The following is a 115343-nucleotide window of genomic DNA, read 5'->3' on the forward strand; positions in this document are numbered from 1 at the left end:
TCCTGATCCGCGTTTACGCGTGGATGGGGATCCTGAAAAACAACGGCGTGCTGAACAACTTCCTGATGTGGCTCGGGGTGATCGATCAGCCGCTGACGATCCTGCACACCAATCTCGCGGTCTATATCGGCATTGTGTACGCCTATCTGCCATTTATGGTGCTGCCGATCTACACGGCGCTGACCCGTATCGACTACTCGCTGGTAGAAGCGTCGCTCGATCTCGGTGCCCGTCCGTTAAAAACCTTCTTCAGCGTCATTGTCCCGCTGACCAAGGGCGGCATTATCGCCGGGTCGATGCTGGTCTTTATCCCGGCGGTGGGGGAGTTTGTGATCCCGGAACTGCTCGGCGGGCCTGACAGCATCATGATTGGCCGCGTGCTGTGGCAGGAGTTCTTCAATAACCGCGACTGGCCGGTGGCCTCGGCGGTGGCGATCGTGATGCTACTGCTGCTGATCGTGCCGATCATGTGGTTCCACAAGCATCAGCAGAAACAGATGGGAGATCACGGATGAACAACTTACCGGTAGTGCGCTCCCCGTGGCGAATTGCGATCCTGGTCATCGGCTTTACCTTCCTGTATGCGCCGATGCTGATGCTGGTGATCTACTCGTTTAACAGTTCCAAACTGGTGACGGTCTGGGCGGGCTGGTCGACGCGCTGGTACAGCGAGCTGTTCCACGATGATGCGATGATGAGCGCGGTGGGGCTGAGCCTGACCATTGCGGCGCTGGCGGCGACCATGGCGTCCGTGCTGGGCACGATCGCCGCGCTGGTGATGGTGCGCTTCGGGCGTTTTCGCGGTTCAAACGGCTTCGCCTTTATGATCACCGCTCCGCTGGTGATGCCGGACGTGATCACCGGTCTCGCGCTGTTGCTGCTGTTCGTGGCCCTGGCGCACGCCATCGGCTGGCCGGCGGACCGCGGGATGCTCACCATCTGGCTGGCGCACGTCACCTTCTGTACCGCCTATGTCGCGGTGGTGATCGCCTCACGCCTGCGCGAGCTGGATCGCTCCATTGAAGAGGCGGCGATGGATCTCGGCGCGACGCCGCTGAAGGTCTTTTTCATCATCACGCTGCCGATGATTATGCCGGCGGTGATCTCCGGCTGGCTGCTGGCGTTTACCCTGTCGCTCGACGATCTGGTTATCGCCAGCTTTGTCTCCGGCCCGGGGGCGACGACGCTGCCGATGCTGGTTTTCTCCAGCGTGCGCATGGGGGTCAACCCGGAGATCAACGCCCTGGCCTCTATCATCCTCGGCGTGGTCGGAATTGTCGGATTTATCGCCTGGTATCTGATGGCGCGCGCGGAAAAACAGCGCGTGCGCGATATCCAACGTGCAAGACGCGGCTGAAGGATTTAAAATTTCCAGTGATGTGCCGCGCATGACGCGGCACTGTTTTTCAGGGAAGTAAAACATTGGGATTATTAAAAAAATCACGTATTACGCACGCACGTCCTAACGTACCTGCACTGGTTCAGGTGGCGGCGCTCGCCATTATTATGATCCGCTGCCTGGACGTGCTGATGATTCTGAATACCCTGGGCGTGCGCGGCATCGGTGAATTCATTCACCGCAGCGTGCAGACGTGGAATCTGACGCTGGTCTTTTTGAGCAGTCTGGTGCTGGTGTTTATCGAGATCTACTGCGCGTTTTCGCTGGTTAAAGGGCGCAACTGGGCGCGCTGGGTCTATATGCTGACGCAGATTACCGCGGCGAGCTATCTGTGGGCCGCTTCGCTGGGGTATGGCTACCCGGAGCTGTTCAGTATTGCCGGTGAGTCCAAACGCGAGATCCTGCGCGCGCTGTTTATGCAAAAACTGCCGGACATGCTGGTGCTCTTTCTTCTCTTCGTTCCGGCCTCCAGTCGGCGGTTCTTCCGCCTGCAATAATGTGTATAATCGCAGCCCTCGTGATTTTTAAGGTTTTCATATGCAGTGCGCACTCTATGACGCCGGACGCTGCCGCTCCTGTCAGTGGATAGAACAACCGGTCTCTCAACAACTCACCGCCAAAATGGCCGACCTGCAACAGCTGCTGGCAGAACACGCGGTGGGCGAGTGGTGCGCACCCGTCAGCGGCCCTGAGCAGGGTTTTCGCAATAAAGCCAAAATGGTGGTCAGCGGCAGCGTGGAAAAACCGCTGCTGGGGATGCTGCACCGCGACGGCACGCCGGAAGACTTAACCGACTGCCCGTTGTATCCCGCTTCCTTTGCGCCGGTCTTTGCCGCACTCAAGCCGTTTATTGCCCGGGCGGGGTTAACGCCCTATAACGTGGCCCGTAAGCGTGGCGAGCTGAAATACCTTCTGCTGACCGAAAGCCAGAAAGACGGCGGCATGATGCTGCGCTTCGTGCTGCGCTCTGAAACTAAGCTTGAGCAGCTGCGCGCGGCGCTGCCGTGGCTGCAGGAACAGCTTCCGCAGCTTAAGGTCATTACGGCGAACATTCAGCCGGTACATATGGCGATCATGGAAGGGGAGAAAGAGATTTTCTTCACCGACCAGCACGCGCTGGCGGAGAGCTTCAACGGCGTGCCGCTGTGGATCCGCCCGCAAAGCTTCTTCCAGACCAACCCGACCGTGGCAAGCAGCCTGTACGCCACCGCCCGCGACTGGGTGCGTGCGTTGAACGTTCACCACATGTGGGATTTGTTCTGCGGCGTGGGCGGGTTTGGCCTGCACTGCGCCACGCCGGAGATGCAGCTCACCGGCATTGAGATCTCTGCCGAAGCGATTGCCTGCGCGAAGCAGTCCGCTGCCGAACTGGGGTTAACGAATCTGCACTTCCAGGCGCTCGACTCCACGCAGTTCGCGACCGGCCAGGGCAACGTGCCGGAGCTGGTGCTGGTCAACCCGCCGCGCCGCGGCATCGGCAATGCGCTGTGCGACTACCTGAGCCAGATGGCGCCGGAATACATCATCTATTCCAGCTGCAATGCGCAGACCATGGCGAAAGACATTGCGCAACTACCGGGCTATCGCGTTGAACGCGTTCAGCTTTTTGATATGTTCCCGCATACCGCGCATTATGAAGTGTTGACGTTGCTGGTGAAAACGCACTAATCCTCAACATCGCCCGGTGGCGCTGCGCTTACCGGGCCTACGGGTTCGGGTAGGCCGGGTAAGGCGTAGCCGCCACCCGGCATGACCTCCGCACAATGTTCAACAAAATGTGAACTCTTCCCCCGCTCGAAATCAGGTAAGCTTACGTCATAAGAAATGATTGAAGGCTTACCCATGAAGCAGATCCTGCTGGTGGAAGACGACCACGATATCGCGGCGCTTCTGCGACTCAATTTAGAAGACGAAGGCTACGCCATCACCCACGAGCCCGACGGGGGCAATGCCCTGCAGCGTCTTGAAGCCCAGACCTGGGATGCGGTGATCCTCGACCTGATGCTGCCCAACGTGGACGGTCTGGAGATTTGCCGCCGCATCCGTCAGATGACGCGCTACCTGCCGGTGATCATCATCAGCGCCCGCAGCAGCGAAACCGACCGCATCACCGGGCTGGAAACCGGCGCCGACGACTATCTGGCAAAACCGTTCTCCGTGCAGGAATTGATTGCGCGTATCAAAGCACTGTTTCGTCGCCAGCAGGCGATGGGGCAGGCGCAAACCGACGGACACATTCAGGCGCACGGACTGACCATCGATCCGCTGGCGCGCAGCGTGCTGCTACACGGCCAGGTGGTGGACCTCACCCCGCGCGAGTTCGAGCTGCTCTACTTCTTTGCCCGTCATCCCGGCGAGGTGTTCTCCCGTCTGGCGCTGCTGGAGCAGGTCTGGGGCTACCAGCACGAAGGCTACGAGCACACCGTCAACACCCATATCAACCGCCTGCGCATCAAGATAGAGAAGGACGCCGCCGAGCCGGAGATCATTCGCACCGTCTGGGGCAAGGGCTACAAATTTGCGGAGCCGCAGCATGATGCGTCGCTTTAGCCTGAGCCAGCGCCTGACGCTGCTCTTCATCCTGCTGATGATGCTCTGCGCCGCCGTCGCCTGCGCGGTACAGCTCTACAGCAGCATGCAGTACGGTAACGCAATGGTGCAGCGTTTGTCGGGTGGGCTGGCGCAGCAGATCGTCCAGCGCGAACCGATTCTGGACGCGCAGGGCCGGGTCGACCGCAGCGCGCTGAAACCGCTGTTTGGCCGGCTGATGACCTTTAATCCGAGCGTTGAGCTGTACGTTATCTCTCCTGACGGCGATATCCTCGCCGATGCCGCACCGCCGGGCCATATTCAGCGGCAAAAAATCGACCTGGCGCCGGTGCAGAGCTTCCTGAGCGGCACCGCCATGCCGGTACTGGGCGACGATCCGCGCAGTCAAAATCAAAAAGTCTTCAGCGCCATGCCGCTGCGGCAGGACGGCGAGCTAAAAGGCTATCTGTACATTATCTTGCAGGGCGAGGAGTCAAACGCTCTGGCGGAAATGGCCTGGCACAAGGCGCTGTGGAGTACCGTCCTGTGGTCACTGCTGTGGGTCGCGCTGTTTGGGCTGCTGGCAGGGCTGCTGGTCTGGTACTGGGTCACGCGTCCGGTCAAACAGCTGACGGTGGAGGTCGCCGGGCTGGAGCAAGACAGCATGAGCGCAATCAGGCTGCTGGCGGCACAGACGCCGGACACGGCGGCAAAAGATGAAGTGGCGATCCTGCGCAACAGCTTTATTGAGCTGGCGCGCAAAATCACCCAACAGTGGGATCGGCTGGCCGACAGCGATCGCCAGCGCCGGGAGTTTATCGCCAATATTTCGCACGATCTCCGCACGCCGCTGACCTCACTGCTGGGGTATCTCGAAACCCTGTCGCTCAAATCCGCCACCCTGACGCCGCAGGAGCACCAGCAGTATCTCGCCACCGCGCTGCGTCAGGGGCAAAAAGTCCGGCATCTTTCGCAGCAGCTGTTTGAGCTGGCACGCCTTGAGCACGGCGGTATTAAACCCCAGCGCGAGCGGTTCGCAATGGCGGAGCTGATTTCCGACGTGGCGCAGAAGTTTGAGCTCACGGCCCGCACGCGAGAGGTCAATCTGCATATTGACGTGCCGGGGCCGCTGCCGATGGTCAACGCCGATGTGTCGATGATTGAACGCGTGGTGACCAACCTGCTGGATAACGCGATGCGCCATACGCCGGGCGGCGGAGAAATTCGCCTGGCGGTGTGGCAGGAAAATGAACAGCTGCAGGTCGAAGTGTCCGACAGCGGAACGGGCGTGGATGCCTCGCTGCGCGACGATCTGTTCCAGCGGCCGTCGGCGCTCAATACCCAGGCCTCGCGGGAGAATCGCGGCGGGTTGGGGCTATTAATCGTGAAACGGATGCTGGAGCTGCACGGGGGCGGGATCAGGCTAATGGAGTCGGTGAGCGGGGCGCGGTTCAGGTTCTTTGTGCCGTTATGAGAGAGTGCCGGGCGGCGCTGCGCTTGCCCGGCCTACAAATCCCCCCGTAGGCCGGGTAAGGCGAAGCCGCCACCCGGCAAAAGACATTACTGCGGGAACCACTGATCGCTGATTTTCTGGTACGTACCGTCCGCTTTAATCGCTTTCAGCGCGCCGTTCAGTTTTTCCAGCAGGGCTTTGTTATCCGGACGTACCGCAATGCCGAGGCCCGTGCCGAAGTACTGTGGATCGGTCACTTTCTCGGTAGCCGTGCCCAGCTGCGGGTTGGTTTTGAGCCACTCGTTCACCACGGCGGTATCGCCGAAGACGCCGTCGATACGGCCATTTTTCAGGTCGATAATCGCGTTCTGGTAGCTGTCATAGGCCACGGTCTTCACTTCAGGATGTTTGTCCTGCAGGTATTTCTGGTGCGTGGTGCCGTTTTCCATCCCGATGCGTTTGCCTTTCAGCTGATCGAAAGAGGTATACGCGCCTTTCTTCGCAATCACCACCGCCGAGTTGGCGTAGTACGGGTCGGTGAACGCCACCTGCTTGCTGCGCTCAGGCGTGATGTCCATCCCGGAGATCACCGCGTCGTATTTTTTGAACTTCAGCGACGGGATCAGGCTGTCAAAAGCATGGTTAGTAAAGGTGCAGTCGGCCTGCATCTGTTTGCACAGCGCTTTCGCCAGATCGATATCGAAACCGACGATCTGGTTGCTGGCATCCAGCGACTCAAACGGCGGATAGGTGGCGGACACGCCGAAATTGATTTTATCCGCAGCGGATGCGCCAGCGGCGAAGGTGGCGAGTAATGCGGCCAGAACTAACTTTTTCATTGTAATGCTCCCGTCTGTCTTATTGATGCGCCGTGTCTGCGGCCTGGATGTACAATGCCAGTTAATGAATTTATATGCAATAAAAATGATTAAATATTATTTTTATCGCAAAAAAAAGCGGATAACCCATCAGGTTACCCGCTTCATGAATACCGTTTTATGCATTCGCGTGGTTAATTTCTGCGCTCAAACGCCAGCGCCTTACGCTCGATCAGGCGCATCATCAGCGTCAGCAGACCGTTCACCACCAGATACACCACGCCCGCCGCGCCGAACACCATCACGTCATAGGTGCGTCCATACAGCAGTTGTCCGTGGCCCATCACTTCCATCAGGGTGATGGTGTAGGCCAGCGAGGTACTTTTGAATACCAGCACCACTTCGTTGGAATAGGAGGAGAGCGCGCGCTTAAAGGCGTACGGCAGCAGGATTGCCAGCGTGTCTTTCTTGCTCATGCCCAGCGCCCCGCAGGACTGCCACTGGCCTTCCGGGATGGCGCGGATCGCCCCGTAGAACAACTGGGTGGTATAGGCCGCGCTGTTCAGCGAAAGGGCAATCAGGGCACACAGCCACGGCTCAGAAAGCAGATGCCAGATAACCGGATACTCCTGCAGCGACGGGAACTGGCCCGGGCCGTAGTAAATCAGGAATATCTGCACCAGCAGCGGGGTACCGGTAAACAGGGTGATGTACCCGCGCACAATCCACACCAGCACCGGCGTTTTCAGCGTCAGGATGATGGTGAAGATAAGGGCCAGGATCAGCGCCACGATAATGGACGCCACGGTCAGCGTCAGGCTGGTGTGCAGCCCTTTCATCAACTCGGGAAAGTATTCAAGCATCAGCCTGGTCTCCGTTCAAAGCGCGTCGCACGCAGGTCAATACGCTTGAGGATGTACTGACTGAGCAACGTGATCACCAGGTAGATCGCCGCCGCCACAATGTACCAGGTAAACGGCTCCTGGGTACGGGTGGCGATGCTTTTGGTTTGCAGCATTAAATCGTTAACGCTTATCAGGCTCACCAGCGCGGTATCTTTCAGCAGCACCAGCCACTGGTTGCCGAGCCCCGGCAGGGCATGGCGCCACATCTGCGGCATGACCAGACGGAAAAAGATGGCGGATTTCGATAACCCTAACGCCTGACCCGACTCCCATTGTCCCTGCGGCACGGCTTTCAGCGCACCGCGCAGGGTTTGCGACGCGTACGCGGAGTAGAGCAGGGAGAGGGCAATCACGCCGCACAGGAACGGGCTGACGTCGAAGTTGTCGATCTGCATCTGCACCGGGATCTGCGCAAAGCCAAGATTGATCGTGAAGCCGTCAGACAGCGTCAGCAGCAGCTGTGAGGAGCCGAAATAGATAAACAGGACCACCAGAATTTCCGGTAGCCCACGCAGCACGGTGACCAGCGCGGAGCCTGTCCAGGCGACGGGGAACCATTTCGCGGATTCCCACACCGCAAAGAACATCGCCAGCACGAGGCCGATAATCAGTGCGCAAACGGCAAGGCCGACGGTCATCCCGGCGGCGCTTGCTAAAGGAAAAATTTCATTCATCAGGAATTACTTCTGGAACCATTTTTTGTAGATGGTTTCGTAGGTGCCGTCTTTCTTCACTTTTTCCAGCGCAGCGTTGAATTTCTGCTGCAGCTCAGTGTTGCCCTGACGAACGGCAATCCCCAGACCGGTACCGAAGTAATCCTTATCGGTCACTTTGTCGCCCACTGGCGCCAGCTTGTCGTTGGCTTTCAGCCACTCGGTCACCACCGCGGTATCACCAAATACGCCGTCGATACGGCCATTTTGCAGATCCAGCTTCGCGTTCTGGTAGCTGTCATACGGAACGGTGGTGATTTCCGGATGCTTATCCATGATGAATTTCTGGTGCGTGGTACCGTTCTGCACGCCCACTTTTTTGCCTTTCAGCTGATCGACAGAGGTGAATTTACCTTTCTGACCAATGAACAGGGCGGAGTTGTCGTAGTAAGGGGTAGTGAACAGCACCTGCTTTTCACGCTCGGGGGTGATGTCCATACCGGCCATCACGGCGTCGATACGGCGGAACTTCAGGCTTGGAATCAGGCTGTCGAACGCCTGGTTGCTGAAGGTACAGGTTGCATCGATCTCTTTACACAGGGCGTTAGCCAGGTCCACGTCGAAGCCCACAATTTTGTTATTCGCATCAATGGACTCAAACGGAGGGTAAGAGGCTTCCGTTGCGAAACGAATGGTCTGGGCTGCGGTAGCAGAAAGGGTAACGCCAGCAAGCAGCACGGCAAGTAATACTTTTTTCATTATATTTCCCCTGACACAATCAATGAGATAAATAGTTTTTGAAGGCATCGGTTTGCGGGTTAGCGAAGCAGCTCGCATCACCTTGCTCAACGATATACCCATTTTCCATGTAGACCACACGGCTGGCGGTTTTGCGCGCCACTTCCACTTCGTGGGTGACGATAACCTGCGTAATGTTGGTTTCCGCCAGCTCGCGAATGATGCTCACGATCTGGGCGGTGATTTCCGGATCCAGCGCCGCCGTCGGTTCATCAAACAGCAGCACCGCGGGTTCCATCATCAGCGCACGGGCAATGGCCACGCGCTGTTGCTGACCACCGGACAGGTGCAGCGGGTAGCGGTCGCTGTAGGGCTTAAGGCGCAGACGCTCCAGCAGCTTTTCGGCACGCGCAATCGCCTGATCCTTGCTTAACCCCAGCACGCGGCACGGGGCTTCAATCAGGTTCTGCAGCACGGTCAGGTGCGGCCAGAGATTGTATTGCTGGAAGACCATGCCGACGTTTTGACGCAGTTCGCGAATCGCCTTATCAGACGGCGTCTTCGCGAAATCAAAATGGTTACCGGCAATCGCCAGCGTACCTGAACGGGGCATCTCAAGCAGATTAAGAACACGCAGAAGGGAGCTTTTACCTGCACCGCTTGGGCCAAGCAAAACCAGCGTTTCGCCTTCCGGGCAGTTTAGCGTGATGTCAAACAGCGCCTGGTGTGCGCCGTAGAAGCAGTTAATGCCGTTTAGTTTAATACTCATCGGGGCAGTCTTTACTCATCCAGGCAATCTATAGCAATTGAGGCCGCAGATAGTACCGTTGACAGAATAGTTATGCAATATTTCTGCGTTAAAAGTTAAATATAACCCGTGTTTCCTCTTAAACATAGCACAAAATAGCGAACGGCAAGGTCGGCGAGTATAAATGTCGGCATTCCGCAAGAAATGCCGGACATTTTACGGGGGTAACATTTTTATCATTGATGAATCAGCGGTTCTCAATCGACTGGCGAAGCGTGCCCGCCGGGGCATGAACGCTGCCGCCCACGTAGCGTACGTCGTCCACCGCCCAGCACTGTCCTTCACGGATCATCAGCACTTCGTCCTGCCAGGTTTGGGTACCCTGCGTCAGCTTCACGCGCAGTGGAATATTACGGGCATCCGTGTTCGGGATGGTTGACGCGCTGGCCACTTCGGCGCTGTCCGGTAGCGTGGTGCGACTGGAGAACGGATCGGATTTCAGCAGCGCGTTGTGCTGCGGATCGCGGGTGGCATCATTAAGCAGTTTTGCCAGGCCATCGCTCAGATACGGGCGCAGGCCGGTGAGATCGTTGCTGCGGTGCTGGATGCGATAATCATAGAACTGCTGCGCCACGGTGTCCGGGCCGCCCTCAATGCAGGGGCCGCTGCGGGTACCGATATCCTTAAAGGCAGGCGTGACCGTGGTGGTACAGGCGCTGAGCACCAGCGCGCAGGGCACGAAAAGTGTTAAAGCTGAATAGCGCATGTTGATTTCCTTATTTATTAACTATCCTTTCAATCATAGCGTAACGAACCGATAATGCTGTGCCTAAGGCATTGAACGCTAAAGAAGGAGAGAAACCATGCAGTTTTCAACAACGCCAACCCTGGAAGGGCAGACAATTACCGAGTACTGCGGCGTGGTCACCGGCGAAGCGATTCTCGGCGCCAATATCTTCCGTGACTTTTTTGCCGGTATCCGCGATATCGTGGGTGGCCGCTCGGGTGCATACGAAAAAGAGCTGCGCAAAGCCCGCGAAATCGCCTTCAAAGAGCTCGGCGAGCAGGCGGAAGCCCTCGGCGCGGATGCGGTCGTGGGGATTGATATCGACTACGAAACGGTCGGTAAAGATGCCAGCATGCTGATGGTGAGCGTAAGCGGTACGGCGGTGAAAACCCTGCGATGACGCGTTTGTTTGCCACCCTCCTGCTGGCGCTGCTGCTGGCAGGATGCGTCACGGAAAAGGGGATCGTTGATAAAGGCGCCTACGAGCTGGATACGCGTCATCAGGCGCAGGCGGCTTACCCGCGCATCAAGGTGCTGGTGATCCACTACACCGCGGATGATTTTGACAGCTCGCTGGCCACGCTGACGGATAAAAACGTCAGCTCTCACTATTTGATCCCAGCCAGCCCCCCGGCGCCGGACGGCAAGCCGCGCATCTGGCAGCTGGTTCCCGAGAGCGAGCTGGCCTGGCATGCGGGCATCAGCTTCTGGCGCGGCACGAATCGCATCAACGATACCTCTGTCGGCATTGAGCTCGAGAACCGCGGCTGGCAAATGCGCGACGGCGTGAAAACGTTTACTCCGTTTGCGCCTGCGCAGATTGCAGCGCTGGTGCCGCTCGCCAAAGACATTATTACCCGCTACAACATCAGACCTGAAAATGTGGTGGCCCATTCGGACATCGCCCCGCAGCGTAAAGACGATCCCGGTCCGCTGTTTCCGTGGCAGCAGCTGGCTCAGCAGGGGATAGGTGCCTGGCCCGATCCTGCCCGCGTGGCGTTCTATATCAATGGACGGCCGCGCTATCAGGAGGTCGAACGAGAGGCGCTGCTCGATGTGCTGACGCGCTATGGCTATGAGGTGCCGGACAACGCCACGGAACAGCAGCAGAAGAGGGTGATCTGCGCGTTTCAGATGCACTTCCGCCCCGCGCTGTGGAACGGCGTGGCTGACGTAGAAACCCTGGCCATCGCCGAGGCGCTTTTAGAGAAATACGGGCAGGGGTAGTCCTTCAGGACTGCCCCCTGACCAGGTCATATTACCTTATTTTCTTTGAGATTAATCTTAAGTACATTCTCAATTCATTTTTAGTTAATTGACTTAAAAATACCCTCATTTAAGATAGACGTATAGCTTGCTAAGTAATAACAAAAAATAACACCTGCTTATTGCTCTTACTTCACTTCTTCCAGAAGTTTTTATCAGGATTATACAAATAGTTCGGTGGTTCCACCGTGGCCCCTTTTTATCTAAAATTAACATCTTAATTCGGGTATAACAATGTTAAGCATATATGGCAGAAAATTACGTCCGCATCATGAAATGGAAAACATTATTTCCGCAACAGAAGGATATGAAGAAAAAACGTTAAAGAAATGGCAAAAAATTACCACCGTCGACAATGAATTTATTCATGTTATCGTCAGCGGTGAGGTGGAATTTCGCCGCGAATCCGACGAGCTCTGTATGTTCACCCTGCAGGGGCAGTGCGTGTATGGACTCTCTTCCATTTTTTATCATTCATCCCATATGTATGGCCTGGTCCGCTCGAACACCGTGGTGCGTTCGATTCCTAAAGACGCCTTTTCTCAGCTTATGACGGAGAAAGGCTTATGGCCTGAGCTTACCAAAGTGCTGGCCTGGTATATCTGCATGCTGAGCAAGCGTGATGACGTGCTGGTCGCCCGCAGCGCCTATTCTGTTGTGCGCGAGTTTTTGCTGGAGATTAATGAACTGATTGTTCATCATCAACGCGATATCAACGTTTATGATTATATTCAGGAATACACCAACCTGGCACGCAGCACCATTATCAAAATTCTTTCCGACCTGAAAAAAGGTCAATATATTGTGGTGGAAAAGGGTCGACTCCTTAACATCACCAACCTGCCTGAAAAATATTAACTATTCCAGCCGGTCTCCTTTTTCACTTAACGGAGACCGGGAATTTTCTTTATGTAATGTGCTGGCCTGAGCATTATCCTGCGTTTCGTCAACCGGCGGCGCGGGTATTTTGCCTTGCGAATAATCCTGCTCCTGTTCTTTTAACGCCTGCTTAAACAGCTCGGTTAATGAACCGTCGTCACCGTCCGTGCGGGCGGGGGCTGCATCGTCGTGCGCTTGCGTGCCGGGGAGGGTATCCCGCGAGGTATCGTGCGGCACCGTGCCGTCCGGCGCCTGTTGCCAGTCGGCGTCGTCGCTGTTAATCGGCAGATCCTGCATGGCAGGGACGTCGGCCTGCACCGGCGCGGGTTTCGGGTGCGGATGCGGGAACGGCTTACTCACATACACGTAGTGCATGTCGGAAAGCTGCGTTTCAGGCTTCGCCACGTGCACTTTTTTTACCGGCTCCGGCGCAGGGTGGCGCAGTTGCCAGTAAACGTGGGCGTACAGCCCCGCCATCAGCATGACGCAGAGGCTTACTATTCCTAACAAGGTGTTAGAAACGATCTTTCTCAGGCTGGGCATGCGGTACGAAAACCAGACCGCTTCCCCGGAAACGTAGCTGCGCTGAGCCGCAAGACAGATGGTAGACATCAGGAATGCTTCTCCTGCTTTTTCGCGTCCGGCGTGGAACGCGAGGCCTGTATTAGTACGCTCGGCGTGGTGTTGGTGTCACGCATTAACTGCATCAGCGTATCTTCCCCGGGAATGCCGTCGACGCGCAGATGCATTTTTTGCTGGAACTCGCGGGTGCGTTTCATTAGTTCCGCCGTCCAGGTTTGTGAATGCGTTTCAGGCTGAGCCAGTGCCTGGCTTAACTGCTGATCGAGCCAGCTCAGGTCTTTCGCATCGCTGGCGGCGCTGATGGCGTCTTTGCCTTCCGGCGTCAGGCGGTGGAGCTGAGTATAGTTGCCGGTGGCATGCTGGTTAAACCAGTGACGGCTTACCTGCCAGGTGCGGTTGTTCATCAGCAGGTCGAGTGAGTTATCCCCGACGCGGGCGACCACGGCATAGTTAAGGTGGTTGCCGGTTTTCAGTTCACTCACCCACGGATACCCTTCCTGTGCCAGCGCATCCGGGGAAGCATTCCCCTGCTTACACATCAGGTTCACCTTCGCGGCGTTCTGGCACAGGGCATCCTCCGCCGAGGCGTCATACCCCCACATCAGATAGAGCTGATGCATCGCATCCGGCTGATTAACCACCTCGTTGTCGATAACCGGCACCACCGGCGCCTGGACTTTTGGCGTCTGCTGTTTCCAGCTTGCAGGCACCGGCAGTTGAATCGGAAGTCTTGCACCGATCGAAGAGGTCAAATACCAGCCGCAGGCGGCGAACAGCACGGAGGCGAATAAGCCCACGGTAGCCAGGCGCTTAACGTGTTTTTTCGCAGGCAGGATCTCACCTGCCGCCAGGCGCAAATGACGCGGGCTGACCTGGGCTGCACGTTCGGTCCAGGCGGCAAGCATCGACAGGTGCGCCAGCTCGTTCAGCTTGCTGATATTCCCTTTAGTCAGGGCATGCATTTTACGCACCCGCGCCGGGGTTAACGGCGCGTGCTCACACCCGTGCGCTTCACACTGCGCCTGAACGTAGCTGAGAAACTCCCGGCAGGTAAGGGGACGCAGGGTGTGACAGGTATGCGCATATTCACGCAGTTCAGGCTGCTGCATCAGCGCGGCATCCCGATCCGCTGGCCCCATCAGCACGACGGACAGGCGAAACTCCAGCTCCTGCGCACGCGTCAGCAGCAGAGCCAGCACCTCCCGACAGGTCTCTTTCATGGCATCGGTATGGCTAATCACCAGCACTTTCGTCCTGCTTTTTCCTCCCTGCCACTGGTGCAGGATGGTATCCACCGCCTGAAGCCGGTTTTTGCTCTCTTTCGTTCCCGGGTTGAGTTTATACAGCAGGCTACTGGCACTCAGTTTTGGAAACGCATTGATAGCAATAACGCCAGGGGAAGTGGATTTCAGGACGTCGCTGAACTGGCCCAGCAGCGGGGCATCGTCAGCAAAGAGCCCAATAATCCCCGCCTGTTGGGTTTTCTCTTTCAGCAGGTTGAAAATATCCTGATGATACGGCACGAAGAAATCGCCCGAGGCGCGGGTGATTTTTCGAAAAGGCGGGTGATTAAATTTAAAATGACTCTGATACATAGCGACTTACCGTCTCTGGACATGAATAGCAATGGTCCGGAAAAGTACGGCAAGGCTGCATCATGGTCAATTTACGGACAGGGTAAAAATAACCTGTTGGCTACCTCTAACACCGGTCTTTTTGACGGTCAATCTTTTTCTTTATCAAAGTTAACGGCGAAGCAGGTGGTCGATTATCTGGCCGCTAATTACTATTTATGCCACATATTGGCGCAGCATGATGCTGCTTATTTTCGCTTTGCTAAAGGCCAGATGAATAATGAGGTTCTCACTTCTTTCACGGTGGATAACGCCCTGTATTATGTTTGTATTGCTGATTTTTTGCGGTCAGCAAGGCTACGTCATTTTTAAAGATTATAAAAAAGTGACGAATAAGCTGGCGAACGCAGCGGCGAAACCGCAAAAAAGACGTCAGGAAGAAAAGGCTTTTTCACTTTTCACCGCCGCCGTGCGTCAGGATAGCCTGCCTGCGGCCGCGAAAGCCCCGCTCGCCGCCGAAATTGAGGGGATCGTCCGCAGCGACGATGCCTGGCTCTCCTTCGCCGTGATCAAAACGCCGGGGGGACAGAAGAGCTATCGCGAAGGCGAGGCGCTGACCGGTTTTAACGATGCCTTTATTCAGGAAATTAACAAAGACAATGTGGTGGTTAATTACGAAGGTGCTACGCAGGTACTGGCGTTAAATAAACCTGATTATTTTAAGGGCGGCGTTGACAGCGGTCCGGTAACCAAATCGACGAAAGATGCAGGTGCGGAAAGCGTGCATCTGGATGATTATCTGGTGTTAAAACCACTTATCGAAAAGGGCCAACTGGAAGGCTACAACATTAATCCAAGGAATGCCTCTGCCTTCTACAGCCATTCCGGGCTGGAAAAAGGCGATGTGGCGGTAAAAGTCAATTCTGTCGATATGACCGATGCAGCAAAGGCAAAAAATATTATTGCCAACTGGTCGAAAATGAAAGAAGCGGAGGTCGTCGTCAGACGTCACGCTCACCTTGAAAATATTCGGGTCAATGTTCTAAACAATTAACAAGTGTACAGACATGAAGAAATTTCCTTGGGCGTGCGTGGCGCTGACCGCATTGTCGTTATATTCCAGTTCGCTGCTTGCAGCTAACTTTAGCGCCAGCTTTAAAAATACCGATATCCGCGAGTTTATTGATACGGTAGGCCGCAATCTGAACAAAACCATTCTGGTCGATCCGTCCGTTCAGGGCACGGTGTCGGTCAGAACCTATAACGTGCTGACGGAAGATGAGTATTACCAGTTCTTCCTGAGCGTGCTGGACCTGTACGGCCTGTCGGTGATCCCGATGGATAACGGCATGGTCAAGGTGGTGCGCTCAAGCATTGCCCGCACCGCCGGTGCGCCGCTGGCCGACGGTAAAAATCCGGGCAAAGGCGACGAAATCATCACCCGCGTCGTGCGCATGGAAAACGTGCCGGTGCGCGAGCTGGCCCCGCTGCTGCGCCAGCTCAACGATGCCACCGGCATCGGGAACGTGGTGCACTTCGAGCCGTCCAACGTGCTGCTGTTGACCGGTAAAGCCTCGGTGGTCAATCGCCTGGTGGATCTGGTTCAGCGCGTGGACAAAGACGGTATTCAGCGCCGCGAGATTGTGCCGCTGCGCTTTGCGTCCGCTAAAGAGCTCTCCGACATGTTGAACAACCTCAACAATGAAGAGCAGAAAGGGCAGAACGCGCCGCAGCTGGCCACCAAAGTGGTGGCAGATGACGAAACCAACAGCCTGGTGATCAGCGGCTCGGAAGACGCGCGCATGCGTACCCGCTCCCTGATCCATCAGCTGGATCGCGAGCAAAATAACGAGGGGAATACCCGCGTCTTCTATCTCAAGTATGCCAGCGCCACCAAGGTGGTTCCGGTCCTGACCGGCATTGGCGAGCAGCTGAAGGATAAGGCGGGCGCGCCGAAGTCGAAAGCCGCGCCTGCGTCCAGCGATCTGAACATTACCGCCGACGAGGCAACCAACTCGCTGGTGATCACCGCCCAGCCTAACGTGATGAACTCTCTGGAGAAGGTGATCGACAAGCTCGACATCCGTCGTCCACAGGTGCTGGTGGAAGCCATCATCGCGGAAGTGCAGGACGGTAACGGCCTGGATCTCGGCGTGCAGTGGACCAGCAAGCACGGCGGCGTACAGTTCGGCTCAACCGGTCTGCCTATCAGCCAGATTAAAAACGGCACCATGAAGGGGGCGAGCTTCACTGGCCTTGCGACCGGCTTCTTTAACGGCGATTTCGGTGCCCTGATGACCGCGCTCTCCACCGACGGCAAGAACGACATTCTCTCCACCCCAAGCGTGGTCACGCTGGATAACAAAGAAGCGTCATTCAACGTCGGGCAGGATGTGCCGGTGCTCTCCGGCTCGCAGACCACCAGCGGCGACAACGTCTTTAACTCCGTTGAGCGTAAGACGGTCGGTACCAAGCTGAAAATTGTGCCGCAGATCAACGATGGCGACATGATCCACCTGAAGATTGAGCAGGAAGTCTCCAGCGTCGACAACAGCGCGACGGAGGACGCCAGCCTCGGCCCAACCTTCAACACCCGCACCATCAACAACGAAGTGATGGTACACAGCGGCCAGACGGTGGTGCTTGGCGGCCTGATGGAAAACGTCACCAAGCAGTCGGTTTCCAAAGTGCCGCTGCTCGGCGATATCCCGCTGGTCGGCCAGCTGTTCCGCTACACCTCGCAGGATACCTCGAAGCGCAATCTGATGGTGTTTATCCATACCACCGTCCTGCGCGACGACGATAACTTCAGCGCGGCGTCGAAAGAGAAATATGACCAGATCCGCGCCCGTCAGCAGCAGCGCGTGGAGGAGAAGAAGCTCGGTATTATTGAACCGTCCGACAGCGCGGTGCTGCCAGCCTTCCCGTCGGCCAGCGCCGCGCCGGTCACAACCCGCGCCAGCACGTCGCGCAATCCGTTTAAAAACTAAGGCGGAGGGCGCAACGTGGATGAACTGAGTAAAACGCTCTGCAGCAGCAGTTACGCAAAGGATAACGGCGTCCTGTTTTACAACAACGACGTCTACATTCGCGAGGATGCTCCCGCATTTGCCCTGCTGGAGATGCGCCGGGTACTGGGACGCCCCTTCGAGCCGACGATCCTCGCCCCTGAGGCCTTTGAGGAGATGCTGGCCAAAATCTGGCAGCAGAGCAGCGGCGTCTCCCAGCAGCTGGTGGACGATATGGACGCGGATATCGACCTGATGGCGTTAACCGAGGAGATCCCGGATAACGAAGATCTGCTCGATAACGACGAAAACTCGCCGGTGATCCGCCTGATCAACGCCATTCTCGGCGAGGCGGTGAAGGACGGCGCGTCGGATATTCACATTGAAACGTTCGAACGGACGCTGAGCATTCGCTTCCGCGTTGACGGCGTGCTGCGCCCGGTGCTCCAGCCCGCGCGCAAGCTCGCGCCGCTACTGGTGTCGCGCATCAAGGTCATGTCAAAACTCGACATCGCCGAAAAACGTCTGCCGCAGGATGGTCGTATCTCCCTGCGCATTGGCCGCAAGGCCATCGACGTGCGCGTCTCGACCATTCCGTCCCAGTACGGCGAGCGCGTGGTGATGCGCCTGCTCGATAAAAGCAATCTGAAGCCCGACATCAACAAGCTGGGTCTGATTGATGAAGAGCTGGAGAAGTTAAAAGGGCTGATTGACCGCCCGCACGGCATCATCCTGGTCACCGGGCCCACGGGCTCCGGGAAAAGTACCACTCTGTACGCCATTCTCTCGGCGCTGAACGGTCATGAGCGCAATATCCTGACCGTCGAAGATCCGATTGAATACGAGCTGGAAGGGGTGGGGCAGACCCAGGTGAACCCGCGCGTGGACATGACCTTTGCCCGCGGGCTGCGCGCTATTTTGCGTCAGGACCCGGACGTGGTGATGATCGGGGAGATTCGCGACGGCGAAACCGCGCAAATTGCGGTGCAGGCCTCGCTCACCGGTCACCTGGTCATGTCTACGCTGCACACCAACAGCGCCGCCGGGGCCATCACCCGTCTGCGGGATATGGGGCTGGAGTCGTTTTTAATCGGTTCATCGTTGCTCGGTGTCATTGCCCAGCGTCTGGTGCGTCGGCTGTGTACGCACTGCCGCACCACCAGTCCGCTGGACGCCAATGAAAAAGCGCTGTTCAGCTTCATGGCGACGCCGCCGAAAGCGATCTATCGCGCGGTGGGCTGCGAGCATTGCCGCCAGAGCGGCTATCAGGGACGTGCGGGTATCCATGAATTCCTGGTGGTGGACACCGCCATGCGCCGCGCTATCCATGAAGATAAAGATGAGATGTCCATCGAAACGCAGCTCTTTAAGCAGGCCTACAGCCTGCGCGAAAACGGGCTGCTGAAGGTGATCAGCGGCGTCACCTCTCTGGAAGAGGTGATGCGCGTCACCGCCGAGCGTGGAGGGGATGAGTAATGGCCCTCTACGCATGGACGGCAACGGATGCGGCGGGCAAAACCCGGCGCGGCACGCTGCAGGCCGAAGGGCAAAAGCAGGTTCGCCAGACGTTACGTGAGCAAAAGCTGATGCCCGTCAGCATCTCCGAAACGCGCGAGGCGGCGTCCGGGAAAGCGAAAACCGGGGCGAAGCTCTCCACGCCGGTGCTGTCGATGTTTACCCGTCAGCTCTCCACGTTGGTCAACGCCGCACTGCCGCTGGAGAGCGCGCTGAAGGCGATCTCGAAGCAGACGGAGGACAAAAAGCTGGCGGCGATGGTGGTGGAGATCCGCGAGAAGGTGGTGGAAGGGCATACGCTGTTCGACGCCTTCAGCCAGTTCCCGCGCACTTTCGACAAGCTCTACTGCACGCTGGTGATGGCCGGTGAAAAAACCGGCCACCTCGGCGACGTGCTGGAGAAGCTGGCGGAGTACAACGAGCAGCGCCAGAAGATGAAGAGCAAGCTGACGCAGGCGATGGTCTACCCGATCACCCTGACGGTGGTGGCCATCGCGGTCATTAGCATTCTACTGGTGGCGGTGGTGCCGCAGGTGATCGAGCAGTTCACCCACATGAAGCAGCAGCTGCCGATCACCACCCGCACGCTGATTGCGGTGAGCGATTTCCTGCAGGCGTACGGCATCTATATTGTCGGGATCCTGGCCGGTGGGATTATCGGCTTTAAGACCTGGCTCAGAAACGCTAAAAACCGCTTTCGCTGGCACAGCTGGCTGGTGAACGGCTCGCCGATTAAAAAGCTGGTGTGCGCCATCAACAGCGCCCGCTATATCCGCACGCTCAGCATCCTGCAGGCGAGCAGCGTGCCGCTGCTTGAAGGGATGTATATCGCGATGGACGGTATCGAAAATCTCTACGCCCGGCAGGTGCTGGAGCAGGCGGCGGATACCGTGCGCCAGGGGGCATCGCTCTATGCCGCGCTGGAGCAGGCGAAATTATTCCCGCCCACCATGCTGTACATGATTGCCTCCGGTGAAGAGAGCGGCGAATTAGGCAACTTAATGGACCGCGCGGCGGAAAACCAGGAGTCGGCGCTACAGCATCGTATTACGTTAACGCTGTCGGTATTTGAACCGGCGCTGGTGGTCTCCATGGCGACGATTGTTTTATTCATCGTGCTGTCAATATTACAGCCGCTTCTGCAACTTAATAATATGGTAGGTTAAATCATGGCTATAAAAACAAAACGTCTGGCTCGCCAGGCGGGGTTCACCTTGCTCGAATTAATGGTGGTGATCGTTATTCTCGGCGTTTTAGCGAGTATGGTGGTGCCAAATTTAATGGGTAATAAAGAAAAAGCGGACGCGCAAAAGGCGACCAGCGATATTGTTGCGCTCGAAGGCTCGCTGGATATGTATAAGCTCGATAACCACCGCTACCCGACCACCGAGCAGGGCCTGCAGGCGCTGGTGACCAAACCTGAGATCGCGCCCATTCCCAACGGCTACCGCGCAGACGGCTATATTCGCCGCCTGCCGCAGGACCCGTGGGGTAACGATTATCTGCTCGTCAGCCCGGGTGAACACGGCGCCGTAGACGTCTTCTCTGCCGGTCCCGATGGCGAAGCCAATACCGCAGACGATATTACGAACTGGTCTCTGGATAAGAAAGAGAAATAATGAAGAATCAACGCGGCTTTACGTTGCTGGAAATTATTCTGGCGCTGGTGATATTTGCCAGCTGCGCCATGATGGTTGTATCAACAATACCCTCACGCAGCGGTGCGGATATATTTGGTCAGCAATTAAAAGCCCTCGTTGATTATGGTTCAGACCGCGCGGTAATGGACGGAAATATTGTCGGGCTGGTCATCACTACCGATAACTATCAGCTGGTCACGCTCGACGACAAAAACGGCGAACGTCGCTGGGTGCCATTATCCGCAGGCCGTATTACCACGAAGGGCGATTTCCCGGAAGAGATGCACGTATCGCTTTCGCCTCAGCGTCTGGCGGCGACCGTCGAGGCCGACCCCCAGATCCTCTTTCTGCCGGACGGGGAGATTGGCCGTTTTACGCTGACGCTGCAAAGTTACGACAAACAGCATCACTTCCGCGTGGTGTCGCAGGGCGCTGCCCCGGTATCGGTAGAAAACGATGACTAAAGGCAAGGTTAAGCAAAACGGGATGACGCTCCTGGAGGTGATGGTGGCGCTGGTCATTTTCTCCACCGCCGCGCTGGCGCTGATGAATTCCGTCTCCCTGAACGTACGCTTCACCCACGGGCTGGCCGAAACGCTGCAGGCCAGCTGGGTTGCGGAAAATCAGCTGGCAGAAGCCCAGCTTGCTAAAGCCGATTTTCCCGATGCCGAGGAGCAGGGGACGGAAATTATGGGGGGACGCAGCTGGTACTGGCACAAGCAGCGGGTGAAAACCGCCAATAGCGGCTGGGCCAATGCCATCCGCGTTTACGCCGAAGGTGATGAAAGCCAGCCGGTCATTTCGCTTCAGATTATCGGGCCGGGAGAAGAGAGCAAGTGAAGACGATCCGACGCCAGCGCGGTTTTACCCTGCTGGAGATCATGATTGCGCTGACCATCTTCGCGGTCATCAGCACCCTGGCCTGGCAAATTCTGGACGGCGCGATGCGCACCAGTTCAGCCACGGATGCCAGTGCGGCAAAGCTCAACCAGCTTCAGCGTGCCTGGAGCCTGATGGAGCGCGATTTTTTCCAGCTGCAGGCGCGGGCGCCGCGCAACGAGCCGGATCTGTTTTTGCAGGATGGCGATGCGGTTGAATTCACCACGCTGAACGGCGTGAGCGGCACGGTCCAGCTGGAGCGCGTGCGCTGGCGGCTGGAAGAGGGGCGCCTGTATCGCGACGTCTGGCCGGTGATTGACAGCCCGGCAGAGGTCAAACCCGATGAAGTACCGATTGTCAGCGAGGTGAAATCGATGCAGTGGCGGTTTTATCGCAAGGGCTGGCAAAAAAGCTGGGGTGAGTCCGCCCATCTGCCAGACGGCGTGGAGCTCACGCTGACCATGGAAAATGGCGAGACCTGGCGCTGGGTGTTTACCACGCCGGGAGACATGCCGGAAGCGGCGGCACCGCAGCCGGGCACCGAAACGGCGGCACCGGCGGCGGAAAATGCACCCGCCCCGCAACGTGCGCCTGCGCCGGACGTGAAGCCATGAGCCGGATACATCAACAACGCGGCGTTGCCCTGCTGGTTGTGTTGATCCTGTTGGTCATGATGTCGGCCCTGGCGGCCAAAATCAGCCAGCAGTTCTGCCGTAATTTGCAGAAAACCCACTATCAGGTGAGCCAGCAGCAGCTGCGCTGGGCAATGCAGGCGCAGGAAAAGGTGGTGAAAGACCGCCTGCAGAGCGACGCCAGCGGCGAGAGCAAACCGCTCGACCCGGAGGGCGACTGGCACCAGCCGCTGGAGACGCAGGGTGAAGACTATACGGTGGTCAGTCAGGTCGAGGACGCGCAGGACTGCTTCAACGTCAATAACCTGCTGGCCGCAGACAAAGTGGCTCAGGATCAAACTGCGTCAGCCGTGCCGGAAAAGCCGCGAAAAGAGAAGGTTGTCGAGCAGATCCTGACGGACGGCGGCGTCAGCCAGACGACGGCGGAAGAGGTCTATCAGCAACTGATGGATTATCTCGACGGCGACACCACAACGGTGAAAGAGGGCGCGGAGACGGACGCCTGGGCTGGCGTGGTGCCGGCGCGTCAGCCAGCGAATCAGATGATGCGCACCCTTGCCGAGATAAAGCTGCTGCCGGCGTTTCCTGCTGCGGCGTACCCGAAGGTGAGCAAGCTGTTATGCGCGCTGCCGGACTCCGCCAGCAAGGTGGATGTCAATACCCTGACGCCGGAGCAGGCTCCCTTACTGGCAGCCCTGTTCCCGGGAAAACTGACCGCGGACGATGCCGTTCGCCTGATTGCGTCGCGGCCGGAGAGCGGCTGGGAAAGTATGGAAGTCTTCAGCAAAGCGCTGGAACAGGCTTTCCCGCAGTTGAAGGACGATCTCCCGCAGGTGGCTGAGTTTCTCTCCATCAACAGCCGGTATTTCCGCGTCAACTATACCGGCAATACCGATGAGTTAACGCTTCGCGTGGTGAGCCAGCTTCAGGTGAATAACGAAGCCGGTGAAATTGTGACGTGGCAACGTCGTTACCGAATGATTGAATAAGAAAAGTAGAACGCTATGAAACAGGTCCTTTTTGTTCGTCCCGACAGCCGTGAGGACGGGAAAATCATGTGGTGTGAGTCGGGAAGCGAACAGGTTACAACCCTGGACACCCCGCAGGCGCTGCATACCCTTGCCGATCATCCTCTGGCCGCACGCGTCTGTCTGCTGCTGCCCGCCAGCGAGATGATCTTCCGCCACTTTACGCTGCCGAAGAAAGTCGCGTCGCAGGCGACCGCCTTCTCGTGGATGGCGGAGGAGACCCTGATCGGCGAGGTGGACGATCTCCACTGGACGGTGCTGAACAAAAAAGGCGCCGAGGTGGACGCCGTGGCGATAGATACCGCCCGCCTGCAGCAGTGGCTGATCCGCTTTCACGAGGCGGGTCTGAAGGTGATTCAGGCCCTGCCGGACGCCTGGCTGCTGCCGGTGACGGCGGGCGGAAGCACGCTGGTCGCGCAGGAGGAGAACTACTGGCTGCGCTTATCCCCGCATACCGCCTGTAACGTTGAGGCGGGCCTCTTGCCGCTGCTGATGCAAAAAGCCGGAGACGGCGAGGTGCATTGCTACGGGGAGATCCCGCCGGGCGTTGACGTTGACGAACAGCTGGCGGGCGAACATCCGCTGGTGCTGATCCAGCCCCAGTGGCAGGCGTGCCGCGTCAACGTGCTGCACGGTGCGTTCAGCGCGAAGGCGACCAGCGCGAGGGCGGCGAAAGGGATGAAGGCCGCCCTCGCGGCGATGGGACTTCTCTCTCTGGGTCTGCTGCTCGGCCCCCGCATCGCCCTGGCGTGGATGCTGGTCGATCAGGAAAATCAGGTCCAGCAGGAGATGGTCCAGCTCTATCAGCACCATTTTCCCAGCATGCGCCAGCAGACCAACATCAAGTACCACTTCGGGCAGAACATCAAGAAGCAGCCTAAGGGCATTTTTTTGCAGATGGACGAGCTGGAAACGATCCGTCAGTCCGTTCCGTCAATGGAAATTACGCTGCTTGAATATGACGACACGCAGGGGACCCTGACGTTAAGCGTGAGTGCGCAAAACGAGCAGGCGTTACAGGAATTCATTCATCAGGCCAGTACAAACTTTGATTTTACGTTACAGCCGATTTCAAAGGACGCGCCGTATACGGCCATGATTACAGGGAAATATAAATGAAAGCGCGAATTGCACAGCTTAAATCTCGTTATCAACAATACAGCGTCAGAGAAAAATGCATTTTAAAAATAGCGGCGGGAGCCTTATGCGGTGCCGTTATCTATTACGCGGGGGTAATACCCCTGGATAGCATGATAAAAAATAGTCAGGCGACGCTGGCGCGACAAACTGAAACGGTAAACTGGATGAAAACAGAAATTGATAAAAACCATCTGCCGGTACTACAGGTGAAAACCGATAATCCACGCAGCGTGGTGGAGAATAGCGCGCATGAAATTAACCTGACCTTGACCGATATTCGCCAGGACGGTCAGACCCTGGCCTTTGTGGTAAACCGGGCCAACGTCTATGAATTAAAAAACTGGCTGCGTGAGATGAACCTCGCCTCCGGCGTCAGGCTGGAGAAAATGAACCTCACGCCGGTGGATCACCTGAGCGACGTGAAGGCCGAAATCCAGCTGACCTGGAAAAAAGCGGCATGAACGGGCTGATGCTCGTCCGGGAAAGTTATCCCGTCGGGTTTGCCGCGATGAGCGGCGTGCTTGGCGCGATCCTGGGGAGCTTCCTCGGCGTCGTGGTGGATCGCGTGCCGGGGATGGTGATGGAAGAGGCGTGCCGCAGCAACCTGCTTTTCCCTGCATCGCACTGTCCCGTCTGCCAGCATGCGCTGCGCGCCTGGGAGAATATCCCGCTGCTGAGCTGGCTGGCGCTGCGGGGACGCTGCCGCTGCTGTAAGTCGGCGATTCCGCTGCGGTTATTTTTACTCGAACTGGTGATGGCGCTGTTCTTTGGCGTCACCGCCTGGTGGATACCGGGCTTAGCATCCCTTTTCTCGCTGTGGGTGCTGGCGGCCTTTCTGCTGCCTTTGGCGATGATTGACGGACAGCACCAGCTGCTGCCCGACTGCCTGACGCAGCCGCTGCTGTGGGCCGGGCTGCTGTTCCACGCCTTCAGCCACGGACTGCCCCTGCGCGATGCGCTGCTGGGCGCGGTGGCGGGCTATCTTTCGCTCTGGCTGGTGTACTGGGCGTTTCGTCTGCTCACCCGCCGGGAAGGGCTGGGCTACGGCGATTTTAAGCTGCTGGCGGCGCTGGGCGCCTGGTGCGGCTGGCAGGCGCTGCCTGAAATTGAATTAATTGCCGCATTAAGCGGCATCGTGGGTTATTTGCTTTTAAATAAATTAAATAAAAATAACCTCACCATCGCTTTCGGACCTTATCTGGCTTTTGCTGGAATAGTACTCTATACCAGCCAGTTATTTGCGCCCACATATTAAATAACCGGGTCAAGTTTTTTTATCAATTTTTTCGACGAGGAAAGAGAAGGACGATCTTTTATCCTCAGTGTATCGTAAAAGGCATAAGCTACACGGAGTTTTAGCTTGTATCTTTTAATGGAGGAATACAACGCGTCTTTAAGGTTTGGGTAACGGCTGTCTGCGTATTTAAAAACGCACTATGTGAATAATATTCCATGTTTTAAAGGAAGACATGGGCCAATTACGTTTACGAATAAATTTATCAGGAAATAAAAATGAAATTTATTAAGCCTAAATATCTGGCGCTCTTTATTGCAGCGGCAACCGGTTCTGCATTCGCAGCTGCGCCAGGTGCACCGACCATCGGCTACGGCAATGACAAATTTGCGCTGGTGGAAGTGGATCAGGCCGCGCAGGATTACAACAGCCTCGTCAAGGTGCATAACGACGGCGTGGATGTGAAAGTTGAGTGGAACGTGTGGAGCGGCGACGCGCCAACCTCTGCAAAAGTGCTGCTCGATGGGCAAACCGTGTGGACCGGTGCAGCCGGTGCAAGCGGCTCAGCCACCTTTAAGGTGAAAAAAGGCGGACGTTATCAGGAACAGGTGGAAGCCTGTAACGCCAGCGGCTGTACCAAAAGCGCCAGCAAGCTGATCATCGTGGCGGACACCGACGGCAGCCATCTGCTGCCGCTGAACGCACCGCTGCAGGAGAACAACAAAACGTTCGCGAAGCATACTGATAAAGTGGTCGCGGCGTACTTCCCTGAGTGGGGCGTTTACGATCGTAACTTCCCGGTTGATAAAATCCCGGCTGCAAACCTTAACCACATCCTCTATGGCTTCATTCCAATCTGTGGCGGCGACGGCATTAACGACGGTCTGAAAACCGTTGAGGGCGGCAACAGCTTCTCCGTGCTGCAGCGCGACTGCGCCGGACGTCCGGACTTCACCGTGGCCATCCATGACCCGTGGGCTGCTCTGCAAAAACCGCAGGCGGGCGTCGCCGACTGGGACGACCCGTACAAAGGGAACTTTGGCCAGCTGATGGCGCTGAAAAAAGCGCATCCTGACCTGAAAGTGCTGCCATCCATCGGCGGCTGGACCCTGTCCGATCCGTTCTACCACATGGGCGACCCGGCAATCCGCTCTCGCTTCGTGGCCTCCGTGAAGGAGTTCCTGCAGACCTGGAAATTCTTTGACGGCGTGGATATCGACTGGGAATTCCCGGGCGGCGGCGGCGTGAATGAAACCAAAGGCAACCCGCAGCAGGATAAAGCCACCTACACGGCGCTGATTCACGATCTGCGTACCATGCTCAACGAGCTCTCCGCGCAGACGGGTCGTACCTATGAGCTGACCAGTGCCATTGGCGCAGGTCGCGATAAGATCGAAGACGTGGATTACACCACCGCTCAGCGCGATCTCGACCATATCTTCCTGATGAGCTACGACTTCTACGGCGGCTGGAGCAACACCGAGCTGGGCCACCAGGCCGCGCTGCGCGCGCCGTCATGGCGTCCGGACACGAACTACACCACCGAGAACGGCGTAGACGCGCTGCTTGCTCAGGGCGTACAGCCAGGCAAGATCGTGGTGGGTGCGGGCATGTATGGCCGCGGCTGGACGGGCGTGCATGGCTACACCGGTGACAATCCGTTCACCGGTACCGCAACCGGCATGGTGAAAGGCACCTGGGAACCGGGCGTGGTGGACTATCGTCAGATCGTGAACGAGTACAAAGGCAAGCCAGGCTGGGAATCCGGCTACGATGCGACCGCCGAAGCGCCGTACGTCTTCAACAAGTCAACGGGTGACCTGATCTCCTATGAAGACGCGCGCTCTACCACGGCAAAAGGGAAGTACGTGCTGTCGAAAAACCTGGGCGGCCTCTTCGCCTGGTCTATCGACTCCGATACCGGCGACATTCTGAACGCGATGAACGAAAGCCTGATGGGCGGCTCTGCGCCGGTTGATCCGGTCGTGACCAACCATGCGCCGGTTGCCACCGCGGCTGACCAGGCGGTAACCGGTCCGGCTACCGTGACCCTGGACGGTTCGGCTTCAACCGATCCAGACGGTGATGCCATCACCTACAAATGGACCCAGATCTCTGGTCCATCGGTGACCCTCACCAACAGCACCAAAGCGAAGGCTTCCTTCAACGTGGCGGCCGTCACCAGCAACCAGACGCTGGCGTTCCGACTGACCGTGACCGACGCGAAAGGGCTGAGCAGCTCCGCTGATGTTCAGGTCGTTAACAAAGCGCCAAAAGCGAACCAGGCGCCGGTGATTAACCCAATGCAGAACGTCACCCTGCAGGCAGGCGAAACCTATGCCCTGCACGCGCAGGCGGCGGATCCAGACGGTGATGCGCTGACCTACGCCTGGAGCGTACCGGCTGATATGCACGCGACCGGTACCGATAGCGCGAACGTGAACATCACCGCGCCTGAGGTGAGCTCTGAGTCGTCCTATACCCTGAGCGTGGTGGTGAGCGATGGCAAGACCAGCGTTCAGTCCAACGTCCAGGTCGTGGTCACACCAAAACCGGCTGACGAAGTAACGCCTCCGGCAGAAGACGTCACCCCGCCTGCGGATGAAGTGACGCCACCGTCAGACGAGGTGACCCCGCCATCTGATGAAGGTACGGCGACCGGCAGCTGCGATAAGCCTGTTGACGCCAACGCCAGCAAATATCCGGCGTGGGAATCCAGCAAAATCTACAACACGGGCGATACCGTCAGCTTCGACCATCTGGTGTGGAAAGCGAAATACTGGACGCAGGGCAACCAGCCTGACTTCGGTGTGGACGCATGGGAAATGGTAAGCAACGTGAAGATGAACTGGCGCTCTGACCTGGTTTACAACGGCGGCGAAACCACGACCTACCAGGGTAACGTTTACCGTGCGAAATGGTGGACGCAGGGTGATAACCCGGCCAACAGCGACGTATGGGTGAAAGAAGGCGCATCAACCGATTGCAAATAACCTTCTGAACCGTGAATGGCGGGAATGATATCAACCCGCAATGGTTGGTCACACCCCACTTCGGGTGTGACCAACACTTCAGAATGATCGCTAATTATGAGCAGGAAGAGGTTCAGTATTTAAGAGCAGGTGCTCATGAAACGCGTGATTTTATTTTTACTGCTGTTTAGTCAAAGCGTATTTGCGAACTGTTGGGATAACGCCGGACATTATTATCACGTCGATCCGTGGCTGTTATATGCGATTGCCAAAGTGGAATCCGGAATGAATCCTTACGCGGTAGGCTGGAACCACGACGGCACGCGTGACGTCGGGTTGATGCAGATTAACAGCTCGCACTTCAGCGAGTTAGAGCGTCAGGGGATTGATGAGAACCAGCTTGTGACGGAGCCCTGTACCTCCATTATGGTCGGCGCTTCCATTCTGTCCGGGATGATAAAAGTGTATGGCTATAACTGGGAAGCGGTAGGCGCCTATAACGCCGGGTTGAAAAAAGAAAATTATCCGCAGCGCATGCGTTATGCCCATAAAGTGTGGGCGAAGTATCAGCAAATAAAGTCGGGTAAATAACGATAATGTCATTTTTGTTTTTTGAAGAATTCCTTTTGGTGTTCTTCAGAAAATGAAAAAGAACCACACTCTCAGGCTTATTTATTAAGGGAGTAATACATAAGCCGGGAATGTACTCACCCTAGTTGCTTAAATACAGGATTATTTGAAATGACGAAAAGGACATTACTGAGCGTTCTCGTGGCGGGAGCATGCATTGCACCCTTTATGGCGCAGGCTGCATCACTGCAGGCGGCCAGTAGCGAGCCGTACACCATGAAAGCCAGCGATCTGGCGAAAAAGGAAAAAGAGCTGACCAATTTCCCGCTGATGGTTTCGGTGAAAGACACCATTGCGACTCTGGACAACAGCCTCGTTGAGCAGATTGAGCCAGGTCGTGCGTCGAACCCTGACAACGTCAAGCGCGTTGAAGGGATCGTGAAGGCCAGCGACTGGGAATATCTCTTCCCGCTGCGCGCTCAGTCTTACACCTACAGTAACTTCCTGAAGGCTGTTGGTAAATTCCCGGCACTGTGTAAGACCTATAACGATGGTCGCGACAGCGACGCCATCTGCCGCAAAGAGCTGGCGACCATGTTTGCCCACTTTGCGCAGGAAACCGGCGGTCATGAAAGCTGGCGTCCGGAAGCCGAATGGCGTCAGGCCCTGGTTCACGTTCGTGAAATGGGCTGGACTGAAGGCCAGAAAGGCGGCTATAACGGCGAATGTAACCCTGACATCTGGCAGGGACAGACCTGGCCATGCGGTAAGGACAAAGACGGCGACTTCGTAAGCTACTTTGGCCGCGGCGCGAAGCAGCTGTCTTACAACTACAACTACGGTCCGTTCTCGGAAGCGATGTTTGGCACCGTCCGCACCCTGCTCGACAAACCTGAGCTGGTGGCGGATACCTGGCTGAACCTGGCGAGTGCGATCTTCTTCTTCGCCTATCCGCAGCCGCCAAAACCAAGCATGCTGCAGGTTATCGACGGCACCTGGCAGCCAAACGATCACGATAAAGCCAACGGCCTGGTTCCGGGCTTCGGCGTGACCACCCAGATCATCAACGGTGGCGTAGAGTGCGGCGGCCCGACTGAGATTGCCCAGTCTGAAAACCGCATCAAGTACTACAAAGAGTTCGCGAACTACCTGAAAGTGCCAGTTCCGGCGAATGAAGTGCTGGGCTGCGCCAACATGAAGCAGTTCGATGAAGGCGGCTCCGGCGCGCTGAAGATCTACTGGGAGCAGGACTGGGGATGGAGTCCGGATACGCCGGACGGTAAGACCTACTCCTGCCAGCTGGTGGGTTACCAGACGCCGTTCAGCGCGTTCAAAGAGGGTGACTACACCAACTGCGTTAAGAAGTTCTATAACGTGAACATCATTAACGATGACGGCTCGGCAGTGACCCCAGGCGAAGACAAAACTCCGGCAGACACCACACCGCCAGCGGATACCACGCCAGCGGAAGATACCACCCCTGTTGAACCGGCAACCGTGAATCACGCCCCTGTGGCGCAGATTGCGGGCCCAATCGGGGCAGTTGAAGCGGGTGCGCAGGTTTCCCTGAGCGCGGAAGGCTCCACAGACGCCGACGGTAACAAGCTGACCTACACCTGGCGTTCCCAGGATGGCCAGACCGTGACCGGTCAGGACAAAGCGGTGGTGACCTTCAAGGCACCAGAGTCTGCAACGGCTCAGCAGTACGAAATCGGCCTGACCGTCAGCGATGGCGAACTGACCAGCACCACGTCTTACCTGCTGAACGTGAAAGCGAAAGCCACGTCTAAGGACGAAGGCACTTCCGGCTCTTACGCCGCGTGGAGCGCGAACAGCAAGTACAACGCAGGTGATATCGTGAACAACCACGGTAAACTGTTCCAGTGCAAACCGTTCCCGTACAGCGGCTGGTGTAACAACGCTCCGGCATACTACGAACCAGGCGCTGGCCTGGCGTGGGCAGATGCCTGGACAGCTCTGTAAAAGCAAACGGCAACCCTCGGGTTGCCGTTTTCGTACATGAGGCTAAAGGGGCGAGGGGACAGTAATGAGCAGTTGTAGGCCCGGTCAGGCGAAGCCGCCACCGGGCAAAAAGGCTAGCGATGAAGCTTCCCGTGATCCCGTAACCACGCCGCCGTGCGCATAATCCCTTCATCCAGCGACACAACCGGTTTATACCCCAGCTCATTCTCCGCCCGCGAAATATCCAGCGTGAAGTCAAAGTTGAGTTTAGAGACACCGTAATGCGTCAGCGCAGGCTCTTTGGCTGTTTTACTGCCAAAGCGCTCCATGCTGCGGGCAATCATATCCAGCATGGGATAGGGAACAGAACGGATACGGCAGTCGATCTGCAGCTCGTCGATCAGCCGCTGCACAATGCTGCGCAGCGTGCACGGTTCGCCATTAGTGATGTTATAGGCGCGACCGGAAATCAGCTTATCGCAGTCCGGCTGGCTGGCCAGCCACATGGCGTGAACGGCATTTTCGTAATAGGTCATATCCACCAGCGCATCGCCGCCGCGCGGCAGCAGCACGCTGCCGTAGTGGTGCATCATCTGCGCCAGACGCGGAATAAACACCTTGTCGTGCGGCCCGAACAGGCTCTGCGGACGCAGGACCGTAAAGCGGGTATGCGGGTTTGACTGCGCCAGCAGGTCAATGACCTCTTCGCTGGCCGCCTTGCTGCGGGCAAATTCACAGGCAAAGCGGGCAGGGCGGAAATCTTCCTGCACGTCGCGATGGTGGTGATAGTCGAAATAGAGTGACGGTGACGAGATATGAATAAAGTTACGCACGCCCCAGGCAACGGCCCATTCACCCAGACGGCGGGTGGCCCGCACGTTGGCGAGATCGAAGGCTTCCTGGGTGCCCCACGGGGAGGTAAAACTGGAACAGTGCCATAGCGTGTCGATACCGGCGAGCATCACTTTCGCCTGCGAGGAGACGAGCTCCGTCAGGTCGGCATGGACGAACTCTGCGCCCATTTTTTGCAGCAGTTTACCCATCGCTTCGTTGCGACCGGTAGCCCTGACGCTGATGCCTTTATTGCGCAGAAATTCGACCGCATTTCGGCCTAAGCCGCTGGTCGCCCCGGTAACCAGTACCTTCATAGCTATCCACTGTGTTGAAAAGAATTTCGTGCGCATTCTTTCGTGAATTACGGCGCTATGCAATGGGAAAGGTGAAAGAAAGAGAGTTTTATTTAGATCTTTTCCGTCTTTTGTTCTGCCCGTTGCGCAATGCGTTTCGCCATGCCCCGGAAGATAAACAGGTGGGCAGGGATCATCAACAGCCAGTAGAACAGACCCGGCATTCCGTGCGGATGCCACCATGCGCGGACGTCCAGTTCACGATGATCGCCTTTGTCTTTCAGGGTAAAGCAGAGTCGGCCCAGCCCCGGGGCTTTCATGCCGAACAGCAGTGCCAGCTGTTTTTCCGGCTCGACAATAATCACCTTCCAGCTGTCAACCGCGTCACCCACCTCAAGATACGGGCGTGCCGGGCGGCCTTTTGCCAGTCGGTGGCCCACCAGCAGGTCCATTGCCCCGCGCGTTTGCCAGAGGAGATTACCGAAGAAATACCGTTCTTTGCCGCCAATCTGGTTCACCACCTCCCACAACGCGGCCAGGCTGGCGCCGGTTTTCACCGTACAGCCCGCCTGTTTCGGGTAATAACCATACTCCGGCCGCCAGCGGGCAAAGGCCTGGGCGTCGTAACCCCAGTCGCTGGAGTTCACCAGCTTTTCTTCTTCCTTGAGCGTGTTGCGCACGGCATCGTCAAAGCGGATCAGGTCCTGAGGAATTAAGGCGCGCAGCGCGCGATCGTCGGCCAGTAAATCATGCTTCAGCCCCTGAATAAGCGCTTTGGCGGTCGTCGGCGGCACCGAGGTGATGACATTCAAAAACCACACCGAAATCCAGCGGGTCGGGAAGGGAATGGGGATCAGCCAGCGGCGGCGTCCGCTGACGCGCATGAAATGTTCGAACTGCTCCTGATAGCTCAGCACGTCCGGGCCTGCCGCCTCAAGCACGCGGTGTTGCTCCGCCGGGTGATCCAGCAGGGCTACCAGATAATGCAGCAGGTTCTCCAGCGCAATCGGCGTGGTGCGCGAACGGACCCAGCGCGGTGGCGTGAGCACCGGCAGGTTGTAGACCATATCGCGCATCACTTCGAAGGCGGCAGAGCCTGCGCCGACGATGATCCCGGCGCGCAGTTCGGTGACGGGGATATCGGCCCCCCGCAGGATGTCCGCCGTCAGCTGGCGGGCGCGCAGGTGATCGGACTGCTCGTGTTCAGGTGCCTGGAGTGAACTGAGAAAAATCACCTGCTTCACCGGGGTTTGCAGCAGGGCATCGCGGACATTCATCGCCACCTGACGCTCGTGGGCGATAAAATCCCCGCCTTCGCCCATGCTGTGCACCAGGTAGTAAAGGGTGTCGACCCCGTCCAGTAGCGTGGGAAGTGACTTCGGCCAGTTGAGGTCAACGTTGTGACAGGTAACGCCCGCTAAACTGAGTTTTTGCAGGCGTTCGGTGTTGCGTGCCGCAGCCAGCACCTGGTGCCCCTGCTGGCTTAACGCCGCGGTGAGATGCTGACCGATATACCCGCTGGCGCCGAGCACCAGAATGCGTTGCGGCACGTGATGCTCCTTATCGCTGTAAAAACGCCTGCCAGTGTTTCACCACGTCGGTCAGCTGCTCGCGGCTGACGTCGAGATGCGTGACCAGACGCACGACAGGCGAGGCGTTGATCAGCACGCCACGTGCTTTCATGAACTCGCCAAGCGCAGCGGCGTGGTCATTGCCCACGCGAACGAACAGCATGTTAGTGTCGTGGCGCATCACGTCGGCGCCAATTTCACGCAGCTGCGCCGCCATCCACGCGGCGTTGTCGTGATCGTCCTTCAGACGCGCCACGTTGTTTTTCAGGGCATACAGCCCCGCAGCTGCCAGAATACCCGCCTGACGCATGCCGCCGCCGGTCATTTTGCGCCAGCGGTTGGCACGCTTGATGTAGTCCGCATTGCCGACGAGCAGGGAACCCACTGGGGTACCTAGCCCTTTAGAGAGGCAGATGGTGAATGAGTCGCAGTATTGCGTAATCTCTTTCAGCTCGCAGCCGTACGCCACCACGGCGTTGAAGATGCGCGCGCCGTCCACGTGCAGGCCCAGCCTGCGTTCGCGGGTAAACTCCCATGCGGCTTTCAGGTATTCGCGCGGCAGCACTTTGCCGTTGTGGGTGTTTTCAAGGCTGAGCAGCCTGGTGCGGGCGAAGTGAATATCATCGGCTTTGATTTTCGCCGCGACCTTGTCGAGCGGCAGAGTGCCGTCCGGCGCGGCGTCAATCGGTTGCGGCTGAATGCTGCCGAGCACCGCGGCACCGCCGGCTTCGTAAAGGTAGTTATGCGCGCCCTGGCCGACAATGTACTCTTCACCGCGCTCGCAGTGGCTCAGCAGCGCCACCAGGTTGGCCTGCGTGCCGGTGGGCAGGAACAGGGCGGCCTCTTTTCCGCTCAGCTCTGCGGCATAGCGCTGCAGTTCGTTTACCGTCGGGTCGTCGCCGTAGACGTCGTCCCCGACCGGGGCGGCCATCATCTCTTCGAGCATGGCGCGACTCGGGCGGGTAACGGTATCACTGCGTAAATCAATCATGGCATGTCCTTATATTTAAAAAGGCGATGCCAGATGTTTTACCTGAGCCAGTTGGTTTTTGCCAGTTCGATCACCTCGTCACCGCGCCCGCTGATGATGGCGCGCAGCATGTACAGGCTAAAGCCTTTGGCCTGCTCAAGCTTGATCTGCGGCGGGATCGCCAGCTCCTCTTTGGCGACGACCACATCCACCAGTACCGGGCCGTCGATGGAGAAGGCGCGCTGCAGGGCTTCATCCACCTCGGAGGCTTTCTCCACGCGGATGCCGGTGATGCCGCAGGCCTCGGCGATGCGGGCAAAGTTGGTGTCGTGCAGCTCGGTGCCGTCCGTCAGATAGCCTCCAGCCTTCATCTCCATCGCCACGAAGCCCAGCACGCTGTTGTTAAAGACCACGATTTTCAGCGGAAGCTTCATCTGCACCACCGACAGGAAATCGCCCATCAGCATGCTGAACCCGCCGTCGCCGCACATCGCCACCACCTGGCGCTCCGGCGCTGTCGCTTTTGCGCCCAGCGCCTGCGGCATGGCGTTGGCCATCGAGCCGTGGTTGAACGAGCCGAGCAGACGGCGCTTGCCGTTCATTTTCAGGTAGCGTGCCGCCCAGACGGTTGGCGTGCCTACGTCGCAGGTGAAAATGGCATCGTCGTCCGCGAAATGGCTGATCTGCTGCGCCAGATACTGCGGGTGAATGGCTTTGTCGCTCGGTTTGGCGAGATCGTCCAGACCCTTGCGGGCATCGCGATAGTCGCTTAGCGCTTTATCGAGGAACTTGCGATCGGTTTTCTCTTCCAGCAGCGGCAGCAGGGCGGCAAGGGTGGATTTGATGTCGCCCACCAGCGCCATATCGACCTTGCTGTGCGCGCCGATGCTGGCCGGGTTGATATCAATCTGAATGATTTTGGCATCCGTCGGGTAGAACGCGCGATACGGGAACTGGGTGCCGAGCAGGATCAGCGTGTCGGCGTTCATCATGGTGTGGAAGCCGGAAGAAAAACCGATCAGTCCGGTCATGCCCACGTCGTAAGGGTTATCGTATTCGACGTGCTCTTTGCCGCGCAGGGCGTGGACGATCGGCGCTTTCAGCTTACCGGCAAATTCCAGCAGTTCCTTGTGCGCGCCCGCGCAGCCGCTGCCGCACATCAGGGCAATATTACTGGCGTAACGCAGCAGCTGCGCCAGCTTTTTCAGCTCCTCCTCGGCTGGCGTCACCACCGGCTGCGGCGCGTGATACCAGTGGGTGCTGGCCCCTTCCGGCGCGGCCTTGAGGGCTACATCGCCCGGAATAACGACTACCGAAACGCCGCGATTCAGCACGGCCTTGCGCATGGCGATCGCCAGAACCTGCGGGATCTGCTCCGGGGATGAAACCAGTTCGCAATAGTGGCTGCATTCACGGAACAGCTCCTGCGGATGCGTCTCCTGAAAATAGCCGCTGCCAATTTCGGACGAGGGGATGTGGGCGGCAATCGCCAGCACCGGCACGTGATTACGATGACAGTCAAAGAGGCCGTTGATCAGGTGCAGGTTACCTGGGCCGCAGGATCCGGCGCAGACGGCCAGTTCACCGGTAAGCTGCGCTTCAGCACCTGCGGCGAACGCGGCAACCTCTTCATGGCGGGTCGGCATCCATTCGATGGTCTTCATCTTGTTAAGGCTGTCGCTGAGTCCGTTCAGGGAATCGCCGGTGACGCCCCAGATACGTTTTACGCCAGCCTGTTCGAGCGTTTTCGCTATATATGCAGCCACGGTTTGTTTCATGGTTGTCCGTCTCCTTTTTGTGATAACGCTTACAAGCTTAGAAGAAAGTCTCCGTATTGCCCGTCAAATCCCCCCAATTAAAAGGTGCTTTTCACGCGCAATTATTCGGCATAATCTGGTGATACCTCAGTGAAAACAGGAATCATTTCAAATGGTTAAATCATTGTTAATTGCTGTTAATGAAAAGCTATCGTGCGACGATCTTGGCAAACTCTTGTTACGACTTGCCGTCGGCGGGCTGATGCTCTTTCACGGTTTGCATAAGCTGTTTGGTGGGGTGGGCTTTATCAGCGGCATGCTGGTGGAGAAAGGGCTGCCGGGGTTTATTGCCTACGGCGTGTTGATTGGCGAAGTGGTGGCGCCGATCCTGATTATTGTCGGGCTCTTTACGCGCCCGGCCGCGCTGGTGTTGGCGTTTACGATGATCGTGGCATGGCTGATGGTGGGAATGGGGGAAACGCTCGCCCTTGATAAGGTTGGGGCATGGGCGATTGAAAGCCTGGTGTACTTCTTTATCGGCTCGCTGGCGGTGGCGTTTTTAGGCGCAGGGCGGTTTGCGCTGGGAAAAGCGCCTGCGTGGCGGTAGGGCGGTAGTAGGCCGGGTAAACGCAGTGCCACCCGGCAAAAAAGCCCGGTGGCGCTGACGCTTACCGGGCCTACGAACGAACGTTTATCGTTTATGCGAGGACCAAATCCCCCTGCGGATGGCACGAACATGCCAGCACGTAACCCTCGGCAATTTCCGCGTCGGACAGCGTCATGGTGCTGGTCACGGTGTACTCCCCGGACACTACCTTCGTTTTACAGCAGCCGCAGACCCCGGCACGGCAGGCCGCTACCACCGGCACGTGGTTGCTTTCCAGCGCCTCCAGCAGCGTGCTCCCCACGCGGCCAAAGAAGGTCTGCGCAGGCTGCAGTTTGGTAAACGTAATCCCGCTGGTTGCTGCTTCCGCCACCGGCGTGAAAAACTGCTCCTTGAAGAAGCGGGTCACGCCGAGCGCTTTCACGTCTTCTTCCACGATAGCCATGTACGGCGCCGGGCCGCAGGTCATCACGGTGCGGTTCGCGATATCCGGCACGCTTTGCAGCAGCTCGCGGCTCAGGCGACCGGGAATAAAACCGTGCGTCGCGTGACGTTCCGCTACCAGCGTCACCGGATAATCACGCCACTCCTCGGCAAAAATCACATCCTCCGGAGAGCGCACGCTGAAGATCACCTGCACGTCGGCCTGCGGGCGGTTTTTTGCCAGCCAGCGGCGCATTGACATAATCGGCGTCACGCCACAGCCTGCCGCCAGCAGCAGGAATTTCTCTTCCGCTTTGTCGTCACAGGTAAATTCACCCTGCGCATCGGACAGCCAGATATAATCCCCGCGCTTCACGTCCCGGGTCAGCCATTCTGAACCGGCTCCGCCTTCAATGCGACGGACGGTAAGCGTGATGTACTCGCTCACGCCCGGCGTGGAAGAAAGTGTGTAGGCGCGCAGGGTGTCTGCCGAATGGCGAACGCTAACCAGCGCATACTGACCCGCACGGTACGGATAGTAGTCGTGGCACAGCAGCGACAGCGTCCACACATCCGGCGTCTCCTGATGGATGTGATGCACCTGCATCCGCCACGGGCAGTGTGAGGTTGGCATGGTCATGAGTTACTCCTTACGCGCTCAGCAGCTGCTTCATATCGTCTTCAACGTTGGTCACGGAGCGCAGACCGAATTTTTCATTGAGCACCGCCAGCAGGTCCGGCGTCAGGAAGCCTGGCGCGGTCGGGCCAGTCACGATGTTGGTCACGCCCAGAGAGAGCAGGGTTAGCAGGATGACAATCGCTTTCTGCTCAAACCAGGAGAGCACCAGCGACAGCGGCAGGTCGTTCACGCCGCAGCCCAGTTTCTCTGCCAGGGTAACGGCCAGAATGATGGCCGAATAGGCATCGTTACACTGGCCCGCATCGATCAAGCGTGGCAGACCTTCGATGTCGCCGAATTCCAGCTTGTTGAAACGGTATTTGCCGCACGCCAGGGTCAGGATCAGGCAGTCTTCCGGCACGCGGGTGGCGAAATCGGTAAAGTAGTTACGCTCGCCGCGCGCGCCGTCGCAGCCGCCGACGAGGAAGATGTGGCGCAGCTTTTCACGGCTGACGAGGTCAATCAGCGAATCGGCGGCACCGAGCAGGGTTTCACGACCGAAGCCGACGGTGATCAGATGCGGGATCTCGCTGTACGGGAAGCCAGCCATCTGCTGCGCTTGCGCTATCACCGGACCGAAATCGTCACCTTCAAGATGGCTCACGCCCGGCCAGCCGACGATGCTGCGGGTCCAGATGCGGTCGTCATACGCGCCCACGGTCGGGTCGATGATGCAGTTAGAGGTCATCACGATAGGGCCAGGGAAGCGGGCAAATTCCACCTGCTGGTTCTGCCAGCCGCTGCCGTAGTTACCGATCAGGTGCTTAAACTTACGCAGCTCCGGATAGCCGTGCGCCGGCAGCATTTCACCGTGGGTATAGACGTTAACGCCGGTGCCTTCGGTCTGCTTCAGCAGGTTGTAGAGATCTTTCAGGTCATGACCGGAGATCAGGATACATTTACCCTCGGTCGCTTTGACGTTGACCTGCGTTGGGGTCGGATGGCCGTAGGTGCTGGTTTCACCGGCGTCCAGAATGCTCATCACCTTGAAGTTCATCTGCCCGATTTCCATCGAGCATGCCAGCAGCGCGTTCATATCGGCAGGCCAGGTGCCCAGCCACGCCATGATTTTATGGTATTGCGCGTAAATGTCGTTGTCGTATTGACCGAGCACGTGCGCGTGCTCCATATAGGCTGCCGCGCCTTTCAGGCCGTACAGGCACAGCAGGCGAAGGCCGAGAATGTTCTCGCCAATCGCCGCTTTGTCTTTATTCGGCGTGAATTCTGCCGCCTGACGCTGCAGCTCGCCCAGATCGTCGCTCACCAGCTGAAGGTCTGACATCGGGTTTTCCACGCGGGCGCAGGCATCCGCCTTCAGACACTGCGCCTTCAGCGCTTCACGCAGGGCAATGGCTTCGCGGGCATAGCCAACAATGCGCGGAGAGTCGAAGTTAACGTTGGTTAGCGTGGAGAAGAAGGCGCGCGGGGCGAAACTGTCGACGTAGTGGTCGATGATGCCATATTCGCGGGCTTTAAACGCCCATGCGGAAAGGCCTTGCAGGGCCGCAATCAGCAGATCCTGCAGGTCAGATGTTTCTGCGGTTTTGCCGCACATACCCTGTGCGTAAGAGCAGCCATTGCCTGCCGGGGTACGGATGGTTTGTTCACATTGCACACAAAACATAATCACACCTGTTAAAGTTATATTTAATATACATGTTTAAGGTTATGCCTGTGCCAGAACGGTGAAAAGGGCTTTTTACTACAAAATAGAGGGAGATTGATTTAGCGCAATTTTGGCGGCAGGAACCCTACCGCCAAAGAAGTATCAGGCCGAGAAGACGGCCATCAGAACCGGAACCAGCAGGCTTAAAATAAAGCCGTGAACGATGGCGGCGGGCACCATCTCCAGCCCGCCAGAGCGTTGTAACACCGGCAGGGTAAAGTCCATCGACGTCGCGCCGCACAGGCCCAGCGCGGTAGAGCGGCTGCGGCGAACCAGTCCCGGGATCAGCATTATGGCGATCAGTTCACGCGCCAGATCGTTAAAGAAGGCGGCGCTGCCGATCACCGGGCCAAAGGATTCGGTCAGCAGGATACCGGAGAGGGAATACCAGCCAAAACCTGACGCCATCGCGAGGCCAGTTTTCAGCGGCAGGTCGAGAATAAAAGCGTTAATCACGCCCGCCACCATGGAACTGGCGATAACAATGACCGCGACCATCATTCCCCGACGGTTCAGAACAATTTGCTTCAGCGTCATGCCATTATTTCGCAGCTGGATACCGATCAGGAACAGCAGGAAGATCAGCGTATATTCACTGGCCTCTGTCGCGTGCTGTAAAAACGCCCAGCCGGTCAGCCCAAGCAGAAAACCGAGCACCACGACGCCGCACAGTTTTAATGATTCCAGCGCCATCGCGATTCGGGAAGGTAGCTTTTCCTGATGATGATGGTTTTTCCACGGAACGGTGCGCTCAAGCCAGAATAATGCGGCGATATTACACAGCAAAATAACCACCACGGTGACCACCGAATAATGCAGGATGGAAAGCAGATTCGTCGCCAGATTATCCAGGAAGGCCAGGCTTATCCCCATAAAGAAAAGAATGACGTAAACAATCCAGCTGAGAAAACGGTTGATGAGCCGTAATGCGGATTCTCTGTGCAGCGGAATAAGGTAGCCCACAATCAGGGGCAGCAGAATAATGAGGAGTCCTGAAAACATGAACAGCCGGTCCTTTTGAGTATCTGTTGAGCGCCAGAGACACTACCCAATAAAGGCTGTCAGGTAAAGGAGCAATAAAAAAGCCGGGTGGCGGCTGCGCCTTACCCGGCTTACAAGTGCACTCTCACGTAGGTCGGGGAAGCGTTAGCGCCGCCCGACACCGCGCGCAATTAATCGCGTTTTTCCAGCAGGGTGCGGTACAGCACGCCACCCAGGATACCGCCAATAATCGGCATGACCCAGAACAGCCACAGCTGCTCAAGCGCCCAGCCGCCCTGGAAGATGGCGACGGCGGTACTGCGTGCCGGGTTAACGGAGGTGTTGGTGACCGGAATCGAAATCAGGTGAATAAGGGTCAGCGCCAGACCAATCGCAATAGGGGCAAAGCCTGCTGGCGCGTGTTTGTCGGTTGCGCCGTGGATCACCAGCAGGAAGCCTGCGGTCAGCACAATTTCAATCACGATGGCAGACAGCATGGAATAACCGCCCGGAGAATGCTCGCCGAAGCCGTTAGAGGCGAAGCCGCTGGCTGCCGCGTCGAACCCGGCTTTACCGCTGGCAATCACGTACAGAACGCCCGCTGCGATAATACCGCCAACCACCTGGGCGACAATATAACCAATCACCTCTTTCGCCGGAAAACGACCGCCGGCCCATAAACCTAACGTTACTGCCGGGTTAAAATGACCGCCGGAAATATGCCCCACGGCAAAGGCCATGGTTAATACGGTCAAACCAAATGCCAGCGCGACGCCGACAAAACCGATACCTAATTCCGGGAATGCTGCTGCCAGAACGGCGCTACCGCAGCCACCAAATACCAGCCAGAATGTACCAAAGCATTCTGCAGCCAATTTTCTAAACATAACCACCTCAAATAATTTTCCGCACGCTTTCCCGCGCGCGGGATATATCGCCATAAAGGGATGACGACTCAAAGAGTCCGTATTTTAAAAACCAACAACACCCCTTCGCCACTTAAATAAATTCGATTAATTTGATTTAAGGCAATGTGATGTCAATCCTTGTTCAAATCAGCGGTAAATAGAGCATAGACCAATTCTCGCCACGGTGAATGTTGTGCTGTCGTGACAGGGCGCCTCCCGCTATACTGCTGATAACTTAAAGGAAAAAGTGATCATTGCGCGGGGGATTTATGCTTCTCGAACGTGTGGAAATTGTCGGGTTTCGCGGTATTAACCGCCTGTCGCTGCAGCTGGAACAGAACAACGTCCTGATCGGCGAGAACGCGTGGGGTAAGTCCAGCCTGCTGGATGCGCTGACGTTACTGCTTTCGCCCGAAGACGATCTGTATCACTTCGTTCGCGATGATTTCTGGTTCCCGCCCGGCGACGTGACGGGGCGCGAGAAGCACCTGCATATCATCCTGACGTTCCGCGAATCCGAGCCCGGACGCCATCGGGTGCGTCGCTTCCGCCCGCTGTCACCCTGCTGGGTGCCGTGCGATGACGGTTTCCACCGGATATTCTACCGGCTGGAAGGGGAGATGGCGGAAAACGAGGGCGTGTTGACCCTGCGTGATTTTCTTGATGAGAAGGCCAGCCCGATCCCGCTGGACAATATCGACGATCTGGCCCGCCACCTGATCCGCCTGACGCCGGTGTTGCGCTTGCGCGACGCGCGTTTTATGCGGCGCATACGTAACGGTACCGTCCCGAATATGCCGGAAGTGGAAGTTACCGCCCGCGAGCTGGATTTTCTGGCAAGAGAGCTGGTGTCGCGTCCGCAAAATCTGACCGATGGTCAAATTCGTCAGGGGCTGTCCGCCATGGTACAGCTTCTGGAGCACTATTTTTCCGAGCAGGGGACGTCGGAGTCGCGCCATCGCCTGATGCGCCGCCGCTCTCATGACGAGCAGCGCAGCTGGCGCTACCTCGATATCATTAACCGGATGATCGACCGGCCCGGCGGTCGTACCCATCGGGTGATTTTGCTGGGGCTGTTTTCAACGCTTCTGCAGGCCAAAGGCACCGTTCGTCTTGACCGGGACGCCCGGCCGCTGCTGCTGGTGGAAGACCCGGAAACGCGCCTGCATCCCATCATGCTCTCCGTGGCATGGCATCTGCTGAACCTGCTGCCGCTCCAGCGCATTACGACCACCAATTCCGGTGAATTATTATCGCTGACGCCGGTAGAGCACGTCTGTCGTCTGGTGCGTGAATCTTCCCGCGTCTCCGCCTACCGCTTAGGGCCGGGAGGATTGAACGCGGAAGACGGGCGGCGCATCGCGTTTCATATTCGCTTTAACCGCGCGTCGTCGCTCTTTGCCCGCTGCTGGCTGCTGGTGGAAGGCGAGACGGAAACCTGGGTCATCAACGAACTGGCGCGCCAGTGCGGCCACCATTTTGATGCAGAAGGCATTAAGGTGATTGAATTTGCCCAGTCGGGATTAAAGCCGCTGATAAAATTTGCCCGCCGGATGGGGATCGAGTGGCACGTTCTGGTCGACGGTGATGAGGCGGGCAAAAAATATGCCTCGACCGTACGCAGCCTGCTGAATAACGAGCGAGAAGAAGAGCGCGACCATTTAACCATGCTGCCCGCCATGGACATGGAGCACTTTATGTATCGTCAGGGGTTCGACGACGTATTCCACCGAATTGCCATGGTGCCGGTCGATGTCCCGATGAACATGCGGCGCGTGATCGCCAAAGCTATTCATCGTTCTTCAAAACCGGATTTAGCCATTGAAGTGGCGACGGAAGCGGGGAGACGGGGCGTGGAGGCGGTGCCGACCCTGCTGCGGAAGATGTTCTCCCGCGTGCTGTGGCTGGCACGCGGGAGAGCGGATTAACGTTGAGTCGCCTGGTTCACCTGCTGAATCAGGCTATCCAGCAGCGCGTAGCGGCGGCGATATTCGGAACGCTTTTTGCTCGCGATCTCTTCCATCGGTTTGCGCGGCATGACGAGGGGCAGCATAAAGTTGCCGCTATCCTGCTTTTCACCGCCGATGGAGATCCAGAAACTGTCGTAATCGGCCAACAGTTTCCCCTCTTTTTTCTTGCGGTAGCGCCAGCTGCGATAAATATGGGTGTCGTTACTGACGGCGACAATCTGTTCTACCGGGAAAGCGGTGCCGAGGGTCATGGCGGCTTCGACCAGCAGACGTTTCGGGAACAGACCATGGCAGGCCTTCGTCGCGCCCTGGATCAGCTCATGGGGAACGTGGGCTTTTGCGCCCTGCAGGCCGCCGATAAAGAGCGTCGATTTTCCCTCAAACTGGCACAGGGTGAAGGTCATCTCGGCCAGCACCGTATTCTGATGGTCGCAGAAGGCGAGGGTGGCTTCCCCTTCTTTATCCAGAAACGCATCGGCGCACAGGCGGACGGTAAATTGCTCTTCATCTTTACCGGTTAAGGTGAGCAGCGTGAAGCCCTTTTTCGACAGATAGCCCGAGAGCAGCGTCGCCGGCATATGGCGGCTCATCGTTTGATAGTGCCAGTTAAGGGACTCGAGGGCCTGCTGGCGATGCATATTCACCGTCAGCCAGGGCCGATGCAGACGGCACGGCAGTCCTGGCTGTACCTGCAGCATTTGCATCAGGCTCGGCTGTTTTGCAAGGCTCGTCAACAGGCGAGCGGTACTTACAGGCGTCGCCAGCGAACGTAGCATGAATTTACGTCGATAGGCGGGGTTTTGCCACGCCAGCCCTGGCGTGAGCTTACCGGAAGCCAGATGACTGAAGAGCTGCCAACCCGATGCAGGCTGTGGCAGGTTTGAAAAAGGTGTATCGACGATGGAAGACATGTTAGATCCTGCTTCTTGATGAAGATTTCTATTTCAGCAGGCGAACGTTCAACGTCTCGTAAACAAATTGTGACGATTTCGGAGAACAGGGGTTTCGTTGAGGAGTCGTTTAGATAGAATCAGCATTTATCATTGCCAGAACATTTATTTGGAATATTTATGAACCTCAAGGGAAAACGCAGAACGCTGTTTCTGCTGCTGGCGGTCGTGGTGTTAGCCGGTGGATACTGGCTATGGCAGGTGCTGAATGCGCCGGTGCCGCAGTATCAGACGCTGATTGTTCGCCCGGGCGAACTGCAGCAAAACGTCCTCGCGACGGGTAAGCTTGATGCCCTGCGCAAGGTTGACGTCGGCGCGCAGGTCAGCGGTCAGCTGAAAACGCTGTCGGTTGAGATTGGCGATAAGGTGAAAAAAGGCCAGTTGCTCGGCGTGATCGATCCTGAACAGGCTGAGAACCAGATCCGCGAGGTGGAAGCCACGCTGATGGAACTGCGCGCGCAGCGTGCGCAGGCGCAGGCAGAGCGTAACCTGGCCCAGGTGACGCTGACCCGTCAGCAGGCGCTGGCCAAAACCCAGGCGATCTCGAAGCAGGATTTAGACACGGCCACCACGGAACTGGCGGTGAAGCAGGCGCAGATTGGCACGATTGACGCGCAAATCAAACGCAATCAGGCCTCGCTGGATACGGCAAAAACCAACCTCGACTACACCCAGATCGTGGCGCCGATGGCCGGTGAGGTCACTCAGATCACTACGCTGCAGGGGCAGACGGTGATTGCCGCGCAGCAGGCGCCAAACATTCTGACGCTGGCGGACATGAGCACCATGCTGGTCAAAGCCCAGGTCTCCGAGGCGGATGTGATCCATCTGAAGCCGGGGCAGAACGCCTGGTTTACGGTGCTGGGCGACCCGCAGACGCGCTACGAAGGCGTGCTGAAGGACATTCTGCCGACGCCGGAAAAAGTGAACGACGCCATCTTCTACTATGCCCGTTTTGAAGTGCCGAACCCGAAGGGCGTGCTGCGTCTCGACATGACCGCGCAGGTGCATATTCAGCTGACCGGTCTGAAGAACGTGCTGACCATTCCGCTCTCTGCGCTGGGTGAATCCGCCGGGGAGAGCCGCTATAAAGTGAAAGTGCTGCGCAACGGCGAAACGCGCGAGCGCGAAGTGGTGATTGGCGCGCGCAACGACACTGACGTGGTGGTGGTGAAAGGGCTGGAAGAGGGTGAGGAGGTTGTTGTCAGTGAAAGCCTGCCCGGAGCCGCGAAATGACGGCATTGCTTGAGCTGAAGGACATTCGCCGCAGCTATCCGTCGGGCGATGGGCCGGTGGAGGTGCTAAAAGGCATCTCCCTTCGGGTAGAAGCGGGCGAGATGGTGGCGATTGTCGGGGCATCGGGTTCCGGTAAATCGACGCTGATGAACATCCTCGGCTGTCTGGATAAGCCGACCAGCGGCACGTACCGCGTGGCCGGGACGGATATCTCCACGCTGGATGGCGACGCGCTGGCGAAGCTGCGTCGCGAGCACTTCGGCTTTATCTTCCAGCGTTACCATCTGCTTTCTCACCTCAATGCCGCGCAGAACGTGGAAGTTCCGGCGGTCTATGCGGGCGTCGAGCGGAAAAAACGGCTCGAACGCGCGCAGATGCTGCTGACGCGTCTGGGGCTGGCGGAGCGGGTGGAGTACCAGCCCTCGCAGCTGTCCGGCGGCCAGCAGCAGCGCGTGAGTATTGCCCGCGCCCTGATGAACGGCGGGCAGGTGATCCTCGCGGATGAGCCGACCGGGGCGCTCGACAGCCATTCCGGCGAAGAGGTGATGGCGATCCTGCACCAGCTTCGCGATCAGGGGCACACCGTCATCATCGTGACCCACGATCCGCAGGTGGCGGCGCAGGCGGAGCGAATCATTGAGATCCATGACGGCGAGCTGGTCAGCAACCCGCCGCCGCGTGAGTCCAGGGCGGCGGCGCCGAAAGAAGTGCTTCCGGCATCAACCGGCTGGGGACAGTTTTCCAGCGGCTTTCGTGAAGCACTGACCATGGCCTGGCTGGCGATGGCGGCCAATAAAATGCGTACCCTGCTGACCATGCTCGGCATCATCATCGGTATTGCCTCAGTGGTGTCGATTGTGGTGGTGGGCGACGCGGCCAAGCAGCTGGTGCTGGCCGATATCCGCGCAATCGGCACCAATACCATTGACGTCTATCCCGGCAAAGACTTCGGGGACGACGAGCCGCAGTATCAGCAGGCACTAAAATACGACGATCTGGCGGCCATTCAGAAGCAGCCGTGGGTCAACTCCGCCACGCCTGCGGTGTCGCAGAACCTGCGCCTGCGGGTGGGCAATGTTGACGTGGCGGCCAGCGCGAACGGCGTCAGCGGGGATTATTTCAACGTCTACGGCATGACCTTCAGCGAAGGCGCCACCTTCAACGCCGAGCAGCTGGCGGGCAGGGCGCAGGTGGTGGTGCTGGACGCGAATTCGCGCAGACAGCTCTTCCCCAATAAAGCCAACGTGGTGGGCGAAGTGATCCTGGTCGGCAACATGCCTGCCACAGTCATCGGTGTGGCGGAAGAGAAACAGTCGATGTTTGGCAGCAGCAAGATCCTGCGCGTCTGGCTGCCCTATACCACTATCTCCGGGCGGATTATGGGGCAGTCCTGGCTCAACTCCATCACCGTGCGCGTGAAGGAGGGCTATGACAGTGCGCTGGCCGAGCAGCAGCTTGAGCGGCTGTTAACCCTGCGCCACGGGAAGAAGGATTTCTTCACCTGGAATATGGACGGCCTCTTGAAAACGGCGGAAAAGACCACACGTACTCTTCAGCTGTTCCTCACGCTGGTGGCGGTGATTTCGCTGGTCGTCGGCGGTATCGGGGTGATGAACATCATGCTGGTGTCGGTAACCGAGCGAACTCGGGAGATTGGCATCCGCATGGCGGTCGGGGCCAGAGCCAGCGACGTGCTGCAGCAGTTTTTGATTGAAGCCGTGCTGGTGTGTCTGGTCGGCGGTGCGATGGGGATTGCGCTCTCGATGATGATCGCCTTCGCGCTCCAGCTCTTTTTACCCGGCTGGGAGATTGGCTTCTCGCCGGTGGCCATTATTACCGCATTCTTGTGTTCGACCTTTACCGGCATTTTGTTTGGCTGGTTGCCCGCCCGCAACGCGGCGCGGCTGGATCCGGTGGATGCGCTGGCTCGGGAATAACCCGAAAATAAAAATGCCAGCCGATCGGGCTGGCATTTTGACTGCGGGATGTACACAATAAAACAGAGAGCTATGCAACCGTCTCTGCTTCAATGGGGACGATAAGGCTTGCATGATTGCCTTTTGGTCCCTGGTGGACATCGAACCGGACGGACTGCCCGGCTTTGAGCGTTCTGTAACCATCCATCTGAATGGTGGAATAGTGAGCGAAGATATCCTCGCCGCCGCCTTCGGGGCAGATGAAGCCAAACCCTTTGGCGTTGTTGAACCACTTAACAGTACCCATTTCCATGCTTCGACATCCTTCGTAAATCTTATAAGTTAAGATGGAATGAACCGGTGGTGGAGTGGGGGCTGTTCAAAACCTCGCCATCTCACGCTTGTACAATTTAGAGAAACGAAAGAAGTCGTCAAGCGTTTGGCGCTGGAGATGGGACAATAATCAACCAAAGTTTGAAGCAGTTAACGCTATTGCAACAGTTTGTGACAGACATCGCGGATGACAGTAATAGATGATTGTTATCTAACATCTGAGGTAGATTCAAAGTGGTTATGCAAAATGGGTAAGACCAACGACTGGCTGGATTTTGACCAGCTGGCGGAAGACAAAGTGCGTGACGCGCTAAAACCGCCATCTATGTATAAAGTTATGTTAATGAACGATGATTACACGCCGATGGAATTTGTTATTGACGTGCTACAAAAGTTCTTTTCTTATGATGTAGAACGTGCAACGCAACTGATGCTTACCGTTCATTATCGTGGCAAAGCTATCTGCGGCATCTTCACTGCCGAAGTGGCGGAAACCAAAGTGGCGATGGTGAACGACTATGCGAGGGAGAACGAGCATCCGTTGCTGTGTACGCTGGAAAAGGCCTGATAAGGCATAAAATTGGGGGAGGTGCCTATGCTCAATCAAGAACTGGAACTCAGTTTAAACATGGCTTTCGCCAGAGCGCGTGAGCACCGACATGAGTTTATGACCGTCGAGCACTTACTGCTCGCACTGCTTAGCAACCCATCTGCCCGCGAAGCGCTGGAAGCCTGCTCCGTGGATCTGGTGGCGCTACGTCAGGAACTCGAAGCCTTCATCGAACAAACCACACCGGTGCTGCCAGCCAGTGAAGAGGAGCGCGACACGCAGCCGACGCTCAGCTTCCAGCGTGTGCTGCAGCGCGCGGTATTCCACGTCCAGTCTTCCGGACGTAGCGAAGTGACTGGCGCAAACGTCTTAGTCGCCATCTTCAGCGAGCAGGAGTCACAGGCTGCCTATCTGCTGCGCAAACACGAAGTCAGCCGCCTCGATGTGGTTAACTTTATCTCTCACGGAACGCGCAAAGACGAACCTAACCAGGCATCGGATTCCAGCAATCAGGTCAATAACAATGAAGAGCAAGCAGGCGGGGAGGATCGTATGGAAAACTTCACCACCAACCTTAATCAGCTTGCTCGCGTTGGCGGTATCGACCCGCTGATTGGTCGCGATAAAGAGCTGGAGCGCGCGATCCAGGTGCTGTGCCGTCGCCGCAAGAACAACCCGCTGCTGGTGGGGGAATCTGGCGTGGGTAAAACCGCGATTGCCGAAGGGCTTGCCTGGCGCATTGTGCAGGGCGACGTGCCGGAAGTGATTGCCGACTGCACCATCTACTCGCTGGATATCGGCTCGCTGCTGGCGGGCACGAAATACCGCGGTGATTTTGAAAAACGCTTCAAGGCACTGTTAAAACAGCTGGAGCAGGACACCAACAGCATCCTGTTTATCGATGAGATCCACACCATCATCGGCGCGGGTGCGGCCTCCGGCGGCCAGGTGGATGCGGCTAACCTGATCAAACCGCTGCTCTCCAGCGGCAAGATCCGCGTGATTGGCTCCACCACCTACCAGGAGTTCAGCAACATCTTTGAGAAAGACCGTGCGCTGGCGCGCCGCTTCCAGAAAATCGACGTGACCGAACCGTCCGTCGAGGAAACGGTACAGATCATCAACGGCCTGAAGCCGAAGTACGAAGCGCACCACGACGTGCGTTACACCGCGAAAGCGGTACGTGCGGCGGTGGAGCTGGCGGTGAAATACATCAACGACCGTCATCTGCCGGATAAGGCGATTGACGTGATTGATGAGGCAGGGGCGCGTGCGCGCCTGATGCCAGCCAGCAAGCGTAAGAAAACCGTTAACGTGGCGGATATTGAGTCCGTGGTAGCCCGCATCGCGCGTATCCCTGAGAAAAGCGTCTCTCAGAGCGACCGCGACACGCTGCGCACCCTCGGCAATCGCCTGAAAATGCTGGTCTTTGGTCAGGATAAAGCCATTGAGGCCTTAACCGAAGCGATCAAGATGGCCCGTGCCGGGCTGGGGCATGAGCACAAGCCTGTCGGTTCCTTCCTGTTTGCCGGCCCGACCGGCGTGGGGAAAACCGAGGTGACGGTTCAGCTCTCCAAAGCGCTGGGCATTGAGCTGCTGCGCTTTGATATGTCCGAGTATATGGAGCGTCACACCGTCAGCCGTTTGATCGGTGCGCCTCCGGGCTACGTGGGCTTTGACCAGGGCGGCCTGCTCACCGACGCGGTGATCAAGCATCCGCACGCGGTACTGCTGCTCGATGAAATCGAGAAAGCGCACCCGGACGTGTTCAACATCCTGCTGCAGGTGATGGACAACGGGACGCTGACCGACAACAACGGGCGCAAGGCGGACTTCCGTAACGTGGTGCTGGTGATGACCACCAACGCCGGGGTACGTGAAACCGAGCGTAAATCTATCGGCCTGATCCACCAGGATAACAGCACCGATGCGATGGAGGAGATCAAGAAGATCTTCACGCCGGAGTTCCGTAACCGTCTGGACAACATCATCTGGTTCGATCACCTGTCTACCGAGGTGATCCATCAGGTCGTGGACAAGTTCATCGTCGAGCTGCAGGTTCAGCTGGATCAGAAAGGCGTGTCGCTGGAAGTGAGCCAGGAGGCCCGCAACTGGCTGGCTGAGAAAGGCTACGACCGTGCGATGGGTGCCCGTCCGATGGCGCGTGTGATTCAGGACAACCTGAAGAAACCGCTGGCGAACGAGCTGTTGTTTGGCTCGCTGGTGGACGGCGGCCAGGTGACCGTGGCGCTGGACCAGGCGAAGAACGAACTGACGTACGATTTCCAGAGTGCGGCGAAGCACAAGCCGGAAGCGGCTCACTGAGTGAGTTGAACGTTAATGTTAAAAACCGGGCGAATGCCCGGTTTTTTTATGCCTGCTTATTTCCCGCTCCCTGTGGGAGAGGGTTGGGGAGAGGGCAACAGACCGCAGAGGAATTTTGCGAGGCGCTTTCCAGTTTCGTACGACGTTGGTTGCTGGATAAATCCACAGTAATAAAATAGCGGCGCACCTGCAAAATCAGGTGCCGGGATTGGCGTCCTGAAAGTGTGTGAGCAGCAGTAATGCTGCAGGCTTCGTTCGCCCTCAGGAAAAGGGTATAATTCTGCATCTGGCGGGCGAATCGGAAGCTTCTATTGAAGCGCCAGTAGCACACACACTGGTACGCCAATTCCTTTTCGTCCGCCGCCAGCAAATTGGCGTTTACTGCGGTGGTAAATTCAAAGTGTGTGAAGGAATTACCCAATGAATACAGAAAACAATTTCGCCCATTTATACAGCGAACTCTCCCTCAATCCCGATCTTCCTACCTTGGCCGAGCGCTGCAACCTGCTCACCGAAATCCTGCTGGATTGCAAATCACTCCCACAAACGCAGCCCGTATGTCTTTGCCTCGCGGCTTATCTGGAAGAGGTAAAATCCGGCCTCACAGAATCCATGCGTGATTTTCAGATAGTGGAATTTGAGGACGAATCGGAACCACCGCAACAAAAGGAATGGCTGCTGGAAGATACAGAAACGAAATGCGATTACTGCCGGGCGTTAAACCATGTGCTGCTGGTGTCGCATTTTGACCGCGATATGTTGCCGCACCTGACGGGGTTACTGCATGACATTACGCATTCAATGGCCGCGGATGTCGTTGCGCCTCAAAGTGCAGAAACGGTAATTCACATTATTTCCTGAGTGCTATCCGAGGCGTCGGGAGGGCCTCTGACGCCATTGGTTTAAACCCTTTTTTCTGATGCTTACGTAACATATTGATTTATATGGTGTGGATTTGCGTTCCAGAAAAAAGGGTTTTATGCGTATAAGTTGATTATTTTGTTTGCTAACAATAAGATGGCGTTGTTTCCTTTCAGTTCACTGCCGTACAGGCAGCTTAGAAAATGGTGTGGGCCGCCTTCTCGCCAAACCCACGGTTCACTGCCGTACAGGCAGCTTAGAAAAGTACGTGATGAAGTCTGCCAGCTCGAACGGTGTTCACTGCCGTACAGGCAGCTTAGAAATGTTCGCCAAAGACATGCTGAGGTCTGCGCTCGTTCACTGCCGTACAGGCAGCTTAGAAATTCTGCCCGCGGGCCCAGCGGTTCACCAGGTTGTTCACTGCCGTACAGGCAGCTTAGAAAGTGCACTCGTCCAATAAATGCATATCGATGCAGTTCACTGCCGTACAGGCAGCTTAGAAATTAAGACGTCATAATAGAATCGCGAACAGTAGGTTCACTGCCGTACAGGCAGCTTAGAAACCGCTCAGGAGAATATAATGTCAGAGTTTCAAGTTCACTGCCGTACAGGCAGCTTAGAAATAAGCGCTGAGGATGTCCCTCGAAATGCTTCGTTCACTGCCGTACAGGCAGCTTAGAAACGGTCAGCACCAGGACAACGTAATCAATGATTGTTCACTGCCGTACAGGCAGCTTAGAAAACGAATCCCACGGCGGCGGCAACTCAACAATGGTTCACTGCCGTACAGGCAGCTTAGAAAAAAGTGATTGCCCGGTCTGTAGCGAGGTCAATGTTCACTGCCGTACAGGCAGCTTAGAAAAAAGCCAGCGTATCAAGCGCCGGAGCTAATGAGTTCACTGCCGTACAGGCAGCTTAGAAAACACCGCAGCCATGAAGATTGACGACTACTATGTTCACTGCCGTACAGGCAGCTTAGAAACGAATGGACCAACACAACGTCACCTGGTTGCAGTTCACTGCCGTACAGGCAGCTTAGAAAACCCCGCCTCCCCGCTTCTCGCGGCAACTGGCGTTCACTGCCGTACAGGCAGCTTAGAAAAAAAAACTCTTTTACCCAGGGGTTGAACGCCTTGTTCACTGCCGTACAGGCAGCTTAGAAATGACGAACTTTTTTGAGCGCCCACGCCGGAAAGTTCACTGCCGTACAGGCAGCTTAGAAAGGGTCGCTCATGAACGCGACATACTTGTCCGGGTTCACTGCCGTACAGGCAGCTTAGAAATGCGTCATGTTGGCTGGCACTTGCTGTAGCTGGTTCACTGCCGTACAGGCAGCTTAGAAATATAATGATGAGAACCTGCCTGAAGGCGGTACGTTCACTGCCGTACAGGCAGCTTAGAAAACACGGAACCTGCATGAATGTTGAGCCAGGATGTTCACTGCCGTACAGGCAGCTTAGAAAGGCAGACGACGCCGACATTCTGCTGCCTGAAGGTTCACTGCCGTACAGGCAGCTTAGAAATTTGGAACGTTTTAAATAACTTCCGTTCCATTGTTCACTGCCGTACAGGCAGCTTAGAAAAGTTGCACTACGAGCGCCAGGTAGAGCTGATCGTTCACTGCCGTACAGGCAGCACATCTAAAACCAACCCTCCAAAACATTCACCCTACCTATTTAAACCTTAATACCATCAAATCCACACTCTCTATTTTTCACAATAAATAAAAAATTCATTCACGCACTAATTATATTCTAGCCAATATATTATCTGTAAAAATAATGCATTAAATGGAAAAGTGATCTTCAGTTTTATTATCACGGTAATTACTGTATCATTTGATACCCGTCACATTTGTTTTCATCTTATCTCCGATAACATACCCGCATTCAACACCTTGAAATAAAAGCCGTTGCTATGCCTGCAAACAGCATTGCCCCAACAGATTTAAAAACTATCCTGCATTCGAAACGCGCCAACATTTATTATCTGGAGAAATGTCGCATCCAGGTAAATGGTGGGCGTGTTGAATATGTCACCCAGGAAGGCAGGGAGTCGTTTTACTGGAATATTCCCATCGCGAATACCACGGCAGTGATGCTGGGAATGGGAACATCCGTTACGCAAATGGCAATGCGGGAGTTTGCCCGGGCTGGCGTGATGGTCGGTTTCTGTGGAACGGATGGCACGCCGCTTTATTCTGCGAACGAGGTGGACATTGACGTCTCATGGCTCAGCCCGCAAAGCGAATACCGCCCGACGGCGTATTTACAAAACTGGGTCTCATTCTGGTTTGATGAAGAAAAACGTCTGCAGGCAGCAAAGCATTTTCAATTTATCCGTTTACATCAAATTGAAAAACAGTGGGAGAGGCTGCGGATGCATCGGGAAACGCCTTTTCAGCCTGATAAGGTCGCGCTGAAGACTATTCTGGATCGGGCCAGAACGGGCATGGAAAACGCACAGGATCACACCTCACTGATGCTCCAGGAAGCGCAGCTTACAAAATCGCTCTACAAACTGACCAGTCAGACGGTGGGTTATGGCAGCTTTACCCGCGCCAAACGCGGTGGTGGGGCGGATGTGGCCAACCGTTTTCTCGATCAGGGTAACTATCTGGCCTACGGGCTGGCGGCCGTCGCGGCCTGGGTCACGGGCATTCCTCACGGTCTGGCAGTCATGCACGGTAAAACGCGGCGCGGCGGGCTGGTTTTTGATATTGCCGATCTAATCAAAGACGCCCTCATTATGCCGCAGGCGTTTATTGCGGCTATGGAGGGTGAGGATAGTCAACAGTTTCGTCAGCGCTGCATCAACGTGTTTCAACAGTCTGATGCGCTGGATGTGATGATCACCACCTTGCAGGACACCTCGCAATTACTGGCTGGCGTCGCAAAATGAATGTGCTGATTATCTCCCGGTGCACCAAACGCGCGCGCGAGCAAAGCTGTCAGATTATCGATCAGTTTGCTGAACGTACTGGGGATGCCGCGTGGCAGACGACGATAACGATGGAAGGCGTTAACACGCTGCGCAAGCTGCTGCGTAAAACGGCACGCCGTAATACCGCTGTGGCCTGCCACTGGCTGAAAAAAAACGGTCAAAGCGAGCTGTTGTGGATAGTCGGGAATTTGCGTCGCTTTAACGCGCAAGGGCGCGTGCCTACGAATCGCACGACGATGCAAATTATCCGCAATGACGGGGAACACCGCTGGCAAAGTGCGGAAAGTATCGCCTTGCTGGCGGCTATCGCCGGGCTTTTTCATGATTTTGGCAAAGCGGGGATGTGCTTCCAGCAAACGCTTAAGGGGGAAAGCCAGCACGTTTGCCAGCCGTATCGACATGAGTGGATCTCGGTTCGTCTGTTCGAGGCGTTTGTGGGAGAGCAAACGGATGCGCAGTGGCTGGCATCGTTGACACAGCTTAAAGCCGCTGATGAAAAGTGCATGCTGAAAGTATTGAAGATGGACAGGGTAGAGTGGAGCAATAGCCCACTCGAAAAATTGCCCCCTGTCGCCAGGGTGGTGGCGTGGCTAATACTATCGCACCATCGTTTACCTCAACCGTACCCGGCAAAATCCTCGTTACTGTACAGCGAAGGCTGGCTTGAGCGGCAGCTAAATGCAGACTGGAACGCGCTTAATCATAAATCCAATGAAAAACATCAGTGGAAAGAGCGTGATTTTAAAAATGTCTGGAAATTCCCCCACGGCACACCGCTAAGAAGTCAAACCTGGCGCGAGAAGGCCCGCCAGATTGGTAAACGCATCCGGAACCTGCCCGCGCTGCTTCAGGCGGGATCGCTGGATAATCTTTTTATCCTCCATCTCGCCCGCCTGTCGCTGATGCTGGCCGATCACGTTTACTCCTCGCAACCCGCTTATTCCGGATGGCAGGATGATGCCGTCCCGTGCTGGGCCAACAGCGACCGCCAGGCCGGGCTGCTTAAGCAAAAACTGGATGAGCACAATGTCGGTGTCGCCCATCAGGCGCTGTTGATGGGACGTTCTCTTCCGGCGTTGCGCCGTTCATTACCCGCCATCGCCCGGCATAAAACGTTTCGGGAGAGGGCGAAAGATCCGCGTTTTCACTGGCAAAACAAGGCGTGGGACGTGGCGTCTTCTCTACGCGAGAAGAGTGCCGGGCAAGGCTTCTTCGGCATCAATATGGCCTCGACCGGATGCGGTAAAACCTTTGCCAATGCCCGAATTATGTACGCTCTGGCGGATGAGCAGGAAGGGTGCCGTTTCAGCGTCGCGCTGGGGTTACGCACGCTGACGCTGCAGACGGGTCAGGCTCTGCAGTCGCGCCTGGGGCTGGATGACGACACGCTGGCCGTGGTGACCGGTGCTGCGGCAGTGAAGGAACTGTATCAGGGCAATGATGCTGAAGATACCAACAGCGCCAGCGACGAAACATTCTTCGCCAGCCACCATTACGTGCATTACGAAGGTGCCACCAGTAGCGGTATCGCGCAGCAGTGGCTGGCGAAAGAACCGATGCTCAATCGTCTGGTCAGTGCCCCGGTGCTGGTGACAACTATCGATCATCTGATGCCGGCAACGGAAGGCGTGCGCGGCGGCAGGCAGATCCCTGCCATGCTGCGCCTGCTGACCAGCGATCTGGTGCTTGATGAGCCTGACGATTTTGACGTTGATGATTTGCACGCCCTTTGTAGGCTGGTGAACTGGGCGGGAATGCTCGGCTCGCGCGTGCTGCTTTCCTCTGCAACATTACCCCCCGCCTTAACGGAAGCGCTGTTTGAAGCCTATCGGGAAGGGCGCAAAGCCTGGCAGACGGCGTCCGGCCAGTCGGACAGACTGACGAGTATCTGCTGCGCCTGGTTTGATGAGTATGGCGCGCAGTCGCAGGATGTGGCCGACGATGCTCAATTTCGTCAGGCGCATGACGATTTTGTCAGGCAGCGGATTAAACGTCTGCCAGACCAACCCCGGCTTCGTCTGGGTAAGTTGGCCGCAGTAATACCGCAATCTTGCCGTAATGCCGATGTTGTCTCTGCGCTGGCACAGACATTGCACCAGCAAATGATCGCGCTGCACGGCGATCATCGCAGCACGCACAAAAGCGGCAAAACCGTGTCGTTTGGTCTGGTGAGGATGGCCAATATCAACCCGCTGGTTGCCGTCGCGCAGGCGCTGATGGCATTACCATCCCCGGATAACCATCGCATTCATTATTGCGTGTACCACAGCCAGCACCCGCTGGCGGTGCGGGCGGCCATTGAAAAACGTCTCGACGCGGCGTTCACGCGACACGAACCGGAGCAGGTCTGGCAGTTGCCTGACGTTAAGCAGGCGCTGATGTCACCGGAACAACATCACCTCTTTGTCGTGCTGGGGACTTCTGTTCTGGAGGTCGGGCGCGATTTTGATGCCGACTGGGGGATTATTGAGCCGAGTTCAATGCGTTCGCTTATTCAGTTTGCGGGGCGTATTCAGCGCCATCGTCAGATCGTTCCTGACAACGAAAATCTGGTGATTCTGGAACGTAACGTTCGCGCGCTTCGCGGAGAAAAGATCGCCTACTGCCGACCCGGTTTTGAAACCGAGCATCACCTTCTGCCTCACCACGATCTCCGTGAGCTGCTCAGCGAAGAGAGCTATCGCACGCTGAATGCGATCCCGCGCATCGTTGAAAAGTTTCCCGGCAATGCGCTGGCGGCGCTGGAGCATGCTCGCTTGCGCGCCGCGTTGTTGGGCGCAGAGCAGGGCACAGATGCAGTTGCCGCGTCGTGGTGGCGGCTGTCGCTGACGTGGAACGGCGAGCTTCAGAGACGTACACCGTTTCGCCGCTCGTCGCCGCAGGACACTTTCTTTTTGAGAATGGAAGAGGAAGGTGATCAACCTGAGTTTTGCCTGATGCAGGAAAACGGAGTGTTAAAGCCTGCGGGACGGTTTTGCGAGAAGACCTTATCGATGGCTCGCGGCGTAGAACCGTGGATGGCGATTGATTATGGCGAGGTATTACAGGCCCTGGCCGAGGCAAGACAGATGGAGCTGGCCGCGGTATCGCGACGGTATGGCGAAATCACATTGAGAATCAGCAGGCAGGAGGAGACAGAACAATGGCTGTATCACCCGGTGTTGGGTGTGTTCAGGGAATATCGATAAAGAGCCAGGAGCGAGTATGTCAGTTGAAGCACTAAGCGCTTTCATCGCTGAGTACATTGCCGGACGACGGCAAACAAAGCTGGAAGCATTTGATAAAGAGGCCGCAAAGCGTAGCGCTGAAGAGAGCGCGACGATTGCGGCAGAACGGCGGGATCTGGAGCTTCGCTATGAACCGAAAGCCTGGCTGACGGATGCCGCGAAGCGAGCCGGACAAATTAACCTCGTGACGCATGCGGCGAAATTTACCCACGGGGATTCAAAAAGTAGCAGTATTTACAGCGAGGCAGTGGCGCAGGAAGGGTATCTCTGCACCGCTGCGTTGTCAGGTCTGGAACCGGATGCCGTGGGAAACGCTGCTGCGCTGGACGTGGCGAAATTGCTGCAAACACGGGTTAACGGTGGTGATTCTCTACTGGCGTGCCTGAAACGTGGGCATCACGCTGCGCTGGCCGCTTTTACCGATGACGCGAACCAACTGAGTGAATGGATTGCGGGTTTTTCCCGTGCGTTAACGCCCGGCGAACCCGCTTCGCACAAGTTGGCTAAACAGGGGTATTTCCCGGTAGGTGAAAATTACCATCTGTTGAGCCCGTTATTTGCCACCTCGCTTGTTCACGCCATGCATCAGAAAATGATTGCCTTCCGTTTTGGCGACAATGTTAAAGCTATCTGGAAAGCACGCCGGGAAAAAACCTGGCATCCCACTCCGCTGACGCTTTTCCCGGATTCAGCGGAAATACACTTTGGTGGCACCAAACCGCAAAACATCTCCTATCTCAACAGTGTCCGCGGCGGGCGTAGCTGGCTGCTTTCCTGTCAGCCGCCGCAGTGGAAAAAAGCAGAAAAGCCGCCGACGACGTTACGTTCGATTTTCACTTCAGGTGGTCAGTTTGATCGGCGTGCAAACAGCACTGTTCAACTGCTTGTGTCTTTATTGACCAGAACCGGTGATTACACCAACGTCCGTATTCGCGAAGCGCGTGATGAATACATTGATGCGCTTATCGATCTGCTCTTTGTGGTCGCGTCGGAACTACAGCGTGATACGTGGCAAAACTGGACGCTCTCGTGCGAACGACTAGTCAGTCATCAACAACTCTGGCTCGATCCCTGGCGCACCAAAACCGATGAGGCTTTTCGTCTCGAGCGGGATAAAGACGACTGGCAGGTAAGCGTCGCGACAGATTTTGCCCTGTGGCTTAACGCGCGCCTGAGCAAGGCATTAAAGGATGTGGGGTATGTGGAACAGCGTGAATGGCAAACCCGTGAACGTTTACGCAGCAACTTACGTGAGATGGAAAAAATTATCCGGGAGGCGCTGAAATGAGTTCCTTGATCCTGCTTCGCCATATCAGCGTCGAAAACGCCAACACAATTGCTGGCCTGACTTTCGGTTTCCCCGCCATTACCCATTTCCTGGGTTTTACCCATGTGCTGTCCCGCAGGTTGAAGGAAACGCACGGGCTGCGCATTGATGGCTGTGCTGTCGTCAGTCACGAGCACCAGATCCACGCGCATACCTCTGGCCGCGATTATCAATTTGCCCTGACCCGCAACCCGCTCACTCGGGAAGCGAAAACGGCCTCCTTTAACGAAGAGGGGCGCATGCACATGACGGTTTCACTGCTGCTGGAGTGTCACGGGGAAATTCCAAATGGCGAATACGGTCAGCGCGACCTTGCCGGGCATCTCAGGCAGGTATGTCCGACGCTCCGACTGGCGGGGGGAATCATCGTCGATATCCAGGGCATTTCGGTTATGGCGATGCCTGCCAGCGGTCAGGAGATGGGGCGATTAAAGTGGCAACTGATGCCGGGCTTTGCCTTGCGGGATCGCAGCAGCTGGCTGGGCGAGCATCATAAGACTCTGCTTGAACATAACCCGGATGCAACGCTTCTCGACGCCTGGCTGGATTTTGCCGCGCTAAAAATACAGGCAGAAACGCCAGAGGATAGCAATATCCAGGAAGGCGAACCGGCCAACTGGCACGTTGTTCCTAAACCCCACCCCGGTTATCTGGTGCCGTTGATGACGGGCTATCAGCGCATCTCTGAACTCTACGCGCCGGGCGTCGTGGCAAACGCACGCGATGCAGAAACGCCCTTTGCATTTACCGAAGCGGTGTATGGCGTGGGCGAGTGGTGCGGTCTGCACCGGATTCGGTCACTGGAAGAGATTTTCTGGCGTTATCGCACGACAGAAACAGGCTACTACTGTCAGGGCGCGGGCGCGCCGGTGACAACTGAACATCTTAATTAAAAAGGACTTATCTATGGCAAAGGCTCCAACTGCCGTTAAAACGGCATCCGTACTGGCATTTGAACGTAAGCTGGCAACCTCGGATGCGGTGATGTATTCCGGAAGCTGGGAGGGCAAGCAGTGGCAACCGATCCGCATCCAGGAAAAAGCGGTGCGTGGCACCATTTCTAACCGTCTGAAAAACGCGCTAACCAACGATCCGGCAAAACTGGATGCTGAGATCCAGAAAGCGAACCTGCAGCGTGTGGATGTGGCGGCGCTGCCTGCCGATGCAGATACCCTGAAGGTGAAATTTACCCTGCGCGTGCTGGGAAACCTGTCGACGCCTTCTGTGTGTAATGACCGCGCGTATCAGGATGAACTTCAGCAGGTTATCGATGGCTACATCAATGATCACGGTTTTGCCGAACTGGCGCGCCGTTACGCAACTAACCTGGCGAACGGCCGTTTTTTATGGCGCAACCGCGTCGGTGCTGAAAAAATCATCGTGAACGTGACGGGCAGTAAGTCGTGGACGTTTGATGCATACAATTATGCGCTGCGAGATTTTACAGCCAGCGACGAGAGCCTAAACGCACTGGCGCAGGAAATCGAAAAAGGACTTAGCGGTGAAGGTTTTGTGCTGTTGAACGTCGAAGCGCAGGTACTGCTCGGTGCCGGGCAGGAGATCTTCCCGTCGCAGGAGCTGGTTCTGGACAGCAACAGTAGCAAAAGCCGTCTGTTGTATCAGGTAGACAGTGTTGCGGGCATGCATTCGCAGAAAATCGGGAATGCCATTCGAACTATCGATACCTGGCATCCTCAGGTAGATGCGCTGGGCGCTATCGCCGTTGAGCCGTACGGCTCAGTCACCAGTCGCGGTGTGGCTTGTCGTCAACCGAAAGAGAAAATGGACTTCTACACCTTGCTGGATAACTGGGTGACGAAAGGACTGAAACCTGAGGTTGAGCAGCAGCATTACGTCATGGCTGTTCTGATCCGCGGTGGCGTTTTCGGTGAGAAGGGCGACTAAGGAGTGACTATGGATCACTATCTTGAGATCCGCGTTCTGCCCGATCCGGAGTTCAGCGAGGAGATGCTGATGGCTGCGCTGGTGGCCAAACTGCACCGCGCGCTGGGACAACGAGGGCAGGGGGATATTGGGATCAGCTTCCCGGCATATGGCCTTAAGCCTGGCCCCGTATTACGCGTACACGGTCATCATCTGGCATTAAGCGATCTTGAAGCATTGTCCTGGCGAAAAGGATTAAGTGACTACTGCTTGTCCTCGGGAATACAGCCTGTACCTGCCGTCAATCAATGGCGCTGCGTGAGTCGCGTTCAGGTTAAAAGCAGCGCGCATCGGCTTATGCGGCGTTCAGTGAAAAAAGGATGGTTGACAGAGGAGGAGGCGCAACAACGTCTTTTGACGATGCAGGAGGCGAGGACGGATTTACCCTGGCTAAACTTGCGCAGCCTTTCTACGGGCCAGACGTTTAAGCTCTTTATTTGTCATGGAGAATTGCTCTCCTCACCTGTCGTGGGGACGTTTACGACCTACGGTCTTAGCGCGACGGCGACGGTTCCCTGGTTCTGATATGCATCACCGCATCCGCGTTCAGGGTGCGGTCTTTTCTGTCAGGCGGGTATCAAAAACAAAGGGGAGTTGCTGAACTGAATTTAGCGCCGGGTGGAACGCCGGATGTAAGGGGTTAAGGATGGCATTGTTTTCATAAGGGATGATACAGGAAGGTAAGATGAGCGCGAGGGCACTGTTAGCCTGTAACCAACCGGTTCCCAGATCCATTGTCGATACCGGCGCCGGATTTTCCTGCCAGTCCTCAGGGAGCCACGCTTTATCCAGGTAATCTATCTGGTCATCCGGGATATCAATGCTGAAAAGCTGGTACTGATTCAGTACGGTATCTTTTCTGACATGTACCAAAATCTCCAGTGAGGCCAGCGAGATGGAGGTGGAGACATAGACAGCTGGATGGCCTTTATGATTCCACCGTCCGCCATACTGATTTGCGCCACTTCCACTCCACGCTTCGCTGGCATAGCGGCCTGTCACCAGACGATAAAAAATCATGCGAACACTCCGTGTTCCAGGCGGCCAATTAAATCGGTGACTTCCAGCGCACCGGTTTCCGTCGCTATTAAGTCGACGGGCGCCACGTTCCCCAGCCCGCGCACCGGTGCCTGCAGCCAGGTCCATGCTTCTTCTTTACTGCCAAAATAGTCAACGGCAGCATCCAGCACCCGAACGAAACGGGCCACGCGTTCGCTCTCGTCGGGCGTTAACGTCCGTCCCGCGCTTTTGCGGCGGGCCACGTTACGTTCGTTGATACCCGTGACACGTAAAATGTCCGCTTTCGACATGGACGTCCACTCGTGAATGTTGTCGAGCACGCTGACGGGCAGTCCCTGATTGAGAAATTCAATCAACCGCATACCTCGGTTGGCAGGTAAACCGGCGTAACGCCAAAGTGCGTTATCAGCAGGTTTCTGTGCGGGGATCCATGTTCTCATGTTACCTCCTGAGTGATGTCATTTGTCATAGGCAAGTATAGTCATTTGTCAGAGGGAGTGGAATGGGCGTTTTTTGTGCGGGTGGTTAATGCGAAGAAAAGTGTTTTGACCCTAATTTTTAGCGGTTGTGTAATGGATTGATTTTAAATGATTATTTTTGGTGGGTGAAAAAGAGGGTGAGCGAAGGGTTTTTAGCTTTTTTTGTATGCAAATCATAAGGGTGTGGAGATATTATTTCAGTGCACTGCCGTACAGGCAGCTTAGAAAGCCATTGAGCGGCTTTTTTATTGCTCGCATAAGTGCACTGCCGTACAGGCAGCTTAGAAAAGAATCATTCGAGCTGAACGTTGTACCAGTGAGTGCACTGCCGTACAGGCAGCTTAGAAATAGCAGGTAACAAATTATGCGAATAGCTATTGGTGCACTGCCGTACAGGCAGCTTAGAAATGACGGCGGCGTTCAGCAGCAACTGCTTCCTCGTGCACTGCCGTACAGGCAGCTTAGAAAAACCATCTGGCGCACATCGGGATTCGATTTGTGTGCACTGCCGTACAGGCAGCTTAGAAAGACACGCTTACCTTCCAGTGCCGGCAGGCACCGTGCACTGCCGTACAGGCAGCTTAGAAAACTTCTACAGGAGGTCTGGCCGCATGGCCATTGTGCACTGCCGTACAGGCAGCTTAGAAAAATACAGTGCTACGTAGAAAAGCGCGGCATGGGTGCACTGCCGTACAGGCAGCTTAGAAAATCCTGCGCTTAACCTGGTCGCTGAACGCCTCGTGCACTGCCGTACAGGCAGCTTAGAAAAACATGCCCCCTTTACGCCCCCAAGGCGATTTGTGCACTGCCGTACAGGCAGCTTAGAAAAGAGCCAGATTAACCCGACAATCCGAACCAGTGTGCACTGCCGTACAGGCAGCTTAGAAAGTCGAGTCCTGGCGGTAGCGCATGCCCTGGACGTGCACTGCCGTACAGGCAGCTTAGAAACGCACGCTGCGCCGCGCCTTGCCCCTCCCTAATGTGCACTGCCGTACAGGCAGCTTAGAAAAAAAACCATTTGCAATCACTGTTACCGCGCCTGTGCACTGCCGTACAGGCAGCTTAGAAACTAAGTCGGACATCGCCCCGGCAAAAATATCTGTGCACTGCCGTACAGGCAGCTTAGAAAGGAACGGATGTCATCCGTCATGACGCCGTGAGGTGCACTGCCGTACAGGCAGCTTAGAAAATTCAACGCTCAGCGGATTTCGTGGCATATCCGTGCACTGCCGTACAGGCAGCTTAGAAAACTGCAAGAGCAATCGCGGCTCTGCCAGGTAGGTGCACTGCCGTACAGGCAGCTTAGAAAACGTCCAGATCCCCTAATTTGCCCGACCGCAAGTGCACTGCCGTACAGGCAGCTTAGAAAGGCCAGCGCGCCGGCACTGACGACGACTACGGGTGCACTGCCGTACAGGCAGCTTAGAAATGGCCAGCACTGGCATTTACTGCCATAGCGGTGTGCACTGCCGTACAGGCAGCTTAGAAAACCTGTTCATCAGTCAGAGTTGCCCGTCTTTTGTGCACTGCCGTACAGGCAGCTTAGAAAGAAGCACGGTTAGCGGTAGCCGGGGCGAAAAGGTGCACTGCCGTAAAGGCAGCTTAGAAAGTGTTCGTCTTCCATTTCCACAGCATCAAAACGTGCACTGCCGTACAGGCAGCTTAGAAATAGCGCATCTGTTCGTATTCGGTAACCCGCCCGTGCACTGCCGTACAGACAGATTAGAAAGGCAACAGCCAGCTCACGCGTAGGGAAAGAAGGTGCACTGCCGTACACGCAGTTTAGCAAAATAGAAAATAAGGTCTCCCTTTACTCTCTACACTGTTGAACAGACAGCCCTGAAGCTGGAACGAACGGCTAAATAATTGTTCAAATAATCAACTGCAACACAAAAAAATAAAGCCGGGGAAAGCCCCGGCCTTATTTAATATTCATCTGCCATTACAGGCGAAAACAATTAGCGACTACGGAAGACAATGCGGCCTTTGCTCAGGTCGTACGGGGTCAGTTCAACAGTCACTTTGTCGCCCGTCAAAATGCGGATGTAGTTTTTGCGCATTTTACCGGAGATGTGCGCAGTTACCACGTGACCGTTTTCCAGCTCTACGCGAAACATGGTATTAGGCAACGTATCAAGTACGGTACCCTGCATTTCAATATTGTCTTCTTTGGCCATCTAATCCTCTGGGGTATCACTACCAAGTTTTGAACCGGCAAGATAATGCCGAAATTCATCAATTAAGTAAAGAATTGCGCGATTAAAACGCAGCAAAACAGTTTCGGCGCATTGCCCAAGCGTCACGGTACAACCGAACAGGAAGCGCATTCGTAAAGGGGAGACAACAGGATAAACGTCAGGACGTTATCTGAAGCGAGGGTCCCAAACGGCGGCGGGGCAACAGGCAGAAGCTACTCTGCGGCATAATTATAACACCCTCACAAAAAATATGCGGAAAACATTTAGGCATTGGGCATAAAGAGCGTTCTCGGTATCCAGAAGTCGCGGGGGAGCTTCTCCTGACGGCTGGCATCCAGATGCTCGATGTACTGGCGTCGCGGGATCTCAACGGCGCCGAGGGAAGCCGTATGCTCATTGAGCACCTGACAATCGATCAGGCGTCCACCGCGCTGGGCAAATGTCTGGCTGAAGACCAGCAGCGCCGTTTTCGAGGCATTTACCGCACGGGAGAACATCGACTCGCCGCAAAACAGTGTCCCCTGCGCCACGCCATACATGCCGCCGACGAGTGCTCCACCGTCCCATACCTCGATGGAGTGAGCGTAGCCAAGCTCATGAAGCTGGTGGTAGGCGGTAATGATATCGCGGGTTATCCATGTTCCCTCAAAGCGGTCTTCGGCACAGCCTTCAATGACCTGTCCAAAGGCGTGGTTCAGGGTGACGCGGTAGGGGGATTTCGCATGGAAACGCTTCATGCTGCGGCTCAGGTGAAACTGCTCTGGCCACAGCACGGCACGCGGATCGGGAGACCACCATAAAATGGGGTCGCCGGGAGAAAACCAGGGGAAGATACCGCGCTGGTACGCCATCAATAACCGTGCAGGGCTGAGGTCACCGCCAAGGGCCAGCAGCCCATTGGGCTCACGCAGCGCCCCTTCCGGAGAAGGGAACGCGATATTATGACGAGAAAGCTGGACCAGGCGCATGACAGCAAAACTCCAGTACGCGAGTGAGGACGCTACAAATATAGTCTACAGACGCTGTTTAAACTGGTAGTAGCGACCCTGTTTCGCCAACAGCTCTGCGTGACTACCTTGCTCAATAATGTGTCCGTTGTCCATCACAATTATCCGATCAAAACTCGCCAGTCCGCGCAGGCGGTGCGTGACCATCAGGACGGTTTTACCGGTCATGACATTGGCCAGCAAATCAAGGATTTGGCTCTCGGTCGTGGCATCCAGCCCTTCGGTGGGCTCGTCAAGCAGCATCAGCGGCGCATCGTGCAGCAGCGCGCGCGCAATCGCCAGACGGCGCAGTTCACCGCCGGAGAGTTGACGACCGCCTTCGCCCAGCCAGCTGTTCAATCCCTCGTCCTCAAGCAGCTTATGCAGACCGACCTGTTCCAGCATGGCGCAAAGCGCATCATCCGTGGCCTCTGGGGCTGCCAGCAGCAGGTTATCGCGCAGGGTGGCGCTAAACAGATGCACGCGCTGCGGAACGACGCTGACCGTTTTGCGCAGAGCCTGCTCGCTGAAATCAGTCAGCGACGTGTTATTAAAACGAATCTGGCCGCGCTGCGGATCCCACGCGCGGGTCAGTAGCTGCAGCAGCGTCGATTTACCACAGCCGGTACGGCCGAGGATCGCAATCCGCTGACCGGCATTAACAGAAAGGGTAATACCGTCCAGCGCGTTCTGCGCCTGTTTGTCGTAGGCGAAAGTGACATCTTCCAGCGTCAGCGCAACCTGCTCAGGTACAGCTGTCTGCCCGGCACTGAACGTGACTTCAGGTTTCTGCTCGGCAATCTGGGTGATACGCAGGGCAGAGGCGATGACCTGCCCCAGATGCTGGAATGCGCCCGTCACCGGGGCCAGCGCTTCAAACGCGGCCAGCGCACAGAAGACGAAAAGGGCAATAAGCGGACCCGGCTGTGTATTTCCCCCGATATCGCCGGATGCCAGCCAGAGCATGGCTATTACCGCCACGCCGCCGATCAGCATCATCAGCGCCTGAGAGAAGGCCGTCAGTTCCGACTGGCGGCGCTGGGCTTCATGCCAGTTCAGCTCCGTGCTTTCCATCCGCGCGCGGTAGCGCTTGCTGGCACCAAAAATGGTCAGCTCCGCCTGCCCCTGAAGCCAGGCGGTCAGCTGCTGGCGGTAGTCCCCGCGCAGGCGTGTCAGGTTTTCCCCGGTGGATTTCCCGGCGCGGTAAAACAGCGGCGGCAGAATGATAAGCGTCAGCAGCATGATCCCACCCAGCGTCAGCGCAACGGGGACATCCAGAACAGACAGCCCCAGCGTGACCACCACAATCACCACAAACGCGCCCACGATCGGGGAAATCACCCGCAGGTAAAGGTGATCCAGCGTGTCGACATCCGCCACCACGCGGTTAAGCAATTCGCCCTGACGAAAACGCGCCAACCCGGCAGGGGAGAGGGGCAACAGTTTGCTGAAGGTATAGATACGCAGGTGCTGCAGCACGCGGAAAGTGGCGTCGTGGCTGACCAGCCGTTCGAAATAGCGTCCGGCAGTACGGGTGATGGCGGTACCTCGAACCCCGGCAGCCGGAAGCATGTAGTTGAAGCTGTATAATCCGGCGAACCCCGCGACGGCCGAGGCCGACAGGAACCAGCCGGAAAGCGTGAGCAGGCCGATGCTGGCGAGCAGCGTGACAATAGCCAGCACAATCCCCAGCGTCAGCATCCATTTGTGGCGTTTATAGAGCGCCAGGTAAGGCAGCAGAGCGCGCATCAGATATCCTCCTGACGGTTCGCCAGCAGGGTAGCAAATGGCCCCTGGGCGGCAACGAGAGAGGCGTAATCGCCTTGCTCAACAATACGGCCGTTTTCCATGACCCAGATCTGGTCCCAGTCGGCAATCCCTTCCAACTGGTGGGTGACCATCAGTGTGGTTTGCTGCAGGGAGGCGGCGTTAAGCGCTTCCATTACGCGCTGCTCGCTGTGTGCGTCAAGGCTGGCAGCAGGCTCGTCCAGCAGCATCAACTGGCATGGGTTGAGCAGCGCGCGGGCAACGGCTACACGCTGCGCCTGCCCGACCGACAGCCCGGCGGACTGGTCGCCGACAACGGTATCCACCCCTTGCGGCAGCAGCGGCAGAAACTCGCTGACCCAGGCGCGGTCGAGAACCGATTGCAGTTCATCTTCACGCGCGTCCGGGCGCGCCAGAAGCACGTTTTCACGCAGCGTGGCGGCGGGAAGCTGTGGGTTTTGGCCTACCCAGCTGAGCTGTTTACGCCAGGCGTCAGGGTCGAGATTGCGCAGTTCGGTTTTGTTGATCCGCAGTGAACCGGTGTAGGCCATAAAACCGGACAACGCGTTCAGCAGAGAACTTTTCCCGGAACCGCTGATGCCGACAAGGACCACGCGTTGTCCGGCAGGTAAGGTAAAGTTCAGCGGACCGGCGAGCACTTTGCCTTCGGGCGACAGAATGGAAAAGTCCTGCGCTTCAATGGTCACCGGATCTTTCGCATTCAGCGTCACGTCACCGCGCTCCGGGTGGGCCAGCGGCGTTTCCAGGAACGTTTTAAGGCTATCGGCGGCGCCAACCGCCTGAGCTTTGGCGTGATAGAAAGTTCCCAGATCGCGAAGCGGCTGGAAAAACTCCGGCGCCAGGATCAGCGCCAGGAAACCGGCGGAAAGGGTCACCGCCGTGCCGTAGTGGCCGAAATCCAGCGCACCGAGGTAGGAGAAGCCGAAGTAGACCGCCACAAGGGCAATCGACAGCGAGGTGAAGAATTCCAGAACGCCTGAAGACAGGAAGGCGAGGCGTAGTACTTCCATGGTGCGCTGACGGAAGTCCTGTGACGCCAGGCGAATATTTTCAGTTTCTGCTTCACCGCGGCCAAAAATGCGTAACGTCTCCATGCCGCGCAGACGATCGAGGAAATGACCGCTTAAGCGACCCAGTGCGAGGAAGTTACGGCGGTTGGCATCTGCAGCTCCCATGCCGACCAGCGCCATAAACAGCGGGATCAGCGGGGCGGTGCCCATCAGAATCAGCGCCGCCATCCAGTTCACCGGGAAGATGGCGATCACGATCAGCAGCGGAACGAAGACGGCAAGGGCCATCTGCGGCAGATAGCGCGCGTAGTAGTCATGCATATCGTCAATCTGCTCAAGGATCAGCGTCGCCCAGCTACCGGCCGGTTTACCCTGGATCCACGCGGGCCCGGCCTCCTGAAGCCTGTCGAGCACCTGACGGCGGATCTCGTAGCGGATATGTTGTCCGGCGTGAAAACCGACGCGCTCACGCAGCCACACCACCCAGGCGCGCAGGATAAAAATCAGGATCAGGACAATAAAGGGCAGCAGGAGCGCTTCGCGTGGAATGTTCTCCATGATCATGTGATTAAGAATGCGGGCCAGCAGCCATGCCTGGGCAACAATCAACAGACCGCTGACGAAACCCAAAAGACGGGAAATCGTAAGCCAGCGGCGGGAAAGAACGCTTTGCTGTTTCAGCCAGCGTGTTAACTCTTGTTGACGGGTTTTTTCCATTGCGTACTTTGCAGGTGACGTTATTAGAAGTTGGGCAGCGCAATGTTACAACGGGGAGACAATAAAGGCGACTTATCGCCGCCTTTATTTACGTTTGTTACTGACTTGTAAAGATTATTTACCTTGTTCAGCCAGTCCATCGAGGTAGCGTTCAGCATCCAGCGCGGCCATACAGCCGGTGCCCGCAGAGGTGATCGCCTGACGATAAATATGGTCCATCACGTCGCCAGCCGCGAATACGCCCGGGATGCTGGTTTGAGTCGCATTACCGTGAATGCCGGACTGCACTTTGATATAGCCGTTTTCCAGCTCAAGCTGACCGTCGAAGATTGCGGTGTTCGGGCTGTGACCGATGGCCACAAACAGACCCGCCACTTCCAGCGTTTCGACATTATCGGTGTTCTGGGTATCACGAATACGCAGACCGGCAACGCCCATCTGGTCGCCCGTCACCTCTTCCAGCGTACGGTTGGTGTGCAGCACGATGTTGCCGCTTGCCACTTTGTCCATGAGACGTTTGATCAGGATCTTCTCCGCGCGGAAGGTCTCGCGGCGGTGGATCAGGTGCACTTCAGAGGCAATGTTCGCCAGATACAGCGCTTCTTCCACGGCAGTGTTGCCGCCGCCGATGACCGCGACCTTCTGATTGCGATAGAAGAAACCGTCGCAGGTGGCGCAGGCAGAAACCCCGCGGCCTTTAAACGCTTCTTCGGATGGCAGGCCGAGGTAACGGGCAGAGGCACCGGTTGCAATGATCAGTGCGTCACAGGTGTATTCACCGCTGTCACCCGTCAGGCGGAACGGACGGTTCTGCAGGTCGACCTTATTGATGTGATCGAACAGAATTTCGGTTTCGAATTTAGCGGCATGCTCGTGCATACGCTCCATCAGCAGCGGCCCGGTCAGGTCGTTCGGGTCGCCTGGCCAGTTTTCCACTTCGGTGGTGGTGGTCAGCTGACCGCCTTTTTCCATGCCGGTGATTAATACCGGGTGCAGGTTAGCGCGTGCAGCATAGACCGCCGCGGTATATCCCGCAGGTCCAGAACCAAGGATTAGCAGCTTACTGTGTTTGGCCGTGCCCATGAGATCCCCATTGTTGTTGGCAGACATTTGGCTGGATTGTAGGGAATTTGTTGCCGTAAAAAAAGAGCGCAGCAATTTTGATATCAATCTGTGTAATAGCCATGGACGATGAATCGCGCCCGATAACATCACGCTTTCTCCAGAAAAGCGGTCGTTTGTAAGGCAATAAAATGAGGATTAATACCCTGCCGCAATGAATATCCGGCATGTTGTACTAAAAAACGATGTTTTGCTTTGACAATCCCCTGCGCTTTTGCGAAAACATTCAAGGAAGAAAAAAAACCGCGTTAACCGTATGCCGCATAGGCATGCACGTAAATGCCATTTTTACCGGGTCAGTGAAATCTACGCATGGCGTGGACAGACGCCATACGTGATGTCGGTGACTGCCTTCGGGCAACGGTCTTCTTACCAACAGAACCCGAATCCGCATCGCGTCTATTACATAATCAGGCGATGTGATGACTAACGGGTACAGGCTCTGAACAGTGATGTGCACAGGGTCCAGGCAGGAGTAGGGAAGGAATACAGAGAGACAATAATAATGGTAGATAGCAAGAAGCGCCCTGGCAAAGATCTCGACCGTATCGATCGTAACATTCTTAATGAATTGCAAAAGGATGGGCGTATTTCCAACGTCGAGCTTTCAAAACGTGTGGGACTTTCCCCGACGCCGTGCCTTGAGCGTGTGCGCCGACTGGAAAGACAGGGTTTTATTCAGGGCTATACGGCTCTGCTGAACCCGCATTATCTGGATGCCTCACTTCTGGTATTTGTTGAGATTACTCTGAATCGTGGTGCGCCGGATGTGTTTGAGCAATTTAACGCCGCTGTACAAAAACTTGAAGAAATTCAAGAGTGTCATCTGGTATCCGGTGATTTCGACTACCTGTTGAAAACCCGTGTGCCTGATATGTCCGCCTACCGTAAGCTGCTGGGGGAAACCCTGTTGCGTCTGCCGGGCGTGAACGACACCCGTACGTACGTGGTGATGGAAGAGGTCAAACAGAGCAATCGTCTGGTTATTAAGACGCGCTAACACGGAACAGGTGCAAAATCAGCGTAGTTTGATTACACTCCTGTTAATCCATACAGCAACAGTGCCGGGGAGTCCCGGCGCTGTTGTCCGTTTTAGCAAACAGGCAGGATATGCCTGATACCTGGAGAGCCTTTCTTGAGCCAGGAATACACTGAAGACAAAGAAGTCACACTATCGAAGCTAAGCAGCGGACGTCGTCTCCTCGAGGCTTTGCTGATTGTTATTGCCCTTTTTGCCGTCTGGCTGATGGCAGCCTTACTCAGTTTCAACCCCTCGGATCCCAGCTGGTCACAAACTGCATGGCATGAGCCTATCCATAATTTAGGCGGTGTCCCCGGTGCCTGGCTTGCGGACACACTGTTCTTCATTTTCGGTGTGATGGCCTACACCCTTCCCGTCATTATTATTGGCGGATGCTGGTTTGCGTGGCGTCATCGTCAGAACGATGATTACATCGACTATTTCGCCGTCTCGCTGCGCCTGATTGGCGCGCTGGCGCTGATCCTCACCTCCTGCGGGCTGGCGGCGATTAACGCCGATGATATCTGGTACTTCGCCTCTGGCGGGGTGATCGGCAGCTTATTAAGTTCTGCGCTCCAGCCGATGCTGCACAGCAGCGGCGGCACGCTGGCACTGCTGTGCATCTGGGCCGCCGGGCTGACGCTGTTTACCGGCTGGTCCTGGGTGAGCATTGCCGAGAAAATTGGCAGCTTTATCCTCACCATTCTGACTTTTGCCAGCAATCGTACCCGCCGTGACGATACGTGGGTGGATGAAGACGAATACGAAGATGAAGAGGAAGACGATGCGCCTGTGCAGCGTCGCGAGTCTCGTCGTGCCCGAATTCTGCGCGGCGCGCTGGCGCGTCGCCAGCGTGTTGCTGAGAAATTTGCCAACCCGCTCGGCCGTAAAACCGATGCGGCGCTCTTCTCCGGTAAACGCATGGATGAAGACGAGCAGGTGGCGTATCGCGCTGCGGGTGTCGCCGTCGATCCTGACGATGTGCTCTTCTCCGGCAGCCGGGCCACGCCCGGGGACTTTGACGAATACGACCCGCTGTTAAACGGCCACTCGGTCACCGAACCGGTAGCAGCCGCGGCTGCCGCGACGACTGCAGCCCAGGCGTATGCCGCGCCTGTCGACGCCGTGATGCCATCCGCGCCGGTCCCGCCACCGGAATCCGTTATTCAGCAGCCTCAGGTTGAGTGGCAGACTGCGCCGGGTGTTCACACGCCAGAGCCCGTTATTGCGCCTGAACCTGAAAGCTACATCCCCGTGCAGCAGGAACAGTGGCAGCAGCCTTATCAGCCGCCGCAGCCTGAGTATGAGCCGCAGCAATATCAGCAGCCAGTGGCTCAACCGTATCAGGAGTATGTGCCTGAACCGGTCGAGCCTGTACAGTCTTATGCCGCACCGCAGCCTGAGCCTGAGCCTGAAATCGTGGAAGAGGTGAAGCCTGCCCGTCCACCGCTGTACTATTTTGAAGAAGTTGAAGAGCGCCGCGCGCGTGAACGCGAACAGCTGGCCGCCTGGTATCAGCCTGTGCCTGAACCGGTGCAGGAGCCGGTTACGAAAGCGCCTTCTGTTCCACCTGTCGACCCGACGCCTGCTGTTGCACCCGTAGCGGAAAGCGTGAAGCAGGCTACCGCGGCGGCGGCCGTGGCTGCACCCGTCTTTAGCCTGGCAACCGGGGGGGCACCTCGTCCTCAGGTGAAAGAGGGGATCGGTCCGCAGCTGCCTCGTCCTAACCGCGTCCGCGTGCCCACCCGCCGTGAGCTTGCTTCTTATGGCATCAAGCTGCCTTCCCAGCGTATGGCTGAAGAAAAAGCCCGCGAGTCTGAGTACGACGATGATGCTGATGAAATGCAGCAGGACGAGCTGGCCCGCCAGTTCGCTGCGCAGCAGAATCAGCGCTACGGTGAAGAGTATCAGCACGATGAACCGGCGCTGGAAGACGACGATGACGCCGCAGAAGCGGAACTGGCGCGTCAGTTTGCCGCCACCCAGCAGCAGCGCTATTCCGGTGAACAACCGGCTGGTGCAAATCCGTTCTCGCTGTCCGACTTTGAATTCTCGCCGATGAAAGATCTGGTGGATGATGGCCCAAGCGAGCCCTTATTTACCCCGAGCGTTATGCCGGAAGCTGAGCCTGTGCGCCAGCCACCGGCACCACAGGCCTACGCGCAGCCGCAACAGCCCGTTCAGCAGCCGTATACACAGCCGCAGCAGCCACCACAGCCGCCGCAGTTCCAGCAGCCTGCGACTCAGCCTCAGGAGAGCCTGATTCACCCGCTGCTGATGCGTAACGGTGACAGCCGTCCGCTGCAGCGTCCAAGCACGCCGCTGCCGTCTCTGGATCTGTTAACGCCGCCGCCGTCAGAAGTTGAACCGGTTGATACCTTCGCACTGGAGCAGATGGCGCGTCTGGTGGAGGCCCGTCTGGCTGACTTCCGTATCAAGGCGGACGTGGTGAACTACTCTCCGGGTCCTGTGATCACCCGTTTTGAACTGAACCTGGCGCCGGGCGTAAAAGCCGCGCGTATTTCCAACCTGTCCCGCGACCTGGCGCGTTCGCTGTCGACCGTGGCGGTGCGCGTGGTGGAAGTGATACCGGGTAAACCTTACGTTGGTCTTGAGCTGCCGAACAAAAAACGTCAGACCGTCTACCTGCGTGAAGTGCTGGATAACACCAAGTTCCGCGATAACCCCTCCCCGCTGACCGTGGTGCTGGGTAAAGATATCGCTGGCGATCCGGTGGTGGCAGACCTCGCAAAAATGCCTCACCTGCTGGTCGCGGGTACTACCGGTTCCGGTAAGTCCGTCGGCGTGAACGCCATGATCCTCAGCATGCTCTATAAAGCGCAGCCGGAAGATGTGCGTTTCATCATGATTGACCCGAAAATGCTCGAATTGTCGGTCTATGAAGGTATTCCTCATCTGCTGACCGAAGTGGTCACCGACATGAAAGACGCCGCCAACGCTCTGCGCTGGAGCGTGAATGAGATGGAGCGTCGCTACAAGCTGATGTCTGCGTTGGGCGTACGTAACCTGGCCGGCTATAACGAGAAAATCGCCGAAGCGGCGCGCATGGGACGTCCGATTCCGGATCCGTACTGGAAGCCGGGTGACAGCATGGATGCCCAGCATCCGGTGCTGGAAAAACTGCCTTATATCGTGGTGCTGGTCGATGAATTCGCTGACCTGATGATGACCGTCGGTAAGAAAGTGGAAGAGCTGATTGCCCGCCTGGCGCAGAAAGCGCGTGCGGCCGGTATTCACCTTGTGCTGGCGACCCAGCGTCCTTCCGTGGACGTTATCACCGGTCTGATTAAAGCGAACATTCCGACGCGTATCGCCTTTACCGTATCCAGCAAAATTGACTCGCGTACTATTCTTGACCAGGGCGGTGCAGAATCGCTGCTGGGTATGGGTGACATGCTCTATTCCGGTCCGAACTCTACCTCTCCGGTGCGTGTTCACGGCGCGTTCGTGCGCGACCAGGAAGTGCACGCGGTTGTGCAGGACTGGAAAGCGCGCGGTCGTCCGCAATACGTCGATGGCATCACCAGCGACACGGAAAGTGAAGGCGGCGGCGGTGGCTTTGACGGCGGTGAAGAGCTGGATCCGTTATTCGATCAGGCGGTCAACTTCGTTACCGAAAAACGTAAAGCGTCTATCTCCGGCGTACAGCGTCAGTTCCGCATCGGCTATAACCGCGCTGCGCGCATCATCGAGCAGATGGAAGCGCAGGGCATTGTGAGCGAGCAGGGGCATAACGGTAACCGCGAGGTGCTGGCACCGCCACCGTTTGATTAACCTTCCGCAATTGCAAAGAAGGGTAAATCAGCCAAAATTAAGCATTTTCTTCTGTCGCCTGCCTTCGGGCAGGTCCAGAATAGAAGACGGAAACCCCCTATCGGGAAGACGTATTTTAAGGAATAACAATGAAAAAAATCGCCATCGCCTGTGCATTACTCACCAGTTTTGTCGCCAGCAGCGTCTGGGCTGATGCAGCCAGCGACCTTAAAAGCCGACTGGATAAAGTAAGTAGCTTCCACGCCAGCTTCACCCAAAAAGTGACGGACGGCAGCGGCAACGCGGTGCAGGAAGGTCAGGGAGATTTGTGGGTAAAACGCCCCAATCTGTTCAACTGGCACATGACCCAACCGGATGAGAGCATCCTGGTCTCTGACGGTAAAACCTTATGGTTCTTCAACCCGTTCGTTGAGCAGGCCACGGCGACCTGGCTGAAGGATGCGACCAGCAATACGCCGTTTATGCTGATTGCCCGTAACCAGGCCAGCGACTGGCAGCAGTACAATATTAAACAGACAGGTGACGAATTTGTCCTGACCCCGAAAGGCAGCAACGGCAACCTGAAGCAGTTCACCATCAATGTCAGCACCAACGGTACCATTAATCAGTTCGGCGCGGTTGAGCAGGACGATCAGCGCAGCAGCTATCAGCTCAAGTCTCAGCAGAACGGCGCCGTTGATGTATCGAAATTCACCTTTACCCCGCCGAAGGGCGTAACGGTGGACGACCAACGCAATAAGTAAGAGGCGTGAGTGGGCAATCTGTCGCTCGATTTTTCAGATAACGCGTTTCAACCTCTGGCCGCACGTATGCGGCCAGAAAATTTAGCGCAGTACATCGGCCAGCAGCACCTGCTGGCTGCAGGTAAGCCCTTGCCGCGCGCCATTGAGGCGGGGCATTTGCACTCCATGATCCTCTGGGGGCCACCCGGCACCGGTAAAACGACCCTCGCCGAAGTGATTGCCCGCTATGCCAACGCAGACGTCGAACGTATCTCGGCGGTGACGTCCGGCGTGAAGGAGATCCGCGAAGCGATCGAGCGTGCGCGGCAGAACCGCAATGCCGGGCGGCGCACCATTCTCTTTGTGGACGAAGTCCACCGCTTCAACAAGAGCCAGCAGGATGCTTTCCTGCCGCACATTGAAGACGGCACGATCTTCTTCATTGGGGCGACCACCGAAAACCCGTCGTTTGAGCTGAACTCGGCGCTGCTTTCCCGCGCGCGCGTTTACCTGCTCAAATCGCTGACGACCGAGGATATCGAAAAGGTTCTTACTCAGGCGATGGACGACAAATCGCGCGGCTACGGGGGGCTGGATATCGTTCTGCCTGACGAGACGCGTCGTGCGATTGCGGAACTGGTTAACGGCGATGCGCGTCGGGCGCTGAACACGCTGGAGATGATGGCCGATATGGCCGAAGTCGACGATGCCGGCAAGCGGGTGCTGAAGCCGGAACTGCTCACCGAAATTGCCGGGGAACGCAGCGCGCGGTTCGATAATAAAGGTGACCGTTTTTACGATCTCATTTCGGCCCTGCATAAGTCCGTGCGCGGCAGCGCGCCGGATGCAGCGCTGTACTGGTACGCGCGTATTATCACTGCGGGCGGCGATCCGTTATACGTCGCGCGCCGCTGTCTGGCAATTGCCTCAGAAGACGTCGGCAATGCCGATCCTCGCGCCATGCAGGTCGCGCTGTCGGCCTGGGACTGTTTCACCCGGGTTGGACCTGCGGAAGGCGAGCGTGCCATTGCGCAGGCGATTGTCTATCTGGCCTGTGCGCCGAAAAGCAATGCCGTCTATACCGCGTTTAAGGCCGCGATGTCTGACGCACGCGAACGCCCGGACTACGATGTACCGGTTCATCTGCGTAATGCGCCGACCAAACTGATGAAAGAGATGGGGTATGGGCAGGAGTACCGCTACGCTCATGATGAACCCAATGCCTACGCTGCCGGTGAGGAATATTTCCCGCAGGAGATGGCACAAACGCGCTATTATCACCCCACAAACAGAGGTCTTGAAGGCAAGATTGGTGAAAAGCTCACCTGGCTCGCCGGACAGGATCAAAATAGCCCTATAAAACGCTACCGTTAGTTCAGTCGTTGCGGTAATGTTGGCAATTGTATCCTTGTGACCGCAGGCTGTGGTCACATTTCCTATTTTAATTCGATAAGCACAGGATAAGCATGCTCGATCCCAATCTGCTGCGTAATGAGCCAGACGCAGTCGCTGAAAAACTGGCACGCCGGGGCTTTAAGCTGGATGTAGATAAGCTGCGCGCTCTTGAAGAGCGTCGTAAAGTTCTGCAGGTACAAACTGAAAATCTGCAGGCAGAGCGTAACTCTCGATCGAAATCCATCGGCCAGGCGAAAGCGCGCGGGGAAGATATTGAGCCATTACGCCTGGAAGTGAACAAGCTGGGTGAAGAACTGGATCAGGCGAAAGCGGAGCTGGATGTTCTTCAGGCCGAAATTCGTGATATTGCCCTGGCTATCCCGAATATTCCTGACGACAGCGTGCCTGTCGGCAAAGATGAAAACGACAACGTTGAAGTGAAACGTTGGGGTACGCCTCGTGAGTTTGACTTCGAGGTGCGCGATCACGTGACGCTGGGCGAAATGCACGCGGGCCTGGATTTTGCGGCAGCGGTTAAGCTGACCGGTTCTCGCTTCGTGGTGATGAAAGGCCAGATTGCCCATCTGCACCGTGCGCTGGCGCAGTTCATGCTGGATCTGCACACCGAGCAGCATGGCTACAGCGAAACCTACGTGCCGTATCTGGTCAACCACGATACGCTGTACGGTACGGGCCAGCTGCCGAAATTTGCCGGCGATCTGTTCCATACCCGTCCGCTGGACGAAGAAGCAGACAGCAGCAACTACGCGCTGATCCCAACCGCGGAAGTGCCGCTGACTAACCTCGTGCGTGATGAGATCATCGACGAAGACGATCTGCCGATCAAACTGACGGCGCACTCTCCGTGCTTCCGTTCTGAAGCCGGTTCTTACGGTCGCGACACGCGCGGTCTGATCCGTATGCACCAGTTCGACAAAGTTGAGATGGTGCAGATCGTCCGTCCTGAAGAGTCCATGGACGCGCTGGAAGAGATGACCGGCCACGCGGAGAAAGTGCTGGAGCTGCTGGGTCTGCCGTACCGTCGTATGGCGCTGTGCACCGGTGATATGGGCTTTGGCGCCTGCAAAACCTTCGATCTGGAAGTGTGGGTGCCTGCGCAGAACACCTACCGTGAAATCTCCTCCTGCTCTAACGTCTGGGATTTCCAGGCGCGCCGCATGCAGGCACGCTGCCGCAGCAAATCTGACAAGAAAACCCGTCTGGTGCATACCCTGAACGGTTCTGGTCTGGCTGTGGGCCGTACCCTGGTTGCCGTGCTGGAAAACTACCAGCAGGCAGACGGTCGTATCGAGATCCCTGAAGTGCTGCGCCCATACATGAAAGGCCTGCAGTACATAGGTTAATATTTGCCTTAAAACAAAAAAGCGCCTCAGGGCGCTTTTTTTATGCCTTTGATTTGATACGACGCAATAACCCCTCCCTCTAAAGTAGTAATACTCCTCCGAATGAAAGTCAGCATAAAACGCTGATAACGAAAAAATTCGTTATATATAAAACTACATAGCGGTTTGCGCCGCCTCTCTTTTCTTTGTGAGCAACCAAAGTGAGTCTCTATGAAAATCAACGCGCCTGAAGCATTAATGGCTGCCGAGGTCACTCGCCGTGGGTTGATGAAAACCACGGCCATAGGCGGCCTGGCCGTAGCCAGCAGTGCCTTCACGCTCCCCTTTACCCGACTGGCGTCGGCGGCAGAGGCTCTGTCTCCGGCCACTTCGCCGGAAAAAGTGGTGTGGAGTGCCTGTACCGTCAACTGCGGTAGCCGTTGTCCGCTGCGTATGCATGTGGTGGACGGTGAAATTAAATATGTCGAAACCGACAATACCGGTGACGATAACTACGAAGGGTTACATCAGGTCCGTGCCTGCCTGCGTGGTCGTTCCATGCGTCGTCGCGTCTATAATCCGGACCGCCTGAAATACCCGATGAAGCGCGTCGGTAAGCGTGGGGAAGGGAAATTCGAGCGGATTAGCTGGGACGAAGCCTACGATATCATCGCCACCAACATGCAGCGTTTGATTAAAGAGTACGGTAACGAATCCATCTACCTGAACTACGGTACCGGGACGCTTGGCGGCACGCTGACCCGCTCCTGGCCACCGGGAAAAACGCTGGTGGCGCGCCTGATGAACTGCTGCGGCGGTTATCTCAATCACTATGGCGACTACTCCTCTGCGCAGATCGCGGCAGGACTGAACTACACCTACGGCGGCTGGGCTGACGGCAACAGCCCGTCCGATATCGAAAACAGTAAGCTGGTCGTGCTGTTCGGTAACAACCCGGGTGAAACCCGCATGAGCGGTGGCGGGGTGACCTACTACCTCGAACAGGCTCGCGCTAAATCCAATGCCCGCATGATCATCATCGATCCGCGCTATACCGACACCGGTGCCGGACGTGAAGACGAGTGGATCCCAATCCGTCCGGGTACCGATGCCGCGCTGGTCTCCGCGCTCGCGTGGGTGATGATCACCGAAAACCTTGTTGATCAGCCTTTCCTGGATAAATACTGCGTCGGCTATGACGAGAAAACGCTGCCCGCCAGCGCGCCGGCAAACGGTCACTACAAGGCGTATATTCTCGGACAGGGCAGCGACGGCGTGGCGAAAACGCCGGAGTGGGCCTCCACCATCACCGGCATCCCGGCAGAGCGTATCGTTCAGCTGGCGCGTGAGATTGGCTCAGCCAAACCGGCCTATATCAGCCAGGGCTGGGGTCCGCAGCGTCATGCGAACGGCGAAATCGCGACCCGTGCCATCTCCATGCTCTCCATTCTGACCGGCAACGTCGGCATTCACGGCGGTAACACCGGCGCGCGTGAAGGTTCATATGAAGTGCCCTTCGAACGTATGCCGACGCTGGATAACCCGGTTCAGACCAGCATCTCCATGTTTATGTGGACCGATGCGATTGAACGCGGCCCGGAAATGACCGCTCTGCGCGACGGCGTGCGCGGCAAGGACAAGCTGGACGTGCCGATCAAGATGATCTGGAACTATGCCGGTAACTGTCTCATCAACCAGCACTCTGAAATCAACCGCACCCATGAAATCCTGCAGGACGACAAGAAGTGCGAGATGATTGTGGTGATCGACTGCCACATGACCTCCTCGGCAAAATATGCCGATATCCTGCTGCCGGACTGCACCGCCTCTGAGCAGATGGATTTCGCGCTGGACGCCTCCTGCGGCAACATGTCCTACGTGATCTTTACCGACCAGGCGATTAAACCGCGCTTTGAGTGCAAAACCATTTATGAGATGACCTCTGAGCTGGCGAAACGTCTTGGCGTTGAGCAGCAGTTTACCGAGGGACGTACTCAGGAAGGGTGGATGCGCCATCTGCATGAACTCTCCCGTAAGGCGATTCCTGACCTGCCGGACTTTGATACCTTCCGCAAGCAGGGGATGTACAAACAGCGCGATCCGGAAGGGCACCACGTGGCGTACAAAGCGTTCCGTGAAGATCCGCAGGCGAACCCGCTGACCACGCCGTCGGGCAAAATCGAAATCTACTCCGAAGCGCTGGCAAACATTGCGTCAACCTGGGAGCTGCCGGAAGGGGACGTCATCGATCCGCTGCCGATCTACACGCCGGGCTTTGAAAACTATAACGATCCGCTGACGGCGAAATTCCCGCTGCAGCTGACCGGCTTCCACTACAAAGCGCGTGTTCACTCTACTTACGGTAACGTCGACGTGCTGAAGGCCGCCTGCCGCCAGGAAATGTGGATTAACCCGATGGACGCGAAAGCGCGCGGCATCAGCAATGGCGATCGCGTGCGTATCTTCAACGGTCGCGGCGAGGTGCATATTGAAGCCAAAGTCACCCCACGCATGATGCCCGGCGTGGTGGCGTTAGGGGAAGGGGCCTGGTACAGCCCGGATGCCAACCGCATCGACCAGGCAGGCAGTATTAACGTACTGACCACACAGCGTCCGTCGCCGCTGGCGAAGGGTAACCCATCCCACACTAACCTTGTCCAGGTTGAAAAGGTTTAAGGAGTAACCGATGACAACTCAGTATGGATTTTTTATTGATTCCAGCCGTTGTACCGGGTGCAAAACCTGCGAGCTGGCCTGCAAAGATTACAAAGACCTGACGCCGGACGTGAGCTTCCGTCGCATCTACGAATACGCCGGGGGCGACTGGCAGGAAGATAACGGCGTCTGGCATCAGAACGTCTTTGCGTATTACCTGTCGATTGCCTGTAACCACTGTGAAGATCCTGCCTGCACGAAGGTTTGTCCGAGCGGAGCGATGCACAAGCGCGAAGACGGTTTTGTGGTGGTGGATGAAGATGTCTGCATTGGCTGTCGCTACTGTCACATGGCGTGCCCGTACGGCGCGCCGCAGTACAACGCCGCCAAAGGTCACATGACCAAATGCGACGGTTGCCACACCCGCGTAGCGGATGGCAAAAAGCCGATTTGCGTCGAGTCCTGTCCGCTGCGCGCGCTGGACTTCGGCCCGATTGAAGAGCTGCGTCAGAAACACGGTCAGCTCGCCGCCGTGGCACCGCTGCCGTCTGCGCACTTCACGAAGCCGAGTATTGTGATTAAACCTAACGCCAACAGCCGTCCTACAGGTGACACCACCGGCTACCTGGCAAACCCGAAGGAGGTGTGAGATGGGAAGTGGATGGCATGAATGGCCGCTGATGATCTTCACGGTCTTTGGTCAGTGCGTGGCGGGCGGCTTCATTGTTCTCGCGCTGGCGTTGTTGAAAGGTCAGCTCAATGCTGAACAGCAGCAGCGTTTAGTGTTGAGCATGTTTGGCCTGTGGGTGCTAATGGGGATTGGCTTTATCGCCTCAACGCTGCACCTGGGCTCGCCGATGCGCGCGTTTAACTCTCTGAACCGCGTGGGGGCCTCATCACTGAGTAACGAGATTGCCAGTGGCGCAATTTTCTTTGCCGTCGGTGGGCTAGGCTGGCTGCTGGCCGCTATGAAGAAGTTGCCTGCGGGTTTGCGCAGCCTGTGGCTGATCCTGACCATGGTGCTGGGTGTGGTGTTCGTGTGGATGATGGTGCGTGTCTATAACACCATTGATACCGTCCCCACCTGGTACAGCGTCTGGACGCCAATGAGCTTCTTCCTGACGATGTTAATCGGCGGGCCGCTGTTGGGCTACCTGCTGCTGCGCGTGGCGGGTGTCGACGGATGGGCTATGCGTTTGCTGCCCGCTGTTTCGCTTCTGGCGCTGGTAGTGAGTGCGATGGTCGCCCTGATGCAGGGTTCTGAACTGGCAACCATTCACAGCTCTATCCAGCAGGCCTCTGCCCTGGTGCCGGACTACGGTGCGCTGATGGCCTGGCGTATCGTCCTGCTGGTCGCTGCGCTGGTATTCTGGATTGCTCCTCAGCTCAAAGGCTATCAGCCTGCGCTGCCGTTGTTGTCACTGGCTTTTGTGCTGGTACTGGCGGGTGAACTGATTGGTCGCGGCGTGTTCTACGGGTTGCATATGACTGTAGGTATGGCTATCGCCAGTTAACGTTGTATTTGGTTATATCAAGCCGGGCCTGAGTGCCCGGCTTTTTCTTTTTTCGATCATGAAATTTTTCGACTGTCGTTTTGTTTTAATTTTGCCCATTAATAAATGAAAACAGAGACATAATTAATATCTATAGCAGGCGTGGCATTAGCAGGATAAGTTTTTTAAATCGACAGGGAACATATTGTGCGAGGCGGCTAAATCAGTGGATTGACTTTGTTTTTGCCAGTGGCATGATGCGCACGAAATCTGAACTTCCTCACGGCTTTTTAATCCATGACCACCTATACCCGGCCAGTGCTGCTGTTGCTCTGTGGCCTGCTTCTGTTGACCCTGGCGATCGCAGTGTTAAATACGCTCGTCCCGCTGTGGCTCGCCCATGAAAACTTACCGACCTGGCAGGTGGGTATGGTCAGCTCATCCTTTTTTACCGGGAACCTGCTGGGTACGCTGGTGACCGGGAGCCTGATCAAGCGCTTTGGCTTTAACCGCAGCTATTATCTGGCTTCGCTGATTTTCGCTGCCGGGTGCGCGGGGTTGGGCCTGATGGTCGGCTTCTGGAGCTGGATGGCATGGCGCTTTATCGCCGGTGTTGGCTGCGCGATGATTTGGGTGGTCGTTGAAAGTGCGCTGATGTGCAGCGGCACCTCCCGCAACCGCGGTCGCCTGCTTGCTGCCTACATGATGGTTTACTATGTCGGCACCGTGCTGGGACAACTGATGGTGAGCAAGCTGCCAACTGACCTGATGAGCGTTCTGCCGTGGGTAACGGGCATGGTGCTGGCCGCGATCCTGCCGCTGCTCTTTACGCGCATTGTGAACCAGAACAGCGAACACCAGGAAGCAACCCACGTCTGGCCAATGCTGAGACTACGTCAGGCGCGTCTGGGCGTTAACGGCTGCATTATCTCGGGGATTGTACTGGGCTCGCTCTATGGCCTGATGCCACTCTATCTTAACCATCAGGGCGTCAGCGACTCCGGAATTGGCTTCTGGATGGCGGTGATGGTGAGTGCGGGTATTGTTGGACAATGGCCAATTGGCCGTCTGGCTGATCGCTTTGGCCGTCTGCTGGTGCTGCGCGTTCAGGTCTTCGTGGTGATCATGGGCTGTCTTGCGATGCTCAGCAACGCCGCGATGGCGCCTGCGCTGTTCATTCTCGGGGCTGCTGGCTTTACGCTCTATCCCGTCGCGATGGCCTGGGCCTGTGAGAAAGTTGAGCATCACCAGCTGGTGGCAATGAACCAGGCGCTGTTACTGAGCTATACCATCGGCAGCCTGTTAGGGCCGACGTTTACCGCGATGCTGATGCAGAATTACTCCGACAATTTACTGTTTATCATGATCGCCAGCGTGTCGTTTATTTATCTGTTAATGCTGCTGCGTAAAGCAGGCGAACATCCAACGCCGGTGGCACATGCCTGATGAATTAAAAGCCTGTCGATGACAGGCTTTTTTGTCCCCATCACAACTCAGAGTTTTACTTATTGTTTGTTTATTGCGCCGGACGATAATTCAGGTGAGTCCTACCACAATAAGGCAGCAATCATGTCTATTCGTCGTTTTTCCACTACCGCACTGGCCGTAGTGTTGTCTTTAACGTTTGCAACGGCTCCGGTCATGGCTAATCCTGGCAACGGGAATGGCAATGGTCACGGAAACGGAGGCGGACAGGGTAACAGCGGCAATCATGGTAACGGGAATTCTGGTAACGCCGGTAACCATGGTAATAAACAAAATAACGGACAGGATAACCCTGGTAAATCGGATAAGAACTTCAAAAGCAGCAAAGATGTCGGTAATGACGTTGATGCTCGCGTGAGCTTCGATCATGCCCGTCATCTGGCCGTGAATTACGGCTTAACGGGCTATAAGTCTCTGCCTCCGGGGATCGCAAAAAACCTGGCGCGCGGTAAACCACTGCCTCCGGGTATTGCGAAGAAGGCCGTGCCGGCCTCAATGCTGGACCAGCTTCCTTCCTATCCCGGCTATGAATGGCGCGTAGTGGGTGACGACCTGGTCTTAATTGCGCTGAGTACTGCGATTGTGACGTCCGTTATTAACGGCGTCTTTAAATAGAATAAAAAAGGCCCGGTTTTTACCGGGCCTTTTCTTTAATACATCACTTTGTGACCGTACTGTTCAAGAATACCTTTGACGCGTTCCATCGTCTCTTTTTTCGGCGGCTTCACGCCATCGAGCTTGTACTCTTCACCCATGGCCACCCATTTATGTTTACCCAGCTCGTGATAGGGCAGAAGTTCGATTTTCTCGACGTTGCCCATGTCGCGTGTGAATTCCCCCAGGCGGTGCGCGGAGTCGTCGTCATCTGACCAGCCTGGTACCACCACGTAGCGGATCCAGGTTTTGATGCCTTTATCGGCAATGTATTTGGCAAACTCCAGCGTGCGGTGGTTGGAGACGCCCACCAGGTTCTGGTGGATCTCATCGTTCATCTGTTTGAGATCGAGCATCACCAGATCGGTCACTTCGAGCAGTTCATCAATCACCGGATCGTAGCGACGTACAAAGCCATTGGTATCCAGGCAGGTATGAATGCCTTCTTTGTGGCATGCGCGGAACCAGTCGCGGACAAATTCAGCCTGAAGAATGGCTTCACCGCCGGATGCGGTCACACCGCCACCGGAGGCGTTCATAAAGTGGCGATAGGTCACCACCTCTTTCATCAGATCGTCGACGGTGACTTCTTTACCGCCGTGCGTATCCCAGGTGTCGCGGTTATGGCAGTACAGGCAGCGCATCAGGCAGCCCTGGAAAAAGGTGATAAAGCGGATACCCGGGCCATCGACGGTGCCACAGGATTCAAAGGAGTGAATACGACCAATAGTTGACATTGCGGTGATATCTCCATCATCGGCCCGTCCCGGGCCTGTGTATGCACAGCTCAAAGCCGGCTGTGTTAAGTCTGTTTTGGCTGTTATCCATTCAGTATAGATAGCGGACAAAAGAGACTGAGGTGGAGAGGGTGCTAAAAAGGCCCCACTGACGTGGAGCCTTTATTGTACGCTTGTTAACGCGTGATTTCAGTCAATTCCACTTACATGGACTGAGTGAAAGTACGGGTGATAACGTCCTGCTGCTGTTCTTTAGTCAGGGAGTTAAAACGTACTGCGTAGCCAGATACGCGGATGGTCAGCTGAGGATATTTCTCAGGGTGTTCCATCGCGTCGAGCAGCATTTCACGGTTCATGACGTTCACGTTCAGGTGCTGACCACCTTCGATGGACGCTTCGTGGTGGAAGTAACCATCCATCAGACCCGCGAGGTTAGTTTTACGCACTTCGTCGTCTTTACCCAGCGCGTTTGGCACGATAGAGAAGGTGTAAGAGATACCATCTTTCGCGTAAGCAAACGGCAGTTTAGCAACGGAAGTCAGAGAGGCAACTGCACCTTTCTGGTCACGACCGTGCATTGGGTTTGCACCTGGGCCGAATGGCGCGCCAGCACGACGACCGTCTGGGGTGTTACCGGTTTTCTTACCATACACAACGTTAGAGGTGATGGTCAGAACAGACTGAGTCGGGATAGCGTTACGGTAGGTAGTCAGTTTCTGAATTTTCTTCATGAAACGTTCTACCAGGTCAACCGCCATGTCATCAACGCGAGAGTCGTTGTTACCAAACTGCGGATATTCGCCTTCGATTTCGAAGTCGATAGCCAGACCGTCTTCGTCACGAATTGGTTTAACTTTCGCATATTTGATTGCAGACAGGGAGTCAGCAGCAACGGACAGACCTGCGATACCACACGCCATGGTGCGGATAACGTCACGGTCGTGCAGCGCCATCAGAGAAGCTTCGTAGCTGTACTTGTCGTGCATGTAGTGGATAACGTTCAGCGCAGTGACGTACTGTTTCGCCAGCCAGTCCATGAAGTGATCCATGCGGTCCATCACTTCGTCGAAGTTCAGAACGTCGCCTTTGATCGGCTCAGACTTAGGACCAACCTGCATTTTCAGTTTTTCATCAACACCGCCGTTGATAGCGTACAGCATGGTTTTCGCCAGGTTTGCACGCGCACCGAAGAACTGCATTTGTTTACCAACAACCATTGGGCTTACGCAGCAAGCGATAGCGTAATCGTCGTTGTTGAAGTCCGGACGCATCAGGTCATCGTTCTCGTACTGCAGAGAAGAGGTGTCGATGGACACTTTAGCGGCGAATTTCTTGAAGTTCAGAGGCAGTTTTTCAGACCACAGAACGGTGATGTTCGGCTCCGGAGAAGGCCCCATGGTGTACAGGGTGTTCAGGAAGCGGAAGCTGTTTTTGGTCACCAGAGTACGGCCGTCAACGCCCATACCGCCGATGGATTCAGTTGCCCAGATTGGGTCACCGGAGAACAGCTCATCGTATTCAGGCGTACGCAGGAAGCGAACCATACGCAGTTTCATGACCAGGTGGTCAATCATTTCCTGAGCGTCTTGCTCGGTGATTTTGCCTGCTTTCAGGTCACGTTCGATGTAAGCATCCAGGAAGGTGGATACGCGACCGAAGGACATCGCTGCACCGTTCTGAGACTTAACTGCGGCCAGGTAGCCGAAGTAGGTCCACTGGATAGCTTCCTGAGCGTTGGTAGCCGGACCAGAGATATCGCAGCCGTATTTAGCCGCCATCTCTTTGATCTGACCCAGCGCGCGGTGCTGTTCAGCGATCTCTTCACGCAGACGGATAGTCGCTTCCAGGTTTACGCCGTTTTCCAGATCGGACTGCAGGGAAACAAACTGCGCGTACTTGTCTTTCATCAGGAAGTCGATACCGTACAGCGCAACGCGACGGTAGTCACCGATGATACGGCCACGGCCATACGCATCTGGCAGACCAGTCAGAACGCCAGATTTACGGCAGTTCAGAATGTCTTTGGTGTAAACATCGAATACGCCCTGGTTGTGGGTTTTGCGGTATTCGGTGAAGATTTTTTTCAGCATTGGGTCCAGCTCGCGGTTATACGCTTTGCAGGAACCTTCAACCATTTTAATACCACCGAACGGGATGATTGCGCGTTTCAGTGGTGCTTCAGTCTGCAGACCCACGATTTTCTCAAGGGCTTTGTTGATATAGCCAGCATCGTGAGAAGTGATGGTGGAAGCAACGGAGGTGTCAAAATCAACTGGCGCGTGAGTGCGGTTTTCCAGTTTAACGCCTTCCATTACGCTGTCCCACAGCTTGGTGGTCGCGTCAGTTGCGCCAGCCAGGAAGGATTCGTCACCTTCATACGGGGTATAGTTTTTCTGAATGAAGTCACGTACGTTTACTTCATTCTGCCAGTCACCTTTCGCAAAACCTTCCCAGGCTGTGGCTAACTTTTCATTAAGCTCGGACATGTAACACCTACCTTCTTAAGTGGATTTTTTATTTACTGCCTGAGAAAACCATCAATGATGATCGTCGCCACGCAGGTAAATGACCCAGTATGTCAACCCAACTAACAGACCCCCACCGATAATGTTCCCGATAGTGACAGGGATCAGGTTATCAGTAATGAAATTCATAATAGTCAGGTGAGAGAAACTTTCCGGGGATGAACCAACTGCGGTCCAGAACTCCGGGCTCGCAAAGTCGCGGATAACAATGCCCATTGGGATCATGAACATATTCGCGATACTGTGCTCAAAGCCGCTGGCAACGAACATCGCAACCGGCAGAACCATAATTAAGGCTTTGTCCATCAGGCTACGACCCGAGTAGCTCATCCATACAGCCAGGCAGACCATCAGGTTAGCGAGGATGCCGAGAGCAACGGCTTCGATAAATGTGTGGTGCATTTTGTGGTCGGCGGTTTGCAGGACGTTAAGGCCCCAGCCACCGTTGGCGGTCATGTACTCGCCAGAAAGCCACATCAACAAAACAAAGAGCAGACAGCCAACCAGGTTACCCACGTAAACATTAAGCCAGTTACGTGCCAGCTGACCCCAGGTAATTCTTCCGCTGGCCTTTGCCACGACAATCAGCACCGTTGAGGTGAAGAGGTCGGCGCCGCAAATGACGCAAAGAATCAGACCCAGTGAGAAACAAATGCCGCCAATCAGTTTGGCCATGCCGAAAGGCATTCCGGCAGTACCGGTGGTGGCGGTGATGTAGAAGACGAAAGCGATAGAGATGAACACACCAGCCGTGATCGCCAGATAGAACGTCTTCATCGGGTGTTTCGTTGCTTTATAGACACCTGCTTCTTCGGCAACTTTGGCCATCGCAGCAGGGAGTAAAAGATCAAAAGGGTTGTCAGCTTTCACACTAACTCTCTCTTTATTAAGTCGGCGACGAGATACTAACAAAGCATTATAGAAGAGAAATTGATATAGATCATATCTCGCCTGGCTTATAGGCCCGCAGTGTGTATGGTTTTACAGCAAATGCGGATTAAGTGTTTGATTATCCGTATAAAAATAAATTTTAAAAGTTATGAAAAGAGTTGAATTTTTTCGTTCGGCCACCTCTTTATCAGTTAATTAATATGGAGTATTAACCATAAAAAGTAACAGTAAAGCCCAGATCAATATTATTATATTTACCCGTGTTTAACTTTATTATTACAATCAACAATCATTGCCGAAGAAAATAAAAAACGGGGCAATGAAATTGCCCCGTAATATAGCCCAGACGATTGAATACGCCTACTGCTGGTAATGTTATGTGCGCTTATTTTGACCAGTAAGCGGCTTTTGCTTTCTGCAGCTTTTCGTAGGCCTTCAGCAGTGACTGATGCGCCGGGAAGGCTTTCAGATCGCTATCAACAGCCTGCAGGCCATAGAACGGCGCTTCGCCGCTCAGGGCCGCGCTGGCTGCTTCAACGGCCTCAGCTCCGTACATACGCACGAAAGCATTCAGGTATTGCAGCGGTTCGCGATCCTCTTCCTGTGCAAGCAGCAGCAGGGTTTGCAGGCAACGGTAATAGTTGGTGCGCTCGGCAGAGAAGACCGACTGGTTGAACTCCATGGTCCACTCGGTCCAGGCCAGGGCCTGATCCAGATCGCCACCCGCAAGTGCCAGCATTGCTTTCAGTTCACCGATACGCAGGGTATACCAGCCGTTATCTTTACCGGTCGCCAGACCCAGGAGTTCGCGTACGCGGGTGAAGTCATCGTGGCCTTCTTCGTCCAGTTGGGCGATCAGGTTCAGGTAATCTTCTTTCTCCCATTCACTGCCCGGCAGAGCCAGCAGCGTTTCGCGCAGATGGGCGCCCATGCTGTTGTTTGCCAGCCACAGGTCTTCCGCTGGATAGATATCAGACATGCCAGGCACGATGATGCGGCACGCGTAAACGCCCAGGTGCTCGTAATCGGCAATGTACACTTCCTGGTCTTCCGCGTTGAAGATCGCCATCAGCGTGGCGAACTCTTCTTCCGTGGTACCGGCGAAGCTCCAGTCCACGAACGGATAGTCCGCGTCCTGCTTGAACATATCCCAGGAAATTAAGCCGCTGGAATCGATGAAGTGGGTTTCGAGGTTGGTATGCTCGGCCACTTCTTCATCGTCAAACGTTGGCGGCGTAAACACGTCGAGATCTTTCAGGCTACGGCCCTGCAGCAGCTCAGTGACGGTACGCTCCAGCGCCACGCCGAAGTCCGGGTGCGCGCCGAAGGAGGCGAAGCAGGTACCGTTGGTCGGGTTAAACAGCACGACGCAGATCACCGGATACTTGCCGCCCAGCGAGCCGTCATACGCGAAGATAGGGAAACCTTCTGCTTCCAGTTTGGCGATGGATTCCACCACGCCCGGGTAGCGCGCCAGCACGTCTGCCGGAATTTCAGGCAGGCTGATGGATTCGGCAATAATGCGGTTTTTGATGTGACGCTCGAAGACTTCAGACAGACCCTGCACGCGCGCTTCATTGCGGGTGTTACCGGCGGACATGCCGTTAGACACATACAGGTTGCCGACGATGTTCATCGGGATATAGACGGTCTGCTCGTCAGACTGACGGGTAAAGGGCAGGGCGCAAATACCGCGATCGTCGTTTCCGGACTGCAGATCGATCAGCATGCTGGCGGTCAGTTCGTTTTCCGGATCGTAGAAAGCGCGCAGACGCGCGTCGAGAATACCTTCCGGCAGTTCGTCGTCTTCCGTCAGTGGGAACCACTTTTCGTTTGGATAGTGAACGAACGGGCCGTTGGCGATGGTTTCGCCCAGCCAGAAGTCAGCGAAGAAATAGTTGGTGGACAGACGCTCAAAATACTCACCCAGCGCGGAGGCCAGTGCCGCTTTTTTCGTCGCGCCTTTACCGTTGGTAAAGCACAGGGCACAGTCTTTATCGCGAATATGCACGGACCAGACATGAGGCACCGGATTGAGCCAGGAGGCTTCTTCGATGTTAAAACCCAGGTCGGTCAGTTTCTGCTGGAAGCGAGCGATGGAATCTTCCAGAGCGGCGTCTTTGCCGGGGATAAACGTTTGAGTCATGGCGTTCACTTTTATCGTACGTAAAGCGCGCAATGATACGGGTTTTGTGTGACGGGTGCTATCTTCGGCGAAAATAAATGCCTGAGCTATGCTTACACTCAGTAACCTACTGTTAAGGCATAGAAAAATGAAAGCGTTTGATCTCCAGCGGATGGCGTTTGATAAAGTCCCTCCAGAGTTTTTAGGCGAAGTCGCGCTTCGCAGCTTGTATACCTTCGTCCTCGTGTTCCTGTTTCTCAAAATTACGGGCCGTCGCGGCGTGCGGCAGATGTCGCTTTTTGAAGTATTGATCATCCTGACGCTGGGTTCTGCGGCGGGGGATGTCGCCTTCTATGATGATGTGCCGATGGTGCCGGTCTTCATCGTTTTTGTCTCCCTGGCGCTGCTTTACCGGCTTGTCATGTGGCTGATGTCGAAAAGCGAAAAGCTGGAAGATCTGCTTGAAGGGAAGCCGGTCGTTATCGTCGAGGACGGTCAGTTGGCCTGGGAAAACGTTCAGAGCGCCAATATGACCGAGTTTGAGTTCTTTATGGAGCTACGCCTCAACAGCGTGGAACAGCTCGGGCAGGTGCGTCTGGCGATCATGGAAACCAACGGGCAGATTAGTGTCTATTACTATTCTGACGATGAGGTGAGGCCGGGACTGTGCATCCTGCCGGATATGTTGATCGAGCGTTTCAGAACCGTACCTGAGTCAGGCGAGTATGCCTGCGTGAGATGTAGCCATGTCGTCGCGATGCAGCCGGGGGATCGTCAATTATGCCCCCGCTGTGCAAATCCGGAATGGACGAAGGTTAGCCGGGCTAAACGCATCACCTGACAGCCATTTTGTCGGTTTTGTCCTGGCGAGGCGGCAGATTGTTTTGTGTGACGTGGGGCACATTTCACGGGTCATAAGTTTTAGACATTGCGGCGCGTGTCACTGAATGATAAAACCGATATCCACAGTTATAACTTATGGCTTTTAGCGTGGTGAGGGGAAATGGCTCAAGTCTTTAATTTCAGTTCAGGTCCGGCAATGTTACCGGCAGACGTGCTTAAACAGGCTCAACAGGAACTTTGTGACTGGAACGGTCTGGGAACGTCGGTGATGGAAATCAGCCACCGGGGTAAAGAGTTTATTCAGGTGGCGGAAGAGGCAGAAAAGGATTTTCGCGATCTGCTGAATATTCCCTCGAACTACAAAGTATTGTTCTGTCACGGCGGCGGGCGCGGCCAGTTTGCGGGCGTACCGCTGAACATCCTGGGCGATAAAACGACGGCAGACTACGTTGACGCAGGCTACTGGGCGGCCAGTGCGGTGAAAGAAGCGCACAAATACTGCACGCCGAATGTGATCGACGCCAAAGTGACCGTTGACGGCCTGCGCGCTGTGAAGCCAATGAGCGAGTGGCAGCTTTCTGATAACGCCGCGTATCTGCACTACTGCCCGAACGAAACCATTGACGGCATTGCCATCGACGAGACGCCAAACTTCGGCAGCGATGTCGTGGTTGCCGCTGACTTCTCCTCCACCATTCTGTCTGCGCCAATTGACGTCAGCCGTTATGGCGTGATCTACGCGGGCGCACAGAAAAATATCGGCCCTGCAGGCCTGACGATTGTTATCGTGCGTGAAGATCTGCTGGGTAAAGCGCATACATCCTGCCCGTCGATTCTTGATTACACCGTGCTGAACGACAACGATTCTATGTTCAACACCCCACCGACGTTTGCCTGGTACCTTTCCGGCCTGGTCTTCAAATGGCTGAAGCAAAACGGCGGCGTGGCGCAGATGGACAAAGTGAATCAGCAGAAAGCTGAACTGCTGTATGGCGTGATCGACAAGAGCGATTTCTACCGCAACGATGTGGCGAAAGCTAACCGTTCCCGCATGAACGTGCCGTTCCAGCTGGCGGACAGCAACCTGGATAAAGTGTTCCTGGAAGAGTCCTTCGCGGCAGGCCTGCACGCGCTCAAAGGTCACCGTGTCGTGGGCGGCATGCGTGCCTCCATCTATAACGCGATGCCGCTGGAAGGCGTTAAAGCTCTGACCGATTTCATGATCGACTTCGAACGTCGCCACGGTTAATTGCGCTGTTTTCACCCCCGTAGCCCTGCTGCGGGGTTTTTATTATGTTGAGTTGAGAGTTAAGTTTTCATGGAATCCCTGACGTTACAACCGATCGCGCGGGTAGATGGCACCATTAATCTGCCTGGTTCAAAAAGTGTCTCGAACCGCGCTCTGCTGCTGGCAGCACTGGCAAACGGCACCACCGTCCTTACAAACCTGCTGGACAGCGATGACGTGCGCCATATGCTCAATGCGCTGAAAGCGTTGGGCGTTCATTACACTCTCTCCGACGATCGCACCCGCTGCGAAGTGACCGGCAATGGCGGCGCGCTGCAGACGGGTGAAGAGCTTGAGCTGTTTCTGGGCAACGCGGGTACCGCGATGCGTCCGCTGGCCGCGGCGCTGTGTCTTGGGCACAACAACATTGTGCTGACCGGTGAGCCGCGCATGAAAGAGCGTCCGATTGGCCATCTGGTGGATGCCCTGCGTCAGGGCGGCGCGCAGATTGAGTATCTGGAGCAGGAAAATTATCCGCCACTGCGTCTGCGCGGGGGCTTTACCGGCGGTCACGTCGAGGTTGACGGCAGCGTTTCCAGCCAGTTCCTGACCGCGCTGCTGATGACCGCACCGCTGGCGCCGCAGGATACGGTAATTACGATTAAAGGCGAGCTGGTCTCCAAACCGTATATCGATATTACGCTGCACCTGATGAAAACCTTCGGCGTCGAGGTGGAAAACCAGTCTTATCAGCGCTTTGTGGTGCGTGGGGCGCAGCAGTACCAGTCGCCGGGCAGCTATCTGGTTGAAGGCGACGCCTCGTCGGCTTCTTACTTCCTGGCGGCGGGCGCGATCAAAGGCGGTACCGTGAAGGTGACCGGTATTGGCCGCAACAGCGTGCAGGGCGATATCCGTTTTGCGGACGTGCTGGAGAAAATGGGCGCGGTTGTGACCTGGGGCGATGATTTCATCTCCTGTACCCGCGGCGAGCTGAAGGCCATCGACATGGACATGAACCATATTCCGGATGCGGCGATGACCATTGCCACAGCGGCGCTGTTTGCAAAAGGCACCACCACGCTGCGTAATATCTACAACTGGCGCGTAAAAGAAACCGACCGACTGTTCGCGATGGCGACTGAGCTGCGTAAGGTCGGCGCTGAGGTGGAAGAGGGCGAAGACTACATTCGCGTCACGCCTCCTGCAAAACTGCAGGTTGCCGAGATCGGAACCTACAACGATCACCGTATGGCGATGTGCTTCTCGCTGGTGGCGTTGTCAGACACGCCTGTCACCATTCTTGATCCAAAATGTACGGCGAAAACGTTCCCGGACTACTTCGAACAGCTGGCACGCATTAGCACGCTGGCCTGATAACGCCTGCCGCATCACCCGATGCGGCATTTCCTTACGCTTCCTGACGAACACTTCCGTTCATTTCTTCTACACTCTGCTTCAATCAATCCGTAATTTGCACGCAAAGGTAACAGTTGCGCACGTTGACGCGTATAATGCGCGGCGTTCATGTAAACGGTATGCCTTATTTAAGGAGAAAAAGATGACGGCAATTGCCCCGGTAATCACCATTGATGGGCCGAGTGGCGCAGGGAAAGGGACTCTGTGCAAAGCGATGGCGGAAGCATTGCAATGGCATCTTTTAGATTCGGGAGCAATCTATCGCGTGCTGGCTCTGGCTGCGCTGCATCATCATGTAGACGTGGCGTCAGAAGAAGCGCTGGTACCGCTGGCTGCGCATCTTGATGTGCGTTTCGTATCGACCAATGGCAACCTGGAAGTCATCCTTGAAGGGGAAGACGTGAGCGGGGAAATCCGTACTCAGGAAGTGGCGAATGCGGCCTCCCAGGTCGCGGCCTTCCCGCGCGTTCGTGAGGCGCTGTTACGTCGTCAGCGCGCGTTTCGTGAAGCCCCGGGCTTGATCGCAGACGGACGCGATATGGGAACCGTGGTATTCCCTGATGCACCTGTGAAAATTTTCCTTGACGCCTCTTCGGAAGAACGTGCTCAACGCCGCATGCTTCAGTTGCAGGAAAAGGGGTTTAGTGTTAACTTTGATCGCCTTTTATCCGAGATAAAAGAGCGCGATGACCGCGATCGTAACCGCGCCGTCGCCCCACTTGTTCCAGCAGAAGATGCATTAGTTCTGGATTCAACCAGTTTAACTATTGAGCAAGTGATTGAAAAAGCGCTACAATATGCGCGCCAAAAACTGGCACTCGCGTAATCGCGACCGATTTAGCAGTACCCCCGCTGCAAGGGATTGACGGCGGGTATGTGAAACAACCCCATCCGGCACGGAGCCAGGTGGACGTTAATATTAACCTGAAGATTAAACATGACTGAATCTTTTGCTCAACTGTTTGAAGAATCCTTAAAAGAAATCGAAACCCGCCCGGGTTCCATCGTTCGCGGTGTTGTTGTTGCTATCGACAAAGACGTAGTACTGGTTGACGCCGGTCTGAAATCTGAGTCCGCCATTCCGGCAGAGCAGTTCAAAAACGCCCAGGGCGAGCTGGAAATCCAGGTTGGCGACGAAGTTGACGTTGCTCTGGACGCAGTAGAAGACGGCTTCGGTGAAACCCTGCTTTCTCGTGAGAAAGCGAAACGTCACGAAGCATGGATCACGCTGGAAAAAGCTTACGAAGAAGCTGAAACTGTGGTCGGTGTTATCAACGGCAAAGTTAAAGGTGGCTTCACTGTTGAGCTGAATGGTATTCGTGCGTTCCTGCCAGGTTCTCTGGTAGACGTTCGTCCAGTTCGTGACACCCTGCACCTGGAAGGTAAAGAGCTTGAGTTCAAAGTAATCAAGCTGGACCAGAAGCGTAACAACGTTGTTGTTTCCCGTCGTGCCGTTATCGAATCCGAAAACAGCGCAGAACGCGATCAGCTGCTGGAAAACCTGCAGGAAGGCATGGAAGTCAAAGGTATCGTTAAGAACCTCACTGACTACGGCGCATTCGTTGACCTGGGCGGCGTTGATGGCCTGCTGCACATCACCGACATGGCGTGGAAACGCGTTAAGCACCCAAGCGAAATCGTGAACGTGGGCGACGAAATCACTGTTAAAGTGCTGAAGTTCGACCGCGAGCGTACTCGTGTATCCCTCGGCCTGAAACAGCTGGGCGAAGATCCATGGGTAGCTATCGCTAAGCGTTACCCAGAAGGTACTAAACTGACTGGTCGCGTAACCAACCTGACTGACTACGGCTGCTTCGTTGAAATCGAAGAAGGCGTTGAAGGTCTGGTGCACGTTTCCGAAATGGACTGGACCAACAAAAACATCCACCCATCCAAAGTTGTTAACGTTGGTGATGTAGTGGAAGTGATGGTTCTGGATATCGACGAAGAACGTCGTCGTATCTCCCTGGGCCTGAAGCAGTGCAAAAACAACCCATGGCAGCAGTTCGCGGAAACCCACAACAAGGGTGACCGTGTTGAAGGTAAAATCAAGTCTATCACTGACTTCGGTATCTTCATCGGCCTGGACGGCGGCATCGATGGCCTGGTTCACCTGTCTGACATCTCCTGGAACGTTGCAGGCGAAGAAGCAGTTCGTGAATACAAAAAAGGCGACGAAATCGCTGCAGTTGTTCTGCAGGTTGACGCAGAGCGTGAGCGTATCTCCCTGGGCGTTAAACAGCTCGCAGAAGATCCGTTCAACAACTGGGTTGCACTGAACAAGAAAGGCGCAATCGTAAACGGTAAAGTGACTGCAGTTGACGCTAAAGGCGCAACCGTAGAACTGGCTGACGGCGTTGAAGGTTACCTGCGCGCTTCTGAAGCTTCCCGTGACCGCGTTGAAGATGCCACTCTGGTTCTGAACGTAGGCGACGACGTTGAAGCTAAGTTCACCGGTGTTGACCGTAAGAACCGTGCAATCAGCCTGTCTGTTCGTGCTAAAGACGAAGCTGATGAGAAAGATGCAATCGCAACTGTTAACAAACAGGAAGATGCAAACTTCTCTAACAACGCAATGGCTGAAGCTTTCAAAGCAGCTAAAGGCGAGTAATATCAGGTTCTCAGCATCATGTGCGCTGTAATGCATTTACAGCGTGAAGGATGAGGAGCAAACTTGACAGATTACAGGATTCGTCCTGTAATCAATAACAAAGGGCGGCTACGGCCGCCCTTGTTTAATGAGCTGTTCAGCTAATTGGTTTGAAAGGAACCGGAGGAATCATGACCAAGTCAGAATTGATTGAAAGACTTGCCAGTCAGCAACCGCATATCCCTGCCAAAGCAGTGGAAGATGCCGTAAAAGAGATGCTGGAGCATATGGCCTCCACTCTTGCCCAGGGCGAGCGCATTGAAATCCGCGGTTTCGGTAGTTTTTCTCTGCACTATCGTGCTCCACGTACCGGGCGTAACCCGAAAACTGGCGATAAAGTCGAGCTGGAAGGTAAGTACGTTCCACACTTTAAGCCGGGTAAAGAACTGCGCGATCGCGCCAATATTTACGGCAACTGAGTTTAGCCAGCCGGTTAAACTGGGTTCGAAAGAAAGCACCTGCGGGTGCTTTTTTTGTGCCTGTCGCTTTCTTTCTGAAGGTGCCCCGCATTTGCCGTTTCGTTTTCTGCAACCCGTAAAATACCTTGCTGCGCTTGCTGTAAATCGCATCCTTCACACCTGACGACCCGCTCACCCTGCTTGCATACTGCCACCCTGAAACAGGGAGGTAGCAATGGGAATTCCCACGCTTAGTGTCTGCGCCATGCTGGCGATAGTTCCGTTACTCTGGTTACCTGAATTGCCGTCACCTTACACTGTGTGGGCCATGGTGGCTGGGGGGATAGTGCTTGCTGCATGGCAAAACCGTCGAGTGAAGTATGCTGGTATCACGCTGTTATTTTGTGCGTGGGGCATTCTGGCCGCGCAAGAGAGCGTCTGGCCGATGCAGCATTTAACAACGGGGGCCGTGCAGGCTGAGGTAGAGCTCACCGCGACCGACGGCGCCACTCTGCATCAGGGAAACATTCGCAGCGTCGATGGCAAGCGCTGGTGGGCCTCCACCGGCGTAACGCTGTATGGCAATTATCTGCCGCAGAAAGCCTGTGCCGGTCAGCGCTGGACCATGACGCTCAGGCTCAGGCCTGCACACGGCGAACTGAACGACGGCGGTTATGATGCTCAGCGCAGCGCTTTTGCCCGACATCAAACGTTGAGCGGGCGCTTCACCCGTGCGGAACTCGTCGACGGGCGCTGCAGCCTGCGAGCGCAATATCTGCTGTCGCTGCAAAACCGACTTTCTGCTTATCCATGGGGAGCGGTTATCCTGGGCCTTGGGATGGGGGAACGCCTGGATGTACCGCGGGAAATAAAAGATCTGATGCGGGAAACCGGCACGCTGCATTTGATGGCGATTTCGGGTCTGCATATCGCGCTGGCAGCCTCTCTCGTCTGGTTACTTGCACGTGGACTCCAGTTTTTATTACCCAGCCATCGGGTCCGCTGGCAAATGCCTCTCCTTGCCGGGTTAATCTTTGCTGCTTTCTACGCCTGGCTTACCGGCCTGCAACCGCCTGCGCTGCGGACGGTCATCGCACTTGCTGTGCTTGCCATGTTGCGGATCGCTGGTCGTCAATGGTCTCCCTGGCAGGTATGGGGGTGCTGTATCGCGGCGATACTGTTAAACGATCCGTTAGCCGTACTTTCGCAGAGTCTGGCTTTGTCAGCCTTTGCCGTCGCCGCGCTGATTTTCTGGTTTCAGTGGCTGCCGCTTCCTGACTGGCAGCGGACACGACGTATACGGCCGCTAGTGAACCTGATTTATCTGCAGGTCGGCATGTTGCTTCTGCTCATGCCGTTACAGGTTCTGATTTTCCATGGCTTCAGCCTCTCATCCCTGGTCGCGAATCTCTTTGCCGTGCCCCTGGTAACGTTTGTCTCCGTCCCGCTGATCCTGCTCGGTATGCTGCTCCATCTGCTACCGCTGGCAGCGGTTGAAAGTGCCATCTGGTTTGCTGCCGATAAGTCGCTTGCGGGACTCTTCTGGCTACTGATGCGCCTGCCTGATGGCTGGCAGAATGTCGATCAACGCTGGCAAACCATGGCATTACTGCCGTGGTTGATCATCATTGCCTGGCGTTTTCGTGCCTGGAAAACCGTTCCTGCCGTTTGTCTTGCAGGCAGTGTCTTACTGACATTTCCCCTCTGGCGAGTGTCAAAAAGCGAGAGCTGGACGCTGCATATGCTGGACGTGGGGCAGGGGCTGGCCATGGTCATTGAAAGGCAGGGAAAAGCCATTCTTTATGATACCGGGCTCGCCTGGCCGGACGGAGACAGCGCGCAGCGGTTAATAATTCCCTGGCTTCGCTGGCATCACCTGCAGCCAGACGGGGTGATTCTCAGTCATGAACACCTCGACCATGCAGGAGGCCTCATTTCGTTGCAAAAAGCATGGCCGGATATATGGATAAGAAGCCCGTTGCGCAGGACGGGACACCGTCCCTGTTTTCGTGGGCAGAAATGGTTATGGCAGGGGTTAACCTTCACCGTCCACTGGCCCCCTGAAAATTACCCGGCCCAGGGGAATAACCGTTCCTGCGTGGTAAAGGTGGACGACGGGGAGCAAAGTGTTCTGTTAACAGGAGATATTGAAGCGCAAGCGGAACAGGCTATGCTTAGCCATTACTGGCGCTATATGACGTCCACGTTGATACAGGTGCCCCATCATGGCAGCAATACCTCGTCTTCATTGCCGCTGGTACAGCGGGTGGGAGGACAGATTGCCCTGGATTCCGCGGCCCGCTATAACGCATGGCATTTCCCGTCGCCAAAAGTTGTCCGACGCTATCGAAAAGAGGGGTATATCTGGCACGATACCCCTCACTCAGGACAAATATCGGTGACATTCTCGCAACATCACTGGCAAATCCGGCGCTTGCGAGAGCAAATTTTACCACGTTGGTATCATCAGTGGTTTGGCGCGCCCGTCGATAACGGGTAGAATATGCGGCTATTTCAACAATGCTGGTTTTTTGAATGCATAACGACAAAGATCTCTCCACGTGGCAAACGTTCCGCCGACTCTGGCCGATGATTGCCCCTTTTAAAGCAGGCTTGATCGTGGCGGGTGTAGCGTTAATCCTCAACGCAGCCAGCGATACTTTTATGCTATCGCTTCTTAAACCGTTACTGGATGACGGTTTTGGTAAAACGGATCGCTCAGTGCTGCTATGGATGCCTCTGGTGGTTATCGGACTGATGATCTTACGCGGTATCACCAGCTATATCTCAAGCTACTGCATTTCCTGGGTATCCGGGAAAGTGGTGATGACCATGCGCCGTCGACTGTTCAGTCATATGATGGGCATGCCGGTTGCGTTCTTTGATAAGCAGTCAACCGGGACGCTGTTGTCGCGTATTACCTACGACTCCGAGCAGGTTGCTTCTTCCTCTTCCAGCGCACTGATTACCGTTGTGCGCGAGGGCGCGTCGATCATCGGCCTGTTCGTGATGATGTTCTACTACAGCTGGCAGCTGTCGCTTATCCTTATCGTTCTGGCACCGGTGGTTTCCATTGCTATCCGCGTCGTGTCAAAGCGCTTCCGCAATATCAGTAAGAATATGCAGAACACGATGGGGCAGGTGACCACCAGCGCAGAGCAGATGCTGAAAGGGCATAAAGAAGTGCTGATTTTTGGTGGTCAGGACGTCGAAACCAAACGCTTTGATAAAGTCAGTAACAAAATGCGTCTGCAGGGGATGAAAATGGTCTCGGCCTCTTCCATCTCTGACCCGATTATTCAGCTGATTGCTTCGCTGGCACTGGCGTTCGTCCTGTATGCAGCAAGCTTCCCGAGCGTCATGGAGACGCTGACGGCGGGTACCATTACCGTGGTCTTCTCCTCAATGATTGCCCTGATGCGTCCGCTGAAGTCACTGACGAACGTAAACGCCCAGTTCCAGCGTGGGATGGCCGCCTGCCAGACCCTGTTCAGCATTCTGGATTCCGAGCAGGAAAAAGATGAAGGCAAACGCGTCATTGAGCGCGCGAACGGCGACGTTGAGTTCCGCAATGTGACCTTTACCTATCCTGGCCGCGAAACACCGGCTCTGCGCAATATCAACCTGACCATTCCGGCGGGGAAAACCGTTGCGCTGGTAGGCCGTTCTGGCTCGGGTAAATCGACCATTGCCAGTCTGATCACCCGTTTCTACGACATTGACGAAGGTGAAATTCTGTTAGACGGCCACGACCTGCGGGAGTATACCCTGCAGTCGCTGCGTAACCAGGTAGCGCTGGTCTCTCAGAACGTGCACCTTTTCAACGATACCGTGGCAAACAATATTGCCTATGCGCGTACTGAAGAGTACAGCCGCGAGCAGATTGAAAACGCCGCGCGTATGGCTTACGCGATGGACTTTATCAACAAGATGGATAACGGTCTGGATACCATCATCGGTGAGAACGGCGTACTGCTCTCCGGTGGGCAGCGTCAGCGTATCGCCATTGCCCGTGCGCTGTTGCGCGACAGCCCGATCCTGATCCTGGACGAAGCGACCTCTGCGCTGGATACGGAATCTGAACGCGCGATTCAGTCCGCGCTGGATGAGCTGCAAAAGAACCGTACCTCGCTGGTGATTGCGCACCGTCTGTCGACTATCGAGCAGGCTGATGAAATCGTCGTGGTTGAGGACGGTATCATTGTTGAGCGTGGAAGCCATGCTGACCTGCTGGAACACCGCGGCGTTTACGCTCAGCTTCATAAGATGCAGTTCGGCGAATGATTGCACGCATCTGGTCCGGTGAATCCCCGCTGTGGCTGCTGCTTTTGCCGCTCTCCTGGCTCTACGGCCTGGTGAGCGGCATCATCCGCCTGCTTTATCGTCTGGGGGTGAAGCGGGCCTGGCGCGCGCCGGTGCCGGTTGTGGTTGTCGGTAATCTTACGGCGGGCGGCAACGGCAAAACGCCGGTGGTGATCTGGCTGGTAGAGCAGTTACAAAAACGCGGTATACGCCCGGGCGTGGTATCGCGCGGATATGGTGGTCAAGCGGCGCATTACCCGCTGTTGCTGACGGCGGAAACCACGACGGCTGAAGCGGGTGATGAACCGGTATTGATTTTCCAGCGTACCGGCGTACCGGTCGCGGTTTCCCCGGTGCGCAGCGATGCCGTACAGGCACTGCTTGCCGAACACGCGGTACAAATCATCATCACTGACGATGGTCTGCAGCATTACGCCCTGGCGCGTGATAAAGAGATTGTAGTCATCGACGGCGTTCGCCGTTTTGGTAACGGCTGGTGGTTACCTGCCGGGCCCATGCGCGAACGCGCTTCACGTCTGAAGTCTGTGGATGCGGTGATTGTGAACGGGGGTGAGGCGAAAACGGGTGAAATCCCGATGCACCTGCAGCCGGGTCTGGCGATCAACCTGGTGACGGGGGAACGCCGGTCGGTTTCAGAGTTGCCCTCACTGGTAGCGATGGCGGGCATTGGTCATCCGCCGCGCTTCTTCGCGACGCTGGAACAGTGTGGTGCCCGGCTGGAAAAACGCGTTCCGCTGGCCGACCATCAGGCGCTGGTGGAAGGGCAGGTAGACGCCTTGACCGCACCCGGGCAGTCGCTGATCATGACCGAAAAAGATGCGGTGAAATGCCGCGCCTTTGCGAAAGATAACTGGTGGTATCTGCCGGTTGACGCCGAACTCAGCGGTGAGCAGCCGGAACATTTGCTCAAGGAACTGATTGCGTTGGTGCACTAAAGGCTTACGCGGTTCTGGTGACGCTTTGACTGACAGGAAAACGCATGTCTCTACCGCAACTCTCGCTTTCAGCCGCACGTAATCTCCACCTGGCCGCGCAGGGGCTGCTCAAAAAGCCCCGCCGCCGCGCGCAGCCTGCCGATATCCTCTCTACCGTACAGCGCATGTCGCTACTCCAGATCGACACCATTAATATTGTGGCCCGCAGCCCTTACCTGGTGCTGTTCAGCCGCCTGGGGAGTTATCCTTCCCAGTGGCTGGATGAGGCGCTCAGCAAGGGGGAGTTGATGGAGTACTGGGCGCATGAAGCCTGCTTCCTGCCCCGTAGCGATTTTGCCCTGGTGCGTCACCGCATGCTTGCGCCGGAAAAGATGGGCTGGAAATACCGACAGGCCTGGATGCAGGAACATGTGGCTGAAATAGAGCAGCTCATCGCGCATATTCAGGAAAACGGCCCTGTACGCTCTGCCGATTTTGAACACCCGCGCAAGGGAACAAGCGGCTGGTGGGAGTGGAAGCCGCACAAGCGTCATCTCGAAGGGTTGTTCACGTCAGGCAAAGTTATGGTGATTGAGCGGCGTAATTTTCAACGCGTCTACGACCTCACGCATCGCGTGATGCCGCACTGGGACGACGAGCGCGACCTGCTTACCCAGGAGGCGGCCGAGGCCATTATGCTGGAGAACAGCGCCCGTAGTCTGGGGATTTTTCGCACGCAGTGGCTGGCAGATTATTATCGCCTGCGCCAGCCCGCGCTGAAACCGCTGCTGGACATGTGGCAACGCGAACAGCGCGTTATTCCCGTTACCGTGGAAACGCTGGGCGAAATGTGGCTTCATGCGGATCTCCTCCCGTTATTGCCTCAGGCTCTGGAGGGGAAACTTCAGGCAACTCACAGCGCGGTATTGTCGCCTTTCGACCCGGTCGTCTGGGACAGAAAACGCGCCGAGCAGCTCTTTGATTTCAGCTACCGGCTGGAATGTTATACCCCGGCCCCAAAGCGCCAGTATGGCTACTTTGTTTTACCGCTGCTGCATAAGGGACAGCTGGTCGGGCGCATGGATGCCAAAATGCACCGCAAGACAGGCACGCTTGAAATCATTGCGCTTTATCTGCAAGAGGGCGTCAGGGTGACGGCGAGCCTGGAAAAAGGATTAACGTCCGCCATTAGCGAATTCGCGCGCTGGCAGGGTGCCGACGACGTGACGCTGGGCCGGGTACCTGATGGATTGTTTACATCCTGTCGAAGTGGCTGGTAAACAGGCACGCCCTGAAAAGGGAATGTGTTAAGCTTTAGCGATTACCCATACGGAGGAACTATGGATCACCGTTTACTTGAAATTATTGCCTGCCCGGTATGCAACGGCAAACTGTACTACAGCCAGGACAAACAAGAGCTCATTTGCAAGCTGGACAGTCTGGCTTTCCCGCTGCGTGACGGTATTCCGGTATTGCTGGAAAATGAAGCTCGTTCCCTGGTGGCAGAAGAGAGCAAACCATGAGTTTTGTTGTCATTATTCCTGCGCGTTATGCCTCAACGCGTCTGCCGGGTAAGCCGCTGGTGGATATCAACGGCAAGCCGATGATTGTGCATGTCCTTGAGCGCGCGCGTGAATCGGGTGCTGACCGCGTGATTGTTGCCACCGATCATCCGGATGTCGCTCGTGCGGTTGAGGCCGCAGGCGGAGAGGTGTGCATGACTCGCGCCGATCACCAGTCCGGCACCGAACGTCTGGCGGAAGTGGTTGAGAAATGCGGTTTCAGTGATGATACGGTCATCGTAAACGTGCAGGGTGACGAGCCGATGATCCCCGCGGTCATTATCCGTCAGGTGGCCGAAAACCTGGCGCAGCGTCAGGTCGGAATGGCGACGCTGGCGGTACCCATTCATCATGCAGAAGAAGCGTTTAACCCGAATGCGGTGAAGGTCGTCATGGATGCGGAAGGCTATGCGCTCTATTTCTCCCGCGCCACGATCCCGTGGGATCGCGATCGCTTTGCGCTCTCTAAAGAGACCATCGGTGATACCTTCCTGCGTCATATTGGGATCTACGGCTATCGCGCGGGCTTTATTCGCCGCTATGTGGCCTGGGCGCCGAGCCCGCTGGAGCATATCGAAATGCTGGAGCAGCTTCGCGTGCTCTGGTACGGCGAGAAAATTCACGTTGCCGTTGCTGTGGAAGTCCCCGGCACGGGCGTAGACACCCCTGAAGATCTTGAGCGCGTTCGCGCCGAATTGCGTTAATCTTACCGGCATCTCTCCGCAGGGAGGGATGCACTCTCCGCTTTATTTTTCACTTTCTTTTTCCTGATTGATCTCTTCCGGGTGACATCTTCATTAAGGACGCTCATTATAAAAGCAGTAGTCTTAATGGGGGTAATCTCATATGGAACAGCTGCGTGCCGAACTTAGCCATCTGCTGGGTGAAAAGTTAAGCCGGGTCGAATGCGTGAGTGAAAAAGCCGATACCGCGCTCTGGTCGCTTTACGACAGTCAGGGTAACCCGATGCCGCTAATGGCAAGAAGTTTCACGTCACCCGGCGTTGCCAGGCAGCTTGCATGGAAAATGTCGATGCTGGCGCGGGAGGGAACCGTGCGTATGCCGACGGTGTATGGCGTGATGACCCATGAGGAACACCCCGGCCCGGACGTACTGCTGATTGAACGTTTACGCGGTGTGCCCGTTGAAGCGCCCGCGCGAACGCCGGAACGCTGGGAGCAGCTGAAAGACCAGATTGTCGAGGCGCTGCTGGCCTGGCACCGTCAGGATAGCCGTGGACTTGTCGGACCGGTTGACAGCACCCAGGAAAACCTCTGGCCGCTGTGGTACCGCCAGCGGGTTGAAGTGCTGTGGGGAACGCTTAACCAGTTCAACAATACCGGTTTAACCATGCAGGACAAACGTATCCTGTTTCGCACCCGGGAGTGCTTACCAGCCTTGTTCGAAGGTTTTAATGACAACTGCGTGCTGATCCACGGCAATTTTACCCTGCGCAGCATGCTCAAAGACGCCCGCAGCGATCAGCTTCTGGCAATGGTGGGGCCGGGCATCATGCTCTGGGCACCGCGCGAATATGAGCTGTTCAGGCTCAGCGACAGCGGGGCGGCGGAAGGCTTACTGTGGCATTACCTTCAACGCGCCCCCGTTGCGGAAGCGTTTCTCTGGCGACGCTGGCTATACCTGCTCTGGGACGAAGTCGCGCAGTTGGTGAACACCGGACGATTTAATCGCGCAAACTTCGATCTGGCAACAAAATCACTCTTGCCCTGGCTCGCCTGAGGATCCTTTCAGCCACTGCCAGAGACGTCCGAGCGACTCGTAGCCGACGCGGTCGCTGTGCATCAGCCACACCGGGGAGGGGATCGCCCGTTCCCACGGGTTGAGCGGTGCGTCGATGGCCATCTGGTTTGCCGGTGCGGGAAGCGGGTGCAGGCCTTGCTTCTCAAAGAAAATTATCGCGCGCGGCAGGTGCGAGGCGGAAGTCACCAGCAGGAACGGGGCATCGCCAATCGCCTGCTTCACTGCAGCAGCCTCTTCTTCGGTGTCTTTCGGGCTGTCCAGCGTGATGATTGAGGAACGCGGCACGCCGAGAGATTCCGCGACCCTGGCGCCTGCTTCAGCCGTACTCACCGGGTTCGTTTTGGCCGCCGCGCCGGTGAAGATCATTTTTGATCCCGGATTTGCCAGCCACAGGCGAATACCTTCGTTCAGCCGTGGCAGGCTGTTGTTGATCAGGTTTGAGCTCGGAGCCCAGTCAGGATCCCAGGTATATCCACCGCCCAGCACCACGATGTACGACACTTTCTGATTTCCCTGCCATGTTGGGTACCTGTTTTCGATGGGGCGTAACAGGCCATCCGCGACCGGTTGCAGGCTCAACAGCAGCAAGACCAGCCAGCCGAGCGTGATAAGCGTTTTGCCACTCTTCTGAAAGCGGCTGAACCACACCAGCGCCAGCCCCAGCGCGATGATGATGAGCAGCAGCGGAAGGGGAAGCATCATCCCTCCAATGTATTTCTTAAGGGTAAAAAGCATCCTTTTTGGTTCCTTTTTTGACCATATAGCAGGTGATTGCCGGTGATATTACACCAGAGAGGTTCATTCTCCGCGCGGGTGTGACAAAATAGCGGTTTTGCAGTTAGCGAGTGGAACTCTCCCAATGCGGGATCGCAATTTTGATGACATCGCGGAAAAATTTTCGCGCAACATTTATGGCACCACGAAGGGGCAGCTCCGTCAGACGATCCTCTGGCAGGATCTGGACACCATTCTGGCTACGTTCGGCGGCCAAACGTTGCGCGTGCTGGACGCCGGTGGTGGTGAAGGGCAGACGGCCATAAAAATGGCTGAACGCGGTCATCACGTCACGCTTTGCGATCTTTCTGCTGAAATGGTCGCCCGCGCGACGCGTGCGGCAGAAGAGAAAGGTGTGAGCGACAACATGCATTTTATACAATGCGCCGCTCAGGACATCGCACAGCATTTGGAAACCCAGGTTGATCTGATATTGTTTCATGCGGTGCTGGAGTGGGTTGCCGATCCGCAAAGCGTGTTACAAACCCTGTGGTCGATGTTGCGCCCGGGCGGCACGCTGTCGCTGATGTTCTACAATGCTAACGGCTTCCTGATGCACAACATGGTTGCGGGAAACTTCGACTATGTTCAGGTCGGGATGCCCAAAAAGAAAAAGCGCACGCTTTCCCCGGACTATCCGCGCGATCCACAGCAGGTTTATGGCTGGCTGGAAGCGATTGGCTGGCAGATTGTCGGGAAAACGGGCGTCAGGGTGTTTCATGATTATCTGCGTGAAAAACACAAACAGCGTGACTGTTTTGACACCTTAACAGAATTGGAAACGCGGTATTGCCGTCAGGAGCCTTTTGTCAGCCTTGGCCGCTATATTCACGTCACCGCGCACAAGCCGCAGATGCAAGGATAACCTATGAGTGAATTTTCCCAGACAGTCCCCGAACTGGTTGCCTGGGCCAGGAAAAACGATTTCTCCATCTCGCTGCCGGTAGACAGACTTTCATTCCTGCTGGCGGTCGCCACGCTGAACGGCGAGCGGCTGGATGGTGAAATGAGCGAGGGTGAACTGGTGGATGCGTTCCGCCACGTCAGTGATGCGTTTGAGCAAACCAGCGAAACCATTAGCGTCCGTGCCAACAACGCGATCAACGATATGGTGCGTCAACGTCTGCTGAACCGCTTTACCAGCGAGCAGGCGGAAGGAAACGCCATCTATCGCCTGACGCCACTGGGCATCGGCATCACCGATTATTATATCCGCCAGCGTGAATTTTCCACGCTGCGTCTTTCCATGCAGCTGTCGATCGTGGCGGGTGAGCTTAAGCGCGCCGCCGATGCGGCAGATGAAGACGGTGACGAATTCCACTGGCACCGAAACGTCTATGCACCGCTGAAATATTCGGTGGCGGAAATCTTCGACAGTATCGATCTGACCCAGCGCCTGATGGACGAACAGCAGCAGCAGGTGAAAGACGATATCGCACAGCTGCTGAATAAAGACTGGCGAGCGGCCATCTCCAGCTGTGAACTTCTGCTGTCAGAAACCTCCGGTACGCTGCGTGAGCTGCAGGATACGCTGGAAGCCGCAGGGGATAAGCTGCAGGCGAACCTGCTGCGCATCCAGGACGCGACGCTGGCGCACGACGATCTGCACTTTATCGATCGTTTAGTGTTCGACCTGCAGAGCAAACTGGACCGTATTATCAGCTGGGGTCAGCAGTCGATCGACCTGTGGATTGGCTATGACCGACACGTGCATAAATTTATCCGTACCGCGATCGATATGGATAAGAACCGCGTCTTTGCCCAGCGTCTGCGCCAGTCGGTGCAGACCTATTTCGATGCGCCGTGGGCGCTGACCTACGCCAATGCCGATCGTCTGCTGGATATGCGCGACGAAGAGATGGCGCTGCGTGATGAAGAGGTGACCGGTGAACTGCCGCCGGATCTGGAATATGAAGAATTTAACGAAATTCGCGAGCAGCTTGCGGCGATGATCGAAGAACAGCTCGCGGTCTACAAAACCAGACAAGCTCCGCTGGATCTTGGACTCGTGGTGCGCGACTATCTGGCGCAATATCCGCGCGCGCGCCACTTCGACGTTGCCCGCATTGTGGTAGACCAGGCGGTTCGCCTGGGTATCGCGCAAGCAGACTTCACCGGACTGCCGCCGAAGTGGCAGCCAATTAACGATTACGGAGCCAAGGTACAGGCGCATGTCATTGACAAATATTGAACAAGTGATGCCGGTTAAGCTGGCACAGGCGCTGGCGAATCCGTTATTTCCGGCGCTGGACAGCCAGCTGCGTGCCGGTCGTCACATTGGCTTAGACGAGCTGGATAATCACGCCTTTTTGATGGACTTCCAGGAGTACCTGGAAGAGTTTTACGCACGCTACAACGTGGAGCTTATCCGCGCGCCGGAAGGGTTTTTCTACCTGCGCCCGCGCTCCACGACGCTGATTCCGCGTTCCGTGCTCTCCGAGCTGGATATGATGGTCGGCAAAATTCTTTGCTACCTCTATCTCAGCCCGGAACGTCTGGCGAATGAAGGGATCTTCACCCAGCAGGAGCTTTACGACGAGCTGTTGACGCTGGCAGATGAGAGCAAGCTGCTCAAGCTGGTGAACAACCGCTCCACGGGGTCGGATCTTGACCGTCAGAAATTACAGGAAAAGGTTCGCTCTTCCCTGAACCGTCTGCGTCGTCTGGGGATGGTCTGGTTTATGGGTCACGACAGCAGCAAATTCCGCATTACGGAATCTGTCTTCCGCTTCGGCGCCGACGTGCGTGCGGGCGATGACGCGCGTGAAGCGCAGCTTCGCATGATCCGCGACGGTGAAGCGATGCCGGTGGAAAACCATTTGCAGCTCAATGATGAGCATGAAGAGAATCTGCCGGATAGCGGGGAGGAAGAGTAATGATTGAACGCGGTAAATTTCGCTCACTGACGCTGATTAACTGGAACGGCTTCTTTGCCCGAACGTTCGATCTGGATGAGCTGGTCACGACGCTCTCCGGCGGTAACGGGGCGGGTAAATCCACCACCATGGCGGCCTTTGTCACGGCGCTGATCCCTGACCTGACGCTGCTTCACTTCCGTAACACCACTGAAGCGGGGGCCACAAGCGGTTCCCGTGATAAAGGTCTGCACGGGAAGCTGAAGGCCGGCGTCTGTTATTCGGTTCTGGACGTCATTAACTCCCGCCATCAGCGCGTGGTGGTGGGCGTACGCCTGCAGCAGGTTGCCGGTCGCGATCGTAAAGTCGATATTAAACCGTTCGCCATCCAGGGGCTGCCAACGTCCATGCAGCCAACGGCGCTGCTGACGGAAACCCTGAACGAACGCCAGGCGCGCGTGCTGACGCTCCAGGAGCTGAAAGATAAGCTCGAAGCGATAGAAGGCGTGCAGTTCAAACAGTTCAACTCGATTACTGACTACCACTCGCTGATGTTCGATCTCGGCGTGGTGGCGCGTCGTCTGCGTACCGCATCAGACCGTAGCAAATACTACCGCCTGATCGAAGCGTCCCTGTACGGCGGTATCTCCAGCGCCATTACCCGCTCCCTGCGCGACTACCTGCTGCCGGAAAACAGCGGCGTGCGTAAGGCCTTCCAGGATATGGAAGCGGCGCTGCGTGAAAACCGCATGACGCTGGAAGCGATTCGCGTGACCCAGTCTGACCGTGACCTGTTTAAACACCTGATCAGCGAAGCCACCAACTACGTGGCGGCGGACTACATGCGCCACGCTAACGAGCGCCGCGTCCACCTCGATCAGGCATTAGAATATCGCCGCGAGCTGTTTACCTCCCGTAAACAGCTGGTGGCCGAGCAGTACAAGCACGTCGAAATGGCGCGCGAGCTCGGTGAGCACAACGGTGCCGAGGGCGACCTGGAAGCCGATTACCAGGCCGCCAGCGATCACCTGAACCTGGTGCAAACTGCGCTCCGTCAGCAGGAAAAAATCGAGCGCTATGAAGCGGACCTCGATGAGCTGCAGATCCGTCTCGAAGAGCAAAATGAAGTGGTGGCCGAAGCCGCCGAGATGCAGGAAGAGAACGAAGCCCGCGCCGAAGCGGCCGAGCTGGAAGTGGATGAGCTGAAAAGCCAGCTTGCCGATTACCAGCAGGCGCTGGACGTGCAGCAGACGCGTGCGATCCAGTACACCCAGGCACTGCAGGCATTACAGCGCGCGAAAGAGCTGTGCCATCTGCCTGACCTGACGCCGGAAAGCGCCGACGAGTGGCTGGATACCTTCCAGGCCAAAGAGCAGGAAGCCACTGAGAAACTGCTGTCCCTCGAACAGAAAATGAGCGTTGCGCAAACGGCACACAGCCAGTTTGAGCAGGCTTATCAGCTGGTTGTGGCGATTAACGGCCCGCTGGCGCGTAACGAAGCCTGGGACGTTGCCCGTGAACTGCTGCGCGACGGCGTGAACCAGCGCCATCTGGCCGAGCAGGTTCAGCCGCTGCGTATGCGTCTGAACGAGCTGGAACAGCGCCTGCGCGAGCAGCAGGAAGCCGAGCGTCTGCTGGCGGAATTCTGCAAACGTCAGGGCAAAAATTACGATTTTGACGAGCTTGAGGCCCTGCATCAGGAACTCGAGGCGCGTATCGCTGCGCTTTCAGACACAGTCTCCAGCGCCAGCGAACAGCGTATGACCCTGCGTCAGGAGCTGGAACAGCTGCAGTCCCGTTCGCAAGCGCTTCTGCAGCGTGCACCGGTCTGGCTGGCGGCCCAGAGTAGCCTTAACCAGCTCAGCGAACAGTGCGGCGAGCAGTTTGAATCCAGTCAGGAAGTGACCGAATACCTGCAGCAGCTGCTGGAGCGTGAGCGCGAAGCCATTGTTGAGCGTGATGAAGTCGGCACGCGCAAGCGTGAAGTCGACGAAGAAATTGAACGCTTAAGCCAGCCGGGCGGTGCGGAAGACCCGCGTCTCAATGCCCTGGCGGAGCGTTTTGGCGGCGTGCTGCTGTCCGAGATTTACGACGATGTCGGTCTGGACGATGCGCCATACTTCTCCGCGCTGTACGGTCCATCCCGTAATGCGATTGTGGTGCCGGATCTGTCGCTGATTTCTGAGCAGCTTGCCGGCCTGGAAGATTGTCCGGAAGATCTCTACCTGATCGAAGGGGATCCGCAGTCGTTCGATGACAGCGTATTCAGCGTCGACGAGCTGGAAAAAGCGGTGGTGGTGAAAATCGCTGACCGTCAGTGGCGCTATTCCCGCTTCCCGGAACTGCCGCTGTTTGGCCGCGCCGCGCGCGAAAGCCGCATCGAAAGCCTGCACGCCGAGCGTGAAGCGCTATCTGAACGTTTTGCGACGCTGTCGTTTGACGTGCAGAAAACCCAGCGCCTGCATCAGGCGTTTAGCCGCTTTATCGGCAGCCATCTGGCCGTGGCCTTTGAAGCTGACCCGGAAGCGGAAATTCGCAAGCTCAATACCCGTCGCGGCGAGCTGGAGCGGGCGATTGCCAGTCATGAAAGCGACAACCAGCAGAGCCGCGTCCAGTTCGAGCAGGCGAAAGAGGGCGTCGCGGCCCTTAACCGTATTCTGCCGCGCCTGAATCTGCTGGCGGATGACACGCTGGCCGATCGCGTGGACGAGATCCAGGAGCGCCTGGATGAAGCGCAGGAAGCCGCGCGCTTCGTGCAGCAGCACGGCAATCAGCTGGCGAAGCTGGAGCCGGTTGTCTCTGTCCTGCAGAGCGACCCGGAACAGTTTGAGCAGTTGAAAGAAGACTATGCCTGGTCGCAGCAGGTGCAGCGCGAGGCGCGTCAGCAGGCGTTCGCCCTGACGGAGGTGGTGCAGCGTCGCGCCCACTTCGGCTACTCCGATTCGGCAGAAATGCTGAGCGGTAACAGCGATCTGAATGAAAAGCTGCGTCAGCGCCTTGAGCAGGCGGAAGCGGAACGTACCCGCGCCCGCGAGGCGATGCGCAGCCATTCCGCTCAGCTGAACCAGTACAACCAGGTGCTGGCCTCGCTGAAAAGCTCCTTCGATACCAAGAAAGAGCTGTTAAACGACCTGCAGAAAGAGCTTCAGGACATCGGCGTTCGTGCCGACAGCGGGGCAGAGGAGCGCGCGCGCATTCGTCGTGACGAACTGCATGCTCAGCTGAGCAACAACCGTGCGCGTCGCAATCAGCTGGAAAAAGCGCTGACCTTCTGCGAAGCAGAAATGGATAACCTGACCCGTCGCCTGCGCAAGCTGGAGCGCGACTACTTTGAGATGCGCGAGCAGGTCGTGACCGCGAAGGCGGGCTGGTGCGCGGTGATGCGCATGGTGAAAGACAATAACGTTGAGCGTCGCCTGCACCGTCGCGAACTGGCGTATCTCTCTGCCGATGAGCTGCGTTCCATGTCGGATAAGGCGTTGGGTGCTCTGCGTCTGGCGGTGGCGGATAACGAACACCTGCGCGATGTCCTGCGCATGTCCGAAGATCCGAAACGTCCTGAACGTAAAATCCAGTTCTTCGTGGCGGTTTACCAGCACCTGCGCGAACGTATTCGTCAGGACATCATTCGTACTGACGATCCGGTCGAGGCTATCGAACAGATGGAAATCGAGCTGGGTCGCCTGACGGAAGAGCTGACCTCCCGCGAGCAGAAGCTGGCGATCAGCTCCCGCAGCGTGGCGAACATCATCCGTAAAACCATTCAGCGCGAGCAGAACCGTATCCGCCAGCTCAACCAGGGTCTGCAGAGCGTGTCGTTTGGCCAGGTGAACAGCGTGCGCCTCAACGTTAACGTGCGCGAAGCGCATGCCACCCTGCTGGAAGTGCTGTCTGAGCAGCACGAACAGCATCAGGATCTGTTCAACAGTAACCGTCTGACCTTCTCTGAAGCGCTGGCGAAACTGTATCAGCGCCTGAACCCGCAGATTGATATGGGCCAGCGTACGCCGCAAACCATCGGTGAAGAGCTGCTGGATTACCGTAACTACCTGGAAATGGAGGTAGAGGTAAACCGTGGTTCAGACGGCTGGCTGCGTGCGGAATCCGGAGCGCTCTCAACCGGTGAAGCGATCGGTACCGGTATGTCAATTCTGGTGATGGTGGTACAGAGCTGGGAAGACGAAGCGCGCCGCCTGCGCGGCAAAGACATCTCCCCATGCCGACTGCTGTTCCTGGATGAGGCGGCGCGTCTTGATGCGCGCTCCATTGCTACGCTGTTTGAGCTTTGCGAACGTCTCGATATGCAGCTCATCATTGCGGCACCGGAGAACATCAGTCCTGAAAAAGGGACAACCTACAAGCTGGTGCGTAAAGTGTTCCAGAACAGCGAACACGTGCACGTTGTGGGGCTGCGTGGCTTTGCGCCGCAGCCGCCAGAGTCACTGCCAGAAACCTCGGCGGACGCTTCCTGACGCGTTTTCCGATCCGAAGCGGCGCCCTGGCGCCGCTTTTTTTTTAAACTTAACTTGTGCTTAGGGCTGCGTTATCTTTAAACTTCTTTACATAAGGTAAGGCAACAGCTTAGCCGTCTACCTATAATGAAAGAAAGCCCCAACGTGATGGGCATGTCGTGAAAACAGGGGGCAAGGGATGTTGCTTAAGAAAGAATGTGGTCGTCAGCTGTCGGCGCTTAGTTTATGCCTGGCAGTGATGTTTGCTCCACTGTTAACCGCCCAGGCCGACGAGCCTGAAATTGTGCCGACTGACAGCTCGGCAACGACAGGCACGCAGCCTACGTCGTTGTCCCAGCCGCTGGAACAGTCTCCGGCGACGGCTATCATGGCCGGTATTAAGCCGCTGCCGGAAGGTATCGATGCCGAATCGCTCAGCCAGCAGCTGCAGTCAGGGTTGCCGTCAGGCTACACGCCGGTCTATATCAATCAGCTCACGCTCCTCTATGCTGCCCGCGATATGAAACCGATGTGGGAAAACCGCGATGCCGTGCGCGCCTTCCAGCAGCAGCTGGCGGAGGTCGCGATTGCAGGGTTTCAGCCACAGTTTACAAAGTGGGTTGAGCTGTTAACCGATCCTGCCGTGTCCGGTCAGGCACGGGACGTCGTGCTTTCCGATTCCATGATGGGCTATCTGCAGTTCGTGGCGGGTATTCCGGTCAATGGCAACCGCTGGCTGTACAGCGACAAGCCGTATAAGCTGGCGACGCCGGCGCTGTCGGTGATTAACCAGTGGCAGTTAGCCCTGGATAACGGCGAACTGCCGCG

The 115343-nt window shown here is 56.2% G+C and carries 96 protein-coding genes and 2 CRISPR repeat arrays (2 of these 98 running past the window's edge); of the genes, 66 read left to right on the top strand and 30 right to left on the bottom strand.

The genetic code is table 11. The features are described 5' to 3' along the window. From potH to ABFV38_RS07075, 6 genes are all read left to right on the top strand, one after another. Nucleotides 1-515, top strand: the 3' portion of a protein-coding gene (potH, locus tag ABFV38_RS07050; RefSeq protein WP_024907854.1) for a putrescine ABC transporter permease PotH. It extends 439 nt beyond the left edge of the window; the window shows 515 of its 954 coding nt (coding positions 440-954); its start codon lies off the left edge, out of view; its stop codon occupies nt 513-515. After that, complete coding sequence (potI, locus tag ABFV38_RS07055) at nt 512-1357, top strand: putrescine ABC transporter permease PotI (protein ID WP_008503447.1); 846 nt, start codon at nt 512-514, stop codon at nt 1355-1357. The genes potH and potI overlap by 4 nt, the downstream gene beginning before the upstream one ends. Before the next feature lie 65 nt (nt 1358-1422). Next, nucleotides 1423-1896, top strand: a complete 474-nt coding sequence (locus ABFV38_RS07060) for a YbjO family protein (RefSeq protein WP_045908434.1) — start codon at nt 1423-1425, stop codon at nt 1894-1896. A gap of 40 nt (nt 1897-1936) precedes the next feature. Beyond that, nucleotides 1937-3067 (top strand): 23S rRNA (uracil(747)-C(5))-methyltransferase RlmC, encoded by a 1131-nt coding sequence (gene rlmC / locus ABFV38_RS07065; RefSeq protein ID WP_348958935.1) that lies wholly within the window; start codon nt 1937-1939, stop codon nt 3065-3067. A 174-nt stretch (nt 3068-3241) separates the two neighbouring features. Further along, entirely contained in the window at nt 3242-3949 is a 708-nt protein-coding gene (locus ABFV38_RS07070) for a response regulator transcription factor (protein ID WP_025912904.1), read from the top strand. Beyond that, a complete protein-coding gene (locus ABFV38_RS07075; RefSeq protein WP_348958937.1) occupies nt 3933-5402 on the top strand; it encodes an ATP-binding protein in 1470 nt (489 codons plus the stop codon). Before ABFV38_RS07070 ends, ABFV38_RS07075 begins: the two co-directional genes overlap by 17 nt. Before the next feature lie 86 nt (nt 5403-5488). Here ABFV38_RS07075 and artJ read toward each other — a convergent pair whose 3' ends face one another. The 6 genes from artJ to ABFV38_RS07105 form a co-directional block, all read right to left on the bottom strand. After that, nucleotides 5489-6220, bottom strand: a complete 732-nt coding sequence (gene artJ / locus ABFV38_RS07080; RefSeq protein ID WP_033145047.1) for an arginine ABC transporter substrate-binding protein ArtJ — start codon at nt 6218-6220, stop codon at nt 5489-5491. A gap of 173 nt (nt 6221-6393) precedes the next feature. Continuing rightward, nucleotides 6394-7062: an arginine ABC transporter permease ArtM gene (artM, locus tag ABFV38_RS07085; RefSeq protein WP_023310940.1), complete on the bottom strand. Its 669-nt coding sequence runs from the start codon at nt 7060-7062 to the stop codon at nt 6394-6396. Beyond that, the gene (artQ, locus tag ABFV38_RS07090) at nt 7062-7778 is read right to left on the bottom strand and encodes an arginine ABC transporter permease ArtQ (protein ID WP_008500033.1); all 717 of its coding nucleotides are present in this window, start codon (nt 7776-7778) and stop codon (nt 7062-7064) included. The genes artM and artQ overlap by 1 nt, the downstream gene beginning before the upstream one ends. Nucleotides 7779-7784: 6 nt before the next feature. After that, nucleotides 7785-8516 (bottom strand): arginine ABC transporter substrate-binding protein ArtI, encoded by a 732-nt coding sequence (gene artI, locus ABFV38_RS07095; RefSeq protein ID WP_008500032.1) that lies wholly within the window; start codon nt 8514-8516, stop codon nt 7785-7787. Nucleotides 8517-8535: 19 nt separating this feature from the next. Next, nucleotides 8536-9264, bottom strand: a complete 729-nt coding sequence (gene artP / locus ABFV38_RS07100) for an arginine ABC transporter ATP-binding protein ArtP (RefSeq protein WP_008500030.1) — start codon at nt 9262-9264, stop codon at nt 8536-8538. A 226-nt stretch (nt 9265-9490) separates the two neighbouring features. Beyond that, nucleotides 9491-10009, bottom strand: coding sequence for a lipoprotein (locus ABFV38_RS07105; protein WP_045908429.1), 519 nt, complete (start codon nt 10007-10009; stop codon nt 9491-9493). Between the two features lie 97 nt (nt 10010-10106). On the opposite strand from ABFV38_RS07105, the gene ABFV38_RS07110 reads away from it, so the two are divergent. The 3 genes from ABFV38_RS07110 (at nt 10107) to ABFV38_RS07120 (ending at nt 12154) form a co-directional block, all read left to right on the top strand. Beyond that, nucleotides 10107-10430, top strand: a complete 324-nt coding sequence (locus tag ABFV38_RS07110) for a heavy metal-binding domain-containing protein (protein ID WP_023310944.1) — start codon at nt 10107-10109, stop codon at nt 10428-10430. Then, nucleotides 10427-11257 carry an N-acetylmuramoyl-L-alanine amidase gene (locus ABFV38_RS07115; RefSeq protein WP_348958940.1) on the top strand — a complete coding sequence of 277 codons (831 nt, stop codon included), beginning with the start codon at nt 10427-10429 and terminating at the stop codon, nt 11255-11257. The genes ABFV38_RS07110 and ABFV38_RS07115 overlap by 4 nt, the downstream gene beginning before the upstream one ends. Nucleotides 11258-11530: 273 nt before the next feature. Continuing rightward, nucleotides 11531-12154: a helix-turn-helix domain-containing protein gene (locus ABFV38_RS07120; protein WP_348958942.1), complete on the top strand. Its 624-nt coding sequence runs from the start codon at nt 11531-11533 to the stop codon at nt 12152-12154. Here ABFV38_RS07120 and ABFV38_RS07125 read toward each other — a convergent pair whose 3' ends face one another. Then, a complete protein-coding gene (locus ABFV38_RS07125; RefSeq protein ID WP_348958944.1) occupies nt 12155-12787 on the bottom strand; it encodes a hypothetical protein in 633 nt (210 codons plus the stop codon). Next, the gene (locus tag ABFV38_RS07130) at nt 12787-14352 is read right to left on the bottom strand and encodes a peptidoglycan-binding protein (protein ID WP_348958946.1); all 1566 of its coding nucleotides are present in this window, start codon (nt 14350-14352) and stop codon (nt 12787-12789) included. Before ABFV38_RS07130 ends, ABFV38_RS07125 begins: the two co-directional genes overlap by 1 nt. A 21-nt stretch (nt 14353-14373) precedes the next feature. Between ABFV38_RS07130 and ABFV38_RS07135 the strand changes: the two genes are divergently transcribed. From ABFV38_RS07135 to ABFV38_RS07210, 16 genes are all read left to right on the top strand, one after another. Next, on the top strand, nt 14374-14703 hold the full coding sequence (locus ABFV38_RS07135; RefSeq protein WP_146751435.1) for a hypothetical protein: 330 nt from the start codon (nt 14374-14376) through the stop codon (nt 14701-14703). Then, nucleotides 14654-15385 (top strand): type II secretion system protein GspC, encoded by a 732-nt coding sequence (gene gspC, locus ABFV38_RS07140; RefSeq protein WP_048027121.1) that lies wholly within the window; start codon nt 14654-14656, stop codon nt 15383-15385. The genes ABFV38_RS07135 and gspC overlap by 50 nt, the downstream gene beginning before the upstream one ends. 13 nt (nt 15386-15398) lie before the next feature. Further along, complete coding sequence (gene gspD / locus ABFV38_RS07145; protein WP_048027122.1) at nt 15399-17321, top strand: type II secretion system secretin GspD; 1923 nt, start codon at nt 15399-15401, stop codon at nt 17319-17321. 15 nt (nt 17322-17336) lie between these two features. Beyond that, the gene (gene gspE / locus ABFV38_RS07150; protein WP_048222252.1) at nt 17337-18815 is read left to right on the top strand and encodes a type II secretion system ATPase GspE; all 1479 of its coding nucleotides are present in this window, start codon (nt 17337-17339) and stop codon (nt 18813-18815) included. Then, entirely contained in the window at nt 18815-20020 is a 1206-nt protein-coding gene (gene gspF, locus ABFV38_RS07155) for a type II secretion system inner membrane protein GspF (protein ID WP_348958949.1), read from the top strand. The genes gspE and gspF overlap by 1 nt, the downstream gene beginning before the upstream one ends. Before the next feature lie 3 nt (nt 20021-20023). Beyond that, on the top strand, nt 20024-20473 hold the full coding sequence (gene gspG / locus ABFV38_RS07160) for a type II secretion system major pseudopilin GspG (protein WP_008500018.1): 450 nt from the start codon (nt 20024-20026) through the stop codon (nt 20471-20473). Continuing rightward, complete coding sequence (gene gspH / locus ABFV38_RS07165) at nt 20473-20958, top strand: type II secretion system minor pseudopilin GspH (RefSeq protein ID WP_348958952.1); 486 nt, start codon at nt 20473-20475, stop codon at nt 20956-20958. Before gspG ends, gspH begins: the two co-directional genes overlap by 1 nt. After that, nucleotides 20951-21334, top strand: a complete 384-nt coding sequence (gene gspI / locus ABFV38_RS07170) for a type II secretion system minor pseudopilin GspI (RefSeq protein ID WP_235401369.1) — start codon at nt 20951-20953, stop codon at nt 21332-21334. Before gspH ends, gspI begins: the two co-directional genes overlap by 8 nt. After that, complete coding sequence (gene gspJ / locus ABFV38_RS07175; RefSeq protein WP_348958954.1) at nt 21331-21987, top strand: type II secretion system minor pseudopilin GspJ; 657 nt, start codon at nt 21331-21333, stop codon at nt 21985-21987. The genes gspI and gspJ overlap by 4 nt, the downstream gene beginning before the upstream one ends. Then, nucleotides 21984-22994 carry a type II secretion system minor pseudopilin GspK gene (gene gspK, locus ABFV38_RS07180; RefSeq protein WP_348958956.1) on the top strand — a complete coding sequence of 337 codons (1011 nt, stop codon included), beginning with the start codon at nt 21984-21986 and terminating at the stop codon, nt 22992-22994. Before gspJ ends, gspK begins: the two co-directional genes overlap by 4 nt. Nucleotides 22995-23009: 15 nt before the next feature. Next, the gene (gene gspL / locus ABFV38_RS07185) at nt 23010-24152 is read left to right on the top strand and encodes a type II secretion system protein GspL (RefSeq protein ID WP_348958957.1); all 1143 of its coding nucleotides are present in this window, start codon (nt 23010-23012) and stop codon (nt 24150-24152) included. Then, nucleotides 24149-24634, top strand: coding sequence for a type II secretion system protein M (locus ABFV38_RS07190; protein WP_348958958.1), 486 nt, complete (start codon nt 24149-24151; stop codon nt 24632-24634). Before gspL ends, ABFV38_RS07190 begins: the two co-directional genes overlap by 4 nt. After that, nucleotides 24631-25428: an A24 family peptidase gene (locus tag ABFV38_RS07195; protein ID WP_348958959.1), complete on the top strand. Its 798-nt coding sequence runs from the start codon at nt 24631-24633 to the stop codon at nt 25426-25428. Before ABFV38_RS07190 ends, ABFV38_RS07195 begins: the two co-directional genes overlap by 4 nt. A gap of 257 nt (nt 25429-25685) precedes the next feature. After that, entirely contained in the window at nt 25686-28400 is a 2715-nt protein-coding gene (locus tag ABFV38_RS07200; protein WP_348958960.1) for a glycosyl hydrolase family 18 protein, read from the top strand. A 135-nt stretch (nt 28401-28535) separates the two neighbouring features. Next, nucleotides 28536-28970, top strand: a complete 435-nt coding sequence (gene iagB / locus ABFV38_RS07205; protein ID WP_235401304.1) for a type III secretion system invasion protein IagB — start codon at nt 28536-28538, stop codon at nt 28968-28970. A gap of 150 nt (nt 28971-29120) precedes the next feature. Beyond that, the gene (locus tag ABFV38_RS07210; RefSeq protein WP_235401301.1) at nt 29121-30932 is read left to right on the top strand and encodes a chitinase; all 1812 of its coding nucleotides are present in this window, start codon (nt 29121-29123) and stop codon (nt 30930-30932) included. 113 nt (nt 30933-31045) lie between these two features. Here ABFV38_RS07210 and ABFV38_RS07215 read toward each other — a convergent pair whose 3' ends face one another. From ABFV38_RS07215 to poxB, 4 genes are all read right to left on the bottom strand, one after another. Then, the gene (locus tag ABFV38_RS07215; protein WP_235401298.1) at nt 31046-32059 is read right to left on the bottom strand and encodes an NAD(P)-dependent oxidoreductase; all 1014 of its coding nucleotides are present in this window, start codon (nt 32057-32059) and stop codon (nt 31046-31048) included. A 92-nt stretch (nt 32060-32151) separates the two neighbouring features. After that, nucleotides 32152-33588: a DUF2867 domain-containing protein gene (locus ABFV38_RS07220; protein ID WP_348958963.1), complete on the bottom strand. Its 1437-nt coding sequence runs from the start codon at nt 33586-33588 to the stop codon at nt 32152-32154. A 10-nt stretch (nt 33589-33598) separates the two neighbouring features. Then, nucleotides 33599-34600, bottom strand: a complete 1002-nt coding sequence (gene ltaE, locus ABFV38_RS07225; protein WP_248221075.1) for a low-specificity L-threonine aldolase — start codon at nt 34598-34600, stop codon at nt 33599-33601. 38 nt (nt 34601-34638) lie between these two features. Continuing rightward, the gene (poxB, locus tag ABFV38_RS07230) at nt 34639-36357 is read right to left on the bottom strand and encodes a ubiquinone-dependent pyruvate dehydrogenase (protein ID WP_023343670.1); all 1719 of its coding nucleotides are present in this window, start codon (nt 36355-36357) and stop codon (nt 34639-34641) included. A gap of 151 nt (nt 36358-36508) precedes the next feature. Between poxB and ABFV38_RS07235 the strand changes: the two genes are divergently transcribed. Further along, nucleotides 36509-36943 (top strand): DoxX family protein, encoded by a 435-nt coding sequence (locus tag ABFV38_RS07235; RefSeq protein WP_045908406.1) that lies wholly within the window; start codon nt 36509-36511, stop codon nt 36941-36943. Nucleotides 36944-37034: 91 nt separating this feature from the next. Here the strand turns inward: ABFV38_RS07235 and hcr are convergent, their stop codons facing one another. The 4 genes from hcr to aqpZ form a co-directional block, all read right to left on the bottom strand. Then, nucleotides 37035-38003 (bottom strand): NADH oxidoreductase, encoded by a 969-nt coding sequence (gene hcr, locus ABFV38_RS07240; RefSeq protein WP_348958966.1) that lies wholly within the window; start codon nt 38001-38003, stop codon nt 37035-37037. A gap of 10 nt (nt 38004-38013) precedes the next feature. Next, nucleotides 38014-39666 (bottom strand): hydroxylamine reductase, encoded by a 1653-nt coding sequence (hcp, locus tag ABFV38_RS07245; RefSeq protein WP_348958967.1) that lies wholly within the window; start codon nt 39664-39666, stop codon nt 38014-38016. Nucleotides 39667-39810: 144 nt separating this feature from the next. Further along, complete coding sequence (locus tag ABFV38_RS07250) at nt 39811-40710, bottom strand: lysine exporter LysO family protein (RefSeq protein ID WP_048027153.1); 900 nt, start codon at nt 40708-40710, stop codon at nt 39811-39813. Between the two features lie 170 nt (nt 40711-40880). After that, entirely contained in the window at nt 40881-41576 is a 696-nt protein-coding gene (gene aqpZ / locus ABFV38_RS07255; protein WP_008499998.1) for an aquaporin Z, read from the bottom strand. Nucleotides 41577-41866: 290 nt separating this feature from the next. Here aqpZ and ABFV38_RS07260 point away from each other — a divergent pair, with 290 nt between their 5' ends. Further along, complete coding sequence (locus tag ABFV38_RS07260; RefSeq protein ID WP_048027155.1) at nt 41867-43525, top strand: ATP-dependent endonuclease; 1659 nt, start codon at nt 41867-41869, stop codon at nt 43523-43525. Here the strand turns inward: ABFV38_RS07260 and ABFV38_RS07265 are convergent. After that, the gene (locus tag ABFV38_RS07265; protein WP_348958970.1) at nt 43522-44478 is read right to left on the bottom strand and encodes a VirK/YbjX family protein; all 957 of its coding nucleotides are present in this window, start codon (nt 44476-44478) and stop codon (nt 43522-43524) included. The genes ABFV38_RS07260 and ABFV38_RS07265 overlap by 4 nt on opposite strands. A gap of 159 nt (nt 44479-44637) precedes the next feature. Between ABFV38_RS07265 and macA the strand changes: the two genes are divergently transcribed. Beyond that, nucleotides 44638-45753: a macrolide transporter subunit MacA gene (macA, locus tag ABFV38_RS07270; protein WP_045908400.1), complete on the top strand. Its 1116-nt coding sequence runs from the start codon at nt 44638-44640 to the stop codon at nt 45751-45753. Continuing rightward, a complete protein-coding gene (gene macB, locus ABFV38_RS07275; protein WP_045908399.1) occupies nt 45750-47690 on the top strand; it encodes a macrolide ABC transporter ATP-binding protein/permease MacB in 1941 nt (646 codons plus the stop codon). The genes macA and macB overlap by 4 nt, the downstream gene beginning before the upstream one ends. Nucleotides 47691-47760: 70 nt before the next feature. Here macB and cspD read toward each other — a convergent pair whose 3' ends face one another. Then, complete coding sequence (gene cspD, locus ABFV38_RS07280) at nt 47761-47982, bottom strand: cold shock-like protein CspD (RefSeq protein WP_008499993.1); 222 nt, start codon at nt 47980-47982, stop codon at nt 47761-47763. 267 nt (nt 47983-48249) lie between these two features. Between cspD and clpS the strand changes: the two genes are divergently transcribed. The 9 genes from clpS (at nt 48250) to cas6f (ending at nt 61704) form a co-directional block, all read left to right on the top strand. Further along, on the top strand, nt 48250-48570 hold the full coding sequence (gene clpS, locus ABFV38_RS07285; protein WP_006174393.1) for an ATP-dependent Clp protease adapter ClpS: 321 nt from the start codon (nt 48250-48252) through the stop codon (nt 48568-48570). A gap of 27 nt (nt 48571-48597) precedes the next feature. After that, a complete protein-coding gene (gene clpA, locus ABFV38_RS07290; protein WP_014831269.1) occupies nt 48598-50877 on the top strand; it encodes an ATP-dependent Clp protease ATP-binding subunit ClpA in 2280 nt (759 codons plus the stop codon). A 420-nt stretch (nt 50878-51297) separates the two neighbouring features. Next, a complete protein-coding gene (locus ABFV38_RS07295; RefSeq protein ID WP_348958973.1) occupies nt 51298-51738 on the top strand; it encodes a hypothetical protein in 441 nt (146 codons plus the stop codon). A gap of 175 nt (nt 51739-51913) precedes the next feature. Then, nucleotides 51914-53381: direct repeats of the CRISPR family, unit length 28 nt; unit sequence GTTCACTGCCGTACAGGCAGCTTAGAAA. Nucleotides 53382-53655: 274 nt separating this feature from the next. Next, on the top strand, nt 53656-54639 hold the full coding sequence (gene cas1f, locus ABFV38_RS07300; protein ID WP_348958975.1) for a type I-F CRISPR-associated endonuclease Cas1f: 984 nt from the start codon (nt 53656-53658) through the stop codon (nt 54637-54639). Beyond that, a complete protein-coding gene (gene cas3f, locus ABFV38_RS07305; RefSeq protein WP_348958976.1) occupies nt 54636-57869 on the top strand; it encodes a type I-F CRISPR-associated helicase Cas3f in 3234 nt (1077 codons plus the stop codon). Before cas1f ends, cas3f begins: the two co-directional genes overlap by 4 nt. 16 nt (nt 57870-57885) lie before the next feature. Further along, a complete protein-coding gene (gene csy1, locus ABFV38_RS07310) occupies nt 57886-59196 on the top strand; it encodes a type I-F CRISPR-associated protein Csy1 (protein WP_348958978.1) in 1311 nt (436 codons plus the stop codon). After that, nucleotides 59193-60128 carry a type I-F CRISPR-associated protein Csy2 gene (gene csy2, locus ABFV38_RS07315; protein ID WP_348958980.1) on the top strand — a complete coding sequence of 312 codons (936 nt, stop codon included), beginning with the start codon at nt 59193-59195 and terminating at the stop codon, nt 60126-60128. The genes csy1 and csy2 overlap by 4 nt, the downstream gene beginning before the upstream one ends. Before the next feature lie 13 nt (nt 60129-60141). Continuing rightward, complete coding sequence (gene csy3 / locus ABFV38_RS07320) at nt 60142-61140, top strand: type I-F CRISPR-associated protein Csy3 (RefSeq protein WP_348958981.1); 999 nt, start codon at nt 60142-60144, stop codon at nt 61138-61140. A 9-nt stretch (nt 61141-61149) separates the two neighbouring features. Continuing rightward, nucleotides 61150-61704 (top strand): type I-F CRISPR-associated endoribonuclease Cas6/Csy4, encoded by a 555-nt coding sequence (gene cas6f / locus ABFV38_RS07325; protein WP_348958982.1) that lies wholly within the window; start codon nt 61150-61152, stop codon nt 61702-61704. 21 nt (nt 61705-61725) lie between these two features. Here cas6f and ABFV38_RS07330 read toward each other — a convergent pair whose 3' ends face one another. The 7 genes from ABFV38_RS07330 to trxB form a co-directional block, all read right to left on the bottom strand. Then, the gene (locus ABFV38_RS07330; protein WP_047071862.1) at nt 61726-62199 is read right to left on the bottom strand and encodes an RES domain-containing protein; all 474 of its coding nucleotides are present in this window, start codon (nt 62197-62199) and stop codon (nt 61726-61728) included. Then, nucleotides 62196-62639, bottom strand: coding sequence for an antitoxin Xre/MbcA/ParS toxin-binding domain-containing protein (locus ABFV38_RS07335; protein WP_023327017.1), 444 nt, complete (start codon nt 62637-62639; stop codon nt 62196-62198). The genes ABFV38_RS07330 and ABFV38_RS07335 overlap by 4 nt, the downstream gene beginning before the upstream one ends. A gap of 239 nt (nt 62640-62878) precedes the next feature. Continuing rightward, nucleotides 62879-64467: a CRISPR direct-repeat array (repeat unit 28 nt; unit sequence GTGCACTGCCGTACAGGCAGCTTAGAAA). A 169-nt stretch (nt 64468-64636) separates the two neighbouring features. Beyond that, nucleotides 64637-64855 (bottom strand): translation initiation factor IF-1, encoded by a 219-nt coding sequence (gene infA / locus ABFV38_RS07340; protein WP_002211347.1) that lies wholly within the window; start codon nt 64853-64855, stop codon nt 64637-64639. Nucleotides 64856-65139: 284 nt separating this feature from the next. Next, nucleotides 65140-65844, bottom strand: a complete 705-nt coding sequence (gene aat / locus ABFV38_RS07345) for a leucyl/phenylalanyl-tRNA--protein transferase (protein WP_348958984.1) — start codon at nt 65842-65844, stop codon at nt 65140-65142. 45 nt (nt 65845-65889) lie between these two features. Continuing rightward, nucleotides 65890-67611 (bottom strand): cysteine/glutathione ABC transporter ATP-binding protein/permease CydC, encoded by a 1722-nt coding sequence (gene cydC, locus ABFV38_RS07350; RefSeq protein ID WP_235401256.1) that lies wholly within the window; start codon nt 67609-67611, stop codon nt 65890-65892. After that, nucleotides 67611-69377 (bottom strand): cysteine/glutathione ABC transporter permease/ATP-binding protein CydD, encoded by a 1767-nt coding sequence (gene cydD / locus ABFV38_RS07355; RefSeq protein WP_048027181.1) that lies wholly within the window; start codon nt 69375-69377, stop codon nt 67611-67613. The genes cydC and cydD overlap by 1 nt, the downstream gene beginning before the upstream one ends. Nucleotides 69378-69491: 114 nt before the next feature. Next, nucleotides 69492-70460 (bottom strand): thioredoxin-disulfide reductase, encoded by a 969-nt coding sequence (trxB, locus tag ABFV38_RS07360; RefSeq protein WP_032638969.1) that lies wholly within the window; start codon nt 70458-70460, stop codon nt 69492-69494. 544 nt (nt 70461-71004) lie between these two features. On the opposite strand from trxB, the gene lrp reads away from it, so the two are divergent. The 10 genes from lrp (at nt 71005) to ABFV38_RS07410 (ending at nt 85023) form a co-directional block, all read left to right on the top strand. Then, complete coding sequence (gene lrp / locus ABFV38_RS07365; RefSeq protein WP_000228469.1) at nt 71005-71499, top strand: leucine-responsive transcriptional regulator Lrp; 495 nt, start codon at nt 71005-71007, stop codon at nt 71497-71499. Between the two features lie 135 nt (nt 71500-71634). Beyond that, nucleotides 71635-75315 carry a DNA translocase FtsK 4TM domain-containing protein gene (locus ABFV38_RS07370; RefSeq protein ID WP_348958987.1) on the top strand — a complete coding sequence of 1227 codons (3681 nt, stop codon included), beginning with the start codon at nt 71635-71637 and terminating at the stop codon, nt 75313-75315. A 128-nt stretch (nt 75316-75443) separates the two neighbouring features. Beyond that, nucleotides 75444-76058 (top strand): outer membrane lipoprotein chaperone LolA, encoded by a 615-nt coding sequence (lolA, locus tag ABFV38_RS07375; RefSeq protein ID WP_348958989.1) that lies wholly within the window; start codon nt 75444-75446, stop codon nt 76056-76058. A gap of 9 nt (nt 76059-76067) precedes the next feature. Then, a complete protein-coding gene (gene rarA, locus ABFV38_RS07380) occupies nt 76068-77411 on the top strand; it encodes a replication-associated recombination protein RarA (RefSeq protein WP_348958991.1) in 1344 nt (447 codons plus the stop codon). 92 nt (nt 77412-77503) lie between these two features. Next, nucleotides 77504-78796, top strand: a complete 1293-nt coding sequence (gene serS / locus ABFV38_RS07385; RefSeq protein WP_045908394.1) for a serine--tRNA ligase — start codon at nt 77504-77506, stop codon at nt 78794-78796. Between the two features lie 210 nt (nt 78797-79006). Further along, the gene (gene dmsA, locus ABFV38_RS07390) at nt 79007-81451 is read left to right on the top strand and encodes a dimethylsulfoxide reductase subunit A (RefSeq protein WP_069719509.1); all 2445 of its coding nucleotides are present in this window, start codon (nt 79007-79009) and stop codon (nt 81449-81451) included. 10 nt (nt 81452-81461) lie between these two features. After that, entirely contained in the window at nt 81462-82079 is a 618-nt protein-coding gene (locus ABFV38_RS07395) for a DMSO/selenate family reductase complex B subunit (RefSeq protein WP_021240882.1), read from the top strand. A 1-nt stretch (nt 82080) separates the two neighbouring features. After that, entirely contained in the window at nt 82081-82944 is an 864-nt protein-coding gene (locus ABFV38_RS07400; protein WP_348958994.1) for a dimethyl sulfoxide reductase anchor subunit family protein, read from the top strand. A 276-nt stretch (nt 82945-83220) separates the two neighbouring features. Further along, on the top strand, nt 83221-84369 hold the full coding sequence (locus ABFV38_RS07405) for an MFS transporter (RefSeq protein WP_008499979.1): 1149 nt from the start codon (nt 83221-83223) through the stop codon (nt 84367-84369). A gap of 123 nt (nt 84370-84492) precedes the next feature. After that, nucleotides 84493-85023 carry an RcnB family protein gene (locus ABFV38_RS07410; protein ID WP_262801912.1) on the top strand — a complete coding sequence of 177 codons (531 nt, stop codon included), beginning with the start codon at nt 84493-84495 and terminating at the stop codon, nt 85021-85023. A gap of 35 nt (nt 85024-85058) precedes the next feature. Here ABFV38_RS07410 and pflA read toward each other — a convergent pair whose 3' ends face one another. The 4 genes from pflA to ycaO form a co-directional block, all read right to left on the bottom strand. Then, complete coding sequence (gene pflA, locus ABFV38_RS07415) at nt 85059-85799, bottom strand: pyruvate formate lyase 1-activating protein (RefSeq protein WP_008499976.1); 741 nt, start codon at nt 85797-85799, stop codon at nt 85059-85061. Nucleotides 85800-86002: 203 nt separating this feature from the next. After that, nucleotides 86003-88285 (bottom strand): formate C-acetyltransferase, encoded by a 2283-nt coding sequence (gene pflB / locus ABFV38_RS07420; RefSeq protein ID WP_023310992.1) that lies wholly within the window; start codon nt 88283-88285, stop codon nt 86003-86005. A gap of 51 nt (nt 88286-88336) precedes the next feature. Further along, on the bottom strand, nt 88337-89194 hold the full coding sequence (gene focA / locus ABFV38_RS07425; RefSeq protein ID WP_008499974.1) for a formate transporter FocA: 858 nt from the start codon (nt 89192-89194) through the stop codon (nt 88337-88339). A 406-nt stretch (nt 89195-89600) separates the two neighbouring features. Then, entirely contained in the window at nt 89601-91361 is a 1761-nt protein-coding gene (gene ycaO / locus ABFV38_RS07430; RefSeq protein ID WP_045417297.1) for a 30S ribosomal protein S12 methylthiotransferase accessory factor YcaO, read from the bottom strand. A gap of 127 nt (nt 91362-91488) precedes the next feature. Between ycaO and ABFV38_RS07435 the strand changes: the two genes are divergently transcribed. The 13 genes from ABFV38_RS07435 (at nt 91489) to ABFV38_RS07495 (ending at nt 106414) form a co-directional block, all read left to right on the top strand. Next, nucleotides 91489-92181 carry a DUF421 domain-containing protein gene (locus ABFV38_RS07435; protein ID WP_045908389.1) on the top strand — a complete coding sequence of 231 codons (693 nt, stop codon included), beginning with the start codon at nt 91489-91491 and terminating at the stop codon, nt 92179-92181. A 162-nt stretch (nt 92182-92343) separates the two neighbouring features. Then, nucleotides 92344-93432 carry a 3-phosphoserine/phosphohydroxythreonine transaminase gene (gene serC / locus ABFV38_RS07440; RefSeq protein WP_045908388.1) on the top strand — a complete coding sequence of 363 codons (1089 nt, stop codon included), beginning with the start codon at nt 92344-92346 and terminating at the stop codon, nt 93430-93432. A 69-nt stretch (nt 93433-93501) separates the two neighbouring features. Further along, the gene (aroA, locus tag ABFV38_RS07445) at nt 93502-94785 is read left to right on the top strand and encodes a 3-phosphoshikimate 1-carboxyvinyltransferase (RefSeq protein WP_235400964.1); all 1284 of its coding nucleotides are present in this window, start codon (nt 93502-93504) and stop codon (nt 94783-94785) included. 184 nt (nt 94786-94969) lie between these two features. Then, nucleotides 94970-95653 carry a (d)CMP kinase gene (cmk, locus tag ABFV38_RS07450; RefSeq protein ID WP_008499967.1) on the top strand — a complete coding sequence of 228 codons (684 nt, stop codon included), beginning with the start codon at nt 94970-94972 and terminating at the stop codon, nt 95651-95653. A gap of 111 nt (nt 95654-95764) precedes the next feature. Next, nucleotides 95765-97438, top strand: a complete 1674-nt coding sequence (gene rpsA, locus ABFV38_RS07455; protein WP_008499966.1) for a 30S ribosomal protein S1 — start codon at nt 95765-95767, stop codon at nt 97436-97438. A 170-nt stretch (nt 97439-97608) separates the two neighbouring features. After that, nucleotides 97609-97896, top strand: a complete 288-nt coding sequence (gene ihfB, locus ABFV38_RS07460; protein WP_008499965.1) for an integration host factor subunit beta — start codon at nt 97609-97611, stop codon at nt 97894-97896. A gap of 214 nt (nt 97897-98110) precedes the next feature. Continuing rightward, the gene (locus ABFV38_RS07465) at nt 98111-100375 is read left to right on the top strand and encodes a ComEC family protein (protein WP_348958998.1); all 2265 of its coding nucleotides are present in this window, start codon (nt 98111-98113) and stop codon (nt 100373-100375) included. Nucleotides 100376-100410: 35 nt separating this feature from the next. Next, complete coding sequence (msbA, locus tag ABFV38_RS07470) at nt 100411-102159, top strand: lipid A ABC transporter ATP-binding protein/permease MsbA (protein ID WP_045908385.1); 1749 nt, start codon at nt 100411-100413, stop codon at nt 102157-102159. Continuing rightward, entirely contained in the window at nt 102156-103133 is a 978-nt protein-coding gene (gene lpxK / locus ABFV38_RS07475) for a tetraacyldisaccharide 4'-kinase (protein WP_111966982.1), read from the top strand. Before msbA ends, lpxK begins: the two co-directional genes overlap by 4 nt. A 44-nt stretch (nt 103134-103177) precedes the next feature. Then, entirely contained in the window at nt 103178-104392 is a 1215-nt protein-coding gene (locus tag ABFV38_RS07480) for a winged helix-turn-helix domain-containing protein (RefSeq protein WP_235400942.1), read from the top strand. A gap of 60 nt (nt 104393-104452) precedes the next feature. Continuing rightward, complete coding sequence (gene ycaR / locus ABFV38_RS07485) at nt 104453-104635, top strand: protein YcaR (RefSeq protein ID WP_006174474.1); 183 nt, start codon at nt 104453-104455, stop codon at nt 104633-104635. Then, nucleotides 104632-105378 (top strand): 3-deoxy-manno-octulosonate cytidylyltransferase, encoded by a 747-nt coding sequence (gene kdsB, locus ABFV38_RS07490; RefSeq protein WP_348959001.1) that lies wholly within the window; start codon nt 104632-104634, stop codon nt 105376-105378. Before ycaR ends, kdsB begins: the two co-directional genes overlap by 4 nt. A 142-nt stretch (nt 105379-105520) precedes the next feature. Then, nucleotides 105521-106414 carry a YcbJ family phosphotransferase gene (locus ABFV38_RS07495; RefSeq protein ID WP_048027209.1) on the top strand — a complete coding sequence of 298 codons (894 nt, stop codon included), beginning with the start codon at nt 105521-105523 and terminating at the stop codon, nt 106412-106414. Here ABFV38_RS07495 and elyC read toward each other — a convergent pair. Next, entirely contained in the window at nt 106391-107170 is a 780-nt protein-coding gene (gene elyC, locus ABFV38_RS07500) for an envelope biogenesis factor ElyC (RefSeq protein WP_262810346.1), read from the bottom strand. The two genes, ABFV38_RS07495 and elyC, sit on opposite strands and share 24 nt — an antisense overlap. Before the next feature lie 124 nt (nt 107171-107294). On the opposite strand from elyC, the gene cmoM reads away from it, so the two are divergent. The 5 genes from cmoM to ldtD all read left to right on the top strand — a co-directional run. Continuing rightward, nucleotides 107295-108074, top strand: a complete 780-nt coding sequence (gene cmoM / locus ABFV38_RS07505) for a tRNA uridine 5-oxyacetic acid(34) methyltransferase CmoM (RefSeq protein WP_032649174.1) — start codon at nt 107295-107297, stop codon at nt 108072-108074. Between the two features lie 3 nt (nt 108075-108077). After that, nucleotides 108078-109400, top strand: coding sequence for a chromosome partition protein MukF (mukF, locus tag ABFV38_RS07510; RefSeq protein ID WP_008499955.1), 1323 nt, complete (start codon nt 108078-108080; stop codon nt 109398-109400). Next, a complete protein-coding gene (gene mukE, locus ABFV38_RS07515) occupies nt 109381-110085 on the top strand; it encodes a chromosome partition protein MukE (RefSeq protein WP_008499954.1) in 705 nt (234 codons plus the stop codon). The genes mukF and mukE overlap by 20 nt, the downstream gene beginning before the upstream one ends. Then, on the top strand, nt 110085-114536 hold the full coding sequence (mukB, locus tag ABFV38_RS07520) for a chromosome partition protein MukB (RefSeq protein WP_348959004.1): 4452 nt from the start codon (nt 110085-110087) through the stop codon (nt 114534-114536). The genes mukE and mukB overlap by 1 nt, the downstream gene beginning before the upstream one ends. A 178-nt stretch (nt 114537-114714) precedes the next feature. Then, nucleotides 114715-115343: the 5' end (the start) of a L,D-transpeptidase gene (ldtD, locus tag ABFV38_RS07525; protein ID WP_348959006.1), read on the top strand. Its footprint extends 1195 nt past the window's final position; 629 of the gene's 1824 nt are visible here — the first part of the coding sequence; it begins with the start codon at nt 114715-114717; its stop codon lies beyond the right edge, outside the window.

Origin of the sequence: Enterobacter cloacae complex sp. Mu1197 (assembly GCF_040059225.1) — a bacterium.
Classification (GTDB): Bacteria; Pseudomonadota; Gammaproteobacteria; order Enterobacterales; family Enterobacteriaceae; genus Enterobacter; species Enterobacter quasiroggenkampii.

Excerpts from the sequence above, each read along its gene's own strand:
- potI (WP_008503447.1), top strand. The coding sequence starts at position 512 with ATGAACAACTTACCGGTAGTGCGCTCCCCGTGGCGAATTGCGATCCTG.
- rlmC (WP_348958935.1), top strand. The coding sequence starts at position 1,937 with ATGCAGTGCGCACTCTATGACGCCGGACGCTGCCGCTCCTGTCAGTGG.
- ABFV38_RS07070 (WP_025912904.1), top strand. The coding sequence starts at position 3,242 with ATGAAGCAGATCCTGCTGGTGGAAGACGACCACGATATCGCGGCGCTT.
- ABFV38_RS07075 (WP_348958937.1), top strand. The coding sequence starts at position 3,933 with ATGATGCGTCGCTTTAGCCTGAGCCAGCGCCTGACGCTGCTCTTCATC.
- artJ (WP_033145047.1), bottom strand. The coding sequence starts at position 6,220 with ATGAAAAAGTTAGTTCTGGCCGCATTACTCGCCACCTTCGCCGCTGGC.
- artM (WP_023310940.1), bottom strand. The coding sequence starts at position 7,062 with ATGCTTGAATACTTTCCCGAGTTGATGAAAGGGCTGCACACCAGCCTG.
- artQ (WP_008500033.1), bottom strand. The coding sequence starts at position 7,778 with ATGAATGAAATTTTTCCTTTAGCAAGCGCCGCCGGGATGACCGTCGGC.
- artI (WP_008500032.1), bottom strand. The coding sequence starts at position 8,516 with ATGAAAAAAGTATTACTTGCCGTGCTGCTTGCTGGCGTTACCCTTTCT.
- artP (WP_008500030.1), bottom strand. The coding sequence starts at position 9,264 with ATGAGTATTAAACTAAACGGCATTAACTGCTTCTACGGCGCACACCAG.
- ABFV38_RS07105 (WP_045908429.1), bottom strand. The coding sequence starts at position 10,009 with ATGCGCTATTCAGCTTTAACACTTTTCGTGCCCTGCGCGCTGGTGCTC.
- ABFV38_RS07110 (WP_023310944.1), top strand. The coding sequence starts at position 10,107 with ATGCAGTTTTCAACAACGCCAACCCTGGAAGGGCAGACAATTACCGAG.
- ABFV38_RS07115 (WP_348958940.1), top strand. The coding sequence starts at position 10,427 with ATGACGCGTTTGTTTGCCACCCTCCTGCTGGCGCTGCTGCTGGCAGGA.
- ABFV38_RS07120 (WP_348958942.1), top strand. The coding sequence starts at position 11,531 with ATGTTAAGCATATATGGCAGAAAATTACGTCCGCATCATGAAATGGAA.
- ABFV38_RS07125 (WP_348958944.1), bottom strand. The coding sequence starts at position 12,787 with ATGTCTACCATCTGTCTTGCGGCTCAGCGCAGCTACGTTTCCGGGGAA.
- ABFV38_RS07130 (WP_348958946.1), bottom strand. The coding sequence starts at position 14,352 with ATGTATCAGAGTCATTTTAAATTTAATCACCCGCCTTTTCGAAAAATC.
- ABFV38_RS07135 (WP_146751435.1), top strand. The coding sequence starts at position 14,374 with ATGAATAGCAATGGTCCGGAAAAGTACGGCAAGGCTGCATCATGGTCA.
- gspC (WP_048027121.1), top strand. The coding sequence starts at position 14,654 with ATGTTTGTATTGCTGATTTTTTGCGGTCAGCAAGGCTACGTCATTTTT.
- gspD (WP_048027122.1), top strand. The coding sequence starts at position 15,399 with ATGAAGAAATTTCCTTGGGCGTGCGTGGCGCTGACCGCATTGTCGTTA.
- gspF (WP_348958949.1), top strand. The coding sequence starts at position 18,815 with ATGGCCCTCTACGCATGGACGGCAACGGATGCGGCGGGCAAAACCCGG.
- gspG (WP_008500018.1), top strand. The coding sequence starts at position 20,024 with ATGGCTATAAAAACAAAACGTCTGGCTCGCCAGGCGGGGTTCACCTTG.
- gspH (WP_348958952.1), top strand. The coding sequence starts at position 20,473 with ATGAAGAATCAACGCGGCTTTACGTTGCTGGAAATTATTCTGGCGCTG.
- gspI (WP_235401369.1), top strand. The coding sequence starts at position 20,951 with ATGACTAAAGGCAAGGTTAAGCAAAACGGGATGACGCTCCTGGAGGTG.
- gspK (WP_348958956.1), top strand. The coding sequence starts at position 21,984 with ATGAGCCGGATACATCAACAACGCGGCGTTGCCCTGCTGGTTGTGTTG.
- gspL (WP_348958957.1), top strand. The coding sequence starts at position 23,010 with ATGAAACAGGTCCTTTTTGTTCGTCCCGACAGCCGTGAGGACGGGAAA.
- ABFV38_RS07190 (WP_348958958.1), top strand. The coding sequence starts at position 24,149 with ATGAAAGCGCGAATTGCACAGCTTAAATCTCGTTATCAACAATACAGC.
- ABFV38_RS07195 (WP_348958959.1), top strand. The coding sequence starts at position 24,631 with ATGAACGGGCTGATGCTCGTCCGGGAAAGTTATCCCGTCGGGTTTGCC.
- ABFV38_RS07200 (WP_348958960.1), top strand. The coding sequence starts at position 25,686 with ATGAAATTTATTAAGCCTAAATATCTGGCGCTCTTTATTGCAGCGGCA.
- iagB (WP_235401304.1), top strand. The coding sequence starts at position 28,536 with ATGAAACGCGTGATTTTATTTTTACTGCTGTTTAGTCAAAGCGTATTT.
- ABFV38_RS07210 (WP_235401301.1), top strand. The coding sequence starts at position 29,121 with ATGACGAAAAGGACATTACTGAGCGTTCTCGTGGCGGGAGCATGCATT.
- ABFV38_RS07215 (WP_235401298.1), bottom strand. The coding sequence starts at position 32,059 with ATGAAGGTACTGGTTACCGGGGCGACCAGCGGCTTAGGCCGAAATGCG.
- ltaE (WP_248221075.1), bottom strand. The coding sequence starts at position 34,600 with ATGATTGATTTACGCAGTGATACCGTTACCCGCCCGAGTCGCGCCATG.
- poxB (WP_023343670.1), bottom strand. The coding sequence starts at position 36,357 with ATGAAACAAACCGTGGCTGCATATATAGCGAAAACGCTCGAACAGGCT.
- ABFV38_RS07235 (WP_045908406.1), top strand. The coding sequence starts at position 36,509 with ATGGTTAAATCATTGTTAATTGCTGTTAATGAAAAGCTATCGTGCGAC.
- hcr (WP_348958966.1), bottom strand. The coding sequence starts at position 38,003 with ATGACCATGCCAACCTCACACTGCCCGTGGCGGATGCAGGTGCATCAC.
- hcp (WP_348958967.1), bottom strand. The coding sequence starts at position 39,666 with ATGTTTTGTGTGCAATGTGAACAAACCATCCGTACCCCGGCAGGCAAT.
- ABFV38_RS07250 (WP_048027153.1), bottom strand. The coding sequence starts at position 40,710 with ATGTTTTCAGGACTCCTCATTATTCTGCTGCCCCTGATTGTGGGCTAC.
- aqpZ (WP_008499998.1), bottom strand. The coding sequence starts at position 41,576 with ATGTTTAGAAAATTGGCTGCAGAATGCTTTGGTACATTCTGGCTGGTA.
- ABFV38_RS07260 (WP_048027155.1), top strand. The coding sequence starts at position 41,867 with ATGCTTCTCGAACGTGTGGAAATTGTCGGGTTTCGCGGTATTAACCGC.
- ABFV38_RS07265 (WP_348958970.1), bottom strand. The coding sequence starts at position 44,478 with ATGTCTTCCATCGTCGATACACCTTTTTCAAACCTGCCACAGCCTGCA.
- macA (WP_045908400.1), top strand. The coding sequence starts at position 44,638 with ATGAACCTCAAGGGAAAACGCAGAACGCTGTTTCTGCTGCTGGCGGTC.
- macB (WP_045908399.1), top strand. The coding sequence starts at position 45,750 with ATGACGGCATTGCTTGAGCTGAAGGACATTCGCCGCAGCTATCCGTCG.
- cspD (WP_008499993.1), bottom strand. The coding sequence starts at position 47,982 with ATGGAAATGGGTACTGTTAAGTGGTTCAACAACGCCAAAGGGTTTGGC.
- clpS (WP_006174393.1), top strand. The coding sequence starts at position 48,250 with ATGGGTAAGACCAACGACTGGCTGGATTTTGACCAGCTGGCGGAAGAC.
- clpA (WP_014831269.1), top strand. The coding sequence starts at position 48,598 with ATGCTCAATCAAGAACTGGAACTCAGTTTAAACATGGCTTTCGCCAGA.
- ABFV38_RS07295 (WP_348958973.1), top strand. The coding sequence starts at position 51,298 with ATGAATACAGAAAACAATTTCGCCCATTTATACAGCGAACTCTCCCTC.
- cas1f (WP_348958975.1), top strand. The coding sequence starts at position 53,656 with ATGCCTGCAAACAGCATTGCCCCAACAGATTTAAAAACTATCCTGCAT.
- cas3f (WP_348958976.1), top strand. The coding sequence starts at position 54,636 with ATGAATGTGCTGATTATCTCCCGGTGCACCAAACGCGCGCGCGAGCAA.
- csy1 (WP_348958978.1), top strand. The coding sequence starts at position 57,886 with ATGTCAGTTGAAGCACTAAGCGCTTTCATCGCTGAGTACATTGCCGGA.
- csy2 (WP_348958980.1), top strand. The coding sequence starts at position 59,193 with ATGAGTTCCTTGATCCTGCTTCGCCATATCAGCGTCGAAAACGCCAAC.
- csy3 (WP_348958981.1), top strand. The coding sequence starts at position 60,142 with ATGGCAAAGGCTCCAACTGCCGTTAAAACGGCATCCGTACTGGCATTT.
- cas6f (WP_348958982.1), top strand. The coding sequence starts at position 61,150 with ATGGATCACTATCTTGAGATCCGCGTTCTGCCCGATCCGGAGTTCAGC.
- ABFV38_RS07330 (WP_047071862.1), bottom strand. The coding sequence starts at position 62,199 with ATGATTTTTTATCGTCTGGTGACAGGCCGCTATGCCAGCGAAGCGTGG.
- ABFV38_RS07335 (WP_023327017.1), bottom strand. The coding sequence starts at position 62,639 with ATGAGAACATGGATCCCCGCACAGAAACCTGCTGATAACGCACTTTGG.
- infA (WP_002211347.1), bottom strand. The coding sequence starts at position 64,855 with ATGGCCAAAGAAGACAATATTGAAATGCAGGGTACCGTACTTGATACG.
- aat (WP_348958984.1), bottom strand. The coding sequence starts at position 65,844 with ATGCGCCTGGTCCAGCTTTCTCGTCATAATATCGCGTTCCCTTCTCCG.
- cydC (WP_235401256.1), bottom strand. The coding sequence starts at position 67,611 with ATGCGCGCTCTGCTGCCTTACCTGGCGCTCTATAAACGCCACAAATGG.
- cydD (WP_048027181.1), bottom strand. The coding sequence starts at position 69,377 with ATGGAAAAAACCCGTCAACAAGAGTTAACACGCTGGCTGAAACAGCAA.
- trxB (WP_032638969.1), bottom strand. The coding sequence starts at position 70,460 with ATGGGCACGGCCAAACACAGTAAGCTGCTAATCCTTGGTTCTGGACCT.
- lrp (WP_000228469.1), top strand. The coding sequence starts at position 71,005 with ATGGTAGATAGCAAGAAGCGCCCTGGCAAAGATCTCGACCGTATCGAT.
- lolA (WP_348958989.1), top strand. The coding sequence starts at position 75,444 with ATGAAAAAAATCGCCATCGCCTGTGCATTACTCACCAGTTTTGTCGCC.
- serS (WP_045908394.1), top strand. The coding sequence starts at position 77,504 with ATGCTCGATCCCAATCTGCTGCGTAATGAGCCAGACGCAGTCGCTGAA.
- dmsA (WP_069719509.1), top strand. The coding sequence starts at position 79,007 with ATGAAAATCAACGCGCCTGAAGCATTAATGGCTGCCGAGGTCACTCGC.
- ABFV38_RS07395 (WP_021240882.1), top strand. The coding sequence starts at position 81,462 with ATGACAACTCAGTATGGATTTTTTATTGATTCCAGCCGTTGTACCGGG.
- ABFV38_RS07400 (WP_348958994.1), top strand. The coding sequence starts at position 82,081 with ATGGGAAGTGGATGGCATGAATGGCCGCTGATGATCTTCACGGTCTTT.
- ABFV38_RS07405 (WP_008499979.1), top strand. The coding sequence starts at position 83,221 with ATGACCACCTATACCCGGCCAGTGCTGCTGTTGCTCTGTGGCCTGCTT.
- ABFV38_RS07410 (WP_262801912.1), top strand. The coding sequence starts at position 84,493 with ATGTCTATTCGTCGTTTTTCCACTACCGCACTGGCCGTAGTGTTGTCT.
- pflA (WP_008499976.1), bottom strand. The coding sequence starts at position 85,799 with ATGTCAACTATTGGTCGTATTCACTCCTTTGAATCCTGTGGCACCGTC.
- pflB (WP_023310992.1), bottom strand. The coding sequence starts at position 88,285 with ATGTCCGAGCTTAATGAAAAGTTAGCCACAGCCTGGGAAGGTTTTGCG.
- ycaO (WP_045417297.1), bottom strand. The coding sequence starts at position 91,361 with ATGACTCAAACGTTTATCCCCGGCAAAGACGCCGCTCTGGAAGATTCC.
- ABFV38_RS07435 (WP_045908389.1), top strand. The coding sequence starts at position 91,489 with ATGAAAGCGTTTGATCTCCAGCGGATGGCGTTTGATAAAGTCCCTCCA.
- serC (WP_045908388.1), top strand. The coding sequence starts at position 92,344 with ATGGCTCAAGTCTTTAATTTCAGTTCAGGTCCGGCAATGTTACCGGCA.
- aroA (WP_235400964.1), top strand. The coding sequence starts at position 93,502 with ATGGAATCCCTGACGTTACAACCGATCGCGCGGGTAGATGGCACCATT.
- cmk (WP_008499967.1), top strand. The coding sequence starts at position 94,970 with ATGACGGCAATTGCCCCGGTAATCACCATTGATGGGCCGAGTGGCGCA.
- rpsA (WP_008499966.1), top strand. The coding sequence starts at position 95,765 with ATGACTGAATCTTTTGCTCAACTGTTTGAAGAATCCTTAAAAGAAATC.
- ihfB (WP_008499965.1), top strand. The coding sequence starts at position 97,609 with ATGACCAAGTCAGAATTGATTGAAAGACTTGCCAGTCAGCAACCGCAT.
- ABFV38_RS07465 (WP_348958998.1), top strand. The coding sequence starts at position 98,111 with ATGGGAATTCCCACGCTTAGTGTCTGCGCCATGCTGGCGATAGTTCCG.
- msbA (WP_045908385.1), top strand. The coding sequence starts at position 100,411 with ATGCATAACGACAAAGATCTCTCCACGTGGCAAACGTTCCGCCGACTC.
- lpxK (WP_111966982.1), top strand. The coding sequence starts at position 102,156 with ATGATTGCACGCATCTGGTCCGGTGAATCCCCGCTGTGGCTGCTGCTT.
- ABFV38_RS07480 (WP_235400942.1), top strand. The coding sequence starts at position 103,178 with ATGTCTCTACCGCAACTCTCGCTTTCAGCCGCACGTAATCTCCACCTG.
- ycaR (WP_006174474.1), top strand. The coding sequence starts at position 104,453 with ATGGATCACCGTTTACTTGAAATTATTGCCTGCCCGGTATGCAACGGC.
- kdsB (WP_348959001.1), top strand. The coding sequence starts at position 104,632 with ATGAGTTTTGTTGTCATTATTCCTGCGCGTTATGCCTCAACGCGTCTG.
- ABFV38_RS07495 (WP_048027209.1), top strand. The coding sequence starts at position 105,521 with ATGGAACAGCTGCGTGCCGAACTTAGCCATCTGCTGGGTGAAAAGTTA.
- elyC (WP_262810346.1), bottom strand. The coding sequence starts at position 107,170 with ATGCTTTTTACCCTTAAGAAATACATTGGAGGGATGATGCTTCCCCTT.
- cmoM (WP_032649174.1), top strand. The coding sequence starts at position 107,295 with ATGCGGGATCGCAATTTTGATGACATCGCGGAAAAATTTTCGCGCAAC.
- mukF (WP_008499955.1), top strand. The coding sequence starts at position 108,078 with ATGAGTGAATTTTCCCAGACAGTCCCCGAACTGGTTGCCTGGGCCAGG.
- mukE (WP_008499954.1), top strand. The coding sequence starts at position 109,381 with ATGTCATTGACAAATATTGAACAAGTGATGCCGGTTAAGCTGGCACAG.
- mukB (WP_348959004.1), top strand. The coding sequence starts at position 110,085 with ATGATTGAACGCGGTAAATTTCGCTCACTGACGCTGATTAACTGGAAC.